Origin of the sequence: Roseivivax halodurans JCM 10272, assembly GCF_000521785.1 — a bacterium.
Lineage (GTDB): Bacteria > Pseudomonadota > Alphaproteobacteria > Rhodobacterales > Rhodobacteraceae > Roseivivax > Roseivivax halodurans.
In genome coordinates, this window is record NZ_JALZ01000001.1 from 394817 (window position 1) to 506576 (window position 111760).

The 111760-nt window shown below is 67.0% G+C and carries 106 protein-coding genes (1 of these 106 only partly in view); 60 read left to right on the plus strand and 46 right to left on the minus strand.

The window, feature by feature from the left end:
* The 5 genes from OCH239_RS01825 to coxB all read right to left on the minus strand — a co-directional run.
* On the minus strand, positions 1-266 hold the start of the coding sequence (locus OCH239_RS01825; protein ID WP_037257760.1) for a c-type cytochrome. It extends 832 nt beyond the left edge of the window; only the first 266 of its 1098 coding nucleotides appear in the window; its start codon is at positions 264-266; its stop codon lies off the left edge, out of view.
* Complete coding sequence (locus OCH239_RS01830) at positions 263-844, minus strand: cytochrome c oxidase assembly protein (protein ID WP_037257762.1); 582 nt, start codon at positions 842-844, stop codon at positions 263-265. The genes OCH239_RS01825 and OCH239_RS01830 overlap by 4 nt, the downstream gene beginning before the upstream one ends.
* The gene (locus OCH239_RS23450) at positions 841-1218 is read right to left on the minus strand and encodes a hypothetical protein (RefSeq protein ID WP_037257764.1); all 378 of its coding nucleotides are present in this window, start codon (positions 1216-1218) and stop codon (positions 841-843) included. The genes OCH239_RS01830 and OCH239_RS23450 overlap by 4 nt, the downstream gene beginning before the upstream one ends.
* Positions 1215-3722, minus strand: a complete 2508-nt coding sequence (gene ctaD / locus OCH239_RS01840) for a cytochrome c oxidase subunit I (RefSeq protein WP_051489180.1) — start codon at positions 3720-3722, stop codon at positions 1215-1217. Before ctaD ends, OCH239_RS23450 begins: the two co-directional genes overlap by 4 nt.
* Before the next feature lie 95 nt (positions 3723-3817).
* A complete protein-coding gene (gene coxB / locus OCH239_RS01845; protein WP_084782030.1) occupies positions 3818-4822 on the minus strand; it encodes a cytochrome c oxidase subunit II in 1005 nt (334 codons plus the stop codon).
* 389 nt (positions 4823-5211) lie between these two features.
* Here coxB and OCH239_RS01850 point away from each other — a divergent pair, with 389 nt between their 5' ends.
* The 12 genes from OCH239_RS01850 (at position 5212) to OCH239_RS01900 (ending at position 14827) form a co-directional block, all read left to right on the plus strand.
* Positions 5212-5964 (plus strand): SDR family NAD(P)-dependent oxidoreductase, encoded by a 753-nt coding sequence (locus OCH239_RS01850; RefSeq protein WP_037257765.1) that lies wholly within the window; start codon positions 5212-5214, stop codon positions 5962-5964.
* A gap of 144 nt (positions 5965-6108) precedes the next feature.
* A complete protein-coding gene (locus tag OCH239_RS01855) occupies positions 6109-6681 on the plus strand; it encodes a PDC sensor domain-containing protein (protein WP_037257766.1) in 573 nt (190 codons plus the stop codon).
* 38 nt (positions 6682-6719) lie between these two features.
* The gene (locus OCH239_RS21600; RefSeq protein WP_051489145.1) at positions 6720-9260 is read left to right on the plus strand and encodes a methyl-accepting chemotaxis protein; all 2541 of its coding nucleotides are present in this window, start codon (positions 6720-6722) and stop codon (positions 9258-9260) included.
* 68 nt (positions 9261-9328) lie between these two features.
* A complete protein-coding gene (locus OCH239_RS01865; protein WP_051489147.1) occupies positions 9329-9874 on the plus strand; it encodes a hypothetical protein in 546 nt (181 codons plus the stop codon).
* A 13-nt stretch (positions 9875-9887) separates the two neighbouring features.
* Positions 9888-10163: an STAS domain-containing protein gene (locus OCH239_RS01870; RefSeq protein WP_037257768.1), complete on the plus strand. Its 276-nt coding sequence runs from the start codon at positions 9888-9890 to the stop codon at positions 10161-10163.
* Positions 10160-10528: a response regulator gene (locus tag OCH239_RS01875; protein WP_037257771.1), complete on the plus strand. Its 369-nt coding sequence runs from the start codon at positions 10160-10162 to the stop codon at positions 10526-10528. The genes OCH239_RS01870 and OCH239_RS01875 overlap by 4 nt, the downstream gene beginning before the upstream one ends.
* Positions 10529-10535: 7 nt before the next feature.
* On the plus strand, positions 10536-12719 hold the full coding sequence (locus OCH239_RS01880; RefSeq protein ID WP_037257774.1) for a chemotaxis protein CheA: 2184 nt from the start codon (positions 10536-10538) through the stop codon (positions 12717-12719).
* 1 nt (position 12720) lies between these two features.
* Positions 12721-13014: a chemotaxis protein CheW gene (locus tag OCH239_RS23810; RefSeq protein WP_341871935.1), complete on the plus strand. Its 294-nt coding sequence runs from the start codon at positions 12721-12723 to the stop codon at positions 13012-13014.
* A complete protein-coding gene (locus tag OCH239_RS23815; RefSeq protein WP_341871936.1) occupies positions 13011-13190 on the plus strand; it encodes a chemotaxis protein CheW in 180 nt (59 codons plus the stop codon). The genes OCH239_RS23810 and OCH239_RS23815 overlap by 4 nt, the downstream gene beginning before the upstream one ends.
* Positions 13190-14083, plus strand: a complete 894-nt coding sequence (locus OCH239_RS01890) for a CheR family methyltransferase (RefSeq protein ID WP_051489148.1) — start codon at positions 13190-13192, stop codon at positions 14081-14083. Before OCH239_RS23815 ends, OCH239_RS01890 begins: the two co-directional genes overlap by 1 nt.
* Before the next feature lies 1 nt (position 14084).
* Entirely contained in the window at positions 14085-14471 is a 387-nt protein-coding gene (locus OCH239_RS01895; RefSeq protein ID WP_037257776.1) for a response regulator, read from the plus strand.
* Entirely contained in the window at positions 14468-14827 is a 360-nt protein-coding gene (locus OCH239_RS01900) for a hypothetical protein (protein WP_037257777.1), read from the plus strand. The genes OCH239_RS01895 and OCH239_RS01900 overlap by 4 nt, the downstream gene beginning before the upstream one ends.
* Before the next feature lie 173 nt (positions 14828-15000).
* Here OCH239_RS01900 and OCH239_RS01905 read toward each other — a convergent pair whose 3' ends face one another.
* On the minus strand, positions 15001-15627 hold the full coding sequence (locus OCH239_RS01905) for a nucleotidyltransferase family protein (protein ID WP_341871937.1): 627 nt from the start codon (positions 15625-15627) through the stop codon (positions 15001-15003).
* A gap of 216 nt (positions 15628-15843) precedes the next feature.
* On the opposite strand from OCH239_RS01905, the gene OCH239_RS01910 reads away from it, so the two are divergent.
* Positions 15844-16989 carry a histidine kinase dimerization/phosphoacceptor domain -containing protein gene (locus tag OCH239_RS01910; protein WP_051489152.1) on the plus strand — a complete coding sequence of 382 codons (1146 nt, stop codon included), beginning with the start codon at positions 15844-15846 and terminating at the stop codon, positions 16987-16989.
* On the opposite strand, the gene OCH239_RS01915 is transcribed toward OCH239_RS01910, so the two are convergent.
* Genes OCH239_RS01915 through OCH239_RS23260 form a run of 4 tightly spaced genes read right to left on the minus strand, consistent with a single transcriptional unit; the run spans position 16931 to position 20955 of the window.
* On the minus strand, positions 16931-18262 hold the full coding sequence (locus tag OCH239_RS01915) for an HlyC/CorC family transporter (protein WP_037257780.1): 1332 nt from the start codon (positions 18260-18262) through the stop codon (positions 16931-16933). The genes OCH239_RS01910 and OCH239_RS01915 overlap by 59 nt on opposite strands.
* Positions 18263-18320: 58 nt before the next feature.
* Positions 18321-19250: a site-specific tyrosine recombinase XerD gene (locus OCH239_RS01920; protein WP_037257788.1), complete on the minus strand. Its 930-nt coding sequence runs from the start codon at positions 19248-19250 to the stop codon at positions 18321-18323.
* Positions 19247-20797 (minus strand): hypothetical protein, encoded by a 1551-nt coding sequence (locus OCH239_RS01925; RefSeq protein ID WP_244430285.1) that lies wholly within the window; start codon positions 20795-20797, stop codon positions 19247-19249. Before OCH239_RS01925 ends, OCH239_RS01920 begins: the two co-directional genes overlap by 4 nt.
* Before the next feature lie 8 nt (positions 20798-20805).
* Positions 20806-20955 (minus strand): hypothetical protein, encoded by a 150-nt coding sequence (locus OCH239_RS23260; protein ID WP_169733007.1) that lies wholly within the window; start codon positions 20953-20955, stop codon positions 20806-20808.
* A gap of 101 nt (positions 20956-21056) precedes the next feature.
* On the opposite strand from OCH239_RS23260, the gene OCH239_RS01930 reads away from it, so the two are divergent.
* Positions 21057-21626, plus strand: coding sequence for a shikimate kinase (locus tag OCH239_RS01930; RefSeq protein ID WP_037257791.1), 570 nt, complete (start codon positions 21057-21059; stop codon positions 21624-21626).
* Positions 21623-22750: a 3-dehydroquinate synthase gene (aroB, locus tag OCH239_RS01935; RefSeq protein WP_037257794.1), complete on the plus strand. Its 1128-nt coding sequence runs from the start codon at positions 21623-21625 to the stop codon at positions 22748-22750. The genes OCH239_RS01930 and aroB overlap by 4 nt, the downstream gene beginning before the upstream one ends.
* On the opposite strand, the gene OCH239_RS01940 is transcribed toward aroB, so the two are convergent.
* Together OCH239_RS01940 and ssb are read right to left on the minus strand one after the other, a co-directional pair.
* The gene (locus OCH239_RS01940; RefSeq protein WP_037257798.1) at positions 22725-23792 is read right to left on the minus strand and encodes a site-2 protease family protein; all 1068 of its coding nucleotides are present in this window, start codon (positions 23790-23792) and stop codon (positions 22725-22727) included. The genes aroB and OCH239_RS01940 overlap by 26 nt on opposite strands.
* 89 nt (positions 23793-23881) lie before the next feature.
* Positions 23882-24409: a single-stranded DNA-binding protein gene (ssb, locus tag OCH239_RS01945; protein WP_037257801.1), complete on the minus strand. Its 528-nt coding sequence runs from the start codon at positions 24407-24409 to the stop codon at positions 23882-23884.
* 246 nt (positions 24410-24655) lie between these two features.
* Here ssb and OCH239_RS01950 point away from each other — a divergent pair, with 246 nt between their 5' ends.
* Positions 24656-25261 carry a lytic transglycosylase domain-containing protein gene (locus OCH239_RS01950; RefSeq protein ID WP_084782033.1) on the plus strand — a complete coding sequence of 202 codons (606 nt, stop codon included), beginning with the start codon at positions 24656-24658 and terminating at the stop codon, positions 25259-25261.
* Positions 25262-25268: 7 nt separating this feature from the next.
* On the opposite strand, the gene OCH239_RS01955 is transcribed toward OCH239_RS01950, so the two are convergent.
* The 3 genes from OCH239_RS01955 to miaA are packed head-to-tail and all read right to left on the minus strand — an operon-like array spanning position 25269 to position 28695.
* Positions 25269-26927 carry an ABC transporter substrate-binding protein gene (locus tag OCH239_RS01955; RefSeq protein ID WP_037257804.1) on the minus strand — a complete coding sequence of 553 codons (1659 nt, stop codon included), beginning with the start codon at positions 26925-26927 and terminating at the stop codon, positions 25269-25271.
* Positions 26924-27805: a helix-turn-helix domain-containing protein gene (locus OCH239_RS01960; RefSeq protein WP_051489155.1), complete on the minus strand. Its 882-nt coding sequence runs from the start codon at positions 27803-27805 to the stop codon at positions 26924-26926. The genes OCH239_RS01955 and OCH239_RS01960 overlap by 4 nt, the downstream gene beginning before the upstream one ends.
* A 2-nt stretch (positions 27806-27807) precedes the next feature.
* A complete protein-coding gene (miaA, locus tag OCH239_RS01965) occupies positions 27808-28695 on the minus strand; it encodes a tRNA (adenosine(37)-N6)-dimethylallyltransferase MiaA (protein WP_037257807.1) in 888 nt (295 codons plus the stop codon).
* Positions 28696-28984: 289 nt separating this feature from the next.
* On the opposite strand from miaA, the gene frr reads away from it, so the two are divergent.
* From frr to lpxB, 12 genes are all read left to right on the plus strand, one after another.
* Positions 28985-29545, plus strand: coding sequence for a ribosome recycling factor (gene frr / locus OCH239_RS01970; protein ID WP_037257810.1), 561 nt, complete (start codon positions 28985-28987; stop codon positions 29543-29545).
* Between the two features lie 36 nt (positions 29546-29581).
* Positions 29582-30307 carry a polyprenyl diphosphate synthase gene (gene uppS / locus OCH239_RS01975; protein ID WP_037257814.1) on the plus strand — a complete coding sequence of 242 codons (726 nt, stop codon included), beginning with the start codon at positions 29582-29584 and terminating at the stop codon, positions 30305-30307.
* The gene (locus tag OCH239_RS01980; RefSeq protein ID WP_037257817.1) at positions 30304-31104 is read left to right on the plus strand and encodes a phosphatidate cytidylyltransferase; all 801 of its coding nucleotides are present in this window, start codon (positions 30304-30306) and stop codon (positions 31102-31104) included. The genes uppS and OCH239_RS01980 overlap by 4 nt, the downstream gene beginning before the upstream one ends.
* The gene (gene dxr / locus OCH239_RS01985; protein ID WP_037257820.1) at positions 31104-32300 is read left to right on the plus strand and encodes a 1-deoxy-D-xylulose-5-phosphate reductoisomerase; all 1197 of its coding nucleotides are present in this window, start codon (positions 31104-31106) and stop codon (positions 32298-32300) included. The genes OCH239_RS01980 and dxr overlap by 1 nt, the downstream gene beginning before the upstream one ends.
* Positions 32288-33628, plus strand: coding sequence for an RIP metalloprotease RseP (rseP, locus tag OCH239_RS01990; RefSeq protein WP_037257823.1), 1341 nt, complete (start codon positions 32288-32290; stop codon positions 33626-33628). Before dxr ends, rseP begins: the two co-directional genes overlap by 13 nt.
* 93 nt (positions 33629-33721) lie before the next feature.
* Positions 33722-33847, plus strand: a complete 126-nt coding sequence (locus tag OCH239_RS23685; RefSeq protein WP_280110270.1) for a hypothetical protein — start codon at positions 33722-33724, stop codon at positions 33845-33847.
* A 126-nt stretch (positions 33848-33973) separates the two neighbouring features.
* A complete protein-coding gene (gene bamA, locus OCH239_RS01995) occupies positions 33974-36322 on the plus strand; it encodes an outer membrane protein assembly factor BamA (protein ID WP_084782036.1) in 2349 nt (782 codons plus the stop codon).
* Positions 36322-37005 (plus strand): OmpH/Skp family outer membrane protein, encoded by a 684-nt coding sequence (locus OCH239_RS02000; protein ID WP_084782039.1) that lies wholly within the window; start codon positions 36322-36324, stop codon positions 37003-37005. Before bamA ends, OCH239_RS02000 begins: the two co-directional genes overlap by 1 nt.
* A gap of 64 nt (positions 37006-37069) precedes the next feature.
* On the plus strand, positions 37070-37531 hold the full coding sequence (gene fabZ, locus OCH239_RS02005; protein WP_037257827.1) for a 3-hydroxyacyl-ACP dehydratase FabZ: 462 nt from the start codon (positions 37070-37072) through the stop codon (positions 37529-37531).
* Positions 37528-38319, plus strand: coding sequence for an acyl-ACP--UDP-N-acetylglucosamine O-acyltransferase (lpxA, locus tag OCH239_RS02010; RefSeq protein ID WP_211241952.1), 792 nt, complete (start codon positions 37528-37530; stop codon positions 38317-38319). The genes fabZ and lpxA overlap by 4 nt, the downstream gene beginning before the upstream one ends.
* 8 nt (positions 38320-38327) lie before the next feature.
* Positions 38328-39113 (plus strand): LpxI family protein, encoded by a 786-nt coding sequence (locus OCH239_RS02015; RefSeq protein WP_037257829.1) that lies wholly within the window; start codon positions 38328-38330, stop codon positions 39111-39113.
* Positions 39110-40276 carry a lipid-A-disaccharide synthase gene (gene lpxB, locus OCH239_RS02020; RefSeq protein ID WP_037257832.1) on the plus strand — a complete coding sequence of 389 codons (1167 nt, stop codon included), beginning with the start codon at positions 39110-39112 and terminating at the stop codon, positions 40274-40276. The genes OCH239_RS02015 and lpxB overlap by 4 nt, the downstream gene beginning before the upstream one ends.
* A gap of 55 nt (positions 40277-40331) precedes the next feature.
* Here lpxB and OCH239_RS02025 read toward each other — a convergent pair whose 3' ends face one another.
* On the minus strand, positions 40332-41015 hold the full coding sequence (locus OCH239_RS02025; protein WP_037257837.1) for an invasion associated locus B family protein: 684 nt from the start codon (positions 41013-41015) through the stop codon (positions 40332-40334).
* Between the two features lie 560 nt (positions 41016-41575).
* Between OCH239_RS02025 and OCH239_RS02030 the strand changes: the two genes are divergently transcribed.
* From OCH239_RS02030 to OCH239_RS02045, 4 genes are read left to right on the plus strand one after another with little or no spacing between them, the layout of a single operon-like run.
* Positions 41576-42190, plus strand: coding sequence for a VOC family protein (locus tag OCH239_RS02030; protein WP_037257840.1), 615 nt, complete (start codon positions 41576-41578; stop codon positions 42188-42190).
* Entirely contained in the window at positions 42187-42678 is a 492-nt protein-coding gene (locus tag OCH239_RS02035; RefSeq protein WP_037257842.1) for a GNAT family N-acetyltransferase, read from the plus strand. Before OCH239_RS02030 ends, OCH239_RS02035 begins: the two co-directional genes overlap by 4 nt.
* Positions 42679-42709: 31 nt before the next feature.
* The gene (locus tag OCH239_RS02040) at positions 42710-43393 is read left to right on the plus strand and encodes a molecular chaperone DjiA (protein ID WP_037257845.1); all 684 of its coding nucleotides are present in this window, start codon (positions 42710-42712) and stop codon (positions 43391-43393) included.
* Between the two features lie 38 nt (positions 43394-43431).
* Entirely contained in the window at positions 43432-43797 is a 366-nt protein-coding gene (locus OCH239_RS02045) for a hypothetical protein (protein ID WP_037258163.1), read from the plus strand.
* A gap of 15 nt (positions 43798-43812) precedes the next feature.
* Here the strand turns inward: OCH239_RS02045 and OCH239_RS02050 are convergent, their stop codons facing one another.
* The 4 genes from OCH239_RS02050 to OCH239_RS02065 form a co-directional block, all read right to left on the minus strand.
* Positions 43813-45348 carry a Ppx/GppA family phosphatase gene (locus OCH239_RS02050; protein ID WP_037257848.1) on the minus strand — a complete coding sequence of 512 codons (1536 nt, stop codon included), beginning with the start codon at positions 45346-45348 and terminating at the stop codon, positions 43813-43815.
* Between the two features lie 108 nt (positions 45349-45456).
* Positions 45457-47640, minus strand: a complete 2184-nt coding sequence (locus OCH239_RS02055; protein ID WP_037258166.1) for an RNA degradosome polyphosphate kinase — start codon at positions 47638-47640, stop codon at positions 45457-45459.
* A 68-nt stretch (positions 47641-47708) separates the two neighbouring features.
* Positions 47709-48416, minus strand: a complete 708-nt coding sequence (locus tag OCH239_RS02060) for a P-loop NTPase family protein (protein ID WP_244430286.1) — start codon at positions 48414-48416, stop codon at positions 47709-47711.
* Positions 48403-49479, minus strand: coding sequence for an AI-2E family transporter (locus OCH239_RS02065; protein WP_037257854.1), 1077 nt, complete (start codon positions 49477-49479; stop codon positions 48403-48405). Before OCH239_RS02065 ends, OCH239_RS02060 begins: the two co-directional genes overlap by 14 nt.
* Before the next feature lie 276 nt (positions 49480-49755).
* Between OCH239_RS02065 and proS the strand changes: the two genes are divergently transcribed.
* The gene (gene proS, locus OCH239_RS02070) at positions 49756-51099 is read left to right on the plus strand and encodes a proline--tRNA ligase (RefSeq protein ID WP_037257858.1); all 1344 of its coding nucleotides are present in this window, start codon (positions 49756-49758) and stop codon (positions 51097-51099) included.
* A gap of 77 nt (positions 51100-51176) precedes the next feature.
* On the opposite strand, the gene glmM is transcribed toward proS, so the two are convergent.
* From glmM to OCH239_RS02115, 9 genes are all read right to left on the minus strand, one after another.
* Positions 51177-52520: a phosphoglucosamine mutase gene (gene glmM, locus OCH239_RS02075; RefSeq protein WP_037257862.1), complete on the minus strand. Its 1344-nt coding sequence runs from the start codon at positions 52518-52520 to the stop codon at positions 51177-51179.
* Positions 52510-53529: a dihydropteroate synthase gene (gene folP / locus OCH239_RS02080; RefSeq protein ID WP_037257864.1), complete on the minus strand. Its 1020-nt coding sequence runs from the start codon at positions 53527-53529 to the stop codon at positions 52510-52512. The genes glmM and folP overlap by 11 nt, the downstream gene beginning before the upstream one ends.
* A 49-nt stretch (positions 53530-53578) precedes the next feature.
* A complete protein-coding gene (locus OCH239_RS02085) occupies positions 53579-54505 on the minus strand; it encodes a dihydroneopterin aldolase (RefSeq protein ID WP_037257867.1) in 927 nt (308 codons plus the stop codon).
* A 195-nt stretch (positions 54506-54700) separates the two neighbouring features.
* Positions 54701-55324: a cell wall hydrolase gene (locus OCH239_RS02090; RefSeq protein ID WP_037257870.1), complete on the minus strand. Its 624-nt coding sequence runs from the start codon at positions 55322-55324 to the stop codon at positions 54701-54703.
* Positions 55325-55492: 168 nt separating this feature from the next.
* Positions 55493-58063 (minus strand): putative PEP-binding protein, encoded by a 2571-nt coding sequence (locus OCH239_RS02095; RefSeq protein ID WP_037258169.1) that lies wholly within the window; start codon positions 58061-58063, stop codon positions 55493-55495.
* Positions 58064-58165: 102 nt separating this feature from the next.
* The gene (gene glyS, locus OCH239_RS02100) at positions 58166-60421 is read right to left on the minus strand and encodes a glycine--tRNA ligase subunit beta (RefSeq protein ID WP_425280275.1); all 2256 of its coding nucleotides are present in this window, start codon (positions 60419-60421) and stop codon (positions 58166-58168) included.
* Positions 60354-61217, minus strand: coding sequence for a DUF1206 domain-containing protein (locus OCH239_RS02105; protein WP_037257876.1), 864 nt, complete (start codon positions 61215-61217; stop codon positions 60354-60356). The genes glyS and OCH239_RS02105 overlap by 68 nt, the downstream gene beginning before the upstream one ends.
* Positions 61218-61291: 74 nt before the next feature.
* A complete protein-coding gene (locus OCH239_RS02110; protein ID WP_037257880.1) occupies positions 61292-61813 on the minus strand; it encodes a DUF6446 family protein in 522 nt (173 codons plus the stop codon).
* A gap of 39 nt (positions 61814-61852) precedes the next feature.
* Positions 61853-62779, minus strand: coding sequence for a glycine--tRNA ligase subunit alpha (locus OCH239_RS02115; protein ID WP_037257883.1), 927 nt, complete (start codon positions 62777-62779; stop codon positions 61853-61855).
* 168 nt (positions 62780-62947) lie between these two features.
* On the opposite strand from OCH239_RS02115, the gene OCH239_RS02120 reads away from it, so the two are divergent.
* Positions 62948-64693, plus strand: a complete 1746-nt coding sequence (locus OCH239_RS02120; RefSeq protein WP_037257886.1) for a trypsin-like peptidase domain-containing protein — start codon at positions 62948-62950, stop codon at positions 64691-64693.
* On the opposite strand, the gene OCH239_RS02125 is transcribed toward OCH239_RS02120, so the two are convergent.
* A complete protein-coding gene (locus tag OCH239_RS02125) occupies positions 64694-65572 on the minus strand; it encodes a DMT family transporter (RefSeq protein ID WP_037257889.1) in 879 nt (292 codons plus the stop codon).
* 341 nt (positions 65573-65913) lie between these two features.
* On the opposite strand from OCH239_RS02125, the gene OCH239_RS02130 reads away from it, so the two are divergent.
* Complete coding sequence (locus OCH239_RS02130) at positions 65914-66099, plus strand: hypothetical protein (RefSeq protein WP_037257892.1); 186 nt, start codon at positions 65914-65916, stop codon at positions 66097-66099.
* A gap of 151 nt (positions 66100-66250) precedes the next feature.
* On the opposite strand, the gene OCH239_RS02135 is transcribed toward OCH239_RS02130, so the two are convergent.
* Together OCH239_RS02135 and ilvC are read right to left on the minus strand one after the other, a co-directional pair.
* On the minus strand, positions 66251-67492 hold the full coding sequence (locus OCH239_RS02135; protein ID WP_037257895.1) for an OpgC family protein: 1242 nt from the start codon (positions 67490-67492) through the stop codon (positions 66251-66253).
* Positions 67493-67776: 284 nt separating this feature from the next.
* On the minus strand, positions 67777-68799 hold the full coding sequence (ilvC, locus tag OCH239_RS02140; protein WP_037257899.1) for a ketol-acid reductoisomerase: 1023 nt from the start codon (positions 68797-68799) through the stop codon (positions 67777-67779).
* Positions 68800-68934: 135 nt separating this feature from the next.
* On the opposite strand from ilvC, the gene OCH239_RS02145 reads away from it, so the two are divergent.
* The 7 genes from OCH239_RS02145 to OCH239_RS02175 all read left to right on the plus strand — a co-directional run bounded on the left by OCH239_RS02145 (position 68935) and on the right by OCH239_RS02175 (position 75786).
* Complete coding sequence (locus OCH239_RS02145; protein ID WP_037257902.1) at positions 68935-69390, plus strand: Lrp/AsnC family transcriptional regulator; 456 nt, start codon at positions 68935-68937, stop codon at positions 69388-69390.
* Positions 69387-69842, plus strand: coding sequence for an Lrp/AsnC family transcriptional regulator (locus OCH239_RS02150; protein WP_037257905.1), 456 nt, complete (start codon positions 69387-69389; stop codon positions 69840-69842). The genes OCH239_RS02145 and OCH239_RS02150 overlap by 4 nt, the downstream gene beginning before the upstream one ends.
* 76 nt (positions 69843-69918) lie before the next feature.
* Positions 69919-71046, plus strand: coding sequence for an aminotransferase class V-fold PLP-dependent enzyme (locus OCH239_RS02155; RefSeq protein ID WP_037257908.1), 1128 nt, complete (start codon positions 69919-69921; stop codon positions 71044-71046).
* Between the two features lie 249 nt (positions 71047-71295).
* Entirely contained in the window at positions 71296-71838 is a 543-nt protein-coding gene (locus OCH239_RS02160; protein WP_037257910.1) for an SRPBCC family protein, read from the plus strand.
* Between the two features lie 78 nt (positions 71839-71916).
* Positions 71917-72408: a (2Fe-2S)-binding protein gene (locus tag OCH239_RS02165; RefSeq protein ID WP_037257916.1), complete on the plus strand. Its 492-nt coding sequence runs from the start codon at positions 71917-71919 to the stop codon at positions 72406-72408.
* 116 nt (positions 72409-72524) lie between these two features.
* On the plus strand, positions 72525-74891 hold the full coding sequence (locus OCH239_RS02170; RefSeq protein ID WP_037257919.1) for a xanthine dehydrogenase family protein molybdopterin-binding subunit: 2367 nt from the start codon (positions 72525-72527) through the stop codon (positions 74889-74891).
* A 103-nt stretch (positions 74892-74994) separates the two neighbouring features.
* Complete coding sequence (locus tag OCH239_RS02175) at positions 74995-75786, plus strand: FAD binding domain-containing protein (protein WP_037257921.1); 792 nt, start codon at positions 74995-74997, stop codon at positions 75784-75786.
* Positions 75787-75790: 4 nt separating this feature from the next.
* Here OCH239_RS02175 and OCH239_RS02180 read toward each other — a convergent pair whose 3' ends face one another.
* Positions 75791-76327, minus strand: a complete 537-nt coding sequence (locus tag OCH239_RS02180) for an AAA family ATPase (protein WP_051489157.1) — start codon at positions 76325-76327, stop codon at positions 75791-75793.
* On the minus strand, positions 76327-77886 hold the full coding sequence (locus OCH239_RS02185) for a DUF2252 domain-containing protein (RefSeq protein WP_051489158.1): 1560 nt from the start codon (positions 77884-77886) through the stop codon (positions 76327-76329). The genes OCH239_RS02180 and OCH239_RS02185 overlap by 1 nt, the downstream gene beginning before the upstream one ends.
* A gap of 495 nt (positions 77887-78381) precedes the next feature.
* Between OCH239_RS02185 and OCH239_RS02190 the strand changes: the two genes are divergently transcribed.
* The 8 genes from OCH239_RS02190 to OCH239_RS02225 all read left to right on the plus strand — a co-directional run bounded on the left by OCH239_RS02190 (position 78382) and on the right by OCH239_RS02225 (position 86543).
* The gene (locus tag OCH239_RS02190) at positions 78382-79413 is read left to right on the plus strand and encodes a LacI family DNA-binding transcriptional regulator (protein ID WP_037257923.1); all 1032 of its coding nucleotides are present in this window, start codon (positions 78382-78384) and stop codon (positions 79411-79413) included.
* An 87-nt stretch (positions 79414-79500) separates the two neighbouring features.
* On the plus strand, positions 79501-80820 hold the full coding sequence (locus OCH239_RS02195; RefSeq protein WP_037257924.1) for an ABC transporter substrate-binding protein: 1320 nt from the start codon (positions 79501-79503) through the stop codon (positions 80818-80820).
* Between the two features lie 110 nt (positions 80821-80930).
* Positions 80931-81803 (plus strand): carbohydrate ABC transporter permease, encoded by an 873-nt coding sequence (locus tag OCH239_RS02200; RefSeq protein WP_037257926.1) that lies wholly within the window; start codon positions 80931-80933, stop codon positions 81801-81803.
* A gap of 16 nt (positions 81804-81819) precedes the next feature.
* The gene (locus OCH239_RS02205) at positions 81820-82650 is read left to right on the plus strand and encodes a carbohydrate ABC transporter permease (RefSeq protein ID WP_037257929.1); all 831 of its coding nucleotides are present in this window, start codon (positions 81820-81822) and stop codon (positions 82648-82650) included.
* 12 nt (positions 82651-82662) lie between these two features.
* Positions 82663-83664, plus strand: coding sequence for an ABC transporter ATP-binding protein (locus OCH239_RS02210; protein ID WP_037257931.1), 1002 nt, complete (start codon positions 82663-82665; stop codon positions 83662-83664).
* Entirely contained in the window at positions 83661-84434 is a 774-nt protein-coding gene (locus OCH239_RS02215) for an L-iditol 2-dehydrogenase (RefSeq protein WP_037257934.1), read from the plus strand. The genes OCH239_RS02210 and OCH239_RS02215 overlap by 4 nt, the downstream gene beginning before the upstream one ends.
* Positions 84422-85915, plus strand: a complete 1494-nt coding sequence (locus OCH239_RS02220; protein WP_037257937.1) for a mannitol dehydrogenase family protein — start codon at positions 84422-84424, stop codon at positions 85913-85915. Before OCH239_RS02215 ends, OCH239_RS02220 begins: the two co-directional genes overlap by 13 nt.
* A 139-nt stretch (positions 85916-86054) precedes the next feature.
* Positions 86055-86543, plus strand: a complete 489-nt coding sequence (locus OCH239_RS02225) for a cell wall hydrolase (protein WP_157577774.1) — start codon at positions 86055-86057, stop codon at positions 86541-86543.
* A gap of 130 nt (positions 86544-86673) precedes the next feature.
* Here the strand turns inward: OCH239_RS02225 and OCH239_RS02230 are convergent, their stop codons facing one another.
* The 4 genes from OCH239_RS02230 to bhcR form a co-directional block, all read right to left on the minus strand.
* Positions 86674-87360, minus strand: coding sequence for a D-lyxose/D-mannose family sugar isomerase (locus OCH239_RS02230; RefSeq protein WP_037258178.1), 687 nt, complete (start codon positions 87358-87360; stop codon positions 86674-86676).
* Positions 87361-87421: 61 nt separating this feature from the next.
* Positions 87422-88015 (minus strand): L,D-transpeptidase, encoded by a 594-nt coding sequence (locus OCH239_RS02235; protein ID WP_037257943.1) that lies wholly within the window; start codon positions 88013-88015, stop codon positions 87422-87424.
* A 178-nt stretch (positions 88016-88193) separates the two neighbouring features.
* A complete protein-coding gene (locus tag OCH239_RS02240; RefSeq protein ID WP_037257945.1) occupies positions 88194-88826 on the minus strand; it encodes a nucleoside/nucleotide kinase family protein in 633 nt (210 codons plus the stop codon).
* A 127-nt stretch (positions 88827-88953) separates the two neighbouring features.
* The gene (gene bhcR / locus OCH239_RS02245) at positions 88954-89766 is read right to left on the minus strand and encodes an HTH-type transcriptional regulator BhcR (protein ID WP_037257948.1); all 813 of its coding nucleotides are present in this window, start codon (positions 89764-89766) and stop codon (positions 88954-88956) included.
* Positions 89767-89958: 192 nt separating this feature from the next.
* Between bhcR and bhcA the strand changes: the two genes are divergently transcribed.
* The 8 genes from bhcA (at position 89959) to OCH239_RS02285 (ending at position 98286) form a co-directional block, all read left to right on the plus strand.
* Positions 89959-91146 carry an L-aspartate--glyoxylate aminotransferase BhcA gene (gene bhcA, locus OCH239_RS02250; protein ID WP_037257951.1) on the plus strand — a complete coding sequence of 396 codons (1188 nt, stop codon included), beginning with the start codon at positions 89959-89961 and terminating at the stop codon, positions 91144-91146.
* Positions 91143-92120, plus strand: coding sequence for a beta-hydroxyaspartate dehydratase BhcB (gene bhcB, locus OCH239_RS02255; protein ID WP_037257953.1), 978 nt, complete (start codon positions 91143-91145; stop codon positions 92118-92120). Before bhcA ends, bhcB begins: the two co-directional genes overlap by 4 nt.
* A 3-nt stretch (positions 92121-92123) precedes the next feature.
* Positions 92124-93284: a 3-hydroxy-D-aspartate aldolase BhcC gene (gene bhcC / locus OCH239_RS02260; protein WP_037257956.1), complete on the plus strand. Its 1161-nt coding sequence runs from the start codon at positions 92124-92126 to the stop codon at positions 93282-93284.
* Positions 93285-93288: 4 nt separating this feature from the next.
* Positions 93289-94254: an iminosuccinate reductase BhcD gene (bhcD, locus tag OCH239_RS02265; protein ID WP_037257959.1), complete on the plus strand. Its 966-nt coding sequence runs from the start codon at positions 93289-93291 to the stop codon at positions 94252-94254.
* Between the two features lie 22 nt (positions 94255-94276).
* The gene (locus OCH239_RS02270) at positions 94277-95131 is read left to right on the plus strand and encodes a universal stress protein (RefSeq protein WP_037257962.1); all 855 of its coding nucleotides are present in this window, start codon (positions 94277-94279) and stop codon (positions 95129-95131) included.
* Between the two features lie 121 nt (positions 95132-95252).
* The gene (locus OCH239_RS02275) at positions 95253-96224 is read left to right on the plus strand and encodes a Bug family tripartite tricarboxylate transporter substrate binding protein (RefSeq protein ID WP_037257965.1); all 972 of its coding nucleotides are present in this window, start codon (positions 95253-95255) and stop codon (positions 96222-96224) included.
* A 19-nt stretch (positions 96225-96243) separates the two neighbouring features.
* Positions 96244-96747, plus strand: a complete 504-nt coding sequence (locus OCH239_RS02280; protein WP_037257967.1) for a tripartite tricarboxylate transporter TctB family protein — start codon at positions 96244-96246, stop codon at positions 96745-96747.
* Between the two features lie 21 nt (positions 96748-96768).
* Entirely contained in the window at positions 96769-98286 is a 1518-nt protein-coding gene (locus OCH239_RS02285; RefSeq protein ID WP_037257969.1) for a tripartite tricarboxylate transporter permease, read from the plus strand.
* A gap of 4 nt (positions 98287-98290) precedes the next feature.
* Here OCH239_RS02285 and OCH239_RS02290 read toward each other — a convergent pair whose 3' ends face one another.
* Positions 98291-99268, minus strand: coding sequence for a 2-dehydropantoate 2-reductase (locus OCH239_RS02290; protein WP_037257971.1), 978 nt, complete (start codon positions 99266-99268; stop codon positions 98291-98293).
* A gap of 23 nt (positions 99269-99291) precedes the next feature.
* Positions 99292-100815 carry an acyl--CoA ligase gene (locus OCH239_RS02295; RefSeq protein WP_037257973.1) on the minus strand — a complete coding sequence of 508 codons (1524 nt, stop codon included), beginning with the start codon at positions 100813-100815 and terminating at the stop codon, positions 99292-99294.
* A 318-nt stretch (positions 100816-101133) separates the two neighbouring features.
* Between OCH239_RS02295 and uvrA the strand changes: the two genes are divergently transcribed.
* Positions 101134-103998, plus strand: coding sequence for an excinuclease ABC subunit UvrA (uvrA, locus tag OCH239_RS02300; RefSeq protein WP_037257976.1), 2865 nt, complete (start codon positions 101134-101136; stop codon positions 103996-103998).
* A gap of 178 nt (positions 103999-104176) precedes the next feature.
* Complete coding sequence (locus OCH239_RS02305; protein WP_037257980.1) at positions 104177-105046, plus strand: LacI family DNA-binding transcriptional regulator; 870 nt, start codon at positions 104177-104179, stop codon at positions 105044-105046.
* Here the strand turns inward: OCH239_RS02305 and OCH239_RS02310 are convergent.
* From OCH239_RS02310 to OCH239_RS02335, 6 genes are all read right to left on the minus strand, one after another.
* Positions 105003-106415: a 3'-5' exonuclease gene (locus tag OCH239_RS02310; RefSeq protein ID WP_037257983.1), complete on the minus strand. Its 1413-nt coding sequence runs from the start codon at positions 106413-106415 to the stop codon at positions 105003-105005. The two genes, OCH239_RS02305 and OCH239_RS02310, sit on opposite strands and share 44 nt — an antisense overlap.
* Complete coding sequence (locus OCH239_RS02315) at positions 106415-106918, minus strand: hypothetical protein (RefSeq protein ID WP_037257987.1); 504 nt, start codon at positions 106916-106918, stop codon at positions 106415-106417. Before OCH239_RS02315 ends, OCH239_RS02310 begins: the two co-directional genes overlap by 1 nt.
* Before the next feature lie 19 nt (positions 106919-106937).
* Positions 106938-108761: a DUF294 nucleotidyltransferase-like domain-containing protein gene (locus OCH239_RS02320; protein WP_037257990.1), complete on the minus strand. Its 1824-nt coding sequence runs from the start codon at positions 108759-108761 to the stop codon at positions 106938-106940.
* Between the two features lie 99 nt (positions 108762-108860).
* Positions 108861-110645: a sodium:solute symporter family protein gene (locus tag OCH239_RS02325; protein WP_037257992.1), complete on the minus strand. Its 1785-nt coding sequence runs from the start codon at positions 110643-110645 to the stop codon at positions 108861-108863.
* A 4-nt stretch (positions 110646-110649) separates the two neighbouring features.
* Positions 110650-110949, minus strand: coding sequence for a DUF4212 domain-containing protein (locus OCH239_RS02330; RefSeq protein ID WP_084782045.1), 300 nt, complete (start codon positions 110947-110949; stop codon positions 110650-110652).
* Between the two features lie 98 nt (positions 110950-111047).
* The gene (locus tag OCH239_RS02335) at positions 111048-111731 is read right to left on the minus strand and encodes an adenylate kinase (protein WP_037257995.1); all 684 of its coding nucleotides are present in this window, start codon (positions 111729-111731) and stop codon (positions 111048-111050) included.
* Between the last annotated feature and the right edge of the window lie 29 nt (positions 111732-111760).

Here is a 111760-nt window from a genome sequence, read left to right on the forward strand (position 1 = left end):
GCCGCCTCGAAATGCCGCGCGCCGAGCGCCGCCATCTCGGGCGTCAGCTCCGGCACCTCGCTCTTGGGCGGGGCCTGGCGCTCGACCGATTGGCGGAACGTCGTGTGCAGCGCCCAGCTCACGCCCGGCAGATGCCCGGACCGCGCCGACACGTTGTAGAGGCCGAAGCCCACGACGGAAGCACCGACGACGGCGCCCGCCACGGCAAGCGTGCCCAGCGTCCAGGCGATGGTTTCGGGGTCGAGGTCGGGGCGGCGAAGTTTCATGCCGTGCTCCGTTCAGGGTCGGGGCCGAGCGCGCGCGCGGTCAGCCAGAGCCCGCCGAGCAGGTAGATCGGCGTGCCTATGGCGAGCATCAGCATGCCGCCGGTCTGTTGCGGTCCGAGCCCGCCGCAGAGCGCGCAGGTCTCGAGATAGAGCGGCGAGGGCGCCAGCGTCAGCAGCGCCCCGAGCAGCGTCATGTGCATCGAGGTGAGCAGCAAGCTGCCGGCCCCGGCGAGCGGCTGGTCGGTGTTGAGCGCGCCCGCCCAGACGAGCAGTCCCGCGCCGAAGAAGCTCGCCTGCTCGACGATCTTCCACGGTCCCCCGAGGCAGCCGAGCCCGTGCAGCTGCGGCAGATGCCAGCCCCAGACCACGACGAATTCGATCACCGCTCCCGCCATCACCGGTGGCGCCCAGCGCGCGCGACCGTTCAGCGCCAGCACCATGAGCGGCGCCGCGATGGCGACGAGCACCATGTGCTGCACCATGTGCTTCGGGAAGAAGCCGAACCAGCCCTGCCATGGCAGCAGATACGCGGCCATGATCGACACGAGCGCCGCGCCGAGGAAGACGGGGCGCATCATACGCAGCTCCCGACGAAGGCGGCGGGCAAGGCGACGTAGATGACGCCGATCACAGACACCACGCACAGCAGGAACCCGGCATGGCCGATGAATTCCCGCCGGTCCTCGACGGTCAGGCCGTCGTGCTCGTAATCCCAGTCGTCGGTGTAATCCCATTGCCGCCAGGACAGCCAAGCGGTGATGCCGATCAGCACGAGCGCGCCGAGCGTGACGCCGAGGATGCCGAGCCGAAGCGGCCCGGCCTCGTCGCCGAGCTTCTCGCAATAGATCGCCGTCATCGCGTAGACGGTGCAGAAATGCAGCGCCCAGAGCGTCGGCCCGGTGATCAGGAACCACAGGCTCTGGTGGCGGTCGAGGATCTTGGGCCAGCTCATGACAGCACCCTCGGGAGCCAGCCGATCACCGCCGCGGCGATGATCGCGGACCCGCCGTGGAAGTGCCAGTAGAGCGTCGTGTTCCAGAGATCCGCGTCATAGCGCGAGGTGAGCTTGCCGAAGAACGTTCCGGCGAGGCAGTAGAGCTGCATGATCACGCCGCAGGCGGTGTGCGCGCAGGTCCAGACCGCAAGACCCCACATGATCGCCGGATAGGCATGCGATGTCGGATCCATTCCCATGAGTGAGAAGCACATCGCGCCGCCGCCCGCGGCCGCGAGCAGCGGCGCCGCGATGAGCAGGCCCTGCGCGAGGCGCTGCATGCCGCCCCGGTTCACGCCCCGCGCCGCGCGCGTCGCCGCCCAGGAGAGCGCGTAGAGGATCGCTGCGCCCGAGATCCAGACCGCGTCCGCGTGAAGGGCGCCCGCAGGCGGGAAGTCCGGCGAGGCCGTCCAGTAGTAGAACACCCCGAAGATGAGCGAGGTGAACGCGGTCGCGTCCCCGAGCATGGTGATGAACACCGCCCACCAGCCCGGCGCCTTCGGGCCCGAGACGTAGAGCGGCAGCCTGAGCCCGAGGCTCACGTCCTGCGACGGGCGGACCGGCACCTGCGCCGTCGCGGTCCAGAGCCAGTAGAGCACGCAGACCACCGCGAAGGCGGCCGAGATCGCCGCCGGCACGTACCAGCTGAAGGTCGGGAAGATGAACGCGCCGCCGGTGAAGATCGCCGCCCAGATCGTGCACCATGCAGGACCCGTCACCCGAGTGACGTGCTGCGGACGCGCATCCACCGCCGAGGTGATGATGGTCTCGCGGTAGCCCTCCTGGCTGTCGGGCAGGTAGTAGCGCCCCGCGTCGATCCGCTCGAGCAGCTTCGGCTGGTCCCAGAGCGGGTAGCGGCTGGTGACGAACGGCACCGAGCGCACGCCCCAGTTCTCGTCGTTCGGGTCGTCCGCCCATTCGAGGGTTCCGGCCTTCCACGGATTGCGCGGCGCGCGCGGCTGGTGCTTCTTCGAGCGCAGCAGATCGTAGGCGAAGACCAGAACGCCCGCCGCAGTGATGAACGCGCCGACGGTCGAGATCATGTTCGCCATGTCCCAGCCGATCCCCTCGGGATAGGTGTAGACCCGCCGCGGCATGCCCGCGAGGCCGGTCCAGTGCATCGGCAGGAAGCAGATGTTGAAACCGGTGAAGCTCAGCCAGAACGACCACTTGCCGAGCCGCTCGGACATCATCTTCTTGGTGAAGAACGGATAGTAGTAGTAGATCCCGCCCACGATCGGGAAGATCATGCCGCCGAAGAGCGTGTAGTGCAGGTGCGCCACGATGAAGTAGGTGTCGTGCACCTGCCAGTCGAAGGGCGCGAGCGCGATCATCACGCCGGTGAGCCCGCCCGCGGTGAACACCGCCATGGCGCCGGCGATCCAGAGCATCGGCAGGATCATCTTGACCCGGCCCACCATCAGCGTCGCGACGAAGGCGAAGAGCTGCACCCCCGTCGGGATCACCACCGCCTCGGACGCCGCCGAGAAGAAGCCGAGCGAGAGCGACGGCAATCCGGTGGTGAACATGTGGTGGACCCAGAGCCCGAAGCTCAGGAAGCCGACGCCGACCGCCGACAGGACGATCCAGTTGTAGCCGACGATGGGTCGCTGCGCCGCCGTCGGGATGATCATCGCGGCAAGCGCGATCGAGGGCAGGAAGACGATGTAGACCTCCGGGTGGCCGAAGATCCAGAAGAGGTGCTGCCACAGCAGAGGATCGCCGCCCCGCTCGGGGTCGAAGAACGGCCAGTCGAAGCTGCGCTGCATCTCGAAGAGGAAGTCGCCCGCGATGAGCGGCGGGAAGGCGAAGAGGATCATCACGCCGACGACGAGCACGTACCACGCGTAGAGCGGCATCAGGTTGATGCGCATCCCCGGCGGGCGGCACTTGATGACGCCGACGATGAGCTCCACCGCCGCCGCGATCGAGGCGACCTCGATGAAGGAAAGGCCCAGCAGCCAGATGTCCGGCCCGATGCTCTCGTCGATCGTCGAGAGCGGCGGATACATGAACCAGCCGCCCTCGGGCGCGACCCCGAAGAGGACCGAGGACAGAACGAAGATTCCGCCTATCAGGAAGCACCAGTAGCCGAAGGCCGACAGGCGCGGGAACGGCATGTCGCGCGCCCGCAGGATCTCAGGCAGAAGCAGGATCGACAGCGCCTCGAACATCGGCACGGCGAAGAGGAACATCATCGCCGAGCCGTGCATCGTGAAGAACTGGTTGAAGGTGCTGGCGTCGAGGAAGTCGTTCTCGGGCACCGAGAGCTGCACCCGCATCAAGAGCGCCAGAACCCCGGCGCAGAGCATGAAGACGAACGCCGTCATGCAGTACCACTTGCCGACGAACTCGTTGTTGACCGCCGAGATGATGCGCCAGCCCGCGGGCGCGGCCCAGGCCTTGCGGAGCCGCTGCTCCTGCGCCTTCGACACCTCGGGATCGACCGGCTCGTTCAGCATGTCTTCCGTCGGCGGGTAGATCCCGTAGGGCCCGTGCTCGCCTTCGACCGTGACGAAGGTCTCGTCCTCGATCCGTCCCGGTTGCCAGGTGGTGCTCAAATCAGGCCCTCCAGATAGGCGGCGAGATCGCTCAGATCGTCGTCCGAGAGATGGTCGTAGGCGGGCATTTCCGCGCCGGGCTTCACCGCCTTGGCGTCTCGCACCCAGCGGATCAGCGACGGCTCATCGAGGGGCAGGGTGCCCGCCGCGAGCGAGGTCCGCGAGCCGAGATGCGTGAGGTCCGGCCCGACCTTGCCGGTCGCCGCCGTACCCCGCACCTGATGACAGGCGCCGCAACCCTCGGCGAAGAACACCTCGCGCCCGCGGGTCGCCGCCTCGCCTTCAGGGGCCACCGCATCCGTGGCCGCGTTCTCGAGCCAGGCGTCGTATTCCTCCTGCGGCAGGACCACGGTGTTGAACGCCATCCAGGCGTGGCTGTCGCCGCAGAATTCGGTGCATTGCCCGCGATAGGTGCCGGGCTCGAGGGGCTCGAGGCTCATCCGCGTCTCGCGCCCGGGGAACATGTCGGTCTTGCCGCCGAGCGCGGGCACCCAGAAGGAATGGATCACCTTGTCGGCGGTCAGCGCGATCTCGGACCGCGAGCCTGCGGGCAGCACGATCTCGTTGGCGCTCACGATCGGCGCGTCCGCGCCCTCGGGCCAGTACTCGACCCGCCACCACCATTGCTCTCCGGTCACCTTGAGCCGGGTTCCGGTGCCCTCCGCGCGCATGTCCGGCATCGCCGCGAGGGCGTAGGAGAGAAGGCAGGCGATCACGACCGTCGGGAAGACGATGCCGCCGCCGATGATCAGCGCCTCGGCCTTCTTCGGCGACATCTGCCGCACGTTGATCCGGGTCACGTAGACCATGAGCCCGTTCATGAAGATCCAGAGCACCACGGCTCCGGCGAGCATGATCCAGAAGAGGTTGGCGAGAAACCCGGCATCGGTGCCTGCGGGGGCGAGGACGTGCTGGACGCCGGAACATCCGGGCAGGGTGGCGAGGGCAAGAGCGCACAAGGCCTGCCGCAGCCTCGGCCGCACGATGCGGTCGTCTGACATGTCGTGTCGCGTTGTCCCGTCCCCCGGATCAGCGGTGCCTTGTTGGGCCTTCGTCGCGGCCGGACCGCGCATCGCCTTCGATCCAATGAAGGTCCACCAGCGCAAGGTTCCCTTCAATGTCGAATTCTTGTGCGATCGTTACTTGAAACGGGATAGCGCCGCGACGGCGGAATTCAACTGCCCGGAGTCCGGTCACCAGGATCCTGGCCCGTCCGACCTCCTTTTCCCCGCGGCCGGAGCGATCCCGGTCGCACGGTACGGAACCACGACATCTCCCGCGCACCGAAGTCCTGCGGCTTCGGGCGGAACGCCTGTCGCTCCGGTGTCTCTGCCCCTAATCTCTGCCCCGTGGTGTCCTGCAGGCACCCAAGGTTCAAAGGAGACGACAGATGACCGACCGGAAGCTTGCCCTCGTGACCGGGGCCGCGCAGGGCATCGGGCTCGCCTGCGCCAGGGCGCTCGCCGCCGATGGCGCGCAGGTGATCCTCGCCGACATCAAGGGAGAGGCCGTCCGCGAGGCCGCCGCGTCGATCGGGCAGGGCGCCGTCGCCTGCGAGGCCGATATGGGCGATCCGGACCAGATCGCGCAGCTCTTCGACAGGATCGCGCGCGATCACGGACCGCTCTCGATCCTCGTGAACAACGCCGGGATCGCGAAACCCGCCGATTTCCTCGAGATGAGCCTCGAGGAGTGGCGGAGGGTGATCGACGTGAACCTGACCGGCACCTTCCTCGCGACCCAGGCTGCCGCGCGGATGATGTCCGAGGCCGGCATCCCCGGCGCCATCGTCAACATGTCGTCGATCAACGCGCAGGTGGCCATCCCGGCGATCGCCTCCTATTGCGCCTCGAAGGGCGGCGTCGCGCAGCTCACCAAGGCTGCCGCGCTTGCGCTCGCCGAGCACGGCATCCGCGTCAACGCCGTCGGCCCCGGCTCCATCGATACCGAGATGATGGCCGGCGTGAACGCCAATCCCGAGGCGATGCAGCGGGTGCTCTCCCGCACGCCGCTGAAGCGGGTCGGCACCGCCGAGGAAGTCGCGAACATCGTGGTCTTCCTCGCCTCCGACAAGGCCAGCTACGTCACCGGCGAGACGATCTATGTCGATGGCGGACGGCTCGGGCTCAATTACACCTGCTGACCCCGAGCGGAGCCGGGCGCCGCGTTAGCGCGAATTTTATCCTCCTGAGGACCGGCAGGCGGCGCGGCTTTACCGCGTCTTAAGGCGGGTCGGGGAATGTGCCCCTGTCCGGCGTGCCGCCGGCCCCTTGCAGGAGGCTTCCCCATGTTCCGCAATTCCCTGTTCGGCGCGGCGCTCGCCACGCTCTCGCTTGCAGTCCCGTGCGTCGCGGCCGAAGGCGACACCGACATGGCCGAATTCGTCCGCGCCAAGGCCGCGGAATGGATGGCCAACCCGGTGATCGCCGCCGCCGTCGCCGACAGCAACACGGCCCATTCAGGGCTGTCCCCGGCCGACATCGAGGCGCTCGACCAGACCTGGAGGTCCGAGATCGGGCAGGCCTCGACGCCCACCATCTCAGGCGTCATCAATTCCTCGGCGTCGAAGGCGCTGGTCGAAGCCGTCGCGGCGTCGAACGGCCGCATCGTCGAGATCATCATGATGGACAACACCGGCCTCAACGCCGCCGCCTCCGGCATCACCTCCGATTTCTGGCAGGGCGACGAAGAGAAATACACCGCGACCTACGCCGCCGGTCCGGGATCGGTCCACAAGAGCGAGATCGAGTTCGACGAATCCGCCCAGGCCTACCTCGTCCAGGTCTCGGTCCCGCTGGCCGACGCCTCCGGAAACCTCGTGGGCGCCGTCACCGTGGGCCTCGACATCGACGCCTTCTGATCCGTCCGTCCGCGCCTCTCGCCATCTGGAATCCGCTCATGTCCCGACCGCTCTCGTCGTTCTCTTTCCGTTCAGTCTTCGTCAAGAGCGCCGTGCTCTGCGTGGTCGCCTGTCTCGTGGTCTCGGTCGCGCTGTCGGTGGTCTATTCCCGCGGCATCCTCCAGACCGCGTCCACGACGCTGGAACACGAAGCCCGCACCATCACCGATCTCATGGGGGATACGATGACCCCTGCGGTGCGCTTCCGGGACGAGGCCAAGGTCTCGGGGACGCTTGCGGAGTTCCTGAAGCTGAGCGAGGGCCTAGCCGCCGGCGGACTCGCGCTCGGCGCGGACGGCATCGAAATCGGGTCTGCCTCGACCGGCGCGGGGCTTGCCCCCGACCTTCTGGGTCTCGCGCGGGAGGCCCTCAAGACGGGCGAACGGCAGGTCTCGGCGGACGGGCTGCGCGTCGCCGTTCCCCTGCGCATCGAGGCGGGCACGGCTCCCGTCGGGGTCTTTGCCACCCAGTGGACGACGGAAGAAGCCTCCGCCGCCACATCTAAGCTCCTGCGCTACGCGGCCCTCGTCACGGCAATTCTCATCCTCGTCATCGTGGCGGCCACGACGTTCCTCTACAACCGGATGATCGTCGGGCCGATCCATACGGCCAAGCGGGCGATCGAGGGGCTCAAACAGCACGATTACACCAGCGAGATCCCTCTGACCGGCCGCGGCGACGAACTCGGCGCAATCGCGCGGGCCCTCGACGGTCTGCGCGCCGATCTGGCGAGCGGCGAGGCCGCGCAGCGCAGTGCCGCGTTCCAGAGCGTCGCCTTCCGCAACTGCTCCGCCGCGCTGATGCTCGTCGATCCCGACTTCACCATCCGCGAGGTGAACGAGCCGCTCAAGGCGCTCTTCCGCAAGGCGCAGGACTCCCTGCGCCAGGAGGGCCGCGCGAATGTCGACCCCGAGAACATGGTGGGCACGTCGATCGACGCCTACCATCCGAAATCCTCGCCGATCCGCACCCGGCTCCAGTCGATGGGCAAGGATCCGGTCGAAACCCACATCCGGCTCGGTATCGCCACCGTCGATCTCCGGATCGACCACGCCCGGGACGCGGCCGGCAACACCATCGGCTACGTGCTCGAATGGCGCGACGTGTCGGACATCTGGTTCAAGAACGCGATGGTCGACGCGATCGATGCCTCGCAACTGCTCTGCCAGTTCACCGTCGAGGGCCGCGTCCGGCGCGCCAACGAACGGTTCTGCAGCGCGATGAAATGCTCCGAGGACGCGCTGGTCGGCCGGGATCTGAGGGACATGGCCCATATCTCCGGCAAGCAGGGCGCGGGACTTTCCGACGCCATCGCCAAGGTGCGCGCCGGCACGCCCTTCTACGGGGAGTTCACCTTCCCCCTCCCGGGCGGCGGAACGGCGATCGTCGACGGCAGCCTGACCTGCGTGCTCGACCGCGACGGCCAGCCCAACCGGCTAGTCCTCCTCGGCAAGGACGTCACCCGCACGCATCTCGACCTCGAGGCGGCGCGCAAGCGCGAGGAGGCGGATAAGAGCGAACGCGAGAAGGTCGTCGATGCGCTTCGCGTCGGCCTCCGCCAGCTCAGCGCGGGCGACCTGACGAGCCGCATCGACAGCGGTTTCGCCCCGGATTTCGAGGATCTGCGTCTCGATTTCAACGGCACCGTCGAGAACCTCGAGCGCGCCATGACCGAGATCCTCGACAGTGCCGCGAACATCCGCAACGAGACCGGCGACATCAGCACGACGGCGGACGCCCTCTCGCGCCGCACCGAGAGCACCGCCGCGACGCTCGAGCAGACCGCGGCCGCCCTCGATATGCTGACGACCTCGGTGCGCAATACCGCCGAAGGGGCGACCCAGGCCGACAAGGCCGTCGGCGCGGCCCGCGTCAATGCCGAGGAAAGCAGCGGCGTCGTCCTCGAGACAGTCGCGGCCATGGACCAGATCGCCGCCTCGTCCGAAGAGATCACCTCGATCATCAAGGTCATCGACGACATCGCCTTCCAGACCAACCTGCTCGCGCTCAACGCGGGCGTCGAAGCCGCCCGTGCCGGAGAGGCGGGACGCGGCTTCGCCGTCGTCGCCTCCGAGGTGCGCGCGCTGGCGCAACGCTCCTCGGATGCCGCGCGCGAGATCAAGGAGCTGATCGCGGAAAGCGGCGGGCAGGTCCAGAAGGGCGTCGATCTCGTCGGACGCACAGGCAAGGCGCTGCAGGCCATCGCCAATTCCGTGACCGAGATCGCGGGCCTCGTCTCGGACATCGCCGGCTCTGCCCAGCAGCAATCGATGAGCCTCGGAGAGATCAACTCCTCGGTGACCCAGCTCGATCAGACGACGCAGCAGGTGGCCGCGCGGCTCGAAGAGACGACGGCCGCCAGCGAGGCGCTGCGCAATGACGCCGTGTCGCTCGTCGATACGCTCGCGCGCTTCAAGATGCGCCAGTCCGGCCACCAGATCGACGCGGCGCCGGCGAAGGCGCCCGCTGCCCAGGCTCCCCGGCGGGCGGTTACGGCGGCGTCCGCTCCGCAGCCGGTCGAGAAATGGGCCGATTTTTGAGATGCCCGCGCATGGCGCACCTCTCGCTTCCCGGCCGACCCTCGTCGGCCCTCAAACGGACACCTGAGATGACCGATCTTACCGCAAGCACGGCGGACCCGAGCCTGGTCAACCGCCTGGTGGTCCAGGGACAATACGAGGCGACCGGAAATCCTTCCGTGGTGCTGTCGACCCTTCTTGGATCCTGCGTCGCCACCTGCATCAGCGATCCTCTGGCGGGAGTGGGCGGCATGAACCACTTCCTTCTCGCCGGCGGGGACGGGAGCGGGACCGACAACGAGCGGTATGGCTCCTACGCGATGGAAGTGCTCATCAACGCGCTCCTCAAGCTCGGCGCCCGGAAGTCGCGCCTGCAGGCGAAGCTCTTCGGCGGAGCGACCATGGCGGGACGCATGGGCCGGATCGGCGAGGCGAATTGCCGCTTCGCGACCGCCTATCTCGAGACCGAGAAGATCCCGCTGGTCGCGAGCAGCCTCGGCGGCCAGAGGGCGCGCCGGGTGCGGTACGTGCCGGTCACCGGTCAGGCGCAGCTGCTCTTTGTCGCCGATACCTTCCCCACGATCTCGCCTGCCGACCGCGGAGCCTCCGCGCAAGGCGAGGTGGACCTGTTCTAGGAGCAGCCCCCGGATGTCCACGACACTTTCACTGCCCGAAAAGCTCGACACCCGCGCCGCCGAGGACCTGGCTGCGATGCTGGGCGCACAGGAGCCGGGGGACCTGCGCCTCGACGGAACGTCAGTGGCGCGGCTCGGCGCCCTCTGCCGCCAGATCCTCTGGGCCCTCCAGGCGGACCGTGTCGCCCAGGGCTCCAGCGTGACGATCGCCGCGTCCGAGGCGATGGCGGAGGATCTTCGCCTGCTCGGCCTCGCCGGCGATCTGGTTTCCGAAGGGGATGACACATGAGTCTCAAGATCCTGGCCATTGACGACTCCCGAACCATACGGGAGATGCTGCGGATGTGCCTCGCGCGCGCCGGTTTCGACGTGCACACCGCCGAGGACGGCATCGCCGGGCTCGACTGTCTGCCCGAGGTGGAGCCCGACGTGGTGATCACCGACATCAACATGCCGCGGCTCGACGGGTTCGGCGTGATCTCGGCGATCCGGGCCGATGCCGAGCGCACCGCCCTGCCGATCCTCGTGCTGACGACCGAGAGCGCGCAGGACCTCAAGCAGCGGGCGCGCGAGAGCGGCGCCACCGGCTGGATCGTGAAACCCTTCGACGACGTGAAGCTCATCGCAGCCATACGCCGCATCGCCGCAACGTGAGACGCCCATGTCCTCTCTCGACGACATAAAGCAGATGTTCTTCCTCGAATGCGACGAGCTTCTCGAGGCCCTGAACGACGGTCTGGCGGATATCGAGGCGGCGCTTCCGGCCGGCGAGCTCGATCCCGAGGTCATCAACGCGGTGTTCCGGACCGTGCACTCGATCAAGGGCGGGGCTGCGTCCTTCGGTCTCGACGCGATCGTCCGGTTCTCTCACTCCTTCGAGACCGTGCTCGACCTCATGCGGTCGAACAAGCTTCTTCCCGACGCCGAGAACGTGCGGGTGCTGCACCGCTGTGCCGATCACCTCGCCGATCTCGTCGCCGCGGGGAGGGCGGACGCACCGACCGATCCTTCGGCCTCCGAGGCGCTGGTGCGCAGGCTCGACGCGATGACGCCCGGCAGCGCGGCGAAGGCGCCTGAGCCTGTCGCGGTACCTCAGGCGCCCGTGGAGGATGAACCCGCCGACGGCGAGGTCCCGCTGACATTCGCCCCGCTCGCCATTCCGCTCGCGTTCGACATCGCCGACGCGGCGCCCGGGCCGGGCATCTTCCGGATCGATGTCGCCCCGAGCGCCGAGCTCTTCGCCACCGGGAACGACCCCGTGCATCTCTTCCGGGAACTGGCCGGTCTCGGAGATCTGACCGTCACGGCGATCACCGACGAGGTTCCGACCCTCGCCGAGCTCGATCCGCTCATGCCGTATCTGCGCTGGCAACTCCAGCTCGAGACAGTATCCCCCGAGGCCGACATCCGCGAGGTCTTCGACTTCGTCGAGATGCTGGCCGAGGTCAGGATCACGCGCATCGATGCCGGCGGAGAGAGCGCCGCCGACGAGGACGCGCCGCAGATCCCGGCCGGGAGCCGTCCCGACGCCCGGGAGGAGGAGGCTTCGGCGGAGGGCGCCGAGACCTTCGGGGTTGCAGGGGCGGGCGATGGCGCGGGCGCTGCGCAGGGACGTTCCGGCCAGGCCAAGTCTGCCAAGAGCACCGTCCGGGTCGACCTCGACCTCGTCGATTCGCTGATCAACATCGTCGGCGAGCTCGTCATCAACCAGTCGTTCCTGACCCAGAGCTTCATCGAGGCCAATGTCGCGAACCGCGCCGACATCGGTTCCTCGCTCGACGAGTACAAGGGGCTCGCCCTGCAGATCCAGGAGAGCGTGATGTCGCTGCGCGCCCAGTCGGTCAAGCAGCTGTTCCAGCGCATGGCGCGTATCGTGCGGGAGACGTCGGAGGTCGCGGGCAAGCAGGTGGTGTTCGAGACCGAGGGCGAGGACACCGAGATCGACAAGACCGTCATCGAGCGTCTGATCGAGCCGCTGACCCATATCCTGCGGAACGCGATCGACCACGGGCTCGAGCCGACCGCGAAGCGGCGCGAGACCGGCAAGCCGGAGGCCGGCACGGTGCGGCTCTCGGCGTTCCATCGGTCCGGCCGCGTCCTGATCGAGGTTTCGGACAATGGCGGCGGGATCGACCGTGCGCGCGTCTTCGAGATCGCCGTAAAGAAGGGGCTCGTCTCGCCCGACGCGCAGATGAGCGACGCGGAGACGGATCGTCTGATCTTCCTGCCCGGGTTCTCGACCAAGGAGGCGGTCACGGATCTGTCGGGCCGCGGCGTCGGCATGGACGTCGTGCGGAGCGCCATCCAGAAGCTCGGCGGGAGGGTCGCGATCCAATCGGTGCCGGGCAAGGGCACGCGCTTCTCGATCTCGCTGCCGCTGACGCTGGCGGTGCTCGACGGCATGGTCGTCGACGTGGCGGGCCAGACGATGGTCGTCCCGATCACCGCTGTCGTCGAGACGATCCGCCCCGATCCCTCGGCGTTGCACTGGATCGGAGCGAGCGCCCACGTGATCAAGGTCCGCGACGCCCTGGTGCCGCTTGTCGATCTCGGCCTCGCCTTCGGATATCGCACCGAGCCGACCGAGGCGAACGAGCTCGTCCTCCTTCTCATCGAGACCGAGCAGGGCGACCGCTGGGCGCTCGCCGTCGATCGGATCATCGACCAGCGCCAGGTCGTCATCAAGAGTCTCGAACGCAATTACGGCCACGTCGAAGGCGTGGCGGCCGCAACGATCCTCGGCGACGGCAAGATCGCCCTGATCATCGACCCCGAGGAGATCGCGTGCATGGCCGAGCGCGAGCAGACCCCCCCGGCGCCCATGCTGGCAGCGATTGGAGAATAGGATGTCGACGACCGACGAGACGACCGGCAGAAGCGCCCGCGAACTGGTGTCCTTCGCGATCGGGGATCAGGATTTCTGCATGGACATCATGCTTGTCCGGGAAATCCGCGGCTGGACGAACGTGACCATGCTGCCGCACGCGCCTTCGTTCATCCTGGGTGTCATCAACCTGCGCGGGGCGGTGGTGCCGATCGTCGATCTGGCGTCACGGCTCGGGCTCACGCCGCTCGAGCCGACCCAGCGCCACGTCATCATCATCGCGTGCTCGGAGAGCAGACCGTCGGATTCCTCGTGAGCGCGGTGTCGGACATCCTCGGCGTCTCGCCGAGCGAGATCCAGGCGCCGCCGAAGGTGGGTGACGATGCCACCCAGGGCTTCATCGAAGGCGTGATCGCCAGCGACGATCGCATGCTGCGCATCCTCAACATCGCCGCCGTCCTCCCCCGCATCCAACTGCCCGAGGACGCCTGATGACCGAGATGTCGGGGGCGACGCGGATGAAGTCGGCGGAGACGGAGTTCACGGATGCGGATTTCCGCTCCATCGCCGGCATGCTGCACGAGCATTCCGGGATCAGCCTCGGGGAGGAGAACCGGCCGCTGGTCTTCTCGCGTCAGAGCAAGCACCTCCGGCGCCTCGGCCTTTCGCGCTTCGGCGATTACATCGCGCTGGTGCGGCGTGCGGACCAGGCCGAAGAGCGCTACCGGATGATCACGTCGCTGACGACGCATACGACGCGGTTCTTCCGGGAGGGGCAGCATTTCGAGTATCTCGCGACCGAACTGATGCCGCGGCTCGGAGAGGCGGCGCGCCGGGGAAAGCGCCTGCGGTTCTGGTCGGCGGGATGTTCCACCGGCGAAGAGGCCTACTCGATCGCCGCGACCGTGCTGCAGGCACTGCCCGACGCAGGACGCTGCGACGTGCGCGTGCTCGCGACGGACATTAGCAGAGAGGTCCTGACGGTGGCCGAGGGCGGGCGGTACCGCAATGCCGGGCTCTCGGGCATTCCCGAGCACATCGCGCCGATCTTGCTCGAGCCCGATCCCGATGCCGACTACGTGCGAATTGCCAAGCCGGTGCGGGACCTCGTGACGTTCCGCTACCTCAATTTCGTCGAGCCGTGGCCGCTGAGCGGACCCTTCGATGCGATCTTCTGCCGCAACGTGGCGATCTACATGGCCGAGGACATGCAGGCGCGCGTCTGGGCGGGGCTGGAATCCGTGCTTGGCCCCGAAGGCGTGCTCTTCATCGGCCATTCCGAGCGTCTCGGGCCCGAATTCCGCGACCGGCTGGAACTTTGCGACAAGACGACCTTTCGACGCGTCGGATCGGCGCGCGCCTCCTCAGACTGCAGGACAGATTGACATGTCACTCAAGGATTCGCTTTCGGTCATGGTGGTCGACGACATGAGCACCTCGCGCAGCCTCATCCTGATGGCGCTCGAACAGATCGGCATCCAGCACATCGACTTCACCAAGGACGGCCAGTCCGCGCTGCAGAAGATCGCGGCCAAGCCCGTGCACCTGGTCATCTCGGACTACAACATGCCGGGGCTGAACGGCCTGCAACTGCTCGAGGCGTTGCGCCGCAACAAGTCCACGAGCCGCATCGGCTTCATCCTCGTCAGCGGCAAGCTCGACAAGGAGATCCTGACCACGGGACAGAAGCTCGGCCTCAACAACTTCATCACCAAGCCCTTCGACGTGCCGCAGATGAAGACCTGCCTGCAATCGGTGGTGGGGCCGCTTTGAGCCGCAGCGAGACCCGGGTCCCGCTCGACCTGCTGTTTCGCCGTCTCGCCGGCGAGATGCGCCAGCTCGAGCAGGACGGGCTGAAGCTCGAGGGATGGATCAGCGGTGCGCTGCAGGAACGGAACGAGGCGATGCCGCCGGTCTCGGCCGCGCTTCAGAACCTCGATCGGCTCTTGCAGACGCTCGGCGAGCTCGGCCTGCTCTTCGAGGGGCTTGCCGTTGAAATCCGGGAAGCCCCCGTGCTCGATCTCGAAAACGCCATCGGCCAGGTCCGGCTGCGGGACCTGACGATCGCGCTGGTCGGCGGCTCCAGCGTCGAGGGCGCGGCAGCAAGCGGCGAGGTCGATTTCTTCTGAGCGTGCGATGACGGCCGCATCGGCGCCGGAACGGTCCAGCAGAGCGCGGCAGAGACGGGACCGGAGGGCGCCGGGCGGTCCTCCGCAATGCGGACGGCGTCCTTCGGCAACGCGGCGCGTATGGTGAGCGGTGCCCGGTGGCGCGCATGAGGCGGACGCATTCCGCCGGGCGCTCAGGACCCGCCACCCTCGCGGCCTTCGCGCCACGACGCCCAGGCCTCTGGAGTGTCGAGATCGGTGAGGGCGGCGCGGCCGGGCAGGGCGACGCCAACGACGCACGGGGCCGAGGCCAGAACCTCGCGGGCGCCCCTGTCCCCCTCAATCGCGCGCAAGGCGGCAAAATCGCGGCGGGGGAAGAGGACAGGATGACCCGGCGCTCCGCCCGCATCCGTTCCCCGGATCACGCAAGGCTCCGCAGGATCGAAGGCGCCGCACAGGGTCTCGAATTCGCGCCTGCCGAGCTCGGGCATGTCACCCGGCACGATCATCACCGCCACCGCGTCTTCGGGTAAGGCGCCGATGCCCGCCCGGATCGAGGCCGCCATGCCCTCGCCGGCATCCGCAACGGCAACGCGCGTGACCGAGAGCCCCTCGAGCGCCGCCACGCGGGCACCCGCGCCGGCCGGCAGGGTCACCACGACATCGCGGCACGCGGCGAGGGCCTCCTCCGCTTGACGGCGCAGCAGCGGAACCCCGCCGACCTCCATCAGCAGCTTGTCCGCTCCCCGCATGCGTTTTCCGAAGCCCGCGGCGAGAATAAGTATTGAAATCCGCGCCACGCGCGCTTGTTTGCCCATCATCCCCTCATGAGCGACACGTCGCCTCCGATCCGCGGAGGACCCTGCCGAAACCGACTTGATTGGCCAACGATATTGACATGAGGGCCTTTTTCCTGAGAACCCCTGTCCTTGACATGTTATCATCACCCCTGGCGTCGCAGTTACGTGCTCCGACCGCCGGGCGAGCCGACTCCCGAGACACTCCGACACACTGACCGACCCACGACCGGAACATCCATGCGCGCAGCGACCCCAGACAACCAGGCCGAGCGTCTCGAGGAACTCGAGAGCTACGGCATCCTCGACACCGGAGCCGAGGACAGCTTCGACGAGGTCACCGCGCTCGTGAAGCACATCTGCGACGTGCCCGTGGCCCTGATCTCGCTCGTGGATGCGGACCGTCAATGGTTCAAGTCCCGGGCCGGCTTCGAGCCGGTGCAGACCTCGATCGACATGGCGATCTGCGCGCATACGATCCTCCAGGAGGACGTGCTCGAGATCCGCGACACCCAAGAAGACGCGCGCACCCGCGACAACCCGCTCTGCACCGAAGGGGAGACGCCGATCCGGTTCTACGCCGGCGCCCCGCTGATCTCGCGGTCGGGATACGCGCTGGGCTCGCTCTGCGTCATCGACACCCAGCCGCGCGAGCTCAACGAGGTCCAGCGCGAGGCGCTGACGACCATGGCGCGGCAGGTGATGCGGCAGCTCGACCTGCGCCGGGCGCTGCGCAACGAGGCGATCCTGCGCGACGAGATCGACCACCGGGTCAAGAACTCGCTGCAGACCGTGGCGTCTTTCATCCGGCTCTACACCGCGCGCGCCAAGCAGGACGAGACCCGCGATGCGCTGCAGGCGATCTCGCGGCGGGTCAACGCCATCGCCCAGCTTCACACCGAGCTCTACCAGACCTCGGAGTTCGACATGATCCGGCTCGACACGTATCTCACCCGGGTCTGCGAGCTGATGCGTGGCTCGATCGGACGCAATGTCCGCATCCGCACCAACTTCGCGCCGGTGCGCGTCGACAGCCGCAAGGCCGCGACGCTCGCCATGATCGCGAGCGAGTTCGCCGCCAATTCGAGCAAGCACGCCTTCCCGGACGGCCGCAAGGGCACGGTCACGATCTCGCTCCAGAAGGATGCGGAGGATGCGATCCACCTCGTCTGCGAGGACGACGGCATCGGCGACCAGGCCGAGACGCTGCGCAGCGAGGGAAGCGAGATGTCCTCGATCGGCATGCGCCTGATGGAGAGCGCCGCCGAGCAGATCGGCGGCCAGCTCGAACTCGGAGCCGGCCCGGACGGCTACCGCCTCAGCCTCGTCACGACTCCGGGGAGCGCTGAAGCGGGGCCTCGAGAGGTCTTATTTTCAGCCGAGTGAGGCGGTTGTTGTCGCGGCCGACGACCTCGAACCGGAAGCCGTGGAAGCTGAAGGCCTGTCCCACCGTGGGAATCATCTGCGCCTCGTGGATCACGAGCCCCGCCACCGTGTTCGCCTCGTCGTCCGGCAATTGGTAGTCGGTCGCGCGGTTGAAGTCGCGGATCGTCATCTGCCCGTCGATCCAGTAATGCCCGTCCTCGGCGACGCTGATCGTGTGATCGGCATCGGGGTCGAACTCGTCGGTGATCTCGCCCACGATTTCCTCGAGGATGTCCTCGAGCGTGATCAGCCCCTGCAGCGCCCCGTATTCGTCGACCACCAGCGCGAAATGGGTGCGCCGCCGCAGGAATTGCCGCATCTGGTCGTCGAGCGAGGTGGTGTCCGGCACGAAATAGGGCGGCATCGCGATATCCGCGATCTTGAAGCTCTTGAGCGCCTCGAGGCTGCTCTCGGCGCCCTCCATCAGCTTGTACATCGCCCGCAACAGGTCCTTGGCGTGCACGAGCCCCACGATGTTCTCGGGATCGTCCTTGTAGACCGGCAGCCGCGTGTGGCTGCTCTGGAGGCATTGCTGCAGGATCTCGGAAGGCTCGGCGTCGGCGTTGATCATCTCGATGCCCGAGCGGTGGAGCATGACCTCCTCGACGGTCCGCTCGCCGAGATCGAGCGCGCCGAGGATGCGGTCGCGGTCCTCCTTCTCGACCACGCCCTCGGAATGGCCGAGATTGAGCGCGCCCGCGATCTCCTCGCGCACCGCGAGGATCTGGCTGTCGGGATCGGTTTCGACCCCGAAGAGCCGCAGCACCAGGCGGACGAATGCCCGGACCGCGCCGACGACCGGCGCGAAGACGAGGATCACGACCTGGATCACCGGCGCGACCCGCGTCGCCGCGCTCTCGGGATTGGTGATCGCGTAGGTCTTGGGCAGCACCTCGGAGAAGACCAGAACCAGCAGCGTCATGATCAGCGTCGCGATCGCCACACCCGACTCGCCGAAGAGCCGGGTGAAGAGCGCGGTCGCGAGCGACGTGGCAAGGATGTTGACGAGGTTGTTGCCGAGCAGGACTGACCCGATCAGGCTTTCGTTGTCCTCGGTGATCTTGAGCGCCCGTTCGGCACCCTTCGATCCCTTGTCGGTGGCGGCGCGCAGCTTGCCGCGGGAGGCGGCGGTCAGGGCCGTCTCGGATCCCGAGAAGAAGCCCGACAGCACGAGGAGGGCGATGATGGCGAGCGACGTGATCCAGAAGGCTGCGTCGAGGGCTGCGGCGTCCATATAATCCTTGGGGGGTGTTGTTGCGGTTAGCTGGTTATGTGCTGAGGCGCGCGCGCGTTCAAGTGTCCCGCGCGAGCGGATGGTGATCGAGCACCAGCTCGCGCAGGCGCGCCTCGATCACATGTGTGTAGATCTCGGTCGTGCCGACATCCGCATGCCCGAGGAAGGTCTGGATCGCGCGCAGGTCGGCCCCGTTCTCGAGAAGGTGCGTCGCGAAGGCGTGGCGCAGCGTGTGCGGCGTCACCTTGGCGGGCGAGACGCCGGCATTGACCGCCACGTCTTTCAGCAGCGCGTAGAAGCCGTGCCGGGTGAGGTGCCCGGTCTTGCCACGCGAGGCGAAGAGATGCGGGGAGGCGGGCCGGCCGTCGGCCTTCGCCTCGGCCTCCTGTCGCTCGCGATGGGCGAGCCACGTCGCCAGCGCCTCGCGGGCGGGCGGGCTCAGCGGCACCATGCGCTCCTTGCCGCCCTTGCCCCGGATCAGCAGCATTCGCGGATCGCCCCGCGCCGCCGAGAGCGGCAGGGTCACGAGCTCCGACACCCGCATTCCCGTCGCGTAGAGCACATGCATGAGGCAGCCGTTGCGCAGCCGGTCCGCCTCGGTCCGCCCGGTCGCCTCGGCCGCCGCGATCAGCCGGTCCACCTCCTCGAGGCTCAGCGTCTTCGGCAGCCGCCGGTCGCGCCCCGGTCCCGAGATCTGGATCGCCGGATTGTCCCCGCGGAACCCTTCCTCGAAGGCGAAGCGGTAGATCTGCTTGATGGCCGACAGCCGCCGCGCCCGCGTCGACTTGGCGAAGCCCTGCGCGTCGCAATGGACGAGATAATCCTCCACGTCGGCGCGCTCCGCCCCGGCGAGGCTCCGGCCCCGTCCCGAGAGCCAGCCGGAGAAATCCCGCAGGTCCCGTCCATAGGCGAGGAGCGTGTTCGTCGCCGATCCGCGCTCCGCGACCTGCGCCTCGAGAAAGGCCGAGATCCAGCGCGCGTCGCTCACCGGAGCGGCTCCTCGGTCAGGATCGCGAGCTGCAGCGCCGCGCGCCGCGCCGTATCCTCGAGGCCGAGCGCCCGGAACGTCGCCAGCGCATCGGTCAGATCGCCCGCGTTGCCCGCCGCGCCCGACCCGAAGAGGGTCATCGCCCGCAGGATCGCCTCGCCGAGCCGGCCCGAGCGCGCCATCTCCGCCAGATCGTCGGGCGGCGCGGCGTTCTCCGCGAAGGCCTGCGCGATGGGTTGGGCATGCGGCACGCTCGGCGTGGCCTGCGGAGCCTCGCCCCGCGCGATGGCCGACAGAAAGCCGAGAACGCCGCCCTCGGCCTCGATCTCGCGCGCCGCATCCTCGTAGCCGTCCGACAGGAGCGCCGCCTCGGCCGCGATCCGACCGGCACGGCCCTCGAGGTCCAGCTCGGCGAGCTCCTGGCCGAAGAGCCGCGCGAAGGGCACCGCAAGATCGTTCGACAGCATCAGCGGCCAGACAGCGCGCAACGTCTCCTCGATCTCAGCGGTCTCTCCGGCGGCGAGCGCGGCCTCGAAATCCTGCAGCGCCGCGACCCGGTCCCAGACCCCGCCCGACGCGGCGGGCTCCTGCTCGGTGTAGATGCCGAGGAACCGGTTCTCGGACACCGCGCCCGCCCGGACCAGCCGCTCCACCGCCTCGATCTGCGCCTTCCATCCGAAATCGCCCGACAGGTGCGACGTGGCATAGGCGCGGGGCAGGGCGGTCGTCGGCAGCGGCTCTCCGACCGCCGAATAGAGCACGAATTGCAGCGGTGTCGGCGAGAGCGGCGGCGGCAGCGACGGCAACTCCTCGGCGGCCTCGGGCGAAAGGAACCGCTCCAGCAGATCCGCATCGCGCCCCGTCAGATCGCCGAGCGCGCGCCCCGTCTCGAAGGCCAGCGCCGCCCGCGGCCAGTCGCCGTTCCGTGCGGCACAAAAGACACGCGGCGCGACTTTTTCGGTCAGTCTCGGGTTCTCGTCCAGCGCCTTGCAGGGGTCGTCCGCCCGCCCCGTCAGCAGCGCGACGTCGAACCACGTCTCGAAAAGCGGCCGTTCGGCCGGGCCCGCGCGGTCGAGCAGCGCCGACGCCGCATCCAGCGCGCCGACCTCCACGAGCCGCCGCACCCGCGTCGCCAGAAAGTCGCGGCTGCCCTCCGGCGGATCCGCCTCGGCCAGCATCAACGTGTTGAGAAGCGCGGACAGCGCCGGCACCGCCGGGTCCACCTCCGCGATCAGCCGCGTCAGCCGCTCGGGATCCGACCGCGACCAGAGCGAGCGCGGCAGCCCCGTCATCGACATCGGCAGGAGCCCCGCCGCTGCAGGCTCGGTCTCTCCGATCGGCCCCTCGGCGACGGTCGGAGCGCGCGCATCGATCGCCACGGGCGGCTCTTCGCGAGGGGGCAGGATCGCCCGCGAGCCGGTCGCGGGAGGCGCGATCGCCGGGGCCGCGCCCTCGCGCCCGAGCCAGTCGATCGCCGACAGCGGCTCCTGCGCCAGAAGCGGAGAGGCCGCGACCGTCATCGCGATCAGAAAGGGGGCGCCGATCATGCCAGGACTCAGTCGACCTCGAGATCCACCGGTTCGCGCACCTCGGTCTGCGGCGGCGTGAAGTCGGCGCCGAAGAAAGGTCCCACATAAGCGTAGACGACCAGCAGCACCACACACAGCGCCAGCAGATATAACAGCCATTTCAGGATAATTCCCATGCTCTTGCCCGTCCCTCGCCTCGGCATTTTTTTGCACTTATAACTGGCATTCCGGGCGAGTTCACGTCATTCAGCCGGGAAATTCGAAATTTGGGCACGTGATGGCCGAGAGAGTGGCAATTCCCGATCTGCGGCTGAAAAAGCCGGTGGTCATGGTCGGAATGATGGGCGCAGGCAAGACCGCGGTGGGCCGCGCGGTTGCGGGCCATCTCCACGTGCCGTTCCTCGATTCGGACCACGAGATCGAGACTGCCGCGAACATGACCATCGCCGAGATCTTCGCCCGCGACGGCGAGCCCTTCTTCCGCGTCAAGGAGGCGCAGGTGATCGCCCGGCTGCTCGCCGGCCCGCCGATGGTGCTCTCGACCGGCGGCGGCGCCTTTATGCAGGAGGACAACCGCGCGCTCGTCGCGCGGCTCGGCGTCTCGGTCTGGCTCAAGGCCGATCTCGACACGCTCTGGGCCCGGGTGAAGCAGAAGGCGACGCGGCCGCTTCTCAGGACGGCCGATCCCTACGGCACGCTCGCGGGCCTCGTCGAGGCGCGCGATCCGACCTACGCGCTCGCCGACGTCACCGTGCGCAGCGAGACCGGCTTCTCGATCGACCAGACCGCCCGCCGCGTGATCGACGCGCTGAAAGCCCGCCCCGACGTGCTGGAGACCCCCGAATGACGACCCAAACCGTGCATGTCGCCCTCGGGAGCCGCGCCTACGACGTCCGAATCGGGCCGGGTCTCATCCCGCGGGCCGGCGCCGAGATCGCGGACCTTCTCGCGCGCCCCCGCGTCGCCATCGTGACCGACGAGAACGTCGCCGCCGCGCATCTCGGCGCGCTTCAGGCCGGCCTCGACGCCGAAGGGATCGCGCACGAGGCGCTGATCCTGCCGCCGGGCGAGGGCACCAAGAGCTGGACGCAGCTCGAGGCGTGCGTGGGCTGGCTTCTCGACCGGCGGATCGAGCGCCGCGACGTCGTGATCGCCCTCGGCGGCGGCGTCATCGGCGACCTCGTCGGCTTCGCCGCCGCGATCCTGCGCCGCGGCGTGCGCTTCGTGCAGGTGCCGACCTCGCTCCTCGCGCAGGTCGACAGCTCCGTCGGCGGCAAGACCGGCATCAACACCGCCCACGGCAAGAACCTCGTCGGCGCCTTCCACCAGCCCGCCCGGGTCCTCGCCGACACCGCCGCGCTCGACACGCTCACGCCCCGCGACTTCCGCGCCGGCTATGGCGAGGTGATGAAATACGGCCTCCTCGGCGACGCGGACTTCTTCGGCTGGCTCGAGGAGAACGGCCCGCGCCTTGCCGCCGGAGACGCCGCCGCCCGCGCCCGCGCCGTCCGCCGCTCGGTCGAGATGAAGGCCGAGATCGTCGTGCGCGACGAGACCGAGCAGGGCGACCGCGCGCTCCTCAATCTCGGCCACACCTTCTGCCACGCGCTCGAGGCGGCGACCGGCTACTCGGACCGGCTCCTTCACGGCGAAGGCGTCGGCATCGGCTGCGCGCTTGCCATCGCGCTCTCGGCCCGGCTCGGCCTCTGCCCGCAGGAGGATCCGAGCCGCGTCGCCGCGCACCTCTCCGCCATGGGCATGAAGGCGCGCCTGTCGGACATCCCGGGCGATCTGCCGGACGCGGACGCGCTGCTGTCCCTCATGGCGCAGGACAAGAAGATGATGGACGGCAGGCTGCACTTCATCCTCGCCCGCGGCATCGGCGATGCGTTCGTTACCTCCGACGTGCCCCCGGACGCCGTGCGGGCGCTCCTCGTCGAGGCGCTCAGCGACCGCGCCGCAGCATCATGAGCTCGCCCACGTTCTCGCGCGTGATGTAGCCGAGGACGCGCCCCGCGCCGTCCGTCACCGCGACCGCCGGTCTGCTGCCGAGTGCGTCGAGGATCGAGGGCAGGGGCGCCGCGAGCGCGACGCTCGGGATGTCGCGCCGCATGATCTCGCCCACGGGCCGCGTCCGCTCGCCCTCGGCCATCGCCCGGAAGAGCGCATCGCGCGTGAGGAACCCCGCCAGCGTTCCGTCCGGCGCGAGCACCGGGAACTCGTGCTGCGTCGTGCGGATCAGCGCCTGTCCGGCGGTCGCGAGCGTGTCCTCGGGCGCGAGCCGCTCGAACTCGGTGATCATCGCGTCCCGCGCCGACAGCCCCTCGGCGACCGAGCGCTGCGAGACCTCGGAATTCTCCGCGCTCGCCGCGAGGAAGACGAAGGTCGCGACGAGCACGAGCAGGATGTTGCCGCTGAAGAGCCCGAGGAACCCGAGGCCGAAGGCGATGACCTGGCCGACGAGCGCCGCCCGCTTGGTCGCCTTCACCCGCCCCATGAAGAGCGCGAGCCCCGCCCGCAGCACCCGCCCGCCGTCCATCGGGAAGGCCGGGATCAGGTTGAAGACCACGAGCCAGATGTTCACCGCGGCGAGCCGTCCGGCAAAGCCCGCGGCGGTGCCGTCGACCGCCGTCAGTGCCGCCATGTCGAGCCGCGCGCCGAAGAGGATCAGGAGCCCCGCGATCACCACGTTCACCGCCGGGCCCGCGAGCGCGACCTTGATCTCCTGCCACGGCTTCTCGGGCATCCGCTCGAGCCGCGCGAGGCCGCCGATCGGCAGCAGCGTGATGTCGGGAGTGCGGATGCCGTAGCGCCGCGCCGTCAGCGCGTGGCCGAACTCGTGCGCCACGACGCAGGCAAAGAGCGCGAGGATGAAGGCCGTGTTGAGTAGCGCCGCCTCGGGGCCCGCGCTGACCCAGGCGCTCGCCGCGATCCACGCGAGCAGCAGGAAGAAGGTGGCGTGGACGCGCAGCTCGGATCCGAGCAGGCGACCGATGGGAAAGGACCAGGACATGGCGCAACCGGAGATGAGGGACGTCTCTCATCCACATAAGGCTGCAACCCCGCCCCGGGGAGGGGCGGGGTGTCGCGCCGGGCCGTGCCTCAGAACGGGATCTCGTCGTCGATGTCGCGCGACGGCGCCCGCGAGGGCCCCGATCCGCCGCCGCCGTAATCGCGGTCGCCGCCGCCGCCGTAGCCGCCGCCATTGCCACCCTCGTAATCGTCCGGGTAGCCGCCGCCACCGCCGCCGCCGAAGTTGCCGCCGCCCGAGGGGCCGTCACGGCCGTCGAGCATGGTCAGCTCCGAGCGGTAGGGGCGCAGCACGACCTCGGTCGAATAGCGGTCCTGGCCGTTCTGGTCCTGCCACTTGCGGGTCTCGAGCTGGCCCTCGATATAGACCTTCGAGCCCTTCTTGAGATATTGCTCGGCGACCCGCGCGAGCGGCTCCGAGAAGATCGCGACCGAGTGCCACTCGGTCTTCTCCCGGCGCTCGCCGGTATTGCGGTCCTTCCAGGATTCCGAGGTCGCGATCCGCAGGTTGCAGACCTTGCCGCCGTTCTGGAACGTGCGCGTCTCGGGGTCCCGCCCGAGATTGCCGATGAGAATGACCTTGTTCACCGATCCGGCCATGTGACCTCTCTTCCTGTCGTACCTGTTCGCCGCGCCGATTCCCGAAGGCCGCGGCATCGTTCCGTCGCTTCTACACTTTCACCCCGGCCTCCGGAACAGGTGACCGACCCGACTTGCCGCCGCGCAACTTGGGCACGAACCCATTACTAAAGCCCTGAACCGCGAAAATCGTGATCGACACGGGGGCTGGGCGGAGCGCCGTCCCTCGTCTAAAGTGCCCAAAAAATCGACCGACAGCGAGGGACCATGACCAGATCGATGCGCCTCATCTGCGCGGTGGCGGGATTATGCACGCTGCTGCCGCTGACCGCCTATGCCGAAGTGCTCTCCTCGTCGGGGCGGGCGCGGCTCTTCTCCTCCCAGACCCGGGTCCTCGACAGCCGCGCGGCCCAGCAATACAACAATTCGGTCCGGCTCCAGCCGCCGCGGGTCGAGACGCCCACGAAATGGGGCGACGCCGGCACCGCCCCGGCCTATGCGGGCCGCTACAAGGGCGAGCTTCTGCCCGTCGCCCGTCAGGCCGCGCGCCGGCACGGCATCCCCGAGGATCTCTTCCTGCGCCTCGTGCAGCAGGAATCGGGCTGGAACCCGCGGGCGCGCTCGCACAAGGGCGCCCTCGGCCTCGCGCAGCTCATGCCCGCCACCGCCCGCGCGCTCCGCGTCGATCCGCACGATCCCGCGCAGAATCTCGAGGGCGGCGCGCGCTACCTCAAGGCGCAATATGTCGAGTTCCAGTCCTGGCGTCTCGCCCTCGCGGCCTACAACGCCGGCCCGGGCGCGGTGCAGAAATACGGCGGCGTGCCGCCCTATGCAGAGACCATGAACTACGTAAAGGTGATCTGGGGCCAGTGAGGTCCCGTCACTCCGCGAGCCCCAGCGCGTAGAGGTGGATCGCAAAGCTCGGATGCATCTCCGCGCCGACCACCTCGGGGCGGTAGTGCCGCACCAGCGACCGCCAGTAGGGCTGCACGATCACCGCATCCTCGCGCAGCATCGTCTCGAGCTCCACCATGACCGCGACGCGCTCTTCGGCATCCGCGATGGTCAGCGCCCGGTCGAGCGCCGCGTCGAAATCGGGATTGGCATAGCCCGTCTCGTTCCAGACCGCGCCCGAGCGATAGGCGAGCGCCATGATCTGCACCCCGAGCGGCCGGTGGTACCATTCCGTGATCGAGAGCGGAAAGCTCTTCCATTCCGACCAGAAACGCGAGCCGGGCAGGGCGGTATGCGTCGCCCTGATCCCCGCATCGAGCAGCAGCGCCTCGATCGCCGCGCCGGTGCGGCGCGTCACACCGTCGTCCAGCGTGATGATCTCGTGCTCGAAATCCTGCAGACCTGCCTTGATCAGCGTCGCGCGGGCCTGCACGGGATCGAAATCCGACGGGCCGATATCGGCATAATCGGGCTGGATCGGCGCGACGTGGTGGTTTGCCGCCACCTCGCCGAAACCGTCATAGCCGAGCTCGAGGCACACCGCGTTGTCGACGGCGAGTGCCAGCGCGGCCCGAACGTCGCGATCGGCATAGGGCGTCCTGCCGTTCACTTCGGCCGTCTGGTTGCCGCGCAGCACCACCGTCGCCGCGGTCGTGACTTCCGAATGCGTCCAGCCGAGCGCCTCGGCCTCCTCGATGAACCGCCCCACGTTCTCGTAGAGCATGTCGATGCGGTCGTCCTCGATCGCCCGGACCCAGGTGGCGGGATCGGTCCCGAGATCGACGAACTCGATCCGGTCGAGCGTCGCGGGCCCCCATCCGGGCAGATCCTCGCCCCACCAGACGTGCCCCTCGGCGCGCACCAGCACCGCCGCCTCGCCGGGCGTCAGGCTCTCGGGCACATAGGGACCGGTGCCCTTGGGCGCCTCCAGCATGGTCTCCGGGTCGAACTCCGCCGGCACCACCGCCGCCGGGTAGTCGGCGAGCGAGACCATCAGCGTCGCGTCGGGCCGGCGCAGCCTCAGCCGCACGGCCCCCTCCTCGATGGTCACCGCATCCTCGGCGAGCCGGTTGGTCTCGGGATCCTTCAGCGACGACAGGCTTGCCGCCATCACGTTGCCCTCGACGCTGCCGTCGCACCAGTAATCGAACATCCGCGCGACGTCCTCCGCTCCGAAGGCCGTCCCGTCGTTCCACGTCACCCCCTCGCGCGGCACGAGGACATACTCGCTCGCATCCTCGTTGACCTGCCAGTCCGAGAGCAGCATGCCCCGCAGCGTGCCGTCCGCCTGGTATTCGACGAGATACTCGAGCCAGCCGCGCGCGACATTGGCGATCTCCGGCCAGTCGAAGGTGCGCGGATCCTTGAGCGGACGCACGTCCTGCTGGATGCGCAGCGTGCCGCCGGACCGGCGGGCAGAGGTCTCCTGCGCGGCCGCCGGCAGAAAGCCGGCCGCATAGGCCGCCGAGACCGACACGCCAAGCGCCGTCGCCCGCGTCAGGAACTCGCGGCGCGACAGCTCTCCGGCGCGGACCTCGCGGGCCAGACCGGGCAGGGCGGGGTGCACGCGGCCGCGCGGCCTCACGCGCGGCGGCCCGCGACGGCCGAGGTCTGAGGCGCGCGCCCCGTCGCGCGGGCCCGCAGCGCCGAGGGCGCGGCCCCGGTATGAGCCTCGATGAAGCGCGAGAAATAGGCCGCGCTGTTGAAGCCGAGCGCCTCCGCGACCTCGCCGATGGGCGGTTCGGGATCGGTCAGCCGCGAGCGCGCCTCGTGGATCACCCGGTCCATCAGCATCTCAGAGGCCGTCAATCCGCAGGCGGCCTTGGCGGTGCGCGTCAGATGCGTCGGCGTGACGTCGAGCATCTGCGCGTAATCGGCAAGCATGAGGTTCGACCGGAAATGTTCGACCAGGAGCCTCGAATACCGCCGCACCAGCCTCTCGGCCTCGGTCTCGCGCGGGGCATCGACGATCCCGTCGGTCTTCTGCCGCTCGAGCCAGACCGCGACCAGCGTCAGATGCGCCGCGAGCGCGTCCTGCACGAAGGCCCGCCCGCCGCGGATCTCGCGCTGCATCGCCTCGATCTCGGCGGTGAGCTCGGCCTGCGCCATCGCGTCCCGCGGCCGCAGGTGCAGCGGCTCGGAGGGCAGCCGGTCCGTCAGCCCCTTCGGCGCCTGGATCACCTGCGCGAAGCCCTGCGAGCCGAGCTCGACCGACATCAGCGTGCCTGCCGGGAGGAACACCGCGTTGTTGGTCCCGAGGCCGCGCCGCACCCCGTTGATGACGATCCGCCCCTGACCGCGCGTCACCCAGAGCAGCAGATCGTCGTTGCGGTCGTGCAGCCGCTCCATGCGCCACGGCTCGCCGCCGGTGACCTGCACGAACGGCTGGCACCGAATCGAGCGCGCGTCGGGGACGGCCTCGTGGATTCGCGAGGGTGTCTTCAGAAAGGCTGGTCCGGTCATGATCAGGCGGCCTCCTCGGCCGGGCTGAGGGTGTGCCATTGGCGCATTCTGGAGCGGAACCAGGTGCGCTGACGTTTCGCGAATTGACGCGTTAGCGTTACCGCGCGCGAGGCGGCGGCGTCGAGGGGCATTTCTCCCCTCACGTGTGCGACGAGTTCCGAGGCCCCGATCGCCTTGGCCGAGGGCAGCGTCTCGGAGAATCCCGCCGCATTGGCGCGGGCCTCGTCGAGCGCGCCCTCCGCGAGCATGGCCGCGAAGCGCCGCTCGATCCGCCCGTCGAGCCAGTCCTTCGGCGCGTCGATGACGAAGGCCTGCGCATCCGCCAGCGGCAGCCGGGGCGGCGGCGTTGCGTCCTGCCACGACGCAAGACCCCGCCCGGTCATGTGCTGCACCTCCCAGGCGCGCTGCACGCGCATCGGGTTGAGCGGATCGATCCGCGCCCGCGTCTGCCCGTCGAGCTCCGCGAGCATCGCCTCGCGTTCTCCGGCGGCGATCCGCGCGTCTGCCTCCGCGCGGGTTGCGGGATCCGTCTCGGGGATCTCCGCAAGCCCCTCGGTCAGCGCGCTGAAATAGAGGCCCGTACCGCCGACGATGATCGGCCGCTCGGACCCTGCGAGGATCGGCTCCAGATCGCGCAGCCAGCGTCCGACCGAATAGGGCGTGTCGCCCGGGACATGGCCGTAAAGCGCATGGGGCGCGCGCGCTTCCTCGGCCACCGAGGGCCGCGCGGTCAGTACCCGCCAGTCGCTGAAGACCTGGATCGCGTCCGCATTGACCACGACCCCGCCCTGCGCCTCGGCGATCCGCAGCGCGAGCCCGGACTTGCCGCTGGCCGTCGGGCCGGCGATCAGCACCGGCAGATCGGGCGCAATCGTGTCGAGGTCGAGCATCGGGCTCCTTTGCGCGCGGGCAGGTCGGTCCGCTGTTCTGCAGTCTTCGGCCGAGCATCCGAACCCCGCCGCAACCCGGCATTGTCCCCGCACGGTTTTTCATACATCAGTGGGGGGAATCTAGACTGCCGCCGGGCGGTGGTGCAACACGGGGTCTCCCGTATGCGCCGCGTGTCGCCGATGCTCCGCTTCGGTTGCCCGTTCCGGGGGCACCCTATACAATCCCGGCCGCCCCGCGATATGGTCCCCGCGACAAGGGCGCGGCCCGGCAAAGGACGACAGAGACAAGATGGCAGACGACTTCGAACTCGACACCGACGACCTCGAGCGCCGCATGGAAGGCGCCATGAGCAACCTGCGGACGGAGTTCGCGTCGCTCCGCACGGGCCGGGCGTCCTCCTCGATGCTCGAGCCGGTGCAGGTCGAGGCCTACGGACAGATGACCCCGATCAACCAGGTCGGCACGGTGAACGTGCCCGAGCCGCGGATGGTCACGATCAACGTCTGGGACAAGAGCCTCGTCAACAAGGTCGAGAAGGCGATCCGCGACAGCGGCCTCGGGATCAACCCGCAGATGAACGGCACGATCATCATGCTGCCGATCCCTGAGCTCAACGAGGAGCGCCGCCGCGAGCTCGGCAAGGTCGCCGGCCAATACGCCGAAGGCGCCCGCGTGGCGATCCGCAATGTCCGCCAGGACGGCATGCAGACGCTGAAGCGGAACAAGGACAACATGTCGGAAGACGACCAGAAGTTCTGGGAGAACGAGGTCCAGACCTTGACCGACACGTATATCTCGAAGGTCGACAAGGCGCTCGAGACCAAGCAAGAAGAGATCATGCAGGTCTGAACCTGTCGCCCGGCTCGGGCGCGAAGGAGGCACTCTATGGCCAAACCGATCGGCGAGTGCGGCGGCCCGCGCCACGTGGCGATCATCATGGACGGCAACGGTCGCTGGGCGCAGGGCCGCGGCCGTCCGCGTCTCTTCGGTCACCAGGCCGGCGCGCGCCGCGTGCGCGAGATCGTCGAGGCGTGTCCCGATGCGGGCGTGAAATACCTCACGATCTTCGCCTTCTCGACCGAGAACTGGAAACGCACCCAGTCCGAGGTCGCCGGCCTGATGAGCCTCTTCCGCCGCTACATCACCAAGGAGGCGCGCAGCCTGCGGGCCGAGAACGTGCGCGTGCGCTTCATCGGCGACCGCCACAAGCTCGACGACAAACTGCGTCTGCTGATGGACGAGCTCGAGAAGATGACCGCGCATTGTACCGGCGTGAACCTCACCATCGCGCTCAATTACGGCGGCCGCGACGAGGTCGCCCGCGCCACCAAGCGCCTGGCCGAAGATGTCGCCGCCGGCCGTCTCGAACCCGCCGATATCGGCGAGGAGACGCTCCCGCGCTATCTCGACACCTGCCTGCTTCCCGATCCCGACCTCGTGATCCGCACCAGCGGCGAGGCGCGGATCTCGAACTTCCTGCTCTGGCAGTCGGCCTATGCCGAATACGAATTCGTCGACACGCTCTGGCCCGATTTCTGCGCCGAGGAATTCGCGCAGCTGACGGCCGGTTTCGGGGGCCGCGAACGGCGGTTCGGCGCCGTCCCGGCATGAGCATCAAGTCGAAGTGGGACGATCTGGGCGAACGCTTCCTCTCCGCGGCGCTCATGGTGGGGATCGGCATCGCCGGCGTATGGGCCGGCGGCATCGTCTTCCATGCCCTCGTGGCGCTGATCTGCGGCGTCATGGTCTGGGAACTGGTGTCGATGCTCGACGCCAAGCGCGACCGCTCGCCTTACGTGCTCGGCCTCACCGCCGGCATCGCCATGCTCATCGCCTCCGAGGTGCCGCCGGCCTTCGCGCTTCCGCTCGTCGTCGCGCCCTCCATGCTCGGCCTCGGCCAGATGGAGCGGGGCGGCGTGACCTACGCAAGCTTCGCGGTGCTCATCCTGCTCGCCGGGTTCGGCCTCATCGTGCTGCGCGACCGCTACGGCATCGAATGGCTGATCTGGGTGATCCTCGTCGTCGTAACCACTGATATCGCTGGATATTTCTGCGGACGCATCATCGGCGGAAAACTCCTCTGGCCCCGCGTCAGTCCCAAGAAGACTTGGGCCGGCGCGGTCGGAGGCTGGGTGGCCGCGCTTCTGGTCGGGGCCTGCTTCATGGCCTTCACCCGCGCCGACGCCGCCATCCTCGGCCTGTCGCTCTCGGCCTCGATGGCGAGCCAGATCGGCGACATCGCCGAAAGCGCCATCAAGCGCCGGGCAGGGGTCAAGGACAGCTCGACCCTGATCCCCGGCCATGGCGGCCTCTTCGACCGGTTCGACGGCATGCTCGGCGCCTCGGTCTTCGTGCTCATCGCCGGCCAGCTCGTCGGCTTCCCGCCGGGCATCCCGGGGGTCTTCTAGTGTCCGCGACGCGGCGCGTATCCATCTTCGGCGCAACGGGATCGATCGGGCAGAACACCATCGACCTGATCCGCCGCGACCCGCACGCCTACGAGGTCGTCGCGCTGACCGGCGGGCGCAATGTCGGCCGTCTCGCCGCCGACGCGGCCGAACTCGGCGCCGAAATCGCCGTCACCTGCCACGACGAGGAACTGCCCGCCCTCCGCGCCGCGCTCGCCGGAAGCGGCGTCGAGGCCGCCTCGGGCGACGCCGCGATGATCGAGGCCGCCTCCCGCCCCGCCGACTGGGTCATGTCCGCCATCGTCGGCGCCGCGGGGCTCGCGCCGGGGCTGAAAGCGCTCGAGACCGGCGCGACGCTCGCGCTCGCCAACAAGGAAAGCATGGTCTGCGCCGGCCCGCTGATGCTCGCGGCGGCCAAGCGGCACGGCGGCACCATCCTGCCCGTCGACAGCGAGCATTCCGCCGTCTTCCAGGCGCTCCTCGGCGAGGACATCTCGGCCGTCGAGCGGGTCATCATCACCGCCTCGGGCGGCGCCTTCCGCGACTGGCCGCTCGAGAAGCTGGCCACCGCGACTCCCGAAGAGGCCGCCACCCATCCCAACTGGGACATGGGCCAGCGCATCACCATCGACAGCGCGTCGATGTTCAACAAGGCGCTGGAGCTCATTGAAACGAAAGAGTTCTTCAGGATCGCGCCGGACCGGATCGAGACCGTCGTTCATCCCGAGAGCCTGATTCACGCCCTCGTCGGCTTCACCGACGGCGCGCTCATGGCCCATGTGGGCCCGCCCGACATGCGCCATGCCATCGGCTTCGCGCTGCACCACCCGCACCGCAAGCCGCTGCCCGTGCAGCGCCTCGACCTCGCCGCCATCGGCCAGCTGACCTTCCGGCCCGCGGACGAGACCCGCTGGCCCGCCCTGCGCCTCGCCCGCGAGGTCATGGTAGCGGGCGGGCTTTCGGGCGCCATCTTCAATGCCGCAAAGGAGCGCGCGCTCGACGCCTTCATCGCGCGCCGGATCGGCTTCCTGCAGATGACCGATGTGGTGGCCGAGACGCTCGACAGGCTGTCGGCCGAAGTGGGACTTAATGACGCCGTGATCGACCTTGATACGGTCATGCAAGCAGACCATCTCGCACGGAAAGCTGCGGACGAGATCATAGGACATCAGGGAGCGGATCTTTGGACATCGTGACGTGGCTGCCGCAGTTCGGCGGATTCCTCTGGACGCTTCTGGCCTTCGTCGTCGCGCTCTCGATCATCGTCGCGATCCATGAATACGGTCATTACATCGTCGGCCGCTGGTCCGGCATCCACGCCGAGGTCTTCAGCCTCGGCTTCGGACCCGTCCTGCTGAAGCGCACCGACAGGCGGGGCACGCAATGGCAATTCGCGCTCTTCCCCCTCGGCGGCTACGTCAAATTCAAGGGCGACGCGAATCCCTCGGGCGGCGCCGACGAGGACGCCCTGCGCGGCCTCTCGGCCGACGAGCGGCGCAGCACCATGACCGGCGCGCCCCTCTGGGCCCGCGCCGCCACCGTCGCCGCCGGACCGCTCTTCAACTTCGCGCTCTCGATCATCGTCTTCACCGGCATCTTCATGCTGCGCGGCACCACCGCCGAACCGCTCGCCGTCGGCGATCTCTACGAGCTGCCGATGACGCAGGAGCTGCGCATCGGCGACGAGCTCGTCGCCATCGAGGGCGAGGATGTGCCGCCCTTCGAGAGCGGCCGCTTCGGCGAATTTCTCGACGCGCTCCCGGTCGAGGAGACGCTCGACTATACCGTGCGGAGGAACGGCTCCGAAGAAATCGTGCAGGGACCCTACGTGCAGCTTCCGCTCGCCACCGAGGTCCTTCCGCTCTCCGCGGCGTCCGATGCCGGGCTCGAAAGTGGCGACGTCATCCAGGCGGTGAACGGGCAGGGGATCGTCGCCTTCGACGAGCTGCGCGAGATCGTCGAAAGCTCCGAGGGCGCGCCGCTCGACCTGACCGTCTGGCGCGAGGGCGAGACGCTCGACCTCACGCTCGAGCCGCGCCGCGTGGACGAGCCGCAGCCCGGCGGCTCCTTCCGCACCGTCTACCGCATCGGCGTCGCGGGCGGCATGTTCTTCCAGCCCGCCACCGTCACCCCGGGCCCGTTCGAGGCCTTCGGCGCCGGCGTCGCGCAGACCGGAGAGATCATGCGCGGCTCGATCTCGGGCCTCTGGCACATGATCACCGGCGCCATCTCCACCTGCAACCTCTCGGGCCCCATCGGCATCGCCGAGACGAGCGGCGCGATGGCGAGCCAGGGCACGCAGAGCTTCATCTGGTTCATCGCCGTCCTCTCGACCGCGGTCGGCCTTCTGAACCTCTTCCCGGTTCCGGTCCTCGACGGCGGCCACCTCGTTTTCTACGCCTACGAGGCGGTCTCGGGCCGCCCGCCCTCCGACAAGGCGCTGCGGGTCCTGATGTCGCTCGGCCTGACGCTGGTTCTCGGCCTCATGGTCTTCGCGCTCACCAACGACATCTTCTGCCCCTGACGGCGCCACGAAAGCGCCGCCCCACCGTCCGGTTTCGGCCGCCTTCGCGGAGCAATCTTCCGCGTGGATGCGGGGCCGGACACGGGGACAGACATGCAGGTGATCTTGGGGGGATATCGCGGATTGCGCGCGATCTGCCGCCTCGGCATCGACGGAATGCTGACGGTGGCCGTCATCGCCGGGGCCCTCGCGATCGGCGCCACGATCCTCGCCGGCTGAGCGCCGATCCGGGCGCCTCTGTGCGGCCCGGGAAACACGTCTGAAAACCCTGTCTTTTGGTGTTTTGACAAGGTCCGGAAGTCCCGATACTGAACTCAATTGAGGGATATCGACGGGACAGGCGGCATGATCGAGAACAATAACGCTCGCCGCACGGGCAACAGGCTCGCGCATCTGAAACTGGCTTCCGGCGCGGCGGCGCTGGCGCTCGCGCTCTCGGCGGTTCCGGTCTCGCTGCCGAGCCCCGCCTTCGCGCAGAGCTACACCTTCACCGACGTCGCGATCGAGGGCAACCGCCGGGTCGAACCCGGCACGATCCTCAGCTACGCCGGGATCGCGCGCGGCCAGACGGTGAACGCGGCCGAGCTCAACGAAGCCTACCAGCGCATCCAGGGCTCGGGCCTCTTCGAGGAGGTCGAGATCGTCCCGCAGGGCGGCACGCTGCTCATCCGCGTGGTCGAATTCCCGACGGTCAACCAGATCTCCATCGAGGGCAACCGCGCCATCGACGACGACGCGCTCCTGCCGCAGGTCCAGACCCAGTCCCGCCGGGTCTATTCCCCGAGCCAGGCCGAGGCCGACGCCGACGCCATCGCCGACGCTTATGTCCAGCAGGGCCGGGTCGCCGCCCGCGTCCAGCCGCGGGTCATCCGCCGCTCCGACAACCGCGTCGACCTCGTCTTCGAGGTCTTCGAGGGCGGCGTCGCCGAGGTCGAGCGCATCGGCTTCGCCGGCAACAGCCAGTATTCCGACCGGCGCCTGCGCCGGGCGATCCAGACCAAGCAGGCCGGCTTCCTGCGCGCGATCATCGCGTCCGACACGTTCATCGAGGAACGCATCAACTTCGACCGCCAGGCGCTGAGCGACTTCTACGCCTCGCGCGGCTACGTCGATTTCCGCGTCACGGGCGTCAACGCCGAGCTCAGCGAGGAGCGCGACGCCTATTTCCTCACCTTCAACGTCGAGGAAGGCCAGCAATTCCGCTTCGGCGGCGTCTCGGTCTCCTCGGACCTGCCCGAGGTCAACGCGCCGCTCTTCCGCGAGGCGGTCCGCGTGCGCCCCGGCACCGTCTACTCGCCGAGCCTCGTCGAACGCGACGTCGCCCGGCTCGAACGCCTCGCCATCCGCGAGGGGCTCGACTTCATTCGGGTCGAGCCGCGCATCACCCGCAACGACCGCGACCTCAGCCTCAACGTCAATTACGTGCTGACCCGCGGCGAGCGCATCTTCGTCGAGCGCATCGACATCGAGGGCAACACCACCACGCTCGACCGCGTGGTGCGCCGCCAGTTCGACACCGTCGAGGGCGATCCGTTCAACCCGCGCGAGATCCGCGAGACCGCCGAGCGCATCCGCGCCCTCGGCTTCTTCCGCAATGCCGAGGTCAATGCCCGCGAGGGCTCGAGCCCGCAGGAGGTGATCGTCGACGTCGATGTCGAGGAGCAGCCCACCGGCTCGATCAGCTTCGGCGGCTCCTACTCGACGTCGAGCGGCTTCGGCATTCAGGTCGGTTTCTCCGAGCGCAACTTCCTCGGCCGCGGCCAGCAGCTCGCCTTCCAGGTCTCCACCGGCGTCTCCAACCAGCGCTACTCGTTCAACTTCACCGAACCGGCGCTCCTTGGCCGCGATCTCGCCTTCGGGCTCGATCTCAGCTACGCCGAGACCAACCGCGACAATTCCGAGTACAACACCGCGATCGGCACCTTCTCGCCCTCGCTGACCTTCCCGATCGCCGAGAACGCCGACCTGCAGGTCCGCTACACCGCGCGCTACAACGACCTCTCGATCCCCGACGAGAGCGAGGTCGGCCAGATCGTCCGCTCCGAGGCGGCGCGCGGCGAACAGGTGGAAAGCTCCGTCGGCTACACGCTCAGCTACGACACCCGCCGCACCGGGCTCGACCCGACCGCGGGCGTGCTGCTCGAGTTCAGCCAGGATTTCGGCGGCCTCGGGGGCGACCAGCAATTCATCAAGACCGCGGCCCGCGCCTCCGCGCAGCGCCTCGTCTACAACGAGGAAGTCACGCTCCGCGCCACCGTCGAGGCGGGCGCGCTCAACTACCAGGGCGACGGCAGCCGCGTGACCGACCGCTACTTCCTCGGCACCAGCCGCATGCGCGGCTTCGAGCCGGGCGGCATCGGCCCGCGCGAATTCGACGATGGCGGCGACATCGATGACGCGCTCGGCGGCAACTACTTCGCCGTGGCGCGTTTCGAGGCCGAGTTCCCGCTCGGCCTGCCCGAGGAATACGGCATCTCCGGCGGCGTCTTCTACGACGTCGGCAACCTCTGGGGCCTCGACGAGACCAACGACAACGTTCTCTACGAGGACGGCGCGCTGCGTCAGGTCGTCGGCGTCTCGCTCTTCTGGACGACGCCCCTCGGCCCGCTGCGCTTCAACTTCTCCGAGGCCCTCCAGAAGGAGAGCGAGGACAAGGCTCAGAACTTCGAGTTCACCATCTCGACCGACTTCTGATGATCCGCGCCCGGCACCTCCTCGCGCCGGTCCTCTGTCTCGCGGCCGGCCTCGCGCCGGCCCAGCAGCAGGGGCCGACGCGCGGGGCCATGCCTCCGCTCACCGGCGGCGAGCCCGTGGGCCGGGCCGTGCCCGGCGCCATCCTCACCGTCGAGATCGAGCGCCTGCTTCAGGAAAGCGCCTATGGTCAGCGCGTCCTTCTCGAAATCGAGAAGGAGGGCCGCGCCATCGCCGCCGAGAGCGAGCGCATCGCCGAGGAGCTCCGCCGCGAGGAGGAGGAGCTGACCGAGCGGCGCGACGGGATGGAGCCCGAAGCCTTCCGCGAGGCCGCCGACGCCTTCAACGCCAAGGTCCAGGAGCTGCGCGCCCGGCAGGACCAGAAGGCGCAGGAATTCGGCTTGCGCACCGAACAGGCGCGGCGCCAGATCATCGCCGCCGCGCGTCCGATCCTGCAGTCGATCATGGAAGACGCGGGCGGCGCGGTGCTGGTCGAGCGCCGCCAGACCCTGCTCAGCGCGGATGGCGCCGACATCACCGACGCCGCCATCGCCGAGCTCGATGCCGAGATCGGGGACGGCAGCGACCTCACCCTTCCGGACCCGGGCCCCGCGGACGAGGACGCCATGCCCTCCGCAGAGGACCCGGGCGTCCCGATCCTGCCGCAGAGCCCCGGCACCGAGTAGCGCGCTTGTTCACGGCGCCCGGCATTGCTAGGGCTTTGGCGGAATTCATCCCGAAGGACCGCCCATGACCGATACGCTAGCCAGTGCCGACATCCAGCTCATCCAGCGGATCCTTCCGCATCGCTACCCGTTCCTGCTCGTGGACCGGGTCGAGGAGATCGACGGCACGGCACGCGCGGTCGGCATCAAGAACGTCACCATGAACGAGCCGCACTTCCAGGGACACTTCCCGGGCCTGCCGATCATGCCCGGCGTCACCATCGTCGAGGCAATGGCCCAGACCTCCGCCGTGATGGTCGGCGTGACCATGGAGCTCGCCGACAAGGGGGTGCTCATCTACTTCATGGGCATCGACAACTGCAAGTTCCGCCGCAAGGTCGTCCCCGGCGACCAGCTGCGCATGACGCTCGAGACCGTCCGCGGCAAGCCCGGCGGCAAGGTCTGGAAATTCTCGGGCCGCGCCGAGGTGGACGGAGAGATGGCCTGCGAGGCGGAATTCACCGCCATGATGGATCTCAAGGCGTGAGCACCGCTCCAGTCATCCACCCAAGCGCGGTGGTCGAGGACGGCGCCGTGATCGGCCCCGGCTGCGAGATCGGCCCGTTCTGCCATATCGGCCCGCAGGTGCGCCTCGGCGAGGGCTGCATTCTGAAAAGCCACGTCGTCGTCACCGGCGACACCGAGATCGGCGAGGGGACGATGATCTTCTCCTTCGCCGTCATCGGCGAGGTGCCGCAGGACCTCAAGTTCCGCGGCGAGAAGACCCGCCTCGTGATCGGCAAGCGCAACCGCATCCGCGAGCACGTGACGATGAATTGCGGCACCGAGGGTGGCGGCGGCCTCACCTCGGTCGGCGACGACGGGCTCTTCATGGCAGGCTGTCACGTCGCGCACGACGTGCGCATCGGCAACCACGTCATTCTCGTCAACAACTCCGCCGTCGCCGGCCATTGCGTGCTCGAGGACGAGGTGATCGTCGGCGGCCTCTCGGGCGTGCACCAATGGGTGCGGATCGGCCGCGGCGCGATCATCGGCGCGGTCACCATGGTCACCAACGACGTCATCCCCTTCGGCCTCGTGCAGGCCCCCCGCGGCAAGCTCGACGGGCTCAACCTCGTCGGCCTCAAGCGCCGCGGCGTCTCCCGCGCCGACATCACCGCGCTCCGCGCCGCGTTCCAGATGCTCGCGCAGGGCGAGGGCGCCTTCGCCGACCGCGCCCGCCGCCTCGGCGACGAGACCCAGAGCGATTACGTCCGCGAGATCGTGGCCTTCGTTCTCGCCGGCAGCGACCGCCATTTCCTGACCCCGGGCTGAGGCGGGCCATGCTCGCGCTCATCGCCGGACGGGGCCGCCTGCCGCGCGCGGTGGCCGAGGCCCAGCCCGAGCCGCCGCTCGTCTGCGCCCTCGACGGCCACCGGCCCGAGGGCCTGACCCCGGACCTGACCTTCCGGATCGAGCGCCTCGGCGGGCTCATGGAGACGCTTCGGCGCCGCGGCATCAGCCGGATCTGCCTTTGCGGCGGCGTCGACCGCCCGACGATCCGCCCCTCCGCCTTCGATTGGCGCACGCTTCTCCTCGTGCCGCGCATCCGCCGCGCGCTGACCCGTGGCGACGACGGCGCCCTGCGCAGCATCATCGCGCTCTTCGAGGAGCGCGGCTTCACCGTGATCGCCGCCCACGAGGCCGCACCGGACCTCCTTCCGCCCGCAGGCGCGCCCACCACGGTACAACCCGACGCCCGGGCCGAGGCACGCCTCGGCGACGGCGTGATCGCCGAGATGGGCCGCGCCGATCTCGGCCAGGCCTGCGTTATCCTCGGCGGCGGCGTCATCGCCCGCGAGGACGACAGCGGCACCGACGCCATGCTGCGAGGCCTCGGGCCGGACGCACGCGGCGGCGTGCTCTACAAGGCCCCCAAACCCGATCAGGACCGGCGCGCCGACCTGCCCACCATCGGCCCCGAGACGGCGTCCGGCGCGATCCGCGCCGGCCTCCGCGGCATCGTGATCGAGGCGGGCGGCGTCATCGTGCTCGACCGCGCCGAGGTCATCCGGCGCCTCGACCAGGCAGGCCTCTGGCTCTGGGTGCGCAAAAGGACATCGGAATGAAGGTCTTCATCACCGCGGGCGAGCCCTCCGGCGACCGCCTCGGCGCCGCGCTCATGGCCGGCCTCAAGGCGCAGGCCGGCGAGGAGATCACCTTCACCGGCATCGGCGGCCCGCTGATGGAGGCGGAGGGCCTCAACTCGATCTTCCCCATGGACGAGATCTCGATCATGGGCATCGGCGAGATCCTCTCGCAATATCGCTCGCTCAAGCGCCGTATCCGCCAGACCTCCGAGGCCGCCATCGCGGACGCCCCCGACGTCGTGATCACCGTCGACCTGCCGGAATTCTCGCTCCGCGTCGCCGCGCAGATCAAGGAGAAGGCGCCGCAGCTGCGCATCGTGCATTACGTCGCGCCCACCGTCTGGGCCTGGCGCCCCGGCCGCGCCGCCAAGATGGCGCCGCATATCGACCAGGTGCTCGCGCTCCTGCCGTTCGAGCCGCCCTACATGGAAGCCGCCGGCATGCGCTGCGACTTCGTCGGTCATCCCGTCGTCAGCGAGCCGGTCGCAGGCCCCGAGGCGATCCGCGCCTTCCGCGAGAGCCACGGCATTGGCGACGCGCCCCTCGCGCTGATCCTGCCGGGGTCGCGCCGCGGCGAGGTCGCCCGCCTCGGCCCGGTCTTCGGCGAGGTCGCCCGCCGCGTCCACGCCGCCCGTCCCGAGATCCGCTTCGTCATCCCCGCCGCGCCCGCTGTGGCTCAAACCGTGGCGGATCTCGCCGCAGGCTGGCCCGGCGATCCGGTCGTCCTCGACCCGCGCGCGCTCGGCGATGCGGCGCTCGACACCAAGCGCGCCGCCTTCGGCGCCGCCGACGTCGCGCTCGCCGCCTCGGGCACCGTCTCGCTCGAACTCGCCGCCGCCGCGACGCCGATGGTCATCGCCTACGACATGAGTTGGCTCTCGCGCCAGATCATCGGCCGGCTCCTGCGCACCGACACCGTCACGCTCGTGAACCTCGTCGCCGAAAGCCGCACGATCCCGGAATTCATCGGCAAGTCCTGCCGCCCCGATCGCATCGCGCCCGCGCTCCTGTCGGTGCTGGGCGCGCCCGAACGTCAGGCGCAGGCGATGGAGCTCACCATGCAGCGTCTCGGCCGCGACGGCCCGGCGCAGGGCGACCGCGCCGCCGCCGCCGTGCTCGACGGCCTCAAGACCCGCCCATAGAAAAGGCCCCCGCGGATCGCCGCGGAGGCCCTTTCGGCATACCGGAGAAGACCGCTTACTGCTGCGGCTGCTGCGCGGGCAGGGGCGTCGCCTCGAGGCTGTCGAAGCCCGCCGTGAAGCCCGACAGCGACATCTCCGCGCTCACCTGCTGATCCGGCGCGCGCACCGGCACGATCGAGATCCGCGCCGCGACACCGGCCTTCAGCTGGTTCAGCTCCGCATTCGTCAGGCCGAACCGCGCAACGCAGCCGTCCTGACGGCAGGTGGTGAACTCGTAGCGCTTCGCCTGGCCGCCATCGACCGCAAGCGTCAGGCGCTCGGTCAGCAGCGTCTCGAGCGGCACCACCACGTTCATGCCGGCGGCAAAGTTCATGCCGTCGGGAAGCTTGAACACCAGAGCCTCGGCCAGCGGCTGTCCGTCGCCCGCCTCGAGCAGCTGGTAGAGGCGGCAATCGCCTTCCTCGCCGTCCGGGAAGCGCACGCACTGGACCTGCCAGGCGCCCTCTTCGGACTTCACGAAGGCTTCGGGTCCCACCGGCTCTCCGCCCGACAGCCCCATCGGGTTGCCGTCCTGGCCGGTATCGGCGGTCTCTCCACCGCTCTCGGCCGCGGGCGCCTCGGTTTCCGGCGCCTCCGTGGTCGTCTCGCCTTCGGTCGCCTCGCCCTGGTCGTCCTGGGCAAACGCGGGCGCTGCAGCCAGCGCGGCGATGAGCGAAAGGTGGGTCAGTCTGATCGTCATGAGCTCCTCCGAGCGGTCTCGTCACATACGTCTCGGCCGCGCATATCACGGGGGGCAGGGGCTGTCAGGGGGTGGTTTCACCTGCCGCCCGGGCAGGTCCGCCGAGGGCCCGCAAGTTGCCGCGGCGCATTAAAAAAGGAGCCTCGTCGAGGCTCCTTTCCATCGTACGGCCCGTGTTGCGGTGCCGCTATCTCCCTGCCGGACCGGCCGGCTTCATCATTGCACGCGACGCTACGATGCGCTTTTCCTTCGGTCAACAGGCAATATTCCGCCGTCCGCCCGGACGCGCAAAAAAAAGACCGCGCCCGTGGACGCGGCCAGTCTGACAGGGAGGAAGTCTGCCCGGACCCCGGAGAGGACATGGGGACCGGACGGGGACATCCATGACATCGACCCGTTAACAATTCCTTCTCGCACCGGTTGTAAGCGGCGCGCGCGCTCCATCACAGGCGGCAAGAGCGTAAAAATATGCCGCGCGCCCGTCGCCTTTCTGCGCGCAAGCCTATCTGAGTGCAGTCAGGCTATCGCGAGATTGTGAAGGTGACATGGCTGCGGACCGAATGCTGACACTCGATCATCTGGCCGTCGCGGCCGAGTCCCTCGAAGAGGCGACCGCTCACGCGGAGGCCGCGCTCGGCCAGCCGATGGAGCCTGGCGGCAAGCACGCCAGATATGCAACGCACAACCGCGTGGTCGGGCTCGACGGCAGCCTCTATCTCGAGGCCATCGCCGCCGATCCCGGCGCACCGCCGCCCGCCGCCCCGCGCTGGTTCGGGCTCGACACCTTCGCCGGGCCGGCGCGGCTCGACAAATGGATCTGCCGGGTGCCCGATATCGCCGCCGCCCGCGCCGCGCTGCCGATGGCGGGCGAACCGGTGGAGCTGTCGCGCGGCGCGCTGCGCTGGACGATGCTCGTGCCCGAAGACGGCCGGCTGCCCTTCGACGGGCTCTTCCCGGCCCTCATCGAATGGCAGAGCCCGGTTCCCCCCGGCAACGCGCTCGCGCCGACGGGCTGGGCGCTGGACGAGCTCACGGTGGCCCATCCGCAAGCCGCCGAGCTGGCGGAGCTCCTTGGCCCGCACCTTGCCGACCCGCGGATTGCCTTCCTGACCGAGCCCGTCCCGGCCCTGCGCGCGCGCCTCTCGAATGGCGGGCGGGAGCGTATCCTGCAGTGATCATCCGTCCCGCCGAACAGAGCGACGCCGACGCGCTCGTCGCCATCGCCAACCCGATCATCGCCGAGACGACGATCACGTTCTCCAGCACGCTGCGGACGCGGCGGTCCATGCGCGCCTACATCGCCGCGCGGCGCGAGACGTTCTTCGTGGCCGAGACCGGCGGCGAGGTGACCGGTTATGCCACCTGCGCGCCGTTCCGGTCGGGCAGCGGCTACGTCCGGACCTTCGAACACACGATCCTCCTCGCGCCCGGAGCGCGCGGCCAGGGGCAGGGGCGCGCGCTGATGGAGGCGCTGACGCAATGCCTCGTTCCGCAAGGGGCCGGCTCGCTCGTCGGAGCGATCAGCGCCGAGAACGCGCAGGGCATCGATTTCCACGCCGCGCTCGGCTTCACGCAGGTCGGCCGCATCCCCAGCGCGGGCTGGAAGTTCGACCGATGGATCGATCTTGTGCTGATGCAGAAAATGCTGACCGCTTCGGCCTGACACCGGGCGGTGGTTGCCCTACACTCCCCCCATGTCGATCTGGACCAGAATATCCGAGGCGCTCGCGGCGCTTGCGGGCGGAGAAGGCCTCGGGGCCGTTTTCGATCGCCTGCGCACGCCGCCCGAACGCTCCGTCGCGTTCGCCATCGCCGTCATCGCGCTCTCGGCCAAGATGGCCAAGGCCGACGGGCTCGTGACCCGCGCCGAGGTGACCGCCTTCCGCGAGGTCTTTCACATCGCGCCCGAGGACGAGGCGGGCGCCGCCCGCGTCTTCAACCTCGCCCGGCAGGACGTCGCGGGCTACGAGGAATATGCCCGCCGGATCAAGCGCATGTTCGGCGACCAGACCGACGTGCTCTGCGATCTCATGGAGGGGCTCTTCCACATCGCTCTGGCGGATGGCGGCTTCCATCCGGCCGAGGACGAGTTCCTCGAGACGGTGGCACGCATCTTTGATCTGGACGAGACCCGCTTCCGCGCCATCCGCTCGCGCTACGTGCCGGGCGCCGTGCCCGATCCCTACGCCGTGCTCGGCGTCGATCCGGACATGCCGCTGACCGAGATCCGGCGGGTCTGGCGCGGGCTCGTGCGCGACAGCCATCCCGACCGGATGATCGCCCGCGGCCTGCCCGAGGAAGCGGTCAAGATGTCCGAGAAGCGCCTCGTCGCGATCAACGAGGCGTGGGAGGACATCTCGGCCCGTCACGCCGCCTGAGCCTTTGCGCGGGGCCGATCGTCACCTATCTTCGGGCCATGACACGCACGTTCCTCGCCGCCGCCTGCGCCCTCTCGCTCGCCGCCGCGCCGCTCCCGGCGCAGGAGGCCGAGGACGAGCGCGGCTTCGGTCTCATGGAACGCGGGGCGGAGCTCTTCTTCCGCGGCATCCTCGAGGAGATGGGCCCGGCCATGCGCGATTTCCGCAACTTCGCCGAGGGCGTCGAACCGGCAATGCGGGATTTTCTCGCCGAGATGGGCCCGGCGCTCAAGGGCATCCTCGAGGAGGTCGAGGACTGGTCCGTCTATCACCCGCCCGAGATGCTGCCGAACGGCGACATCATCATGCGCCGTAAGGAAAAGCTCGATCCCGAAGAGGCGCCGGAGGGCGAGGTCGACATCTGACCTCCCGCCCGCGCCTCAGATCCGGCGCACCTCGCTTCTGGCATCGAGGGAGCTTGCCAGCGAGTTGAACCGCGCCTCGGCCACCTCGCCGAACAGAGCCTCCGCATCCGAGGTCAGGTCGAGCCGCAGCGTCTTCTCCAGCGGATCCCAGTCGAGGCTCGCGCCGGCCTGGCTGTGTTCCGACATCCACAGCATCGCTCCGAAGCGCATCGCCTTGCCCAGGATCTCGGCCTCCCGCGTCTCCTCCGGCCCGATGAGCGCATGCAGGTTCTCGAACCGCGAACCCTCGCGCTTGTTGCGGTAGCGGTGCAGCAGAGCGAGCCCGAGAAAGATCCGCTCGGCATGCTTGAGCCCGCCGAGATTGGCGCGGGTCGCGTTGTCGAAACAGGTCTCGGCACGGTAATCGGGATGCGCCCGCCAGCTGACGTCGTGCAGCAGGCACGCCGCCTTCACGAGCCGCATCCGCGCCGGCCCCGCCTCGGGAAAGAGCGGGCGCACGAACTTGAAGAGCCGCTTGCCGAAACCTGGCAGCCGCGCGTCCTTCGCCTCGGCGAAGCGGCACGATTCGATCAGCGGATCTCGGTCGCGCAGATCCTGCGGCATCTGCTCGTAGAGCAGGCCCTCGCGGATCCCGTAGCTCGAGATCGCGATATCGGCGGGCTTGAACTGCTGCACCAGCCGCTTCAGCACCTCGACCGCGTAGGGCACGAGCGCCATGCGCGACGAGGAGAGGGAGCATTGCTTCCGCAGCGCCTCGAGATCCGCCTCCTCGATGAACTTTGCGGTCTCCATCACCGCGTCGGCATCCATCCGGTATTCGTGCAGGACATGCAGCGGATAGTTCTGCCGTTCCATGTCGATCCGCGCGATGGCACGCCACGAGCCGCCCACGAGAAACAGCCGGTCTCTCTGCGTGCCGAGCTTTTCGGCGAGGCCCTCGACCACGTCCTTGATGTGCTTCTCGCGCGCCTTCTTGGACTCCATGTCCCTCAGCTTGAGCGGACCGAGCGGCGACGACACCCGCCGTCCGACCTCGCCCCTCGAGATCGCGGCCAGCTCCATCGACGAGCCGCCGATGTCGCAGACGAGCCCGTAGCTGCCCGGCCAGCCGAGCAGAACGCCCTGCGCCGAGAGCCGCGCCTCTTCCTCACCGTCGATGACGTGGATCTGAAGCCCGGCCTCGCGAAGGACCTCCGCGCGGAACTCCGGCCCGTCCTCGGCGTCGCGCACCGCCGCCGTCGCGACCGCGGTCAGCGGGGCGATGCCCATGCCCTTCGCGAGCAGGGCGAAGCGCTTCAGGGCCGACAGGGCCCGCCTGCGCCCCTCGGGATCGAGCCGGCCGGTCTCGGACATGCCGCTGCCGAGCCCGCACATGATCTTCTCGTTGTAGAAATAGGCGGGCGAGCGCGCCGCCCCGTCGAACACCACCAGCCGGACCGAGTTCGACCCGATATCGACCACGCCGACGCGCGCCAGAGCGCGGGCCTTGGGATCGTGAAACAGCGGTTTCTCGAACGGAGCCCACTCGGCGTGATCCGCGTCCCCGTCCATGTCGTCCTACCCCGTATCCCAGGTCCTTGCCCGCGATGTCTCGCAAGACCGCGCGAGGGGGTCAAGCGCGCAGGACGGTCGGCGCCGATCCGACGTCAGGGCATCCCCTCACTCGTCGGCGCCGTGAGTCAGCGTCGGCACGTCCGCCGCGCCGGCCGATCCGCGCCCCGAGAGCGACGGGTTTTCCATGAAGAACCGGTGGCAGTTGAAGGCAAACTCGCCCTCCGGCACCGGCTTGCGCACGAAATGCCCGTCGGGCTGCATGACCCAGCTCTGCGCCACGTCGGCCAGGTTCGCCGCCATGATCTGGCTGACGATCTGCGCCTTCACCGTGTCGTTCTTGATCTCGACCAGATGCTCGACCCGCCGGTTGAGGTTCCGCCCCATCCAGTCCGCCGACGAGATGAAGACCCGCGCCTTCCGGTGCGGCAGCCCGTGCCCGTCGCCGAAGCAGACGATGCGCGAATGTTCGAGGAACCGCCCCACGATGGACTTCACCCGGATGTTCTCCGACAGCCCCTTCACCCCAGGCCGCAGCCCGCAGATGCCGCGCACAACGAGCTCGATTTTCACGCCCGCCTGGCTCGCCTTGTAGAGCGCGTCGATGATCCCGGGCTCGATCAGCGAGTTCATCTTGGCCCAGACATGCGCCGGACGGCCCTTCGCGGCATGCCCGGCCTCGCGCTCGAGCATCTCGATCAGCTTCGGCTTCAGCGAATGCGGCGAGATGGAAATGTTCTCGAGCCCCTCGGGATGGGCATAGCCCGACAGGTAGTTGAAGACCTTCGCCGCATCGCGCCCAAGCTGCGCATCGCAGGTGAAGAAGGACAGGTCGGTGTAGAACCGCGCGGTGATCGGGTGGTAGTTGCCGGTGCCCCAATGGGTGTAGGTCACCAGCTTGTCGCCCTCGCGGCGCACCACCGTGGCGATCTTGGCGTGGGTCTTCCACTCGAGGAATCCGTAGACAACGTGGGCGCCCGCGCGCTCCAGCCGCCGAGACTGGCGGATGTTGGCGGCCTCGTCGAACCGCGCTTTCAGCTCCACGAGCGCGGTGACCGACTTGCCGTCCTCCGCTGCCTCGCAGAGCGCATCGACGATCGGAGAGTTCTTCGAGGTCCGGTAGAGCGTGTTCTTGATCGCCAGCACGTCGGGATCCTGCGCCGCCTGGGTCAGGAAGCGGATCACCATGTCGAAGGTCTCGTAGGGGTGGTGCAGCAGCATGTCCTTCTGGCGGATCGCCGCGAACATGTCGCCGTCGTGATCCTGCACCCGTTCCGGCACCCGCGGCGTGTAATTCGGCCAGAGCAAATCGGGCCGCGCGTCGAGCACCAGCTCCTTGGTGTCGACGACGCCCACCATCCCGTCGAGCTCGACGATCTCGTCGTCGCGCACATGCAGCTCGCGCATGACGATCTGCTTGAGCCCCTCGGGCGCGCCCGCCGAAATGGTCGTCCGCACAACCTCACCGCGGCGGCGGCGCTTCAGCGCCACCTCGAATTCGCGCACGAGATCCTCGGCCTCTTCCTCGAGTTCGAGATCGCTGTCGCGCAGAACCCGGAAGCCGAAATGGTCCTTGACCCGGTAGCCCGGAAAGAGCGCGGCGATATGCAGAAGCAGCACGTCCTCGAGGAAGATGAAGCGGTGCTGGCCGTCCTCCGCGGGCAGCGCCACGAAGCGGTCGATCTGCTGCGGGATCGGCAGCAGCGCTTGCAGCGCCTTGCCGCCCGACGCCTTCTGCTCGAGCTGCAGCGCGAGGCAGTAGCCGAGATTGGCGATGAACGGGAAGGGATGCGCGGGATCGATCGCAAGCGGCGACAGGACCGGAAAGATCTGCTCGATGAAGGTCTCGCGCAGGTGATCGCGGTCGGCCTCGGTGAGCTTGTCCCGCTCGCAGATATGGATGCCCTCGGCCTCCATCAGCTCGCGCAATTCGCCCAGAACCCGCTGCTGCGAATGCATGAGCTCCCGCGCGCGGGCATCGATCTCGCGCAGCTGCTGCGCCGGCGTCAGCCCGTCCGCGGCCGGCGTCGTGTTGCCCGCCTGCGTAAGCTCCCGCAGGCCCGCGACGCGCACGTTGTAGAACTCGTCGAGATTGCTGGCCGAGATCGACAGGAACCGCACCCGTTCGAGCAGCGGAACCCGCGGGTTCTCCGCCTCCTCGAGGACGCGCCAGTTGAAGCCGAGCCAGCTCAGTTCGCGATTGAAGAAGCGTCCGGGGCCGTTCGGGTCGAGGTCGGGCATCTCGACAGGCGCGGCAAAGGGAGCCTGCAGGAAGTTTGCGTCATGCGTCATGCCCGCCTTATTGCGGCCGCCCGTGACAGTTTCGTGACCCTTCGCACGGCCCTTCGCGTCACCTAGCGTCATGTCTCGCCCTCCGGGGTCATTCGGTCGAGACAGTCGCGGGCGATGGCGAGCGTGATCGGCCGCCGCCGGGCCAGCGCCGCGCCGTCGATCGCCGCGACCAGCCGCTGCGCGGTGTCGAAGCTGCGCCGCATCCGCGGAACGAGATAGTTGATGACCCGCGCATCCGGCGTCAGCTGCCGGTCGTCGAAGAGCTTGGCCAGCACCGCCGACAGCAGCACGTCGTCCGGCAGTTCGAGCTGCGCGAATTGCGTGCCCATAAGCCGGCTGCGCAGATCGGGCAGGGCGAGCCCGAGACGCGCCGGCGGCACCTGCGCCGTCATGAGCAGCGCATGACCTTCCGAGAGCGCGAGGTTGTGCAGGTGAAAGAGCGCATCCTCCCCGGCGCCATCCCCCGCGATCCTGTCGACGTTCTCGACGCAGACCGGGCGCGCGGCGAGCGCCGGGATGTCCGCGTGCGCCAATGTCTCCGCGCCGACGACGTCGCCCTCGCTCTCGCGCTGCCAGACATGGGCGAGATGCGTCTTGCCCGAGCCCTTGGGGCCGACGAGCATGAACTTGTTCCCGCTCCAGTGCCGCCACGCGTCGATCTGCGCGACCGCCATGGCGTTGGCCTCGGTCACGAAGAAATCCCCGCGCCCGAGCGCGGGTCGGACCGGCAGGTCGAGGATGAGCTGCTCCGCGGCCCGCATCCTATGCTGTCCCATCGCCGCCTCCGCCCGAACTGCCGGTGTAGAGGCGGGAGGATTTGTATTGCGCGACGAGGAAGCGCATCACGACGCCGAGCGCCGCCGCGACCGGCACCGCCACCAGGAGCCCGACAAAGCCGAAGAGCGTGCCGAAGACCGACATGGCGAGCAGCAGCCACACCGGGTGCAGACCGACCGAATCGCCCACGAGCTTCGGCGTCAGCACGTTGCCCTCGATCACCTGTCCGATCTGGAAGATCACCGCGACCGCGATGATCCAGATCCAGTCGCCCCAGAACTGGAAGAGCGCGAGCCCGATCGCCAGCGCACCGCCCACGATCGCTCCGACGTAAGGGATGAAGGTCAGCAGGCCGGCGATCACGCCCACGACAAGGCCGAACTGCAGCCCCACCACCATGAGCGCCACCGCGTAATAGGTGCCGAGGATCACGCAGACCGTGCCCATACCGCGGATGAAGCCCGCGAGCGTGTGGTCGATGTCGCGCGCGAGCTGCCGGATCGTCGGCGCGTGCTGGCGCGGCAGCAACTCGTCGATGCGGGCAACCATCCGGTCCCAGTCCATCAGCAGGTAGACGGCGACGACCGGCACGATGACGAAGAGCAGCAGGATCGACACGAAGGACGCCGCACTCGTCAGCGCCGTCTGGATCAGCTCGCCGGCACGGCTCCGCAGCGCCTCGCCGAGATTGGTCATCGCCTCGCGGAAGGCCTCGTCGTCGAACTGCACCTGCGGGAATTGTTGCGAGAGCCAGCCCTGCACGTTCTGGAAAAGCTCCGGCGCCACCTGGATGAGCTGGGTCGTCTGCCGGAAGAGGGTCGGGATCACGAGCACGGCGATCAGGATGAAGAGCAGCACCGCCCCGATCGTGATGATCGCCGTGGCCAGCCCGCGCGACGCGCCAGCCCTCTCCAGCCGGTCCGCCACCGGATCGAGCAGGTAGGCGATCGCCGCCCCGAGCACGAAGGGCAGGAGCACGTTACCGAGGAACCACAGCAACACGATCAGCACCAGCGCGCCGATGCCCCAATATTTCAGCTGTTCGCGGACGGGCAACTTCATGTGTCCTTCCCTTGGGCTCCTCCTGCTCTTCTGCGGAAGGACGCAGCGCCTTGCAAGCGCTTCGGGCGCAATTGCGTCACTCGGCCCGCACGCACCGGCGACCGAGCGCCGCGAGTTCTGGCCGACATCGCCGAGACGACGCAAATTCGGTACGTTTTGGCGCCGGATTCTTACGTTTCGTACGAAAGTCCGCCCCCGCCGATCGGATCGCGGCGCATTGCATGTGGCCGCGCGTTTCGCCTACATCGGCCCCAACACACCAGTCGAGGGACCTTCATGCGCCTCAGCCGCTACTTCCTGCCCGTCCTCAAGGAAACGCCGTCCGAGGCCCAGATCGCCTCGCACCGGCTGATGCTGCGCGCCGGCATGATCAAGCAGGCCTCCGCAGGCATCTATTCCTGGCTGCCGCTCGGCTACCGCGTGCTGCGCCGGATCGAGCAGATCGTGCACGAGGAGCAGCAGAAGGCCGGCCATATCCCGATGCTGATGCCGACCCTGCAATCGGCGGATCTCTGGCGGGAATCAGGGCGTTACGACGCTTACGGCCCCGAGATGCTGCGTGTGCGCGACCGCCAGGACCGCGACCTTCTCTACGGTCCCACCAACGAGGAGATGATCACCGACATCTTTCGCAGCCACGTCTCAAGCTACCGCGAACTGCCGATGACGCTCTACCACATCCAGTGGAAGTTCCGCGACGAGGTGCGCCCCCGCTTCGGCGTCATGCGCGGCCGCGAGTTCCTGATGAAGGACGGCTACAACTTTGATTTGACGTACGAAGACGCGATGCACGCCTACAACCGGCATCTCGTCTCTTACCTGCGCACCTACGAGCGCATGGGCCTTCAGGCGATCCCGATGCGCGCCGAGAGCGGCCCCATCGGCGGCGACGACACCCACGAATTCCTGGTGCTGGCCGAGACCGGCGAGTCCGAAGTCTTCTACGATTCCGAGATCACCGAGCTGACCTTTGGCGAGCGCAAGATCGACTACGAGAGCCGTGAAGAATGCCAGGCCGTGCTCGAGGAATTCACCTCGCGCTACGCCCGCACCGACGACACCCATGTCGATACCGAGTTCGAAGAGCAGGTCCCGGAAGAGCGCCGCCGCCGTGCCCGCGGCATCGAGGTCGGCCAGATTTTCTATTTCGGAACAAAGTATTCCGAGCCAATGGGCGCCACGGTCGTCGACGACCAGGGCAACCACGTCCCGGTCCACATGGGCTCTCACGGGATCGGTGTCTCGCGTCTTCTGGGCGCCATCATCGAGGCCAACCACGACGACAACGGCATCATCTGGCCCGAGGGCGTGACGCCCTTCCACGTCGGCATCGTGAACCTCAAACAGGGTGACGAGGCCGCGGACCTCGCCTGCGAGCAGCTCTACAACGCCGTCGTCGAGGCCGGTCTCGAGCCGCTCTACGACGACCGCTCCGAGCGGGCAGGGGCCAAGTTCGCCACAATGGACCTCATCGGTCTGCCCTGGCGCATCACCGTCGGCCCCCGCGGCCTCAAGAACGGCGTCGTCGAGCTGACCTCGCGCCGCACCGGCGAGAGCGAGGAGCTGACCCCAGATCAGGCCGTCACGAAGGTCGCGCAGATCTACGCCGGCAAGCTCTGATCGTCTGCTCTTGCGGCGGGACCCCACGCCCCGCCGCAATACTGATTTCCTATCTTTCGTAGACGATTAGGCGCTGCTCAAGCAGCGGATTCCACCTCGGCGACGATGCCGTTGACGACTTCGCTCAGCAGCCGTTCATCCTCGCATTCCGCCATCACCCGGATCAGCGGCTCGGTGCCCGACTTGCGGATGAGGACGCGCCCCTTCGAACCCATCTGCGCTTCTGCGGCCCGGATCGTCTCCTGCACGTTCGCGGCTTCGAGCGGCGCGCGCCCGGGGGCATAACGCACGTTCTTCAGCAGCTGCGGCACCGGCTCGAAGACATGCGTGAGGCGGCTCGCAGGCTCGCCCGTGCGCACCATCTCCGCAAGGAACTGAAGGCCCGCCATCAGCCCGTCGCCCGTCGTCGCGAAATCGGTCATCACGATGTGGCCCGATTGCTCGCCCCCGAGATTCCAGCCGCCCCGGCGCATGGCCTCCACCACATAGCGGTCGCCCACCCCGGTCCGCTCGAGCGTCAGGCCGGCGCCCGCAAGGTGCTTCTCGAGCCCGAGGTTGGACATCACCGTCGCCACCAGGGTGCCGCCGTTAAGTCGCTCCTCTGCTGCCCAGCGGGTCGCCATCAGCGCCATCAGCTGGTCGCCGTCCGCGACCTCGCCGCGCTCGTCGATCAGGATCACCCGGTCCGCGTCCCCGTCGAGGCAGATGCCGAGATCCGCGCAATGCGCGACCACCGTCTCGGCCGCGACGCGCGGCTTGGTCGATCCGCATTCCTCGTTGATGTTGAAGCCGTTGGGCTGCACACCGACCGGGATGACCTCGGCGCCGAGTTCCCACAGAACCTCCGGCGCCGCCTTGTAGGCCGCGCCGTTGGCGCAATCGACGACCACCTTCACCCCGTCGAGCCGGATGCCCGGGGGCAGGGTGGACTTCACCCGCTCCTGGTATCGGAAGCGCCCGTCATCGATCCGCCGGGCGCGGCCGATCCGGTCCGCATGGGCCGGCTCGACGCCGGAAGCGACCAGCGCCTCGATCTCCGCCTCCGCCTCGTCCGAGAGCTTGTAGCCGTCGGGCCCGAAGAACTTGATGCCGTTGTCGCGGGCGGGGTTGTGCGAGGCCGAGATCATGATGCCGAGATCGGCGCGCATCGAGGGCGTCAGAAGACCCACCGCCGGCGTCGGCACGGGGCCGAGCAGGAGCACGTTCATGCCCGTCGAGGTGAGGCCCGCCGTGAGGGCGTTCTCGAACATGTAACCCGAGCGCCGCGTGTCCTTGCCGATTACCACGCGGTGCACGCCGCCATGCTCGCGGCGGAAGTAGCGTCCCGCGGCGGCGCCGATGGCAAGCGCCACCTCGGCCGTCATCGGGTACGTGTTCGCCGTGCCGCGCACGCCATCGGTTCCGAAGAGCTCACGTGCCATCGTAATTTCCCCTGCTCACTGCCTGCCATAGGTCGAGTGCGGCCCTTGTTTCGGCCACGTCATGAATGCGGAGAATCTGCACCCCCTGCGCGGCCGCGGCAAGCGCTACGGCCAAAGAGCCCGGCATCCGCGCGGCGGGATCCCGCATGCCCGAGATCACGCCAATGAAACCTTTGCGCGATGCACCGAGAAGGACAGGGCACCCGATCCCGTGAAAGAGCGAAATTCCTTTCAATAGCGAGAGGTTGTGGCCAATCGTCTTGCCGAAGCCGATGCCGGGATCGATCACGATGCGGGCGCGCGGAATGCCCTGCGCCTCCAGGGCCTCGACGCGCTCCGCCAGCCAATCGTAGACGTCGAGCAACACATTCTCGTAGCGGGGCTCATCCTGCATCGTCTTGGGATCGCCCTGGGCATGCATCACGCAGACTGGCAGTCTAGCCTCGGCGCAATAGGCGGGGAGCGTCTCATCGAAGGTCAGCCCCGACACGTCGTTGACAAGCGCGGCGCCAGCCTCGACCGCGGCCTCGGCGACCGGACGTTTCCGCGTGTCGATGGAGACCGGCGGCATGTCCGGGCCGGTGATCGCGGCGATGACCGGAGCCACCCGCTCCAGTTCCTCGTCCGCAGGAACGGTATCGGAGCCGGGCCGCGTGGATTCGCCCCCGACATCGATGAGGTCAGCCCCGGCCTCTCTCATCGCAAAGGCATGCGCCACGGCGGCATCGCGCCCGTCATGCTTGCCGCCATCCGAAAAGCTGTCCGGCGTGACGTTCAGGATCCCCATGAGCCGACTTCGATCCATCTCGAGCCCCGCGACGGGATCTCTCGGTACGGTCAATGCGCCCCGCCACGACGCCGGTACTTCGGTTGCCCGCACGACGACCGGCTCCGCGTCTCGCGAAAGACGTTCGGCGTGGGTGAACCACAACGCTCCCCCGGCAAGCGGCAGGGCGTCGTCGGGGCGGGCAAGACCATGCTGGACCAGCGGTCGGAAGTAGACATTCATGCCGCGCGGGATGTCCGAGCGGCGCCCCGAAGGCAACCGGCAAGTGCTGTCAGTCGAGCCTGTCGCCGATGTCGAGACGCCGGACGGGAATGTCGCAGCCGGCCGGAGCGCCGGCTCCGACAACAATGAGCTCCCGCGCGGAAAGTTGTTCGGCAAACCATGCCGCAAGTCCGGCGGCATCGCGCGCCGGGCCCTTTGGCCCCTGAGTGGCGTCGAGCACGATTTTCGACGGCGCCCAGATGCAGACCTGTCCGTTCTTCATCGCCCAGTCGAGCTCCGTGCGGGTGGCCACCACCTTGGCGCGGTGATCGCGGGCGGCCAGCCTCCAGCCGTTCTGCTCGATCGCGAGGAGGTCGATACGGCGCTGAACGAGCGCGTGTCCGGCCTGCGGCACGGGCAGATCGTGCGCGCCGACGCAGAAGATGAGCGGCGCACCCGAGGCCTCGAGAAGATCGGTCCAGCCCGGAAGACCCGGCGCATCGAGCGCCTCGTTCGCAAGGTAGACGACGCGGGGATGCGGTCGCTCCTCCGCGCGGGCGGCGTGTTGTGCACCCAGATCCCCGCGGGCGCGGACGATCTCGACCCCGAGCGCTCCCGGTCCGCGATCGAGCTTCTCGATCCGCACGAAGGCCCGCAGCGCCTGCGGCTCGACCAGAATGCGCTCCGCGATGCGTTCGGCAAGCGTTTCGAGGAGGTTGACCCGCTCCGCGGCAAGCTCCGAAGCGATGGCCTCGGTCACCCGGTCGTACGAGAGGATACGGTCGACATCGTCGTCGAGCGGTCCGGTGAACGGCAGGACCTCCACCACGACGTTGAAGTTGATGCGCTGGGTTGTGCCGCGTTCCGCCTGGAAGGCACCGATCTCGACTTCGCGGATATGATCGCGCAGCGAGATGCGGTCACGCGGTTCGTCCCCTGCGGTCGCAACGCTGCGCTCGGAAGGATGGGAAAAGGCTAGTCGGATCTCAGAGGCCATGGCGCAGCTCCTGACGGGGCGATTTGCGCGACGTTAACCACGGTCCAGGGCCAAGGGCCATCCGATAGCGGCGGGCCGGGGCGGAATGGCGACACCCTGCGCACTCAAGCCGAAAACGACGTCGCCCGGAATTCCGACGAAATTCCGGGCGACGGGCCTCTAAATTCGATGAGCCCGAGGGTGAGACCCTGCGTCTCAGTTCATCGAGATTTGCAGCGGCTGACGATAGAACCGGTGCACGCCGATCTGGGTCGTCATCGGAAACTCGCTTGCCCAGCGGGGATTGACCGCGACCGTGTGATAATGCGTTGCACCCTCGGTCAGCTCACGCGGCGCTCCTTCGAGCATCAGGGCGGCCACCTTGCCGACCTGCGCGCGCGCTGCCGTCTCGGACATCGATTCCGGATGGCCATCGCAGGTGTAGGAGAACTGGCAGCTCTGGTTGACGACCCCGCAGACGGTGCCCGGGTAGCGCGGGCTGTCCACACGGTTGAGGATGACCTCGGCGACCGCGAACTGGCCACGGAGCGTCTCCCCGCGGGCCTCGAAATACAGGGCCTCCGTCAGGCATTGCCACGCGTCACCGGTCGCCTCGATCGACTGATTTGCCAGCCATGCGGTGTCGTAGCGCATGGCCTTCACACTGCTGCCGTTGGCGCTCGCCGGCGTCACCAAGCGTTGCAGATGTGCCGCGCTCGCCGCATTGAGCGCGCGGGCTTCTTGGTTGAACAGAGCGGACATGTTCGAGTCATCGGTATCCGCCAGGAGCGGGGTGGCCACGACTAGGGCAGCAAGTGCCTTGGACAGCACACGGAACATTCGCACACCTCGTTTTGTTGTGAGTTTCGGAGCGGCGCATCCCCAAACCGCTCTGCGTTCGCGAGGGGGTAAAAAATTTGTCCCCGTGTGTCCACAAAGTGCATTCCGTTTAGGCAACCTATTGCCGAGCGGATTCCTGCCGTGCGCATATGTTGTGAGGTATTACGGTCAGCCCGCCTCGATCTTGTCCCGGATGGCGAATTGTGCGGCGGCGAGCCGCGCCACCGGCACGCGGAACGGAGAACAGCTGACATAGTCGAATCCCGCATCGCGGCATATCCCGAGGGACTCCGGGTTGCCTCCGTGCTCGCCGCAGATCGACATAGTGATTCCCTTTCGGCCCCGACGACCACGTGCGACGCCGATGCGCAACAACTCGCCGACCCCCTCGCGGTCGAGGAGGTGGAAGGGATCCTCTTCGAACACGCCCATCCCAACATAATCGGACATGAAACGGCCGGCATCGTCGCGCGATAGACCATAAGTCATCTGCGTCAGGTCGTTCGTGCCGAAGCTGAGAAAATGCGCGTGCGCCGCGATCTGGTCGGCCAGCAGACAGGCGCGGGGCGTTTCGACCATGACACCCAGTCGATAGGTGAAGTCACGACCACGCTCTGTCTTCACCGCCGCCGCCACGGCGTCGATGCGGGTCTTCACGATCTCGACCTCGCGCGGCGTCGAGACGAGCGGGATCATGACTTCGGGCACCACCGGGTCATCCTCGCGCGAGGCCTCGAGCGTCGCCTCGAAGATCGCGCGGGCCTGCATGTCGTAGATCTCCGGTACGGTCAGGCCGAGCCTTACGCCCCGCATGCCCAGCATCGGGTTGTATTCCCCCATTTGTTCCACCCTGCGGGTGACGTCGGACACCGCCATCCCGAGCGCTTCGGCAAGCTCGCGCAGACCTGCGCGGTCGGTCGGAAGAAACTCGTGGAGGGGCGGATCGAACAGGCGAATGCAGACGGGCAGGCCGGTCATAATCCGGAAAAGCTCCGTGAAGTCCGCCCGTTGCATCGGCAGAAGCTGGTCGAGCGCGGCGCGACGGTCTTCGGGGCCGTCCGCAAAGATCATCTCTCGCATGACCGTCAGGCGGCCCGGCTCAAAGAACATGTGTTCGGTGCGGCAGAGCCCGATTCCCCCGGCGGCGAAGTTCCGGGCGGTTTGCGCGTCCGCCGGCGTATCCGCGTTGGCGCGTACCCCGATGTCGCGCTCCGCATCGGCCCAGGCCAGAAGGGTCTGGAACGAATCGTCGAGCAGCGCTTCCACCATGGCCGGAGCCCCGGAGAGAATGGTCCCGTTGGTCCCGTCGACGGTGATGATGTCACCCTCGCGGAAGAGACGGCCGTCCTCCGCGAGGAGCTCGCGCCGGCGCAGGTGAAACCGCATCCGGTTCGCGCCGACGACGCAAGGAAGCCCGAGGCCCCGTCCAATCACCGCCGCGTGGCTCGTCATGCCGCCGCGTTCGGTCAGGACCGCCGAGGCGGCATGCATTCCGCGCACGTCCTCGGGCGAGGTCTCGCGGCGGACCAGAATGCAGGGCTCGTTGCGGGCGGCCGAGGCCTGGGCTTCGGCGGAAGAGAACACGATCCGCCCCGAAGCGGCGCCGGGCGATGCGGCGATCCCGCGACCGATCGGATCGCGCGCGGCCTCGGGGTCGACCTGACGGTGCAGAAGCTCGGACAGCGCCCGCGGCTCGACGCGCATGAGCGCTTCCTGGCGGGTGATGATGCCGTCTTCCGCCAGCCGAACCGCCATGCGCACGGCGGCTCGCGACGTTCCCGTCACCACGACGCCGTCGAGGATGAAGAGCCGTCCGTTCTCTATGGTGAATTCCATCTGCATCTCGGCGCGCAGGCGCTTTCGGGCGAGCGCGGCATGCGAGAGAAGCTCGGAGAACGCTTCGGGCGCCAGGTCTTCGAGCGAGGGGCCCCGCGGATCGCGCTCGAGATAGAGCGAGGCTGCACCCTTGGCGAGGGCTTCGCGTCCCTGGCTCTGGCTGAGGTAGCGGCCGGTGATCTGGGGCAGGCCGGTGCTTTGGTTCACCAGCTGCAGAACGCCGGAGCCGCATTCGCCGTGGCCGAGCCCGAGCGCCATTTCCTGAACGACGAGGCCGAGACCCGCATCGGCAGGCGCTCCCTTTGCCTGTCGGAGGATACGGGCGGTCGTGCCTTCCCAGGCCCGGGCCATGGAGCGCAGAACCTGCGAAAGCTGAACCGCGCGGTCCTGCGGAAACGGCTCTTCCGCTTCTTCCTCGTAGGCGGCGAGGGCGGCGGCGAGCCCTTCCTCCCCCTCGGCCTCGATACCGGCGAAGGCGTCGGCATCGAGCCGGGCGACATCGACCGCATAGGCGTGAACGAAGCGGGTGTAGAGGGCTGTCGCAGCCGCGCGGCCTATCTGCTCGGCGAGAGACGCGTGGGTGTCGTCGGTAATGCCGATATTGAGCACCGCTCCGGGGCCGCCCCAATCGGGATCCTCGGAGGAGGGCCGGACGCAGAGCACGGCGTCGGGCGCGAATTCCCCCAGAAGGGCCTCCACGTCCGGCATCCGCTCCGCCGCTATTCCCTTCACCGCGCCGAATGACAGGGCCACGGTGCGTGGAACCGGCAGATCGAGACGCACGAGTCTCTGCAGGCACTTCGCCCGTCCGCCGTGGGTCGGCGACTGCACGGGGGCTGTCGGCGTTATCAGTGTCACGTCCCGGCTGGTCTCGCCGGGTTGCTGCGGTGCGGCATCTTCCATCTCGCGCGCAGGATACGCCTCAGCGGCCTGCATACAAGGGCAAGCTCTCGTGCCGGACGGCGAGCGGCAATTGCACTCCAAGCTGGAGCGCGATCGTCCGGCCTAGCCTTCGAGCCGCGTGAGGTCGGCCACCTGACCGCAGACCTGCCGGATGCGGCTGATGAGGTTGAGCCGGTTGCGCCGCACGATCTGGTTGTCGGAGTTCACCTGGACCGCGTCGAAGAAGGCATCGACCGGCCCGCGCAGACGCGCCATTGCCGCCATGGCCGCGGCGAAATCCTCGTTCTCCATCGCAGGAGTGATCTCGGTCTCGGCCGCGTCGAGGGCTGCGAAGAGCGTCTTCTCCTCCTCGGTCTCGGCAAATTTCGGATCCGCGCCAAAGCTGTACTCGACGCCATCCTTTTCCTCGGCCTGGCTGAGGATGTTGTTGGCCCGTTTGAATCCCTGGATGAGGTTCTCACCGTCCTCCGTGGCCCGGATGGCCTGAAGCGCCCGGGCCCGCTTCATGAGCAGGGTAAGATCGTCCGAGCCGGGCATGGCGAGGCACGCGTCGATCACGTCGTGGCGGATACCCTCGTCGCGCAGATGCACCTTCAGGCGGTCGTGGAAGAAGGCGAGAAGATCCGTGATCGCCTCGTCCTTTTCCGGCCCGCCGGGCCAGGAATGCACCTTCGCTGAAGCTTTCATTGCTGATTCAAGCGGCAGTCGGAGCTGGTTCGACAGCACCAGCCGGATCACCCCGAGTGCCGCGCGGCGGAGCGCGAAGGGGTCTTTCGAGCCAGTGGGTTTCTCGTCGATGGCCCAGAAGCCGGTCAGTGTGTCGAGCTTGTCAGCGAGCGAGACGGCGACCGATACCGGAGCGGTGGGCACCGCGTCTGCTGGTCCGAGGGGCGAGTAATGCTCCTGGCAGGCCTGCGCGACTTCCGCCGGGAAGCCAGCGGCTTCGCTGTAATAGCGGCCCATAAGCCCCTGCAGCTCCGGGAATTCTCCGACCATCTCTGAGGAGAGGTCGGCTTTGGCGACATGTGCGGCCTGCTCGGCGAGGTCCGCGTCGGCGCCCATCTGCGGAGCGAGCTCGCGCGCGAGGGCGGCTATGCGGTCCACCCGAGCCGCCTGGCTCCCGAGCTTGTTGTGAAAGGTGACCGAGGCGAGCTGGTCGATCCACGGCTGCATTTTGGCATTAACGGCGACCCGCAAGTCATTGTCCCAGAAGAACTTCGCATCCGAGAGGCGCGCGGCGAGAACCTTGCGGTTGCCGGCGAGGATTGTCGCGCCGCCATCGTCCGTCTCGCGGTTGGCAACGGTCACGAAGCGCTCAATGCGGCCGGTGCCCGGGTTGCGCACCGAGAAGAACTTCTGGTGCTCCTTCATTGAGGTCATCAGCACTTCGGGCGGCAGACCAAGGAACTCGTCCTCGATTTCGCCCATCAGCACGACGGGACACTCGACGAGCCCGGCGACCTCGGCAAGCAGGACCTTGTCCCCGACCATCTCCATGCCAGAGGCAAAGGCGCGCTGTTCGGCATCGTGGCGGATGATTTCGGCGCGCTCGGCGGGGTCGAGCACGACATGCGCCTGCTTCAGCTTTGCCGCGTAATCCTCGAATCCGGTGACCTTGATCTCGCCCGGCGCCATGAACCGGTGGCCTTCGGTCACGTCGCCTGCCTTGATACCATCCACGTCGAGCGGCACAACGCGATGCTCCGCCTCGTCCGAGATCACGCAGAGGATCCGGTGCAAGGGCCGCACCCAGCGCAGGCTGCCCGTGCCCCAGCGCATCGATTTCGGCCAGGGGAAATTGCGGATGGTCGCCTCCAAAACCTCCGCCACGATCTCGTCCGCGGGGCGGCCGGGGGTCGTCACCGTAGCGAAGTAGAAGCTGCCCTTCTTTTCCTCGCGCTCGACCAGATCCTCGCGCGCTACCCCTGCGCCGCGAAGGAAGCCTTCGATGGCCTTCTCCGGCGCGCCGACTTTCGGCCCGCGACGCTCTTCCTTCAGGGTGGGCGACTGCGCGAGCATGCCCTCGACGGCGAGCGTCAGCCGGCGCGGTGTCGTGAAGGCGGCGGCGTGGGCGTAGGTGAGGCCCGCGTCGACCAGGCCGTCGGTCATCCGCGCCTTGAGATCCTCGGCCGCGCGGGTCTGCATCCGGGCGGGAATTTCCTCGGAGAAAAGTTCGATCAGGAGATCGGGCATCGGGCTATCCACAAACAGGCGAAAGGTCAGTCGCGGCGGTGGATACCGGGCCGGGGAGGCGCCGTCCAGCAGGTCGCGGGACGGCGCTTTTCCGTCATCAGCTTGTGGCGGCGCGGGCCTTGCTCTCGGCCTTCGCCTTGGCGCGCATCGCCAGCGTCTCGACATCGCTGCCCGCGCGGGCAGGGACGATCCGGTAGATCGCCTCAACGAGGTTCTCGAGCGCGAACCCCAAGACGCCAAGCGCGATCACACCGAGCAGCAGGCGGCCATGCGGCGCGGACTGGATCTCGCCGAGCGCCTTGCCGATGCCGCCGGCCTGGCTCGGATCCGACGTCAGCGCGGCGTAGCCGATCAGCGCACCGATGATGGCAATCAGCGTTCCTTGGGCGATGAAGCCTGCCTGAAGGGCCGGATCGAGCTTTCGCGTGGTCGGCGTGACCCGCAGGTTCTCTTTGTATTTCTGCTGGATGCCCTTGTAGATGTAATAGATGCCCGCGCCGATGGTGCCGAGCGCGATGGCTGCAACGATCCATTTGCCGTAGGGCAACTGCATCAGCTTCGCTGTCCAGTTCTGCGTGCCGTTCCCGCCGCCCGAGGAGCTTCCCATGGCGAGGGTCGCGACCGACACCCCGAGGGCCGCGTGGATCGCGCCGGTCACGATGAGACCGCCCCGAGCGAAGAGACCCGAGCCGTCGTCGCCGCGCCGCTCGAGGTCATAGGCCGCTGCGATGAAACGCCAGACCGCATAGCAGACGAGACCGATCGCGATCACCCAAAGCAATACGGTGCCGAAGGGCGCCGATTTGAGGTTCGAGAGCGCGTCGGTGGTTCCTTCGGTGCCGCCGCCTCCCTTGATCGCGGCGGTCAGGGCGAGGCCGCCGACAACCGTATAGACGAGGGCGCGCGCGGAATATCCCGCGCGCATTACTGGAACCACCCATGCAGGTGCGGTCTTGGCCATGGCGCTCTCCTTTGCGTTACCGGCAAAGCGCGTGGGGCTGCTGGGAAGTTCCTGTATTTCTGCGTTGCTGGCGTTCAGCCCGCCGGTTGTGCGGGGCAATCCTCCCCGAGGGGCGTTCCGTCATAGGATTTGTCGCCGCACTCGTTGATCTCGTGCCAGACATAGCCGAACCCATCCTCGGTGATCGCGACGACCCGATCGATGCCGAACTCGATGTTACGCTCCGAGAGGAAGACGTCTGCGCGGCCGTCCTCGATCATCTGGCCGATCTCCTCCGCGTCGAAGCACGAGAACCAGCCCGGGGCGACCCGCGGCACGGCGTCCGGATAGAGCTTGTAACTCTGTGCCGCCTCTTCGAGCGTGAGGTCGGTGCGGAAACAGGCGCGGTACCGGATGGGCGAGGAGCCGGCGTCGATCCCCTCGAAGCCCTCGAACGGGAGCGGCTCGGGGGCATCCGACCCCATTGGCGTGAGCGATATCTGCGCCTCGTCTTCGGGCACTTCGTCGTAGAAGGCGTAGACCTGAAGGTAATACATCGCTCCGCCGGCGACGATCGCGACGACGAGGATCAGGGCGGCAAGTATCTTTCCGGTCACGGTGTCCTCATCGATTCATCTCGATCGCGGGATTCTCCATCAGGCCGCCGCTCCGGCGGCGTCGGTCGTCACGAACGCATCCGCGCAGGCCTTTGCCAGGGCCCGGACGCGGCCGATATAGGCCTGCCGCTCGGTCACGGATATGACCCCGCGTGCGTCGAGCAGGTTGAAGAGGTGAGAGGCCTTGATGCACTGGTCGTAAGCGGGGTGGGCCATCACGATCCGTTGACCGGATTTGGGGTCGATCTCATCGGCGTCGAGGATCCGGCGGCACTCGGCCTCGGCGTCCTCGAAATGCCGGAGCAGCACCTCGGTATCGGCGATGTCGAAGTTCCAGCGGGAATATTCCTGTTCGGTCTGGCGGAACACGTCGCCGTAGAGAAGGGGCTGCGGCGAATCCGGAGAGTTGAACGGCATCTCCATCACATGGTCGATGCCGAGCACATACATCGCCAGCCGCTCGAGACCATAGGTCAGCTCGCCCGAAACCGGGTGGCAGTCATGACCGCCGACCTGCTGGAAATAGGTGAACTGCGACACTTCCATGCCGTCGCACCAGACCTCCCAGCCGAGGCCCCATGCCCCGAGCGTAGGGCTTTCCCAATCGTCCTCGACGAAGCGGACGTCGTGATGGGCCATGTCGATGCCGATGGCTTCGAGACTGCCGAGATAGAGCTTCTGCAGGTCCGGCGGCGACGGTTTCACGAGGACCTGGAACTGGTAGTAATGCTGAAGACGGTTGGGGTTCTCGCCGTAGCGGCCGTCCGTGGGCCGGCGCGAGGGCTGAACATAGGCCGCCGCCCAAGGCTTGCTCCCGAGCGCGCGCAGCGTCGTCGCCGGATGGAACGTGCCGGCGCCGACCTCCATGTCGTAGGGCTGGAGGATCGCGCATCCCTTGGCAGCCCAGTAGGTCTGCAGGCGCACGATGATCTCCTGAAAGCTGGTCGGTTTGTCGCTCGCGCCCATCTCGCATCCCCTTTGTCCGGTCGCCGCGTTGATTATGGGGCCACAGGGCCCGGGTCAATTGCGCGGCTCGCCACAAATTGACGTGCGCGCAATTCGCGCTCTGATAGTCGTGCTGGAAAAGGGCAGAGACCCGCTCAAAACAAATCATTCGAGGGACGACAGCAGCGCATGGCAACCAAGCTCTGGACACTCGGCGCCGCACTGGTGCTTTCGACAGGAATGGCGACGGCACAGCAGCAGCCCGCTTTCATCCAGATCGAGGCGCAGCCCTCCCTCTCGCGAGCGGAGGACAGGGTCCGAGATTACGCAAGTTATCTCTCAAACGTAAACGGCTTCGCACTCGGAAGCGGATGGTACGGAATAGCGCTAGGACCGTTCTCCCCTGAGGAGGCGGCAGCGCGGCTGAGCCAGCTTCGCGCAAACGGACAGATCCCGCGCGATTCCTACGTCGAGGAGCCAGATCGTTATCGCAGCCGGTTCTATCCGGTCGGGGCGGGCGCGATCATTTCGCCCGAACCCTCTGTGGAGCCGAGCGAGCAGCAGGACGAGGCCGAGACCCCGCCGCAAGACGACCAGAATGCCGAGCCGAGCCGCGAGACCGTGCGCGAGGCGCGCGCCAACGAGCGGGACCTGTCGCGCGCAGACCGGGAGCAGATCCAGGTGGCGCTGAAATGGGCGGGTTTCTACGACGGTCCGATCGACGCCGCCTTCGGCCAGGGGACGCGTCGCTCCATGGCCGGATGGCAGGGCGAGAACGGCTTCGAGACGACCGGCGTGCTGACCACTCGCCAGCGGCAGGAGCTTCTCGGCCAATACAACGCCGTGCTCGACGGAATGGGCCTCGAGACCATTACAGACAACCGCGCAGGCATCACGATCGCCATGCCGCTCGGGGTCGTGGAGCCCGGCGAGGCCGCGAGCCCTTTCGTGCGCTACGAGCCGACGGGTGACCTCGACGCCCGCGTATTGCTGATCTCCGAGCCGGGCGACCGGGCCACGCTGAACGGCCTCTACGAGATCATGCAGACGCTCGAGATCGTTCCCCCCGAGGGCGAGCGCTCGCGCAACGAAAACAGTTTCACGCTGACGGGGGCAAACGACCGCATCGTCAGCCACACCGAGGCGCGGCTCGTGGACGGCGCGGTGAAGGGTTTCACCCTGATCTGGCCTGCGGGCGACGAGGAACGGCGCACACGTGTCCTGAGCCAGATGCAGGCCAGTTTCGACCCGGTGCCGGGGGTGGTTCTCGACCCGGCCACGCTCGAAGCCGAGGAACAGGCCGTGGACCTCGTCTCCGGGCTGCAGATCCGGCGGCCGAGGGTCTCCGCATCCGGCTTTTACATCGACGGCTCCGGCACGGTGCTGACCGCGCTAGATGCAGTCGAGGGCTGCGGCAACATCACGCTCGATAGCGCACATGAGGCGGAGATCGTGGCCCGGGACACCGGGATCGGCGCGGCCATCTTGAAGCCCGAGGCTCGGCTCGCGCCCCGCGAGGTTGCCGCATTTCGGACCGATCCGCCACGGCTTCAATCCGAGGTCGCGGTTTCGGGCTATTCCTTCGGCGGCGTGCTTCCCGCCCCGACGATGACATGGGGCAAGCTCGAGGACGTGCGCGGGCTTAGCGGCGAGGAAAACCTCAAGCGTCTCGCCCTCTCTGCCGAGCCGGGGGATGTGGGTGGACCGATCCTCGACTCGCAAGGCGCGGTTCTCGGTATGCTGCTGCCGCGCGAGACCGGCGGGCGGCAATTGCCCGAAAGCGTGAGCTTCGCCGCCAAGGCCGAAGCGCTGGAAAGCCTGATCACCGAAGCGGGTCTGCGCGCCAAAACGACCCGCGGCTCAGCCGAGATGCGCCCGGAAGATCTGACCTCGATGGCAACCGCGATGACGGTGCTCGTCAGCTGCTGGGAATGATCACCGCCGCATGATGGTCCGCCGCAGGGCGGGCCATTGACTGATCCCGATTCCCGAGAGGATCAGCGCGAGGGCGAGGAAGAGCTTGGCTTCGACCGGCTCGTCCAGGATCACGATGCCGAAGATCACCGACCAGCAGGGCACCTGGTAGTTGGTGAGGCTCATGAATACCGGACCCGCGCGACGGATCACCAGCACCCGAAGGAGATTCGCGCCCGCCGTGGGTACAAATCCGAGGAGGGCGATCCAGCCGAGCGTCTCGGGGGCTGGCAGGGGCGGCGGTCCTTCGAGGAGAAGCGCTAGGGGCACGATCATGCAAGAGCCGATCAACAGCGGCACGGCCGCGAGACCCAACGGATCGGCGGGTGGCAGACGACGCATCGTGACCGAACTCACTGAATAGGAAAGCGCGGCACCGAGGCAGGCGAGCCGGCCCAGTGGCTCGAGCGGATCGCCGGTGGACCGGAAGGCGCCGCCACCGATCAGAATCATGACGCCGACGAAACCGATGCAGAGACCTGCGCTGCTGCGCCACGTCATCTTCGCGTCGGGCAGGGCGAAATGACTCAAGGGCAGAACGATGAGCGCGATGGCGGCCATCGATACGCCGGCGAGGCCCGAACTCACATGCGTCTGGGCCCAGGCTAGGCAAAGATAGGGCACGGCAGTCGAGAGCGCGCCGATGAGGCAGAGCCCGGGCCAGTTCCGGTCCCGACCGCTCCAGAGCCGCCCGCCCGTTAATGCGATCCAGATGACCAGCGTGAGTGTCGCTGCGAGCGTGACACGTCCCGCGGCGAGCCATGCCGGGCTGATGCCGGCGAGCGCAAGCTCGATCACGAGGAAGGTCGCGCCCCAGACGATCCCGAGCGTCCCGACCATGGCCCAGTCCCGAGCGGCGGGCGTCGCAGGACCTCTGGTCCGGTCCGCCGGTGCAAACGTGGCATGCTGCATATCGGGAGGGCCTTTCGGGCAGAGTTACGCGCGCCATACCGCAATCGCGCGCACGGGACTTGCGGGATAAGGCAACTTGGATAGGGTGAATAGGCGTGACGTATCGGAGGACGCCATGGACGCCTTTTTCATTCTGCCCGTTTTCATCCTTCTCGTTCTGCTCGGCTGGTGCATCTATCAGCTCAAAAACGACATGTGATGGCCGCACGCGGAACGTGTTCCACCCAAGTGGTGTTCAGCCTCATTCGCATCCAGAAGAGGAAGACACCATGGAAGCAGGATTCATCGTTCCCGTTCTTGCACTGATCACTTTGCTGGCAGGGATCGTCTACGCGATCTGGTCGAAACGGGAGACCGAGCGGCAGCTGCGGGATCCCAACGATCCGAAAAGTTCGCTCGCAGTGGACGGACCAAGCCATCAGAACAAGGACGAGCGCAAAGAAACCGCAAGCTGATCGCCGCGATGACGGTGACTAATTGCGGACAAACATCGTAAACCCGCCGCGTTTCGCGCGGCGGGTTTTTCGTTTTAAAGGTTCCAGATGTCGTCAGGCGGCAGACGATCGGCGTGCGGAACAACGGCCCGCCGTCCGCATCGCCAGTAGATCAGCGTCCTGCGGTCGCCGGTTCCACCGTCGGAGAGATCTTGAGATCGGGTGCTCCGCGGGTGGCGGACACGTCGCGCTTGGCCTTCTTCGCGGCGACGCTCCGGGCATGGATCCATGCCACCGCGTAGAGCGGCAAGATCGACGCGAGTACTGCGATGTTCGAGACGAGCGGCCCGGCCCGGTGTCCCTCCATCAGCCACATGATGAGATAGACGACGACCACGTGAGCGGTGAAGACCTGCAGCGAATGCTGCCCCAGAAAGACCAGCGGCTTGCGTGAGAACACCCAGGCGATCGCGTTCCCAACGGCCTCGAGCGCGCGGTTGCCGCTTTCGCGTCCGACCATCAGCAGCCAGGACACCACGTAGAGGTCGAGCGCGAAGTTCGTGAGGTAGACAGCATCCATGTTCCCGCGGTCAAGCGCGTCCCACACCATCGGGCGGATATTCTCCGGCAGCCAGCCGAGGTGGATCGACCGGTCGAAGAGCGCGAAGGCCACCATGCCGCCGAGAGCGGCCCAGAAGGCGTGACGCGCGAGACGCGTCTTCATCCACGCCGGATCGAAACGGTCCGTCGCGAAGACGAAGCCGAGGTAGAGCGCGCCGAAATAGATCACCTGCCAGGCGAAAACGTTGAAGTAGATGCCGATGTTGATGCCGTGGCCCGTACTGCGCAGGGCTCCCTCGATCGGACCCTGCGCCGCGTCCGGCATCCCGGTCTGTGCAAAGATCCATGACGCGGCGCTGAGGGCGAAGACCCACTTTGCATGACCCTCGCGGAACGCCCAGAGCACGAAGGGCGTCAGCAGCATCATCCAGATGTAGAGCGCGAGGATGCCGAGATGCATGGAGCCCGTGACGAGCCCGAGCGAGGCGAGGGTGAAGACGACCGGTTCCTCGACATATTGGCGAAGGACGTTCGGATACATTCCCCATTGTGCCAGCAGCAACGCGGCAGCGGCAAAACCGACGATCATGCCTGCCTGATAGGTATAGATCGTCTTGATCCGCTTCAGCACGCCGCTGCGCATGCCCTGCATGCCCTTCTTCATCAGCAGCTTGGTGTAGACGAGGCCGACGACGAAGCCCGAGATGAAAACGAACCCCTGCGCGTCTTCGACGAAGCCGAGCGCGTGATGGTTGTACTGACCCGGAATCGATCTGAATTGTCCGGTCGTATGGGCAATCATCATGAACAGAAGAAAGTATCCTCTGAACCCGTCCAGCAATGTCAGGCGCATCTTATGGTCTCCGTCGGGCCCCGCACATGCTCGCGATTCGGGGCAAGTCCTTAAGACAATGCGCAAGAGCGGAAAAAGTGCCGGAGGGGGAGAGCAATTCTAGCGTCAGCCCGCGAAATCGTCTGTCGCCGCCGATGAAGACGGGCAGGTCCGGCGGAATCATGCCAGCCGGCAGAAGCCGCGCGGTCCGCGGTCTCTTCCGGACGCTGGTCTGATGCGGCGTGAGGAAGAGGTGTGCCGCACCCCTCCGTAAAGGGGTGCGGCCATGGCTGGCTGAAACGAGCTCAGTTCTTCGACTTGTCGACCATCTTGCCGGCGGAGATCCACGGCATCATGCCGCGAAGCTTCTCGCCGACTTCCTCGATCTGGTGCGCGTCGTTGCGGCGGCGCGTGGCCTTGAAGGAGGGCTGGCCGACGGCGCATTCCTGCATCCAGTCGCGCACGAAGCGGCCCTGCTGGATGTCCTCGAGAACGGCCTTCATCCGAGCCTTGGTCTCGTCGTAGGGCAGGATGCGCGGGCCGGACACGTACTCGCCGTATTCGGCGGTGTTCGAGATCGAGTAGTTCATGTTCGCGATGCCGCCCTCGTAGATCAGGTCGACGATCAACTTCACCTCGTGCAGGCACTCGAAATAGGCCATCTCGGGCTCGTAGCCGGCCTCGACCAGTGTCTCGAAGCCCATGCGGATGAGCTCGACAAGGCCGCCGCACAGCACTGCCTGCTCACCGAAGAGGTCGGTCTCGCACTCTTCCTGGAAGTCGGTCTCGATGATGCCCGAGCGGCCGCCGCCGATCGCGGCGCAGTAGCTCAGCGCGGTCTCGAGCGCGCGGCCGGTCGCGTCGGTGTCAACGGCCACGAGGCAGGGCACGCCGCCACCCTTCTGGTACTCGCCGCGGACGGTGTGGCCGGGGCCCTTCGGTGCCATCATGATCACGTCGACGCCGGCCTTGGGCTCGATCAGGCCGAAATGCACGTTGAGCCCGTGGGCGAAGGCGATCGCCGCGCCCTCGCGGATGTTGTCGTGCACGTACTTCTTGTAAGTTTCAGCCTGGAGTTCGTCGGGCATGGTGAACATGATGAGATCGCACCACGCGGCGGCCTCTGCGATGCCCATGACCTGGAGGCCCTCGCTTTCGGCCTTCTTGGCCGACGACGATCCCTCGCGGAGCGCCACGACCACGTTCTTGGCGCCCGAGTCGCGCAGGTTCAGCGCATGGGCGTGGCCCTGGCTGCCGTAGCCGAGGATCGCGACCTTCTTGTCCTTGATGAGGTTAATGTCGCAGTCGCGGTCATAATAAACGCGCATGTGTCCGGTCCTTCCCGTTTCTTCTGTTGATGAAGGCAGGATAGGGATCTCTGCGCAAAACGGGTGGCAAAGTTCCTTCGCTTTGGTTCGTTCACGACCTTTCCATTCGTAGATAGCGCGATTACTGCAGGGTTCATGCTCGACGATACCGACCGCCGCATCCTGCGCCAGTATCAGGCGACACCCGAGGCTCCCTTCGCGGAGTTGGCGGAGCGCTGCGGCGTGACCGCGACGACGCTGGCGCGGCGGATCGAACGCATGCGCGAGGCGGGCATCGTCCGTGGCGTGCGCGGCGTGATCGACTGGTCGGCTCTGGGATACAGCGTCGAGGTCTCGCTTCGGGTCACGCTCGACAAGAGTGCGCCGCGCTCCTTCGAGGAATTCCTGGAGGCGGCGCGAGAGGTGCCGGAAGTGCTCGAGATCCAGACCTTTCTCGGCCAGGTCGACGTGCGCATGTCGATTATCGCGCGCGATCTGGCGCATTACCAGTCGCTCTACCGCGAGAAACTGCTCGCGTTGCCGCACATGACCGACCTCGAGGCGCTGATGCATGTCGCCCGGCTCAAGAGCGACGAGACCCTGCCGCTGTGATCGACCTCGACGCCACCGACCGCGCCATGCTCCGCGCGCTCTCCAAAGACGCCACGCTCTCGGCCGGTGCGCTCGGGCGTAGGCTCGGCCTTTCGCAGCCTGCCGCATGGCGCCGCATCAGGCGTATGCGGGATGCGGGCGTCTTCCGCGGCCATCGGCTCGACCTCGACGAGGGCGCGCTCGGCTTCGGCGTCACCGTGTTTCTCGGGGTGAAACTCGCCGCCAAGGGGCGTGCGAGCCTCGTCGATTTCGAGCGGGCGGTGCAGGCGATCCCCGAGGTCCAGACCGTCGAACATATCCTTGGCATGTACGATTACCGCCTGCGCGTCGTCGCCCGCGACATTTCGGACTTCGAGCGCGTCCTGCGCCGCCGTATCATGGCGCTGCCCGGCGTCGGCAGCGTCGATGCCAACGTGCTCCTGTCCGAGGAGCGGCGCCCGGGGCCGCTTTGATACGCGGACGGACCGCCGACTTGGAGCGGCCCGGCTTTGGGGCTAGGGTCCGCGCGATCCAAGCAGGAGAAACCTCATGGCACCGCTGCATCCCGACATCGACCCTGGCGGCCTCGACGAATTCTCGGTCGTCTTCACCGACCGTTCTCTCAACCACATGTCCGCAAACTTCCAGCAGGTGATGCGCGACATCTCCTCCTCGCTTCGAGAGGTCTACGGCGCCGACGCGGTCGCGGTCGTGCCCGGCGGCGGAACCTTCGCGATGGAGGCGGTCGCGCGCCAGTTCGGTCAGGGCGCCGACATGCTGATCGTGCGCAACGGCTGGTTCTCCTACCGCTGGACGCAGATCTTCGAGGCTGGCGGCTTCGGCGGAGAGACAACCGTCTGCACCGCCCGGCAGCAAGGCAACACGCCCGACGCACCCTTCGCGCCCCCGCCCATCGAGGAGGTGGAGGCCCGCATCGCCGAGGTCCGGCCGTCCGTGGTCTTCGCGCCGCACGTGGAAACTTCGGCGGGGATCATCCTGCCCGACGATTACATCACGCGCCTCGCCGCGGCCGCGCACGAGGTGGGCGGGCTGATGGTGCTCGACTGCATCGCGTCTGGCTGCGCCTGGGTCGACATGACGAAGACCGGGGTCGACGTCCTGATCTCGGCGCCTCAGAAGGGCTGGTCCTCGACGCCCTCGGCGGGGCTCGTGATGCTCTCGAACCGTGCGGTAGAGCGCATGGGCGAGACCGCGTCGAACTCCTTCGCGGCCGACCTCAAGAAGTGGCGCGCGATCATGGCCGCCTACGAGGACGGCGGGCATGCCTATCACGCCACGATGCCCACCGACGGGCTGCGCGCGTTTCGCGACGCGATGAACGAGACGCGAGAGTTCGGCCTTGCCGCGGCACGCAACGCGCAGTTCGACCTTGGAGCACGGGTCCGCGCGATGCTGAGCGACCGCGGTGTAAACTCGGTCGCTGCCGACGGCTACGGCGCGCCCGGCGTGGTGGTCGGCTACACGTTCGATCCCGAAGTGAAATCGGGCAAGGCCTTCGCCAAGGCCGGAACCCAGATCGCTGCCGGCGTGCCGCTGCAGGTCGGCGAGCCCGAGGGATTCTCGACCTTCCGGCTGGGCCTTTTCGGCCTCGACAAGCTCAAGGATGTCGACGGCACGGTGTCGCGCCTTGAGCGCGCACTCGACGCCGCACTCTGATGGCATCCGAGAATGTGGGGGCTTTCTGCCCCCACGCCCCCGAGGATATTTCCGTCAAGAAGAAGGCGAGGCCAGCGTTCGCCCCTCTCGGTGGATGAACTCCCACACCGATAAGACACTCAGCGTACGGATCGACGATGCCGTGATTGCGCCCTCTGGCCAGAGGGGCGCCGGTCTAGGAGTATGGTCTAATATCGCGCCCGGGTCCGGGTGCCTAACGTCGTTGCGACACGAGGAGGACACGACCCCATGCAGATGAGCGATTCCCGCGAGATCCAGGCGGACCGCGAAACGGTCTGGGCCGCAATTCTCACCCCCGAGGTGCTCAAGACCTGCGTTCCGGGCTGTCAGGAGCTGACCGGCACACCCGAAGAGGGCTTCGAGGCGACGGTCGTGCAGAAGGTCGGGCCGGTGAAGGCGACGTTCAAGGGACAGGTCAACGTCTCGGACATGGACAAGCCCGAAACGCTGAAGCTTTCGGGCGAGGGCAAGGGCGGGGCCGCCGGATTCGCCAAGGGCGCGGCGGTCGTCAGGCTCGAAGAAGCTGGCGAGGGAGTCACGCGGCTTCATTACGATGTCGAGGCGAATGTCGGCGGCAAGCTCGCACAGCTCGGCTCGCGGGTGATCGACGGCTTCGCCAAGAAGATGGCGGATCAGTTCTTCACACGCCTTCAGGAAGCCATCGAGGGCCCGGCGAACGAAGCGGACGCCCCCGAGGCCGAGGCGACGCCGGGCGAGGCCAAGAAGGGCTGGTTCCGCCGCATGGTCGGCGCCGGTGGTGGAGCCGCTTGACAGGGGCGGGGTCCGCCGGGTCAGGTTTGACGCGGCGGAGAGACAGACAGCACAAGAGCTATCCAAGGGGAGGATGTCATGAGTGACGTGACGATGACGGTGAACGGCAAGACCGTGAGCCGTGCGGTTCGGGGCAACGAATTGTTGGTTGAGTTCCTGCGCGAGCAGCTGCGTCTCACCGGCACCCATGTGGGCTGCGACACCAGCCAGTGCGGCGCGTGCTGCGTCCATGTGAACGGTGAGCTTGTGAAGGCCTGCACGATCTTCGCGGCAGAGGCCGACGGCGCCGAGGTCTCGACGATCGAGGGACAGGCCAATCCGGACGGCTCGCTGAACGTGATCCAGCAGGCGTTCCAGGATCACCACGGGCTTCAGTGCGGTTTCTGCACGCCGGGCATGGTCATGGCGGCGGCATCGCTCCTTAAGGAAAACCCGAAGCCCTCCGAACAGGAGATCCGGCATTACCTGCAGGGCAACATTTGCCGCTGCACCGGGTACCACAACATCGTCAGGGCGATCATGGCCGCATCGGGCCAGGAGGTCGAGGGCGGCGCGATCGCGGCCGAGTAGGCCGGCCTTCGGTTGCGGGAGGTGACGACGTGAGGCTCGGGTGAGGCCCGCGGTCCACGAAGGATGCAGACGGATCCGGCGGGCAGGAGCCCGCCACCCCAGGGAGGATTAGGCACATGCCGAAGGATCATGGCATCGGAGCCAGCTCGAAGCGCCGCGAGGACGTGCGCTTCCTGACCGGCACCGGCAATTATACGGACGACATCAACGTCTACGGGCAGGCCTACGTCGCCTTCGTCCGCTCTGACGTGGCGCATGGGCGCATTACCGGGATCGACACCGCGGCGGCCGAGGCCATGCCCGGTGTTTTGAAGATCTTCACCGGCAGCGACTTCGAGGGCGTCGGCGGTCTTCCCTGCGGCTGGCAGGTGACCGACCGCTTCGGCGAGGTGATGAAGGAGCCGCCGCATCCGGTGCTCGCGCAGGGCAAGGTGCGCCACGTTGGCGAGATGGTGGCAGCGGTCGTCGCCGAGAGCCTCCAGGAGGCCCGCGACGCCGCCGATGCCGTCATGCTCGACATCGAGGAACTGCCCGCAATCGTCGACATGAAGAAGGCGGTCGCATCGTCGGAGACGCTTGTGCACGACGAGATCGGCACGAACCTCTGCTACGACTGGGGTTTCGTCGAAGACAACCGAGACGCGGTCAATCAGGCGATCAAGGGCGCGGCACATGTCACGACGCTGGAGCTCGTGAACAACCGCCTCGTCGCAAACCCGATGGAGCCGCGGGTCGCCGTGGGCGACTACAACCGGGCGGGCGACATGTCGACGCTCTACACGACCTCGCAGAACCCTCACGTGATCCGTCTTCTGATGGGCGCCTTCGTGCTCGGCATTCCCGAGCACAAGTTGCGCGTGGTGGCTCCGGACGTGGGCGGCGGCTTTGGCACCAAGATCTTCCACTACGCCGAGGAGGCCTTCTGCACCTTCGCGGCACGGGCGCTGAAACGCCCGGTCAAATGGACCTCGACCCGCTCCGAGGCCTTCATGTCCGACGCGCATGGGCGTGACCACGTCACCAAGATCGAGCTGGCGCTCGACGAAGCCAACAATTTCGTCGCGGTTCGGACCGAGACCTACGCCAACATGGGGGCGTATCTCTCGACCTTCGCGCCGTCCGTGCCGACTTGGCTGCACGGCACGCTGATGGCCGGCAATTACAAGACGCCGAACATCTACGTGAACGTGAAGGCGGTCTTCACCAACACCGTTCCGGTGGACGCCTATCGCGGCGCGGGGCGGCCAGAGGCAACGTTCCAGCTCGAGCGCGTGATCGACAAGGCAGCGCGGGAGCTTGGCGTCGATCCGATGGCGCTGCGGCGGCAGAACTTTATCACCGAGTTCCCCTATGCGACGCCGGTCGCGGTCGAATACGACACCGGTGACTACCACGCCACCGCCGACAAGATCGCCGAGATCGCTGATTTCGCCGGCTTCGAGACGCGGCGCAAGGAGAGCGAGGCCAAGGGAAAACTGCGCGGGCTCGGTATCAACTGCTACATCGAGGCCTGCGGCATCGCACCCTCGAACCTCGTCGGTCAGCTCGGTGCGCGCGCGGGTCTCTACGAAAGCGCGACGGTTCGGGTGAACGCGACCGGATCGCTCAGCGTGATGACCGGGAGCCACAGCCACGGGCAGGGGCACGAGACGTCCTTCCCGCAGGTCGTGTCCGAGATGATCGGCATTCCCGAGGATCAGATCGAGATCGTTCACGGCGACACCGCCAATACGCCGATGGGCATGGGCACCTACGGGTCCCGCTCGCTCGCGGTCGGCGGGTCGGCCATCGTGCGCGCCACCGAGAAGATCATCCGGAAGGCCACGAAGATCGCGGCGCATCTGCTCGAGGCGTCCGAGGCGGATATCGAGCTCAAGAACGGGGCGTTCTCGGTCGCGGGCACGGACAAGTCGGTGGCCTGGGGGGACGTCACGCTTGCCGCCTACGTGCCGCACAACTACCCGCTCGAGGATATCGAGCCGGGGCTCGAGGAGACGGCGTTCTACGATCCGTCGAACTTCACCTATCCTTCGGGCGCCTATGCCTGCGAGGTGGAGGTGGACCCAGAGACCGGTCAGGTCACCGTCGAGCGGTTCTCGGCCGCGGACGATTTCGGCAACGTGATCAACCCGATGATCGTCGAGGGGCAGGTGCATGGCGGGGTCGCTCAGGGCATCGGGCAGGCGCTGCTCGAGAACTGCGTCTACGACGAGACCGGGCAGCTGCTGTCGGCCTCCTACATGGACTACGCCATGCCGCGGGCCGACAACGTGCCGATGGTTACGGTGGACCATTCCTGCCAGACGCCGTGCACGCACAACCCGCTCGGGGTGAAGGGCTGTGGCGAGGCGGGGGCCATCGGCTCACCGCCGGCGGTCATCAACGCGGTGATCGACGCGCTGCATTCGGGCGGCTTTACCCACGTCACCCATATCGACATGCCTGCGACGCCGAACCGCGTCTGGGCCGCGATGCAGGGCTGAGGTCGGAGAGGATGGGACCGGGGGCCAGCCCCCGGACCCCCGGAGTATTTTCGCCAAGAAGAAGCAACGGCTTCGGCTTGGCCGGTTCGAGGAGACCGACACGATGTATGCATTCGAGATCGAGCGCCCGAAGAGCGTCGACGAAGCCTTGGCAGCGCTGGGAGCCGAGGAGGCGCAACCCATCTCGGGCGGACAGACCCTGATCCCGACACTGAAGCAGCGGCTCGCCATGCCGTCGAAGCTGGTGTCGCTGTCCGGGATCGACGAATTGCGCTACCTGCGGCGCGAGGGCGATGCGCTGATGATCGGCGGCGGGGCGACCCACGGGATGGTGGCGCGCGAGGCGGCGACGGACTTTCCCGGGCTCGCCAAGCTCGCCGGCAAGATCGGCGATCCGGCGGTGCGCAATCGCGGCACGATCGGCGGATCGATCGCAAACAACGACCCCTCGGCATGCTATCCGTCCGCGGCGATGGCCTGCGGAGCGACGATCGTGACCAACAGCCGTGAGATCGCCGCCGACGAGTATTTCCAGGGCATGTTCATGACCGCTCTGGAGGAGGGCGAGATCGTCACAGGCGTGCGCTTCCCGATTCCGCAAGCCTCCGCCTACATGAAGTTCGAGCAGATCGCCTCCCGCTTCCCCCTCGTCGGCGTGTTCGTCGCGCGCTTCGCCGATCGTGTCGGCGTCGGCGTGACCGGGGCCTCGAACAACGGGGTGCTCCGCTGGAGGGAGGCGGAAGAGGCGCTTGCCGCCAACTTCTCGCCTGATGCGCTGGCCGATGTGACGGCTCCGAGGGCCTCGGATATGATCGCGGATCTCCACGGGACGGCCGAATATCGCGCGCATCTCATTCCGGTGATGACGAAGCGCGCCGTCGCTGCCGCGGAGTGACGGCTTAGGCGGCGAGGCGGGCGAGCAGCCAGTCGGCGCGCTCGGCCGCTTCGGCATCCGGCATCTCGAGCACCCGGTAGCCGAAGCGCCGGTGGGTCGCGGCAAGGCGGTCCGCCGCCTGAGCGGAATCTGTGCGGCGAGCCAACTCATCGTCATCTCCGGTCACGGGCCTAGGCGGCAGCGCAAAGATCACGGGATTGGCGTAGGGATGCTGGTCGACAAGCATGTCGAGGAAGGGCCCGCCAGCCGCGTCCTGCCGCGCCACCAGCGCATCGATCAGTCCGCGGTCGAAGAAGACCGGACCCTGGAACGTTCGGGCGCGGGCATGGTCTTCGACAGCCATACGCACCGCCGCTTCTGCCGCCCTGACAGGATCGGTGGCCGGCGATCGCACGCGGTCCCCGGCGTCGATGCGCGCGGGATCGCGGATCGTCGCAAAGCCACGTGCGGCCAGTTCCTCAATGAGTGCCGAGGCACCTCCACCGGGTGCACCGGTGATCAGGAAAAAACGGCGATGCGGAGCTCGATCGCGCACGGACATCAGCGATACCTCTTCAGCGTCATGTCGAACGCGCCGAGCTTCCAGTCCTGAACGAAGAAGGCGTGGTCCCGGGCCAAGCGTTCCACCGCTTCCTCGGCGAAGGACAGGACATCGTCGATGAAGAGTTCGATAGGCTCCATCGCCTCGTCGATGCGCGGCTCGATCCGGTAGTCGAGCTGGCCGGCATCGTCTGAGCGTGCATGTGCTTGGGCGAGCGCGATGCCGCAGGAATGGGCGTATTCCTTCCAGCTCTTCTTCGACAGGTCGTCGAGATCGATGTCGTTCCTGAACGGGGCACGTTCGCGGGACATGAAGCTTTTCCCGTCGATGTCGACATTGCCGTAGAACACGTCACCGGCGGCGAGGTGCACCGACTGGCCATGCGCGATACGGTCACCCTTGTCTCCGGCGTCAAAATCGTTCGCCGGCACCAAGCCCTCGAGCGCAGATCGGCGAGCGCGCTTGAACTCGATGATGAGATCGTCGGTCGCATCCTCTCCGGGGCCCTCGAGGAGGCAATAGTAGCGCCCGAGACCCAGCGACGCCGTGCCTTGTCCGTGCCGCATCGCGACGTCCTTGACGCGCAATGTCCCGGCGCGGCCTCCTTCCTTTATACCGTTCGTCTTTGCGAGATCGTCGATCAGCTTCTGGAATTCGTCGAGTCGGCTCGAGACCGGGGTCAGTTCCTCGTTGGCGCGGAAGCCGCGCCCGGTCTCATCCAGATAGCGGTCTCGCAGCCAGCTTTCGCGCGACTTTTCGGATTTCTCGAACAGACGCCTGATTACCTTTGGCGCGTTGTCCGCCCGCATCTGCTCGGTGGATTCGGTCTGGTGCCGGGCATAGTATTCTATGCCCTCGTGGTAGCCCTCGATGAACTTCCGCGCGATCTTGAGCTGGTGCTTGCGCCCCATGCCGCCTTCCTCGGCGACGGCCAGAAGGAACCCTGTCGCACCGCGCTTGAGGTCCCAGGTGAAGGGCCCGTAGATGACGTCGTCAAAGTCGTTTACGCCGAAGATGGGCACGTTATCTGCGTTCGGCATGACCCCGAAATTCTCGGGATGAACATCCCCGAGCACCAGCACCGTCGGCATGCGCGCATCGTCGCCCGCTATGTCGCGGTGGAACAGGAGCGATGAGCCCCGGAAGAACGAGAAGAGCGAGCCCGCAAGCTTGTCGAACTTCTCGTCGGCTCCCTGCGCCTGATGATCGATCCGCACGGCGTGGTCTTCGATGATCGTCTCGCGGACGTGCAGTCTGCGTTCGTGGCCGGTGTACTTGTCCGGTCGCATGACGCAGGCGTTCGTGGCATACATCTGTGCCAGTTTCCGGAACTCCTCGACCCGGCTTTGCAGGGTCTCGACCGGGGCGTCGCCGGTGCGATCGGCCTCGGGCCCGTTCGGCGTTGTGGATTTCGCGCTCTTTGACGAATTGGCGCCGCCCCGGTTCTTCGCAGATCCATCGCTCTTGCCGTTCGCGCCGGACTTGGTCGACGCACCGCCATTCCCCGGCGTCTTGCGCGTTTGACTGCTCTTGCTGGTTTCGCTCTTCGTCCGGGCCACGTTGCGTCTCCCTGTCATGACATTCAGGGAACAGAACCCATCCGCCACGCGGCGCGTTCCACCTTGCGGCCTTTCCATCGGTTCGGGGGGGGCGGGCAGGGTGAACGCCACCTCCAAGCAACGGCCGGCCAATGGACATGCTCTTTGCCCCGCGTCCCTAGCCGGCCTTCACCACCTCAGTAGAGACCACCACCTCAGTAGAGACAGCGCGCTATCTGGTGGCCCGGGTCTTCTGCATCGGACGCTGCCACACACGAGGCAGAGAAAGGCGGCGCGATCGATCGGGAGCGACCATTCAGCTTAAGCAAATCCTGACACCACCTTGCGCAGACCGGTTCAACGCTCGCCTATCCTTCCGATACCAAGGTTTGTCACCGCGATGTCGAGCTGACAGTCTCCGAGACTCGCTTGACAGCGGGCACGCCACCGTCAACGATAATTTTCGCGCGTAAAACAGAAGGCGTTGCCGTGGTCGAAGCAGGAACAGGGAAGGCGATGCGCCAGGATCGTGTGAGGACGATGGAGGAATTCGCCTCGCTCAGCGGCATCTCGCGTCCGACCCTGTCTAAATACTTCAACGATCCGGGTTCGGTCCGGGCTTCGACCCGCGCGCGGATCGAAGCCGCGCTCGAGAGATACGACTACACGCCGAATGTCTACGCGATCAATCAGAACCGAGCGCTCACCAGGAACATCGGCATCATCGTTCCCTATCTGGCCGACCCGTTCTTCGCCGAGGTGGCGCGCAATCTCGAGCCGCTCTGTGCGCAGGCGGGGTACAACCCGATCCTGCTCAGCTCCCACGGCGATCGCGATCGCGAGATCCAGAATCTCGAGGGCCTGCGGGCCATCCGTCCCGCGGGAGTGCTGCTCGCGCCGCTCGGGCGCCGCTCTCGCCGGGACGATGTCGCCGCGTTCTGCGAGGAGGTGCCGACCGTGCTCTTCGATTGCGACATCGAAGGCGTGGGCGATGCGTATTACGGAAACGATAATGGCAAAAGCATCGCTCTGATGGTGGATTATCTCTGCCGGACGGGTGAGCCGCCCGCGTTCTTCGAGATGCGTGACGCGCCCAACCCAAATGCCAACAAGCGCCGGACGGCTTACGACGAGGCCATGCGCAGCCATGGGCACGAGCCGATGATCGTCTCGGTCGAGGGTACGGGATGGGCATTCGAAGAAATTGCCTGCAGGGCCGCTGCGCCGATGATGTGCAAGGGCCAGCTGCCGTCGAACACGGTGCTCTGTAGCAACGACCGCCTCGCCATCGGCTTTCTCGCCGCGGCATACGAAAACGGCCTTCGCGTTGGCATCGGGCACGGCCACGCGCTGCGCGTCGCGGGGCATGACGACCACCCTTATGCCCGCTTCACTTGTCCCTCCCTGACGACAGTGGCGCAGAGCTACGATGCGATCGCGGGTCAGAGCATCGATTGCCTCCTGTCGATCATCGATACGGGCGAGCGCCCCGAGGAAAAGCGCGCCATCCATTTCGAGGGTGGGCTGGTCATGCGCAAATCGGCCTAAAACATTACGCGCGTAAAATATCCATTGACCGAGCGTCATGACGCGCCTAATCATGCGACAATAACATCCAAGCCAGGGAGGATACGGATGTCACTCAAGCGCGTACTCGGCGCCACCACGGCGCTTACGCTCTGCTCTGCCGCGGCCTTCGCGCAGGACACCACCATCACAATCGCCACCGTAAACAACGGCGACATGATCCGCATGCAGGGTTATACGGATCAGTTCACCGAGGAGACAGGCATCGGCGTCGAGTGGGTCACGCTCGAGGAGAACGTGCTGCGTCAGCGCGTCACGCAGGACATCGCGACCGGCGGCGGACAGTTCGACGTGATGACCATCGGCACCTACGAGGTTCCGATCTGGGCGAACCAGGAGTGGCTGGCGCCGCTCGACGACCTGCCCGAAGATTACAACGTCGACGACCTTCTGCCGGCGGTGCGCGAAGCGCTCTCGGTCGACGGCACGCTCTATGCCGCGCCGTTCTATGGCGAGTCGGCGATGATCATGTACCGGACCGATCTGGCCGAAGAGGCCGGGATCGACATGCCGGACAGCCCGACCTGGTCCGAGGTCATGAGCGCCGCCGAGGCGATGACGGACAAGGAAAACGACATCTACGGCATCTGCTTGCGCGGCAAGCCAGGCTGGGGCGAAAACATGGCCTTCCTCACGGCCATGGCGAATTCCTACGGCGCACGCTGGTTCGACATGGACTGGAAGGCCCAGTTCGACAGCGAGGACTGGACTGCCACCCTCAACGACTATCTCACGATGATGAACGAGTACGGCCCTCCGGGCGCGTCTTCGAACGGCTTCAACGAGAACCTGTCGCTGTTCCAGCAGGGCCGCTGCGGCATGTGGATCGACGCGACCGTCGCGGCGGGCTTCGTGACCGACCCCGACGAGTCGACCGTGGCCGACAGCGTCGGCTTCGCGCAGTTCCCGAACAAGGAAGGCGTGGACAACCACGGCAACTGGCTTTGGGCGTGGTCGCTCGCAGTCCCGGCGTCGTCGGATGACACCGATGCGGCCAAGCAGTTCGTCGCTTGGGCCACGAGCCAGGAATACACGCAGCTCGTCGCCGAGGACGAGGGCTGGCGCGCGGCACCTCCGGGCACCCGCACCTCGCTCTACGAGAACGAGGAGTACCAGGAAGCGGCACCCTTCGCAGAGATGACGCTGGAATCGATGAACGCCGTCGATACGCAGGCGCCGTCCGTGCAGGAGATCCCCTACACCGGAGCCCAGTTCGTCGCGATCCCCGAGTTCCAGGGCATCGGTACGGCGGTCGGTCAGCAGTTCTCGGCCGCGCTCGCGGGCCAGGTCGACGCCGAGACCGCACTGTCGAACGCGCAGACATCGACCCAGCGCGAGATCGACCGCGCCGGCTACGGCGAGAACTGAGCCAAGCGCAAAGTTGCGGGCCGCCCACGGGCGGCTCCGCTCCGCGTCACCAGCAATAAGACCGAATGACCGATCCGGGGCGCAACCCCGGTGCCGACTTGGGGGGAGACATGGCGACCCAGCATTCCCGATCCGCGGCCCGCGTGATGATCGCACCGTCGGTGATCCTGCTTCTTCTGTGGATGCTCGTGCCGCTCGGCATGACGATCTACTTCTCGCTTCTCCGCTACAACCTGCTGATGCCGGGGGCGAACCCGTTCATCGGCTTCGAGAATTACGCCTACTTCCTGACCGACCCGGCCTTCCAGGCAGCGATCTGGAACACGCTGATCCTCGTTGCGGGTGTCCTGTTCATCACGGTGGTCGGCGGCATCCTGATCGCGCTTCTGCTCGACCAGCCGATGTGGGGGCAGGGGCTCGTCCGAATCCTCGTGATCTCACCTTTCTTCGTGATGCCCACCGTCTCGGCGCTGGTCTGGAAGAACATGTTCATGAACCCCGTGAACGGGCTCTTCGCGCATCTCTTCGAATTCATCGGATTGCAACCATTCGACTTTCTCAGTCAGGCGCCGCTCGCCTCGATCATCGGGATCGTCTCGTGGCAGTGGCTGCCCTTCGCGACGCTGATCCTCCTGACGGCGATGCAGTCGCTCGACAGCGAGCAGATCGAGGCGGCCGAGATGGACGGGGCGTCGCCCTTCAGCCGCTTCTGGTACATCGTCCTGCCGCATCTTTCGCGCGCGATCACCGTCGTGATCCTGATCCAGACGATCTTCCTTCTGTCGATCTTTGCCGAGATCTTCGTGACGACCGCGGGCGGCCCGGGCACGGCATCGACCAACCTCACGTTCCTGATCTACCTCGAATCCCTGCAAAGGTTCGACGTGGGCACGGCTTCGGCAGGCGGCGTCGTCGCGATCATCCTCGCCAACATCGTCGCGATCTTCCTGATGCGGATGATCGGCAAGAACCTGGACGCCTGAGGGAGACACCCGGCACATGGCACGCGCAGTCTCGAACCAGCGCAAGGCGATCAACACGGCGGTGGCCTGGATCATCGCCCTGTTGATCTTCTTCCCGATCCTCTGGACCATCCTCACCTCGTTCAAGACCGAGGCCGAGGCGATCGCCGATCCACCGAGCTTCCTGTTCTTCAACTGGACGCTCGACAACTACACCACGGTGCAGGCGCGGTCGGACTACTTCGGCCACTTCTGGAACTCGGTGGTGATCTCGGTGGGCTCGACCATCCTCGGCCTGATCATCGCGATCCCGTCGGCTTGGGCGATGGCCTTCGTGCCGGGCAAGCAGACGAAGAACGTCTTGATGTGGATGCTCTCGACCAAGATGCTGCCGCCGGTGGGCGTGCTAGTGCCGATCTACCTGATCTTCCGCGACGTCGGGCTTCTCGATACGCGGTTCGGCCTGGTGATCGTCCTGATGCTAATCAACCTGCCGATCATCATCTGGATGCTCTACTCCTACTTCCGCGAGATCCCGGGCGAAATCCTGGAAGCGGCGCGGATGGACGGGGCGGGGCTTCGCTCCGAGATCCTCTACGTGCTGACGCCGATGGCGGTGCCGGGTATCGCTTCGACGTTGCTGCTCAACATCATCCTCGCGTGGAACGAGGCGTTCTGGACGCTGACCCTCACCGCCGCCAACTCGGCGCCGCTGACGGCGTTCATCGCCAGCTACTCGAGCCCCGAGGGCCTCTTCTACGCCAAGCTCTCCGCCGCATCGACCATGGCGATCGCGCCGATCCTCATCATGGGCTGGTTCAGCCAGAAGCAACTCGTGCGCGGCCTCACCTTCGGCGCGGTCAAGTAAGGGAAAGAACACATGGGACAGATCACGCTCGAGAAGGTGACCAAGAGCTTCGGCGACGTCGAAGTCATCCCCCCTCTGGACCTGACCATCGAGGACGGCGAGTTCTGCGTCTTCGTGGGCCCCTCCGGATGCGGCAAGTCCACGCTGCTGCGGCTCATCGCGGGGCTCGAGGACATCAGTTCGGGGGCCATCAAGATCGACGGCAGCGATGCCTCGGACGTGCCGCCGGCAAAGCGCGGCCTCGCGATGGTGTTCCAGTCCTACGCGCTCTATCCGCACATGAGCGTGCGCAAGAACATCGCGTTCCCGATGAAGATGGCCGGTGTCTCGCAGGACGAGCAGAACCGCCGGATCGAGAGCGCTGCGAAAGCGCTGAACCTGACCGACTACCTTGAGCGCCGGCCCGGCCAGCTTTCCGGTGGCCAGCGACAGCGCGTCGCGATCGGCCGCGCCATCGTGCGCGAGCCCGCCGCCTTCCTCTTCGACGAGCCGCTCTCGAACCTCGACGCAGCCCTGCGCGTCGGCATGCGGCTCGAGATCTCAGAACTGCACGAGCGGTTGAAGACCACGATGATCTACGTGACCCACGACCAGGTCGAGGCGATGACCATGGCCGACAAAATCGTCGTTCTCCGCGCCGGCAATATCGAGCAGGTCGGCTCTCCGCTCGATCTCTACAAGCACCCGCGCAACCTCTTCGTGGCGGGCTTCATTGGCTCGCCCAAGATGAACCTGATCGAGGGCGAGGCCGCCGCGCGTCACGACGCAAAGACCATCGGGATCCGGCCGGAGCATATCGAGGTGACGGAGGCCGGTGAGTGGCAGGGCCGTGTGGGTGTCGCAGAGCATCTGGGGTCCGACACCTTCCTGCACGTGCACGATACGGGCCTCACCGACATCCTGACGGTTCGCTCGACAGGAGAGATGGGGCTGCGGCATGGCGACTGCGTGAGCCTCAGCCCGCGCCACGATCAGATCCACCGCTTCGACGCGTCCGGCCTGAGGATGGCGTGATGCGCCTCGACGGAAAGACGGCCCTGATCACCGGCGCGGCGCGGGGGATCGGCCTCGCCTTCGCCAGGGCCTATGTCGCCGAGGGTGCGCGCGTCGCCATTGCCGACATCGATATCGGCAGGGCACGGGGAGCGGCGGACGAGATCGGCGAAGGCGCGATCGCGGTCGAGATGGACGTAACCAGTCAGTCCTCGATCGACACGGGGGTCGAAGCCGCCGTCGAAGGCCTCGGCCGGATCGACATCCTGATCAACAACGCGGCGATCTTCACCGCGGCGCCGATCACCGAGATCACCCGCGAAGATTATGACCGGGCTTTCAGCGTCAACGTCTCCGGCACGCTCTTCACACTTCAAGCCGTCGCCCGCCACATGATCGACCGTGGCATCAAGGGCCGGATCATCAACATGGCGAGCCAGGCCGGCCGCAGGGGCGAGCCGCTCGTCGCGGTCTATTGTTCCACCAAGGCGGCGGTGATCAGCCTGACCCAATCAGCGGGTCTCAACCTCATTTCTCACGGCATCAACGTGAACGCGATCTCGCCGGGCGTGGTCGACGGAGAACACTGGGACGGTGTTGACGCCTTCTTTGCCAAGTACGAAGGCAAGGCACCGGGGCAGAAGAAGGCCGAGGTCGGCGTCGCCGTGCCCTTCGGCCGGATGGGCACGGCCGATGACCTGACCGGCATGGCCGTGTTCCTCGCGAGCGACGAGGCCCGCTACATCGTCGCGCAAACCTACAATGTGGATGGCGGCCAATGGATGAGCTGAAGAACACCCCCGTGCCCCTGCGCCGCGACCGCCTGTCCGAAGTGCCGGCCGAGATCGGGACTCCGGACTATTCCGCCTCTGAGCTGACGCCGGGCATCGTCCATATCGGCACCGGCAACTTCCATCGGGCCCACCAGGCCTGGTACCTCCACCGCCTGATGCAGGACGGACAGGCCCGCGATTGGGCCATCGTCGGCGCGGGCGTCCGTCCGGGCGATGCGGCCATGCGCGAGAAGCTCCTCGCGCAGGAATGCGTCACGACCCTCATAGAACTGAGCCCGGAAGGCACCTCGGCCGAGATCACCGGCTCCATGATCGATTTTGTTCCGGTCGACGAGGACAACGCCTCGCTGGTCGCGTGCATGGCCGATCCGGCCATTCGCATCGTGTCGCTGACCGTGACCGAAGGCGGGTATTACGTGGACCCGTCGACCGGCAAGTTCGACCCGGATCACCCCGACATCCTCCACGATGCGGCGCATCCGAGCGAGCCTCGAACCGCCTTCGGCGCCATCATCGAGGCGCTCCGTCAGCGGCGAGATGCAGGGCAGGGCCCGTTCACCGTCCAGAGCTGCGACAACCTCCGCGGCAACGGCGACATCACCCGGGACACCGTTCTGTCGCTCGCGCGGCTCATCGACAAGGATCTCGCGGACTGGATCGAGGCGCACTGCACCTTCCCGAACTCTATGGTCGATTGCATCGTGCCCGCGACCGGACCGGACGAGATCGCAGCGGCCCGCGCGCTCGGCGTCGATGACGCCGCGCCAGTAACCCACGAGAACTTCCGTCAGTGGGTGATCGAGGATTCCTTCTGCGCCGGCCGGCCGGACTGGGACCGTGTCGGCGCGACCTTCACCGACCGCGTCCACGATTACGAGACGATGAAGATCCGCATTCTCAACGCCGGTCACCAGGTTCTCGCGAATGCGGGCGAAGTGCTGTCGGTGCCGACGATTGCGGATTGCATGGCCCATCCCGATATCTCCGCCTTCTGGCGCAAGGTCGAGCGGGACGAGATCGTGCCGCATGTGGACCCCGTTCCGGGCATGACCCCCGAGGATTACGTCACCCTCATCGAGGAACGGTTTGCCAATCCTGCGATTCGCGATACCACGCGCCGCGTTGCGTTCGACGGCTCGTCCCGGCATTCCGGCTTCGTGCTGCCCATCCTGCGGGACGCGCTCGCGTCCGGCGCGCCGGTGGAGGGCTTGATCCTGGTAGAGGCGCTCTGGGCCCGGATGTGTCATGGGACGCGCGAGGACGGCAGCGAGATTGCGCCCAACGATCCCAACTGGCCCGCTTTGATGGCCGCGTCTGCGGCTGCGAGGGAGGACCCGCAGGCCTGGCTCGAGCAGCGCGGGATCTATGGCGATCTCGCCGAGGACAGGCGCGTGTCCGAACCCTTCGCACGCTGGCTCGAAACGATCTGGCAGCAGGGGACAGAGGCGGCGCTCCGGGCATATGTGAACGCTCGATAGGCGGAGAACCCTAGGACGGACGTTGGGAACGTTGTTGCCGTTGCGTGAACCGGCTCGACGCGATTACTCTGCGCCTCGCAGGCACACAAAAGAAACGGTCGAGGCAATGGGACAGAAACGGGTACTGAGAGCGACTCTCATGTCGCTTACGCTGGCGGCGCTTGCGGCATGCGGCGGCGGACGCAGCGACGAGGGAATGCGGTTCAGAGGCAACGATGTCGACTGCCTCGCACGCGCGATGTATTTCGAATCCATCCGCTCTAGCCGCGACGGCATGATCGCGGTCGGCAGTGTCGTGATGAATCGCGTTGAGTCGGGAGATTTCCCGGACACCGTTTGCGGAGTCGTGGGCCAACGCGGTCAGTTCGCGCCGGGCGTGCTGTCGCGCTCGATGTCGAGCCGAGCGGCGCCCCTGGCGCGGGACAGCGCCACCGCGGTCCTGCGAGGCGAGCGCCATCCTCTGGTCGGCAACTCGCGGTTCTTCCACGCTGCGACCTACCACGCGGGCTACAACAACATGCACTATACGGTGACCGCGGGGGGCAACGCATTCTACGAAAAGCGCGATCCGGCCCGGGTGACACGCCCGAACCCGATGCCCCCGATCGAGGGTCTTACGGGGCGTTGACCGCAACTCGCCAGGACCCGCCCCTTGCGCGTAGCTGCAACCGGGGCCTTCCGCGCGACAGCCGCGAAACAGGAGCCACGGATCGGCGCTTCGACGAAGTCGCCGTCCGGGCCGTCCTTCGGTTGCGGGACTAGGTCAGCCAGGCTTCATAATCGCTGACCAAGAGGTGGAGCGGGTCTGTATCTTCCTCGATCGTCGCGAAACGGCCGATCTTTTCGCGGAAGATATTGTCTGTCTCGTCGTCGTTGACCGTCGAAACCTCCCCGATGAGCACGTCGCCCCCCTCGCCCCAGAAGGCGTGCCAGTCGCCCGGCATGAGCGTGATGCTTTCGCCCGGGGCGAATCTCAACTTTTCACCCGGCTCAAAGGATCGCACCACGCCGTCGCACATCACGGTGCCGCCACGGTCTTCGGCGAACGCGCCGTCGACGTCAGAGCCGTAGAGTTCGACCACCATCGTCGCTCCGCCGCGATTGATGATGTCCTCGGCCTTGATGGCATGGGTGTGCAGCGGCGACAGCTGATCCTGTCGCGAGATCAGCAGTTTCTCGGCATAACACATGCCGCGGCCCGCAGTCAGATCGTCGAGCCGGCCGTTCCGGAGCGTGAAGAGGAAGAGACCCATCTCGTCGAAGCGGCCTTCGCCGTAATCGGTGATGTCCCAGCCGCAGCGGCTGTCGACGACGTGACGCGCTTCGCCGGCGCGGGCGCGGAACGCTTCGGGGCTCCAATAGGCGAAGGGGGGGAGGGAACAGCCGTGGCGGCGGATCATCTCGTCCGCCGCCGCCAGGATGTCGTTGATCTCGGATCGTTTCATGTCGCCCTCCCGCAGCATCCGGATCCCTCGATAGCGGGCGCCGGGGCGGGAGGGAAGTGGTTCAGGACGCGGCGCTCGTCGGGCGTTTCGGATAAAGGACCACGAGCGAGTTCATCGGCACCTTGTCGTAGAGATGCGTCATGTGCTCGTTGACGAGACCGGCGCAGCCGTTCGAGACCGCCCGTCCGATGGTCGCCGGATCGTTCGTGCCGTGAATGCGGAGGAACGTGTCCCCCCGCTCCTCGGTGAAGAGATAGAGCGCCCGTGCCCCAAGCGGATTGTCGGGCCCGCCGGGCATGCCGTCCTCGTATTGCTTGTACTTCTCGGGCTCGCGCTCGATCATGCCGGGGGTCGGTGTCCAGGAGGGCCATTCCTTCTTTGCACCGACATAGAAGGTGCCCGTCTCGTAGAGATTGTCGCGGCCGACGCGGATGGGATAGACCCACGCGAAGCCGTCCGGGAGTGTCCAGTAGAGCCGGAAGGCATCGGGAAAGACATGGACCTGGTAAGGCGGCAGAGGCTGGGCGAGCTCGACGATGTGGGGCGCCATCAGTCCGGGAACTTCGGCCTCGGTTTGGACCTGGTTCTGTGCCCGCACCAGCGCGGGCGTGCCCGCCAACGCCAGGCCTCCGGCGATCATCTCTCTTCGATTCATGTCCTGCCTCAAATCACGGGTACTGAAGATGTAATTGTGGGAACTGCCCCAGAGTTCCGGCGCAACCCTATCACAGAAACGGTGACGTCGCGGTCTCTTTCGAGCGAGCAGCCGATCCGGCGGGACTGACATGCACCTGCGCGGTGGCATGTGACACGCCCGCAAGCAGCTCCCATCATCAATCCTGGCGCAGCCGGATATCGGGTTTTCGGCTCCGTGTGGCGACGAGACGACCGTTGGGCAGGTCGTTATCCTCCAGCTTTGAGTGGATCTCGGGTTCGGCCAGACCGTGGCCGGTCCAGCGTTCCACGAGGCGCGCGCGCAAAATGTCTTCTGGCACGTCGATCAGCACGGTCAGATCGAAGAGGGGGGCGAGCCGGTCCCATGGCCTCTCGTCCAGCAGGAGGTAGTTTCCTTCCACCAGGACGATTTCGACGGTTTTTGGGATCGTCCGGGCCCCCGCGCGCGCGATCTCGATCTTTCGATCGAAGACCGGGACGGCGATCTCGTCATCGGCATTCTCGCGCAGCCGGCCGATCATGTGCGCAAGTCCTCCGACGTCGAATGTGTGTGGTGCGCCCTTGCGCGCGCGCCATCCGCGATCCTCGAGCAGCAGGTCATCGTAATGGTACCCGTCCATCGCCAGGATGGAGGCCCGACCGGGTCTGTCACTGTTGATCGTAGCGGCCAACCTCTCGGCGGTTGTGGACTTGCCCGACCCCGGCGCTCCGACGATGGCCACCAGCTGGCGGCGCGGCGGCAGGTCGGAAAGGCGGGCGGCGAGATCGTCTTGCGAGAGTGTTTCTGTCATCGGATCGGCCGGTACTGACTCGCATTTGACGTGAGGGGCTTCGAAAGATCTCGGATAGCTTGCGGCAGATCGCAAGTCCCTGGATCAGTCTCGGGCGCGGATTTCTCCAAGGGACCGAGCACGGCGGCTATGCGCGGTAGCTCGAGGGAGCGCCGATCGCGGCGCTCAGCGATTGCGCCGCGCCCACCACATGAACGGCAATGTTCGCGATCCGGTCCCGGCCGAAACGTGCGACCGGACCCGAAACCGAGATCCCCGCCGCGGCATCGCCCGAGGCGTCGAAGACCGGGGCGGCGACGCAAAACATGCCTTCGGTCTTTTCCTCCTCGTCCACCGCGTAGCCGCGTTCGCGGGTGAGGTCGCAATCCGTCAGAAGCGCGGCGCGCGTGGTCAGGGTGGAGGCGGTGAAGCCGGGCAGCGGCACGGAGAGAAACGCGTCGAACCGCTCCTGCGGCATGTGGGCGAGAAGGGCCTTTCCGATGCCGGAGGCGTGGAGCGGCGAGAGTGTGCCGGGAGGAAAGAAGGCACGGATCGGCGCGTGCGTCTCGGCCTGGCTGACGAAGAGAACCGAGCGTTCCCGAACCATCCCGAGATTTGCGGTCTCGCCGGTGGCTTCCATCAGGCGGCGCAGGATCGGCTTCGCCCGTTCCACGATGGAGGTGCGACGCAGGAACTGCGCCCCGATCACGAAGGCCTGCGCACCCATCGACCAGGTCTGAAGATCGCGGTCGAACTCGACGAGCCCGCGCCCTTCGAGAGTGACGAGGGTCCGGTAGACGGTCGCCGGGGCCTGCCCGAGCCCAGCGGCAAGATCCGAGAGCGTCAGACCCTGATGCGCGCTCACATATTGCAGCACCTCCATGGCCCGGTCGAGCGACTTGATCATGTACTCGCCGCGGTTGTCGCGCCAGCCGCGCGGACGCCCTCTAGTCCGACGCATCCGAGGTGTCGCTTCCTCGCCCAATGTCGTTATCTCCGCCGCATGAATTCGAGTTTCACATTGTGAAAAATATAAGGCGTTGACAGGACAGGAGCAATTGCAAATATGTCCGTGATGGTGATTGCTGCGAAATAATTGTGCGCACTCGTTGCCGTTCGTATGGTCGAACTCCGTCCCGTGCGAGGTGCCAGAATGCATTTTCAGAATCCGGTCTTCATCCCCGGCCCGACGAACATCCCGGAAAGGTTGCGCCGCGCCTGCGACTTGCCGACCATCGACCACCGCTCGCCGCGCTTCGGCGACATCCTGCATCCCGCCCGCGAGGGCGTGCGTCGGGTAATGAAGTCCGAGACAGCCGAGATCTTCCTCTTTCCGGCGTCCGGAACAGGCGGCTGGGAGGCGGCGATCACCAACACTCTGTCTGCCGGCGATCGCGTCCTCGTCTCGCGCTACGGGATGTTCAGCCATCGCTGGATCGATCTCTGCCAACGTCACGGGCTCGACGTCACGATCATCGATGCCCCCTGGGGAGACGCGCTTCCCGTGGAGCGCTGCGCCGAGGTTCTGGCTGCGGATAAGTCGCACGAATACAAGGCCGTTCTCGCCACCCACAACGAGACGGCGACGGGCGTGAGGTCGGATATCGCGGGCCTCAGGCGCGCGATGGACGGGGCAGGGCATCCGGCGCTGCTCATGGTCGACGGCGTGAGCTCCATCGCCTCCATGGACTTCCGGTTCGACGAGTGGCGGGTCGACGTGGCGGTCACGGGCTCGCAGAAGGGCTTTATGCTGCCTCCGGGTCTCGCGATCCTCGGCTTCAGCCAGAAGGCGATGGCCGCATCGAAAGAGGCGCGTCTGTCGCGGACCTATTTCGACGTCCACGACATGGCCAAGGGATACGCCCAGAACGCCTATCCCTACACGCCGACGCCGGGTCTTCTGAACGGGCTGGCGATGGCCTGCGACATGCTTCTAGACGAGGGACTCGAGAACGTCTTCGCCCGGCACCACCTTATTGCCGAGGGCGTGCGCGCGGCGGTGCGGGCCTGGGGTCTCGAGCTCTGTGCCACCGCCCCCGAGATCTCGTCCGACACGGTCAGCGCCATCCGCACGCCCGAGGGGTTCGACGCGTCCCGGATCGTCGCACATGCGGCGCAGACTTACGACGTCGCCTTCGGCGCCGGTCTCGGGGAAGTTGCCGGAAAGGTGTTCCGCATCGGACATCTGGGCAGCCTGACCGACGTCATGGCTCTGGCTGGCCTCGCGACCGCCGAGATGTGCATGGTGGATCTCGGCCTCGACATCCGGCTGGGGTCCGGAGTCGCTGCGGCACAGGAATTTTACCGGACCGAGCAGGGCCTTCGCGCGGTGGCGGCATGAGCGAAGCGGTCATCGACCTTGTCGTCCCGACCTATGACGACATGCTTGCAGCGCGCGACCGGATTTCTCCGCATGTCACGCGCACCCCCGTTTTGCGATCTGACTATCTCGATGAGCTGTCGGGCGCCGAGCTCTTCTTCAAGTGCGAGAATTTCCAGGAGGCCGGCGCATTCAAGGTACGGGGGGCGACCAACGCGGTCTTCGGCCTGCCGGACCGGCAGATGGCCAAGGGCGTCGCGACACATTCCTCGGGCAACCATGCCTTGTCGCTGAGTTGGGCCGCGGGGCGTCGCGGAATTCCATGCAACGTGGTGATGCCGAGAACGGCACCGCAGGCCAAGAAGGACGCGGTGCGCCGCTACGGCGGGACGATCACCGAGTGCGAGCCGTCGACCTCGTCGAGAGAAGAGGTCTTTGCCAAGGTGCAGGCTCGCACCGGGGCCGAGTTCGTCCATCCCTACAACGACTCGCGCGTGATCGCGGGGCAGGGCACATGCTCGGCCGAGCTCATGGAGCAGACCGACGGGCTCGATATCGTCACCGCGCCCATCGGCGGCGGCGGCATGATCTCGGGCACCTGCCTCACGCTCTCGAGGCTCGCGCCGGAGGTGCAGATCATCGCCGCCGAGCCGGAGCAGGCGGATGATGCCTGCCGCAGCTTCAAGGCCGGGCGCATCATTGCCGACGATGCGCCCGAGACCATCGCGGACGGTCTGAAGGTGCCGCTCAAGGAGCTGACCTGGCATTTCGTCTCGCGCCACGTGACCGACATCCTGACCGCGTCCGAGGACGAGATCGTCGAGGCGATGAAGATCACGTGGAAGCACCTGCGGATCGTGATGGAGCCCTCCTGTGCGGTACCGCTCGCGATCATTCTCAAGAACAGGGACCGGTTCGCGGGCAAGCGGGTCGGCGTGATTGTCACCGGTGGCAACGTCGATCTCGACCGCCTGCCGTGGATGAAGGGAATCTGACCCATGAAGGATCTCAACTTCGACGAGCTGGAGGTGGGTTTTGATGTTCCCGCTGTGCCCGGCATGGCCGAGGCCGACATCCAGACCCCCTGCCTTGTCCTCGATCTCGACGCGCTCGAGCGCAACATCAGGAAGATGGGAGATTATGCCCGTGCGCACGGGATGCGCCACCGGGTTCACGGCAAGATGCACAAGTCGGTGGACGTCGCGAAACTGCAGATGGAGCTCGGCGGTGCGGTCGGCGTCTGCTGCCAGAAGGTCAGCGAGGCCGAGGTCTTCGCCCGCGGCGGGATCCGCGACGTGCTCGTGTCGAACCAGGTGCGGGATCCGCAGAAAATCGACCGGCTCGCGCGGATGCCGAAGCTCGGCGCGCGGACGATCTGCTGCGTCGACGACTTTGCCAACGTGGCCGAACTCTCGGCGGCAGCTCAGAAACACGGCACCCAGATCGAATGCCTCGTCGAGATCGATTGCGGCGCGGGGCGCTGCGGCGTGACGACGACCCCCGCAGTGGTCGAGATCGCCAAGGCGATCGATGCCGCGCCGGGGCTGAAGTTTGCCGGTCTCCAAGCCTATCAGGGCGCGATGCAGCATCTCGACAGCTACGAGGACCGCAAGGCCAAGATCGACATCGCGGTCGAGATGGTGCGGTCCGCCATGGAGGGGCTGAAGGACGAGGGATTGACCTGCGACATCGTAGGCGGCGGCGGCACGGGCTCGTATTATTTCGAGAGCGCGTCCGGCGTCTACAACGAGCTGCAATGCGGCTCCTATGCCTTCATGGACGCCGATTACGGGCGCATCCTCGACCAGGACGGCAAGCGCATCGACCAGGGCGAATGGGAGAACGCGATGTTCCTCCTCACCCAGGTGATGAGCCACGCCAAGGCCGAAAAGGCGATTTGCGACGCGGGCCTCAAGGCGCAATCGGTCGACAGCGGCCTGCCGGTTGTCTTCGGGCGCACGGATGTCGAATACGTCAAATGCTCCGACGAACACGGCGTCATTTCCGACCCGGGCAGCGCGCTGAAGGTGGGGGACAAGCTGCGGCTCGTGCCCGGGCACTGCGACCCGACCGCCAATGTGCACGACTGGTATGTGGGCGTGAGGAACGGAAGCGTCGAAACGCTCTGGCCCGTCAGCGCGCGCGGGAAGGCCTACTGACCGAATGATCATCGTTCCGGAGAAAGACATCGCGGACCTTATGACGCGCGAGGCCGCCTTCGCGGCAGTGGAACAGGTCTTTGCCGCCATGGCGTCGGGGGATGCCTACAATTTCCCCGTGGTGCGCGAGGCGATAGGCCATGCCGACGCGCTTTACGGGTTCAAGGGTGGGTTCGACAGGTTGGGTGGCGTTCTCGGCCTGAAGGCGGGCGGCTACTGGCCGCACAACCTCGAGACGCACGGGATCATCAACCACCAGTCGACCGTGTTTCTCTTCGATCCGGACACGGGGCGCGTCGCTGCAATGGTCGGCGGCAATCTCCTGACTGCGCTGCGTACCGCCGCGGCCTCCTCCGTGTCCATCCGCCATCTGGCCCGGGAGGACGCCGAGGTGCTTGGCATGATCGGCGCCGGCCATCAGGCGGCATTCCAGCTGCGCGCGGCGCTCGAGCACCGCAGCTTCGGGAAGGTCGTCGGCTGGAACTACCACCCCGAGATGCTGCCGAACCTCGAGAAGGTCGCAGCAGAGGCAGGCGTGGCCTTCGAGGCGGTCGATCTGCCGGGGATGAGAGAGGCCGACGTGATCGTCACCATCACCTCGTCTTTCGACGCGACGCTCATGGCGGAACACGTTGCCCCCGGCACACATGTCGCCTGCATGGGGACCGACACGAAGGGCAAGCAGGAAGTCGATCCGGCCTTGCTCGCCGCCGCGACGGTCTTCGCCGACGAGATCGCCCAATCGGTCAGCATAGGCGAGGCGCAGCATGCGGTAAGCGCCGGACTGATTTCGGAGAGTGACATCGCCGAACTCGGCGCGGTCATCAACGGCAGCCATCCGGGTCGCCGCTCGGACGAGGAGATCACGCTCTTCGACGGGACCGGCGTCGGGCTGCAGGACCTTGCCGTCGCGGCGGCGGTGGTGGCGCTCGCCAGGGCCAACGACACTGCGATCGAGGTGGAGGTCTGATGCCAAGGCGGGGAGAGAAATCATGTTGACCAACATCCTCGTCCCGGTGCGCGGCGACGGCATGGTCGGGACGGTCCTCGGACACGCGGCCGCGCTCGCGCGGCACCACAAGGCGCATGTGATGGTTGTGCATTGCCGTCCGCCGCCACGCGACCTCATCCCGCATACCACGATGCTTCCGGGCTTCGCGCGGCAGACCTTCCTCAGCCAGGCTGAGGAATTGGCCGACCGTCAGGAGGATCACCTTCGCCGCAGCCTGCATGTTCTCGCGGCCGAATACGGTCTCGAAGAGGGAGATCCCCGGCCGGGTCAGGCAGCGACCTGCGAATTCATCGAAGAGCCCGGCAAGATGGCGGACGTCGTGAAGCACAACGGGCGCCTTGCCGACCTCATCGTTGTGGCCAAGCCGCAGCGGGAGCGGAATCTCGGGGAGACGACGCTGAAATCGGCCATCTTCGGTTCGGGTCGTCCGGTGATGGTCTGCCCGGGACAGGTGCAGCCCGACGCCGGCTTCGGCCGGCACGTGGCGATCGGCTGGAATGGCTCGCTGCCGGCCTCGCGAGCCGTCGCGATGACCCTTGATCTCGTGTCGGCCGCCGAGACCGTCACGATCCTGACGGGCAACAAGGGTCAGCCGCACGGCGCCTCCACCGAAGAGCTGGTCAAATACTACGCCCTTCGCGGCGTGGAGGCAGCGATCGTCCCCTTCGAGTCGCGGTCGCCGGCCAAGGCGCTGCTGCGGCTGGCGAAGGAATGCGGGGCCAGCCTGCTGATCACCGGGGCCTACAGCCACAGCCAGGGCTCGGACATGCTCTTCGGAGGCAACACCCAGGTGCTCGTGGACGAGCTGACGCAGCCGGTTGTCATGGCGCATTGAGCGCCGCATCGGCGGTTTCGGAACGGGGCGGCGGGGAGGCCGCGACCCGACAGGATCTCCGCCCGGAAGCGGGCGGTACGACGGAGGCCCGCGAAGGCGGGGACAAAAAGGGAGGAAAGACATGATCATCACCAAGCGCACCTTCATCGGCGCTGCCGCAGCCGCCATGCTTGCGGCCCTGCCGATCTCGGCCTCGGCGCAGGGCTGGGAGCCGAGACGGCCCATCGACTTCGTCATCATGGCCGGTCCCGGAGGTGGCGCCGACCAGATCGCCCGCTTCATCCAGTCGGTGGCCGAGAAGAACGACATGACCAGCCGTCCGCTAGTTCCGAACAACAAGGGCGGCGGCTCTGGCGCCGAGGCTCTGCTCGCGCTCAAGGATGCGCGCGACAAGGATCATACGTTGCTGGTGACGCTGAACTCGTTCTTCACGACGCCTCTCAGGCAGGAAGGGCTCGGCGTCGATGTGCAGGAGTTCACTCCGATCGCGATGATGGGCGTCGATCCGTTCGTGCTTTGGGTCCATGCGGATTCCGGCATCACGACGTTCGAGCAGTTCGTCGAGGAGGCGAAGGCGATGGACGGCGAGTTCGTCATGGGTGGCACCGGAAAGGGACAGGAGGATTCCATCGTCATCGCGTACCTCGCGGGGGCCTACGGGCTCACTCTCAAGTACATTCCCTATGACGGGGGCGGTGCGGTCGCCAAGGATCTGGCCGGCAAGCAGATCATGGCGACGGTGAACAACCCGGCAGAAGCCAAGGGCTTCTACGAGTCGGGCGACTTCGTGCCGCTTCTCGCGTTCTCGGACGAGCGCATGGAGTCCTTTCCGGACGTGCCGACCTTGAAGGAGAAGGGACACGACTTCTCCTATTACAACCAACGGGCCATCGTCGGCGCCCCGGGCATGTCGGAGGAAGCGGCCGAGTATTACCGGACCCTCTTTGCGCAGGTCTACGATAGCCCGGAATGGCAGGGCTACCTCGAGTCCGAGAGCCTCTCGCCGATGCCGATGAATGCGGAGGAGACGCGCGCCTATTGGGACACGCAGCTCCAGAACCATCGCGATCTGCTCCAGCAGGTCGACGGCTGAGCCGGGCGAGGGGGGCGGAATGCGCAAGGGTGAAATCTCTCTGGCGGGTCTTCTGACCCTCCTTTCCCTCTATCTGATGTGGAAGAGCACGGAATTGCCGGTCGGCTACATCCGGGGCGAGGGGCCGGGCGGCGGAGCCTGGCCGTTCTGGCTGTCGGTGATCATGCTCCTGTCCTGCATCGCTATCGCCGTGAACTGGTGGCGGGGGACAAGCCCGCCATCACGCTCCGAGGAGGCGATGCTCGACAGCTACGGTTGGCGCACGCTTCTGCTGGTGGGGGGCGGGGTCGCGGTCTTCGTGGCGCTCATCAACATCGTGTCCATGTACGGCGCGATCGCGATCTTTCTCTTCTATTACATGCGCCTGCTCGGTCGGCATTCGCTGCTTCTGACATCGACGATCGCACTGGTCACGCCTGTCGCCATGTTCTTCTTCTTCGAAGGCGCGATGCAGATCCCGATGCCGCAGGGCATGGCGTTCACGCAGCCGGTCTTCGACGTGCTCTACGACATTCTCTACTGACGAAGGTTCCGAAGGGTCGCGATGGAAATCCTATCACTGCTTGCCGGCGGCGTGCTCACGGCGCTCGAGCCTCTCAACCTGATGCTGATCATCGCCGGGGTGTCCGTCGGGCTCTTCATCGGCGCGATGCCGGGGCTCGGATCGGTCAACGGCGTCGCGATCCTCTTGCCGATCACCTTCCTGGTGCCGCCGGGCTCCGCGATCATCTTCCTCGCGGCGATCTATTACGGGGCGATGTATGGCGGCGCGATCTCGTCGGTGACGCTCGGCATTCCGGGAGCCTCGACCGCGGTCGCAACGACCTTCGACGGCAGGCCCCTTGCGCTGCAGGGGCGCGCAAGCCTGGCGCTGGTCACCGCCGCGCTGGCGTCCTTCGTCGGCGGATCTGTGGCCAATATCCTGTTCACGCTCTTCGCACCGGTCCTCGCCACGCTTGCGCTGTCCTTCGGTCCGCCCGAGATCTTCGCGCTGATGCTTCTCGCCTTCGCGACCTTCGTCGGCCTCGGCGGCGACGACATCCCGAAGACGGTGTTCTCGATCTGCCTCGGCCTCGTTCTCGCCTCCGTCGGATTCGACACGATCTCGGGCGAGCCGCGGCTGGTGCTCTTCGACATCCCCGGCTTCCTGCGCGGCATTGGCTTCATCGTGCTGGCCATCGGCGTCTATGGAATCGGAGAGATGCTCTGGACCATCGAGCAGACCCGCGGAGAGGTCACGACCACGAATCCACGCATGACCGCGCGCGGCATGATGAACGACACCCGCGAGGCAGTGCAGCGCGGCTGGAAGGGCACGACGATTGGCTCGTTCCTCGGCTTCTTCGTCGGGATACTGCCGGCGGCCGGTGCTACGCCCGGATCGCTCATGTCCTACGGCGTCGCCAAGATGGTCTCGCGGCGCCCCGAGCTCTTCGGCCGTGGCAACCCCGACGGCGTGGCCGCGCCCGAGGCCGCGAACAACTCCGCCTCGACGGGCGCCATGCTCCCGATGCTGACGCTTGGCATTCCGGGCTCTCCGACGACGGCGATCCTGCTAGGGGGAATGGTGATCTGGGGTCTCGTGCCTGGCCCGCGGCTCTTCGTCGATCAGCCGGACTTCGTTTGGGGGCTCATCGGGTCGTTCTACATTTCGAACTTCGCCGCGGTGCTGATCAACCTCGCCTTCATCCCGCTCTTCGTCTGGATGCTGAGGATGCCGTTCACGATCCTCGCGCCGATGATCTTCGTCCTCTCGATCGTCGGCGGATACGCGGCCTCGCGGAGCATACACGACCTCTGGCTCATCGTGATCTTCGGGATCAGCGCGTTCTTCCTGCGCAAGTTCGACTACCCGCTGGCTCCCGCGGTGCTGGCCATCGTGCTCGGCCCGATCGCCGAGCCGACACTGCGGCAATCGCTTCTCCTCTCTTCGGGAGATCCCTCGATCTTCTTCACGCGGCCGATTTCGGCACCGATCATGGTGTTTGCGATCGTTCTCATCCTGCTGCCGGCGGTGAAGCTGTTCCGGAGGCGCAAGACCGAAACCGCGGCCGCGGAATAGGAGATCAGGCGTAGAGGCCGGCCACCCTCGCGCGTAGCTGGACGAGCGCCAGCACCGTGTCGATGGTCGATGTCGGCGTGTCGGTGACACGGCCGAGCTCCTGCACGGATCCGACGAGCGCGTCGATTTCCATGGGCCGCCCCTGATCGAGATCCTGGAGCATCGAGGTCCGGTGCACGCCCACGTCGGCGCCGCCCTGGATGCGGCGGTCGACATCTATGGGGAACTTGACGCCGAGCTTCTCTGCGATCTCCTGCGCCTCGAGCATCATGCTGCGCGCCACCTCCCGCGTGCCGGGATCGGTGCAGAGCACGTCGAGCGTCGCATGAGTCAGGGCCGAGATCGGGTTGAACGAGAGGTTCCCCCAGAGCTTCACCCAGATCTCGTCGCGCAGCTTAGGGCGGACCGGCGCCTTCAGACCGGCGGCACCCAGGGCCTTGGACAGCGCCGTCGCGCGATCCGATTTCGAGCCGTCCGGCTCACCGAGGGAAAAGCGGTTACCCTCGATATGTTTGACGACCCCGGGCTCGATTACCTCGGCGGCGGGATATACCACGCAGCCGAGCACCCGGTCGGGGCCGAAGCCGTCCCACTGGGCATTGCCGGGATCGACGCTTTCGAGCCGCGTGCCTTCGAGATCGCCACCGATCTTGTGGAAATACCACCATGGCACGCCGTTCACGCCCGAAACGATGGTGGTGTGTTCGCCGATCAGGGGCTGCATCTTCGGTACGACCGGCGGCACCGAATGGGCCTTGAGCGTCACGATCACGTAATCCTGCGGGCCGAGCTCCGCAGGATCCTCCGAGGCGGTGACGTCGACGACCGTCTCCTCGCCCTCCTCAATGAGCTTCAGGCCGTTTTCACGCATGGCCTTCAGATGCGGGCCACGGGCGACGAGACTGACATCCGCGCCCGCCTGCGCCAGCTTGGCTCCCATATAGCCGCCGATGGCGCCGGCTCCGAACACACAGATCTTCATATCGGTTTCCTTTCCGGGGTGTCTCAGGCCGTGAGCCCAAGCTTTTCGGCGAGGCCGATACGCTGCAGCTTGCCCGTCGCCCCCTTGGGAATCTCGTCGAGGATGAGCACCTTGCGCGGCACCTTGAACGCCGCGAGCCGCTCCGCCGCGAAGTCGCGGATCTCGCGCTCGGTCGCCTCGGCGCCGTCGGCAAGGACCACGGCAGCGGCAACTTCCTCGCCCAGCTTGTCGTGGGGCAGGGCGAAGGTCACGCATTGCGCGATCGCGGGGTGGTCGGACAACACGCCGTCGACTTCGAGCGGGCTGATCTTCTCGCCGCCGCGATTGATGATCTCCTTCAGCCGGCCGGTCAGCGTCAGGTAGCCCTCGTCGTCGAAGGCGCCCTGATCGCCGGTGCGGAACCAGCGCTTGCCGTCGGCCTCGAAGAAGTTCTTGGCGTTGGCGTCGGGATTGCCCTCGTAGCCGGGCGTGACGTTCGGCCCCGAGATGACGACTTCGCCAACGCCCTCGATGAGGTGGTTCTCGGTTTCGTGGGCGATGCGGACCTCGGGACCCGCGGCCAGCCCCACCGCGCCGGGCTTCTGCTTGCCGGGAGCGATCGGGTTGCAGCACATCTGGTGCGCCGCTTCGGTCATGCCGTAGGCCTCGACCACGGGCGCGCCGAAAGTCTCGGAGAGCTTGGTCATCACCGGGCCGGGCAACGACGACGACGACGAGCGCAGCAGCCGCAGCCGCGCTTTCTCGATGGTCTCCTTGTTCCGCGCCGCGCGGGCGAGGATGGCCTGGTGCATGGTCGGCACCGCCGTGTACCAGGTCGGATCGGTCTCCTCGATCCAGCCGAAGAACTTCAGCGCGTCGAAGCCGGGCGCGCAGGAGATCGAGGCCCCCGACGCGAGGGACGCGCTCACTGCCGCGATCAGGCCGTGGATGTGAAAGAGGGGCATCACGTTGAGGCAGCGATCCTCGGACGTCAGGTCCAGCGACGCCTCGACGTTCTTGGCCGACGCCGCCACGTTCGATTGCAGGAGCGGCACGATCTTGGGCCGCGACGTGGTACCCGAGGTGTGCAGGATGAGGGCGACGTCACCGGGGCCCGGCATCGTCTCGGAGCTTGTCGGGCTGGGATCGCCGACGGGCGAGAGCGTGAATGCGCCAGCCGGTTCGTCGGCTATCAGTTCCAGCACCGCGAGGCCGAACCGATCCGCGGCGGCACGAGCGGGCCCGTCATATCTGGCTTCGACGACGATCGCCTTCGCCTTGAGGTCTTCGAGGTAGAACGCGAACTCGTCCTCGCGGTAGGCAGGATTGAGCGGCGCGGTCGTGGCGCATTGCGCAATGGTGACGAACGCCGTCGCCATCTCGGGTCCGTTCGGCAGGACGATGGCCACACGGTCGGACGACGCGATGCCGGCGGCCCGCAGCGCCGTACGCACGCTGTCGGTCAGGCGCCTCAGCCCGTCGTAATCCATCCAGTCGCGCCCCGGTGCGCCGATGGCCGGTGCCGAGCCGGGATGCGCAAAGATGAGATCCGAAATCGTATCCGCCATGACAATCCTCCCTCGTAGATCTTGGCCGCCACGGAACGCGCGGGACGGCACTGCATCATTGCGGCCCGGCTCAGTCTCCGCAACGCTTAAGAGCGGGACGCGTCCTGTGTCGGGCTATGGACCGCGATGAAAGCCAAGCGTGACGGCCGCGAACAAGAGCGACCTTCGGCGAACCGACGACAGATGCAGGGTTCCGCGGGAGATACTAGAGATGAACCGAAAATTCGTGGCAAATGTTCTCGTAAGGTTCTAATCTGCGATTGGCATCCGGAGAACCCGCGACTAAGTAGCGGCATTGGCGCAGGAACGAGAGCAGACATGCCGGAACTGAAGCACATCGAGGTACGCGGCGCGCGCGAGCACAACCTCAAGGGCATCGACGTCGACATCCCCCGCGACCAGCTCGTGGTCATCACGGGGCTGTCCGGGTCGGGCAAGTCGAGCCTCGCCTTCGACACGATCTACGCCGAGGGGCAGCGGCGATACGTGGAATCGCTTTCCGCCTACGCTCGCCAGTTCCTCGACATGATGGAGAAGCCGGACGTCGATCACATCTCGGGTCTCTCGCCCGCGATCTCCATCGAGCAGAAGACCACGTCGAAGAACCCGCGCTCGACCGTCGGCACGGTGACTGAAATCTATGATTACCTGCGTCTGCTCTTCGCCCGCGTCGGCACGCCCTATTCACCCGCGACCGGCCTGCCGATCGAGGCGCAGCAGGTGCAGGACATGGTCGATGCGGTGATGAAGATGGAGGAGGGCACCCGCGGCTACCTCCTCGCGCCCATCGTGCGGGACCGGAAGGGCGAGTACCGCAAGGAATTCCTCGAGCTGCGCAAGCAGGGCTTCCAGCGTGTGAAGGTCGACGGGCAGTTCCACGAGCTCGACGATCCGCCGACGCTCGACAAGAAGTACCGCCACGACATCGACGTCGTGGTCGACCGCATCGTCGTGCGCGAGGGCATGGAGACGCGGCTCGCCGACAGCTTCCGCACCGCGCTCGACCTCGCCGACGGGATCGCGGTGCTCGAGACCGCTCCGCGCGAGGGTGAAGGAGAGTCCGAGCGGATCACCTTCTCGGAAAACTTCGCGTGTCCGGTCAGCGGCTTCACCATCCCCGAGATTGAACCGAGGCTCTTTTCGTTCAACGCGCCCTTCGGCGCGTGCCCCGATTGCGACGGCCTCGGGGTGGAGCTCTTCTTCGACGATCGGCTCGTTGTCCCGGACGCGAACCTCACGATCAAGAACGGCGCCATCGCGCCATGGCGCAAGGGCAAGTCACCGTATTTCACCCAGACGATCCAGGCGATCGCCAAGCATTACGAGTTCGACGCCAATACCAAGTGGGTCGATCTCCCGGAGCACGTCAAACAGGTGTTCCTCTTCGGTTCGGGCGAGGAGGAGATTCCCTTCCGCTACGACGAGGGCGGGCGCGTCTACAATGTCACCCGCGTCTTCGAAGGCGTGATTCCGAACATGGAACGGCGCTACCGGGAGACGGATTCGAGCTGGGTGCGCGAGGAATTCGAGCGCTACCAGAACAACAAGCCCTGCTCGTCCTGCGGCGGCTACCGCCTGCGCGAAGAGGCGCTCGCGGTGAAGATCGGCAAGCTGCATATCGGCGAAGTGGTCGAGATGTCGATCAAGGGCGCCTACGACTGGGCCGGCGGCGTGCCCGAGAACCTCACCCAACAGAAGAACGAGATCGCCAAGGCGATCCTCAAGGAGATCCGAGAGCGGCTCGGCTTTCTCAACAATGTCGGGCTCGAATACCTGACGCTGTCGCGAGCCGCCGGGACGCTTTCTGGCGGGGAAAGCCAAAGGATCCGGCTCGCCAGCCAGATCGGTTCGGGCCTCACCGGCGTTCTCTACGTGCTCGACGAGCCCTCGATCGGTCTCCACCAGCGCGACAACGACCGCCTCCTCGGAACGCTCAAGAACCTGCGCGACCAGGGCAACACGGTCATCGTGGTTGAGCACGACGAAGAGGCCATCCGCGAAGCCGATTACGTCTTCGACATAGGCCCAGGCGCGGGTGTGCATGGCGGGCAGGTGATCGCCCACGGCACGCCGCAGGAGGTCGCGGCGACCGAAGGCAGCATCACAGGCGAGTACCTCTCGGGCGTGCGCGAGATCGCGGTGCCCAGCGTGCGCCGCAAGGGTAACAAGAAGAAGCTGCGGATCGAGAAGGCGTCGGGCAACAACCTGCGCGACGTCTCGGTCGACTTCCCGCTCGGCAAGTTCGTCTGCGTCACCGGCGTGTCGGGTGGCGGCAAGTCGACGCTTACCATCGAGACGCTCTACAAGACGGCCGCGACGCGCCTCAACGGTGCGCGCGAGACGCCGGCGCCCTGCCAGACGATCAAGGGCTTCGAGCATCTCGACAAGGTCATCGACATCGACCAGCGCCCCATCGGGCGTACGCCCCGCTCGAACCCCGCGACTTACACGGGCGCCTTCACCCCGATCCGCGACTGGTTCGCGGGGCTGCCCGAGGCCAAGGCCCGTGGCTACAAGCCGGGTCGGTTCTCTTTCAACGTCAAGGGCGGGCGCTGCGAAGCATGCCAGGGCGACGGGGTGATCAAGATCGAGATGCACTTCCTGCCGGACGTCTACGTGACCTGCGAGACCTGCAACGGCGCGCGCTACAACCGCGAGACGCTCGAGATCAAGTTCAAGGGCCAGTCCATTGCCGATGTGCTCGAAATGACGGTCGAGGATGCGCAGCGCTTCTTCCAGGCGGTCCCGTCGATCCGAGAGAAGATGGATGCGTTGATGCAGGTCGGCCTCGGCTACATCAAGGTCGGGCAACAGGCGACGACGCTGTCGGGCGGCGAGGCTCAGCGGGTGAAGCTCTCCAAGGAACTGGCCAAGCGCTCAACGGGAAGGACGCTTTACATCCTCGACGAGCCCACCACCGGCCTGCATTTTGAAGACGTGAAGAAGCTGCTCGAAGTCCTTCATTCTCTTGTCGAATCTGGCAACACCGTTGTGGTGATCGAGCACAATCTCGATGTCATCAAGACCGCCGACTGGATCATCGACATCGGTCCCGAAGGTGGCAACGGTGGTGGCGAGATCGTGGCTGAGGGCACGCCGGAAGCCGTCGCCGAGGTGGAGCGCTCGCATACGGGCCGCTATCTCAAGCCGATGCTGGGCGCACGGAAGGTCGCGGCGGAGTAGACCTTCGCCCGCCGCCGACCTCTGCTCAGCGACACGCGTACTAGCGAAGGGCGCGGGTGGCACACGCGGCCAGAGCTTCAGGTTGCGCGCTGTGCTCTGACGACGATTGATCTTGATTTACCGATAGTCAGGATTTTTCACGCTATGACCCCCGCGGGGATCATGCGGGCACGGGGCCATGGAAATTGAGAACCGGGTGACGATCCGGGACGTCGCCCGGCTCGCGGGGGTGTCGAAAACCACGGTATCGGCCGTCCTCAACGGTGGCGCGGGTGTGGCCACGAAGACCGCCGAGCGCGTCCGTACGATGCTCGTCCGGACCGGATACAGGCGCGATGCGCGAGCGCTGCATTTTCGAAACAAGCGATCGGGTCCGGTCGGTATAGTCCTGACGGCACCTCCCGATGCGCCGACGGCTGCGCTGCTGGCAGGATTGTCGGGCCGCCTGCGGGAGGATCGGCTCGAGTTGCTTCTTTCGGTCGAGGCGGATCCGGCTCTGACGGCGTCGCGGCTCTGCGGCGAAGGGGTCTCGGCACTCGTCATAGATGGCACGGCTGCGAGCTACGTGCCCCCCGATTGTCCGGCCTTGTTTCTCCATTCCGGTCCGGACGGCGCGATGCGGGCGGGCATCGACGCGGCAAAGGCGCTGCGGCTTGCGGTGCGTGCTGCCGAAACCGCCGGAGCCGGCCGGCTGATCGTCGCCGGGCCTGCACCGGAGCTCGGGGAGACGAAGATCCCAGGTTTGCCCATCCAATCGAAGCCTTGGCATGCGCTGGATCTCAAGGTGGACGATTTCATTCTATGTACTCCTCAGATCGCCCGCTTGATGCCCGCACGGATCGCGGATCGACGTGTCATCACCCTGGGCGGGACCGAGGCGCCGGGACATGTCCCGCAAATCTGCTGGGACGGATATGCGCTCGGCCGCGCCGTCGGCGACGCTATCCTCGCTCGGCTCGACGGAATGGCCGTTGCTCGGGACGACATCGTGGCGCCCGTCTGGCTCAGCTACCCCGCGACCTCGAGCTCTCGTTCAGATCCTCGATGAGGCGCCCGTGCCGACGCGTTTCGTCGATCAGGGCGCCGAACGTCCGCAGTCCGCGTGCCTCCAGCATGGGCAGGAGGCGGAGCAGGACCTCGGCCGTGACTTCCGCGTCGCCCATCGCGGTATGCCGGCGCTGCTCCGGGACGGGCACCCCGAGCCTCGCCGCCAGCGAGTCGAGCGTGTGCTGTTCGGTTGTTCCGAAGAGCACCGCCGACAGGAGGACGGTGTCGAGGATCGGATGGTCCCAGGTCACGCCAGCCGAAGCCGCGTGGCGGCGGAGAAATGCCATGTCGAACGGCGCGTTATGTGCCACGATGACAGCGCCGCTCGCGAAGCGGTGGAAGTCGCGGGACGCAGCATGGATGCCGGGTGCGCCGTCGACCATGCGATCACTGATCCCGTGGACCCTCGTGGCGCCCTCGGGGATCGGCCGGCCCGGATCGACGAGCGTCTCGAACCTCTCTCCCGGGACGAGACGGCCGTTCAGAACCCGCACCGCGCCGATCTGGACGACCTCGTCCCGATGCGGCAGAAGACCCGTCGTCTCCGTGTCGAAGACGCAATAGGCAAGGGACGAGAGCGGGCGATCGGAGATGGTCTGTCCGGCATTCACCGCAGTCAGGTCGAAATCGTAGACGATGGGACGGGCCGCATTGGGCGACAGACGCGTTTCGGCGTCGTCGATCACCAGAAGGTACCCGCCACCCTCCATCGGTTTGGCCTGCGCGGCAAAATCCTGTGCCCCGCCGCGCGCTCGTAGCCGGACCTCCGCCGGCTGTCCGGTCTTGGCGACTTTCCCACGCATGGCCTCGAGCTCGGTGGGCTCGAAGTAATCGGTCATCGCGGAACCGAGCCGGGGCGGGGCGACCTGCGCGAGGATCTCCGCCGCCTGACCGTCGTAGAGAACGATACGGTCGTCGGCGCTGACGAGGAGCGTCGCCACGGGGATTTCCGTAAGCAGCGCCGTAAGGCGTGCGCGCTCGGCCTCGAGGCGTCTGGTTTCGGCGGCGACGGCTTCCGCGGTCGAGAGCGCGGTGGCGCCGAGAGCCTTGGACACCGCATCCGCGGCCGGAGCGAGGTCACCGAGATAGCGCGCGACGGTCGGGTCGATGGCATGCTGGGCACCGGTATGCGCGCGGATCCGGAGCTCGGTCGCCAGCTTCTCCACCGGTTTTGCGACGTTGAGATCAAAGAGCCACCAGACCAGCGTGCACAGGCCCACGAGACCGAAGGCTGCCACGACGAAAGCGAAGAGCAGCGGCCCGTTCTGCCGCGCCGCGAGCATCAGTGCCGCGCCGACGATCCCGACCGACCCTGCGGCAAGGCCTGCGAAGATCAGCAGGACCCGCAGCCGGACCGACAGCGACAGCATCAGACCGCCCCGCAGACCGTCGAGACGATGGGATCGGAAGCGCCCACATCGCGCCAGACCGGCTCGCCTCCGTCTCCGCGAAAGGGGTCGGCCCGTCTGCCATCTTCGCAATCGACCATCACCTGAACCGACTGAACAGGGCGCCATCGCCCGAAGAAGTAGAGGTCCGCCAGGTAGAGCCCGGCCTCGTCCTCGTTCCGGCGCAAGTTGCCGGTATCGAGCGCGACGAAGCGTTCGACCATCGGCACGGCAAAGGTCCAGGGGCGCCACCAAGCCGAACCTCTCACGACGTCCGCCACCATCATGTCCTCGGGCATGGCGCTGCGCGTCCTGTCGTACCAGCTGTATTCGCTACTGATCGTCGCGATGAGCATGGCCAATCCTGCGCCGACGGGGGTCAGCCAGCGCGGCAGCCGCCCGCGCCCGACAACGGCGCTCACGGCCAGAACCACGCCCGCGCCGGCAAAGCCGGCGACGACCACGGCGACGAGTTCAAAGAACATGACCCCTCCCTTCGGTCTTCTAGCTCAGCATCCCGCGACCGTGACCGATCGCCGACTGCATGCCTTTCACCACCACGAACGCATCCCGCAGATGGGCGCGATCAAAGTCCGACAGCGTTGCGGGCGCAAGGAAATTGTCCGGTTTCTCGCCGCGCCGGACCTGACGCGCCTGATGCTCGAGGCGGGTCTCGGCGATATGGTCGTAGGCGTCGAGCAGATCCTGCCCGCCGCGCGACGAGATGAGCCCCGCCGCTTTCGCGGCCTCCAGCCGCGCGCGGGTATTGACCGGCTGGAGCCGGCCCTGCAGCGCGTAGACGCGGGCGAGGTCGATGATCGGCACGGTCCCGGAATGCTTGAGATCGATCGTGTTCTTGCGCTCCCCCGAGCGGATGAGGGCAAGCCCGCGCATGAGCCCGAGCGGCGGCGTGTGCTTGAGCGAATTGGCGATCATGTGGCTGACGAAGATCGAGTTGCCCTGGGCGGTGCCGAGTGTCTCTTCCCGGAGGGTCTCGAAGAGGGTGCGGTCGCCGCCGATGGCGCGCAGGTCGAACATGACGGAGGCGAGCATCTGCGCTTCGGGAACGGGTTTCGCGATCCAGCTGGTGAAATACTGCCGCCATGTCCGGAGCGGCTGCCGCCAGCGCGGGTTCGTCGCCATCATGTCCCCGGGGCAGTAGACATAGCCGCAGGCATCGAGCCCGTCGCAGACGAACGTGGCGAGCTCCTCGAAATAGCGCATGTTGCCGGGTTCCACGTCGTCGGAGAGGATCAGGCAATTGTCCTGGTCCGAGACGCCGGTCTGTTCCTGCCGCCCCTGACTGCCGCAGGCGAGCCACAGATAAGGCACGGGCGGCGGCCCGAGTGTTTCCTCCGCGAGCGCGAGGAGCCGGCGGGTCGCGGCATCGGCGATGTCGGTGATGAGTCGGGTCGTCACCTCGTGCCGGTGACCGGCAGCGACGAGCTGGGCGAGGAGCTGCGGGATACGCCGCGTGACGCTCGCCATCTCGCGCGCCTCGCCGGCGGCGGCGATCTCGCCGACGATGTCGGCCGAAGTCACCGCCTGGTGGCGGGTGAGGTCGGTCTGCGTGACCATGCCCACAAGCCGACCGGCCTCGCAGATCGGCAGATGGCCGATCCTGTGTTCCATCATCGCGTGCAGCACGTCCGAGCCGAGCGCGGACGGCTCGAGCGTGATCGGATCGGGCGTCATGATCTGCGTCACCGGCGTGTCGGCGGGCAGGGCACCCGCGACGATCTTGCCCGACACGTCGCGGATCGTGAGGATGCCGACGAGCCGGTCGCCATCAGTCACACCAATCGATGAGACATGGGCGTCGCGCATTCTCTCCGCCGCCTCCCGTGCGGTCGCGTCCGGTCGGCAGGTAAGCGGCTGCCGCGCCATGAGGGTCTCGACGCGGGCGGTCGCGAGATCGTCCACCCGCGGCCGCTCGCGGCGCGTACGATCGAAGAAGCGGCGGACATGGTCGTGATCGCGGGTGAGGGCGTGGTAATCGGCTGCAGGCAGAACGAGCAGGGTGGTCGGCTCCTGCGCGACCGCCGTGGTCGCTGCGACGCCGTCGCGACCGAGACCGCGCTCTCCGAACGAGTTGCGGGGCCCGAGGAGCGACACCTGACTGCCATGTTCATCGGTGACGGAGATGGCTCCGGTCACAACGATATAGAGCCCGTCGAGCCGTTCGCCGAAAGTGTAGACGGTCCCGCCCGGAGCGGCGTCCGCTTGGTGGAAACGGGTCACGAGATCCGCGCGCACCTCCGGCGGAAGTGCGGCATAGGGATCGAGGGTGGAAAGGAAGTCGCGCAGCGCGTCATTCGTGAGTGCCATCGCGAAGCCTGTCGTGCCGGGAAGGAAACAGTCCCGCCCGCTCGGGGCGGACGGGACCCAGGGACGTGCCGGCCGGGGCGGACCCGGCCGGACGCAAGCTCAGTGGGACTGCGCCGTTCCCGCGCCGCGCGGCACGCGAACGCTTTCGACCAGCTCCCGGATGTCCTGCGGAACGGGACCGGTGCTCTTCGACACGAAGTAGGCCACCGCGAAGTTGATCACCGCGCCCACCGCGCCGAACGACGTCGACTTGATGGTGTAGAGCAGGGGATCCGCATCGGTGAAGCTGTTCGTGTCCGGGATGAAGAACCAGCCCTTGTGCAGGAAGATGTAGACGAGCGTCACGATCAGGCCCGAGAGCATGCCCGCGACCGCGCCCCGGTTGTTGATGGTGGTCGAGAAGATGCCCATCATCAGCACGGGGAAGATCGACGCCGCCGCCAGGCCGAAGGCCAGCGCCACCGTCTGGGCCGCGAAGCCCGGCGGGTTGAGGCCGAGATACGTGGCCACGGCGATCGCCACCGCCATCGCGATCCGGGCGGACAGAAGCTCGCCTTTCTCGGAGATGTTCGGTGCGAAGCGTCCCTTGATCAGGTCGTGGGACACCGCCGAGGAGATCGCGAGCAGAAGGCCCGCGGCCGTCGACAGGGCCGCCGCGATGCCGCCTGCGGCGACGAGGCCGATCACCCAGCCGGGCAGGTTGGCGATCTCGGGGTTGGCGAGAACGAGGATGTCGTTGTTGAAGTTGGTCAGCTCGTTGCCGGACCAGCCCGCTTCCGCAGCCCGTGCCTGCATCCCTTCGGAGGCATCGTTGTAGTACTGGATGCGGCCGTCGCCGTTCTTGTCCTCCCAGCCGAGAAGGCCGGTCTGCTGCCACGTCGGCATCCAGTCATAGGCGGGGTCGTTCTCGATCGTCTCGATCGCCACCGCTTCGCCATCCGTGCCGTTCGGCCAGAAGAGCTCGGTGATGTTCAGGCGCGCCATGGCCCCGACCGCGGGTGCGGTGAGGTAGAGCAGCGCGATGAACACGAGCGCCCAGCCGGCCGACCAGCGGGCGTCGGCGACGCGCGGGACGGTGAAGAAGCGCATGATCACGTGCGGCAGACCCGCGGTGCCGATCATCAGCGACAGCGTGAAGAGCAGCATGTTGAAGGTGTCGCCGTTGTGCGCGGTGTACTCGTTGAAGCCGAGATCCGTCACGATCTGGTCAAGACGCTGCAAGAGCGGCTCTCCCGACGCCTGATGCTCGCCGAAGAGACCGAGACCCGGGATCGGGTTGCCGGTCAGCTGGAGCGAAATGAAGACGGCGGGGATCGTGTAGGCGAAGATCAGCACGACGTACTGCGCCACCTGGGTGTAGGTCACGCCCTTCATGCCGCCGAACACCGCGTAGGCGAAGACGATCACCGCGCCGAGCAGCAGACCCGTGGTGCTGTCCACCTCGAGGAAGCGACCGAAGGCGACGCCGACGCCGGTCATCTGTCCGATCACGTAGGTGAGCGAGGCGATGATGAGGCAGATCACCGCCACGAGACGCGCGGTCGGCGAATAGAAACGGTCACCGATGAACTCGGACACCGTGTATTTGCCAAACTTCCGCAGGTAGGGCGCAAGCAGAAGCGCGAGCAGCACGTAGCCGCCGGTCCAGCCCATCAGGTAGGTCGAGTTGTCGTAGCCGGTGAAGGCGATGAGGCCCGCCATCGAGATGAACGAGGCCGCCGACATCCAGTCGGCCGCTGTCGCCATGCCGTTGGTGATCGGGTGAACGCCGCGTCCGGCGGCGTAGAAATCCGACGTCGAGCCGGCCCGGGCCCATATCGCGATACCGATATAGAGCGCGAAGGAGCCGCCGACGAAGATGATGTTTATGACCGTCTGATCCATGATCTCACTCCTCGTCCACGCCGAATTTCCGGTCGAGACTGTTCATCCGCCAGGCGTAGAAGAAGATCAGCACCAGGAAGACCAGGATCGACCCCTGCTGGGCGAACCAGAAGCCCAGATCGCTTCCGCCGACGCCGATGCCCGAAACGAGCGGGCGCAGCAGGATGCCGAAACCGAACGATACGATCGCCCATATGATGAGCGAAATGATGATGAGACGGACATTGGCCTTCCAATAGGCCTTGCCGTCGGTCGTCACGCGCGTCGATCCGCGCGCCGACGAGTGCTGGGTGTGATCCACCATGGATCTCTCCTCCTCCTTGTGTTGCAGCCGGACCTTATGGCCGGGCCTTCCTCCTCGTTGCGCCCGGCGGACGGCCCGCCGCTGCGCGGTTTTCCGGTTCAGACCCGCGCAGCGCGGATGACCGCGCCCAGCCGGTCCGAAATGTCGTCGATCCGTCCCATCGCGCCCACGCGGACGAGCGCACCGGTGGCCGCGTAATGGGCGATGAGGGGCGCGGTCTGCGCGTGGTAAGCTGCAAGCCGGGCCGAAACGGTCTCGGCCTTGTCGTCCGCGCGTCTGGTCATCTCGGTCCCGCCGCACTTGTCGCAGGTCTCGGGCTCCGCGGTCGGCTTGAACCGGTCGTGATAGCCCTCGCCGCATGCGGCGCAGGTGAACCGGCCCGAAATCCGTTCCACCATTTCGGCGTCGTCGACATCGAGACTGATGGCGGCGTCAATCCTCTGGCCGCGCTCGTCAAGCAACTCGTCGAGCGCTTCGGCCTGCGCCGCAGTGCGCGGGAAGCCGTCGAGAATGACACCGTTTGCGGTATCGTCCTGCCGGAGCCTGTCGCGGAGGATGGCGACGACGATCTCGTCGGAGACGAGTCCGCCTGCATCCATGACCTCCTTGGCCTGGCGGCCGGCCTCGGTGCCCGCTTTCACCGCAGACCTCAAGAGATCGCCGGTCGAGAGCTGTACGAGGCCGAAGCGCTCCTGCAGAATGCGCGCCTGGGTTCCCTTGCCGGCACCCGGGGGTCCGAGAAGGATGAAGACCGGCGCGGTGTCGATCTGGCTTCCGTCCATGACCTCACCCCCTGTTTTCGCGGTGTTCG

What these genes read in the sequence shown, in the direction of transcription:
- OCH239_RS01890 (WP_051489148.1), top strand. Translation starts at nt 13,190, where the DNA reads ATGACCGAGATGTCGGGGGCGACGCGGATGAAGTCGGCGGAGACGGAG.
- OCH239_RS02165 (WP_037257916.1), top strand. Translation starts at nt 71,917, where the DNA reads ATGAGTGACGTGACGATGACGGTGAACGGCAAGACCGTGAGCCGTGCG.
- OCH239_RS02220 (WP_037257937.1), top strand. Translation starts at nt 84,422, where the DNA reads ATGGATGAGCTGAAGAACACCCCCGTGCCCCTGCGCCGCGACCGCCTG.
- bhcC (WP_037257956.1), top strand. Translation starts at nt 92,124, where the DNA reads ATGAAGGATCTCAACTTCGACGAGCTGGAGGTGGGTTTTGATGTTCCC.
- OCH239_RS01950 (WP_084782033.1), top strand. Translation starts at nt 24,656, where the DNA reads ATGACCAGATCGATGCGCCTCATCTGCGCGGTGGCGGGATTATGCACG.
- OCH239_RS02120 (WP_037257886.1), top strand. Translation starts at nt 62,948, where the DNA reads ATGGCAACCAAGCTCTGGACACTCGGCGCCGCACTGGTGCTTTCGACA.
- OCH239_RS02205 (WP_037257929.1), top strand. Translation starts at nt 81,820, where the DNA reads ATGGCACGCGCAGTCTCGAACCAGCGCAAGGCGATCAACACGGCGGTG.
- OCH239_RS01915 (WP_037257780.1), bottom strand. Translation starts at nt 18,262, where the DNA reads ATGGACGCCGCAGCCCTCGACGCAGCCTTCTGGATCACGTCGCTCGCC.
- OCH239_RS02145 (WP_037257902.1), top strand. Translation starts at nt 68,935, where the DNA reads ATGCTCGACGATACCGACCGCCGCATCCTGCGCCAGTATCAGGCGACA.
- OCH239_RS23260 (WP_169733007.1), bottom strand. Translation starts at nt 20,955, where the DNA reads ATGGGAATTATCCTGAAATGGCTGTTATATCTGCTGGCGCTGTGTGTG.
- OCH239_RS02155 (WP_037257908.1), top strand. Translation starts at nt 69,919, where the DNA reads ATGGCACCGCTGCATCCCGACATCGACCCTGGCGGCCTCGACGAATTC.
- OCH239_RS02050 (WP_037257848.1), bottom strand. Translation starts at nt 45,348, where the DNA reads ATGGACGGGGACGCGGATCACGCCGAGTGGGCTCCGTTCGAGAAACCG.
- OCH239_RS01980 (WP_037257817.1), top strand. Translation starts at nt 30,304, where the DNA reads ATGAGCATCAAGTCGAAGTGGGACGATCTGGGCGAACGCTTCCTCTCC.
- OCH239_RS21600 (WP_051489145.1), top strand. Translation starts at nt 6,720, where the DNA reads ATGTCCCGACCGCTCTCGTCGTTCTCTTTCCGTTCAGTCTTCGTCAAG.
- OCH239_RS02115 (WP_037257883.1), bottom strand. Translation starts at nt 62,779, where the DNA reads ATGGGCGCGAGCGACAAACCGACCAGCTTTCAGGAGATCATCGTGCGC.
- OCH239_RS01880 (WP_037257774.1), top strand. Translation starts at nt 10,536, where the DNA reads ATGTCCTCTCTCGACGACATAAAGCAGATGTTCTTCCTCGAATGCGAC.
- proS (WP_037257858.1), top strand. Translation starts at nt 49,756, where the DNA reads ATGCGCCTCAGCCGCTACTTCCTGCCCGTCCTCAAGGAAACGCCGTCC.
- OCH239_RS02330 (WP_084782045.1), bottom strand. Translation starts at nt 110,949, where the DNA reads ATGGTGGATCACACCCAGCACTCGTCGGCGCGCGGATCGACGCGCGTG.
- OCH239_RS23810 (WP_341871935.1), top strand. Translation starts at nt 12,721, where the DNA reads ATGTCGACGACCGACGAGACGACCGGCAGAAGCGCCCGCGAACTGGTG.
- OCH239_RS02195 (WP_037257924.1), top strand. Translation starts at nt 79,501, where the DNA reads ATGTCACTCAAGCGCGTACTCGGCGCCACCACGGCGCTTACGCTCTGC.
- glyS (WP_425280275.1), bottom strand. Translation starts at nt 60,421, where the DNA reads ATGTCGAGACGCTGGCGATGCGCGCCAAGGCGAAGGCCGAGAGCAAGG.
- uvrA (WP_037257976.1), top strand. Translation starts at nt 101,134, where the DNA reads ATGCCGGAACTGAAGCACATCGAGGTACGCGGCGCGCGCGAGCACAAC.
- OCH239_RS02015 (WP_037257829.1), top strand. Translation starts at nt 38,328, where the DNA reads ATGCTCGCGCTCATCGCCGGACGGGGCCGCCTGCCGCGCGCGGTGGCC.
- OCH239_RS01895 (WP_037257776.1), top strand. Translation starts at nt 14,085, where the DNA reads ATGTCACTCAAGGATTCGCTTTCGGTCATGGTGGTCGACGACATGAGC.
- OCH239_RS02275 (WP_037257965.1), top strand. Translation starts at nt 95,253, where the DNA reads ATGATCATCACCAAGCGCACCTTCATCGGCGCTGCCGCAGCCGCCATG.
- OCH239_RS02295 (WP_037257973.1), bottom strand. Translation starts at nt 100,815, where the DNA reads ATGGCGGATACGATTTCGGATCTCATCTTTGCGCATCCCGGCTCGGCA.
- OCH239_RS02040 (WP_037257845.1), top strand. Translation starts at nt 42,710, where the DNA reads ATGTCGATCTGGACCAGAATATCCGAGGCGCTCGCGGCGCTTGCGGGC.
- OCH239_RS01905 (WP_341871937.1), bottom strand. Translation starts at nt 15,627, where the DNA reads ATGATGGGCAAACAAGCGCGCGTGGCGCGGATTTCAATACTTATTCTC.
- bhcD (WP_037257959.1), top strand. Translation starts at nt 93,289, where the DNA reads ATGATCATCGTTCCGGAGAAAGACATCGCGGACCTTATGACGCGCGAG.
- lpxB (WP_037257832.1), top strand. Translation starts at nt 39,110, where the DNA reads ATGAAGGTCTTCATCACCGCGGGCGAGCCCTCCGGCGACCGCCTCGGC.
- OCH239_RS02125 (WP_037257889.1), bottom strand. Translation starts at nt 65,572, where the DNA reads ATGGTCGGGACGCTCGGGATCGTCTGGGGCGCGACCTTCCTCGTGATC.
- OCH239_RS02135 (WP_037257895.1), bottom strand. Translation starts at nt 67,492, where the DNA reads ATGCGCCTGACATTGCTGGACGGGTTCAGAGGATACTTTCTTCTGTTC.
- OCH239_RS02095 (WP_037258169.1), bottom strand. Translation starts at nt 58,063, where the DNA reads ATGGAAGATGCCGCACCGCAGCAACCCGGCGAGACCAGCCGGGACGTG.
- bhcA (WP_037257951.1), top strand. Translation starts at nt 89,959, where the DNA reads ATGCATTTTCAGAATCCGGTCTTCATCCCCGGCCCGACGAACATCCCG.
- OCH239_RS01855 (WP_037257766.1), top strand. Translation starts at nt 6,109, where the DNA reads ATGTTCCGCAATTCCCTGTTCGGCGCGGCGCTCGCCACGCTCTCGCTT.
- OCH239_RS02060 (WP_244430286.1), bottom strand. Translation starts at nt 48,416, where the DNA reads ATGGGACAGCATAGGATGCGGGCCGCGGAGCAGCTCATCCTCGACCTG.
- OCH239_RS02290 (WP_037257971.1), bottom strand. Translation starts at nt 99,268, where the DNA reads ATGAAGATCTGTGTGTTCGGAGCCGGCGCCATCGGCGGCTATATGGGA.
- OCH239_RS23450 (WP_037257764.1), bottom strand. Translation starts at nt 1,218, where the DNA reads ATGAGCTGGCCCAAGATCCTCGACCGCCACCAGAGCCTGTGGTTCCTG.
- OCH239_RS02090 (WP_037257870.1), bottom strand. Translation starts at nt 55,324, where the DNA reads ATGTTCCGTGTGCTGTCCAAGGCACTTGCTGCCCTAGTCGTGGCCACC.
- OCH239_RS02315 (WP_037257987.1), bottom strand. Translation starts at nt 106,918, where the DNA reads ATGTTCTTTGAACTCGTCGCCGTGGTCGTCGCCGGCTTTGCCGGCGCG.
- ilvC (WP_037257899.1), bottom strand. Translation starts at nt 68,799, where the DNA reads ATGCGCGTTTATTATGACCGCGACTGCGACATTAACCTCATCAAGGAC.
- OCH239_RS02190 (WP_037257923.1), top strand. Translation starts at nt 78,382, where the DNA reads ATGCGCCAGGATCGTGTGAGGACGATGGAGGAATTCGCCTCGCTCAGC.
- OCH239_RS02225 (WP_157577774.1), top strand. Translation starts at nt 86,055, where the DNA reads ATGTCGCTTACGCTGGCGGCGCTTGCGGCATGCGGCGGCGGACGCAGC.
- OCH239_RS02085 (WP_037257867.1), bottom strand. Translation starts at nt 54,505, where the DNA reads ATGGCCTCTGAGATCCGACTAGCCTTTTCCCATCCTTCCGAGCGCAGC.
- OCH239_RS02285 (WP_037257969.1), top strand. Translation starts at nt 96,769, where the DNA reads ATGGAAATCCTATCACTGCTTGCCGGCGGCGTGCTCACGGCGCTCGAG.
- OCH239_RS23685 (WP_280110270.1), top strand. Translation starts at nt 33,722, where the DNA reads ATGCAGGTGATCTTGGGGGGATATCGCGGATTGCGCGCGATCTGCCGC.
- OCH239_RS02230 (WP_037258178.1), bottom strand. Translation starts at nt 87,360, where the DNA reads ATGAAACGATCCGAGATCAACGACATCCTGGCGGCGGCGGACGAGATG.
- OCH239_RS02210 (WP_037257931.1), top strand. Translation starts at nt 82,663, where the DNA reads ATGGGACAGATCACGCTCGAGAAGGTGACCAAGAGCTTCGGCGACGTC.
- OCH239_RS02335 (WP_037257995.1), bottom strand. Translation starts at nt 111,731, where the DNA reads ATGGACGGAAGCCAGATCGACACCGCGCCGGTCTTCATCCTTCTCGGA.
- OCH239_RS02030 (WP_037257840.1), top strand. Translation starts at nt 41,576, where the DNA reads ATGCTGACACTCGATCATCTGGCCGTCGCGGCCGAGTCCCTCGAAGAG.
- folP (WP_037257864.1), bottom strand. Translation starts at nt 53,529, where the DNA reads ATGAATGTCTACTTCCGACCGCTGGTCCAGCATGGTCTTGCCCGCCCC.
- OCH239_RS02160 (WP_037257910.1), top strand. Translation starts at nt 71,296, where the DNA reads ATGCAGATGAGCGATTCCCGCGAGATCCAGGCGGACCGCGAAACGGTC.
- OCH239_RS02235 (WP_037257943.1), bottom strand. Translation starts at nt 88,015, where the DNA reads ATGAATCGAAGAGAGATGATCGCCGGAGGCCTGGCGTTGGCGGGCACG.
- OCH239_RS01865 (WP_051489147.1), top strand. Translation starts at nt 9,329, where the DNA reads ATGACCGATCTTACCGCAAGCACGGCGGACCCGAGCCTGGTCAACCGC.
- fabZ (WP_037257827.1), top strand. Translation starts at nt 37,070, where the DNA reads ATGACCGATACGCTAGCCAGTGCCGACATCCAGCTCATCCAGCGGATC.
- OCH239_RS02200 (WP_037257926.1), top strand. Translation starts at nt 80,931, where the DNA reads ATGGCGACCCAGCATTCCCGATCCGCGGCCCGCGTGATGATCGCACCG.
- OCH239_RS02270 (WP_037257962.1), top strand. Translation starts at nt 94,277, where the DNA reads ATGTTGACCAACATCCTCGTCCCGGTGCGCGGCGACGGCATGGTCGGG.
- OCH239_RS02105 (WP_037257876.1), bottom strand. Translation starts at nt 61,217, where the DNA reads ATGGCCAAGACCGCACCTGCATGGGTGGTTCCAGTAATGCGCGCGGGA.
- frr (WP_037257810.1), top strand. Translation starts at nt 28,985, where the DNA reads ATGGCAGACGACTTCGAACTCGACACCGACGACCTCGAGCGCCGCATG.
- OCH239_RS02065 (WP_037257854.1), bottom strand. Translation starts at nt 49,479, where the DNA reads ATGAAGTTGCCCGTCCGCGAACAGCTGAAATATTGGGGCATCGGCGCG.
- OCH239_RS01940 (WP_037257798.1), bottom strand. Translation starts at nt 23,792, where the DNA reads ATGTCCTGGTCCTTTCCCATCGGTCGCCTGCTCGGATCCGAGCTGCGC.
- ssb (WP_037257801.1), bottom strand. Translation starts at nt 24,409, where the DNA reads ATGGCCGGATCGGTGAACAAGGTCATTCTCATCGGCAATCTCGGGCGG.
- OCH239_RS02175 (WP_037257921.1), top strand. Translation starts at nt 74,995, where the DNA reads ATGTATGCATTCGAGATCGAGCGCCCGAAGAGCGTCGACGAAGCCTTG.
- bhcB (WP_037257953.1), top strand. Translation starts at nt 91,143, where the DNA reads ATGAGCGAAGCGGTCATCGACCTTGTCGTCCCGACCTATGACGACATG.
- OCH239_RS02280 (WP_037257967.1), top strand. Translation starts at nt 96,244, where the DNA reads ATGCGCAAGGGTGAAATCTCTCTGGCGGGTCTTCTGACCCTCCTTTCC.
- coxB (WP_084782030.1), bottom strand. Translation starts at nt 4,822, where the DNA reads ATGTCAGACGACCGCATCGTGCGGCCGAGGCTGCGGCAGGCCTTGTGC.
- OCH239_RS02045 (WP_037258163.1), top strand. Translation starts at nt 43,432, where the DNA reads ATGACACGCACGTTCCTCGCCGCCGCCTGCGCCCTCTCGCTCGCCGCC.
- OCH239_RS02325 (WP_037257992.1), bottom strand. Translation starts at nt 110,645, where the DNA reads ATGGATCAGACGGTCATAAACATCATCTTCGTCGGCGGCTCCTTCGCG.
- miaA (WP_037257807.1), bottom strand. Translation starts at nt 28,695, where the DNA reads ATGCTCGACCTCGACACGATTGCGCCCGATCTGCCGGTGCTGATCGCC.
- OCH239_RS01875 (WP_037257771.1), top strand. Translation starts at nt 10,160, where the DNA reads ATGAGTCTCAAGATCCTGGCCATTGACGACTCCCGAACCATACGGGAG.
- OCH239_RS01850 (WP_037257765.1), top strand. Translation starts at nt 5,212, where the DNA reads ATGACCGACCGGAAGCTTGCCCTCGTGACCGGGGCCGCGCAGGGCATC.
- OCH239_RS02130 (WP_037257892.1), top strand. Translation starts at nt 65,914, where the DNA reads ATGGAAGCAGGATTCATCGTTCCCGTTCTTGCACTGATCACTTTGCTG.
- OCH239_RS02170 (WP_037257919.1), top strand. Translation starts at nt 72,525, where the DNA reads ATGCCGAAGGATCATGGCATCGGAGCCAGCTCGAAGCGCCGCGAGGAC.
- OCH239_RS01830 (WP_037257762.1), bottom strand. Translation starts at nt 844, where the DNA reads ATGATGCGCCCCGTCTTCCTCGGCGCGGCGCTCGTGTCGATCATGGCC.
- OCH239_RS01930 (WP_037257791.1), top strand. Translation starts at nt 21,057, where the DNA reads ATGGCCGAGAGAGTGGCAATTCCCGATCTGCGGCTGAAAAAGCCGGTG.
- uppS (WP_037257814.1), top strand. Translation starts at nt 29,582, where the DNA reads ATGGCCAAACCGATCGGCGAGTGCGGCGGCCCGCGCCACGTGGCGATC.
- OCH239_RS02305 (WP_037257980.1), top strand. Translation starts at nt 104,177, where the DNA reads ATGGAAATTGAGAACCGGGTGACGATCCGGGACGTCGCCCGGCTCGCG.
- OCH239_RS02025 (WP_037257837.1), bottom strand. Translation starts at nt 41,015, where the DNA reads ATGACGATCAGACTGACCCACCTTTCGCTCATCGCCGCGCTGGCTGCA.
- OCH239_RS02320 (WP_037257990.1), bottom strand. Translation starts at nt 108,761, where the DNA reads ATGGCACTCACGAATGACGCGCTGCGCGACTTCCTTTCCACCCTCGAT.
- glmM (WP_037257862.1), bottom strand. Translation starts at nt 52,520, where the DNA reads ATGGCACGTGAGCTCTTCGGAACCGATGGCGTGCGCGGCACGGCGAAC.
- OCH239_RS02240 (WP_037257945.1), bottom strand. Translation starts at nt 88,826, where the DNA reads ATGACAGAAACACTCTCGCAAGACGATCTCGCCGCCCGCCTTTCCGAC.
- OCH239_RS02000 (WP_084782039.1), top strand. Translation starts at nt 36,322, where the DNA reads ATGATCCGCGCCCGGCACCTCCTCGCGCCGGTCCTCTGTCTCGCGGCC.
- bamA (WP_084782036.1), top strand. Translation starts at nt 33,974, where the DNA reads ATGATCGAGAACAATAACGCTCGCCGCACGGGCAACAGGCTCGCGCAT.
- OCH239_RS01870 (WP_037257768.1), top strand. Translation starts at nt 9,888, where the DNA reads ATGTCCACGACACTTTCACTGCCCGAAAAGCTCGACACCCGCGCCGCC.
- OCH239_RS02180 (WP_051489157.1), bottom strand. Translation starts at nt 76,327, where the DNA reads ATGTCCGTGCGCGATCGAGCTCCGCATCGCCGTTTTTTCCTGATCACC.
- OCH239_RS01925 (WP_244430285.1), bottom strand. Translation starts at nt 20,797, where the DNA reads ATGATCGGCGCCCCCTTTCTGATCGCGATGACGGTCGCGGCCTCTCCG.
- aroB (WP_037257794.1), top strand. Translation starts at nt 21,623, where the DNA reads ATGACGACCCAAACCGTGCATGTCGCCCTCGGGAGCCGCGCCTACGAC.
- bhcR (WP_037257948.1), bottom strand. Translation starts at nt 89,766, where the DNA reads ATGCGTCGGACTAGAGGGCGTCCGCGCGGCTGGCGCGACAACCGCGGC.
- OCH239_RS01960 (WP_051489155.1), bottom strand. Translation starts at nt 27,805, where the DNA reads ATGACCGGACCAGCCTTTCTGAAGACACCCTCGCGAATCCACGAGGCC.
- OCH239_RS02055 (WP_037258166.1), bottom strand. Translation starts at nt 47,640, where the DNA reads ATGACGCATGACGCAAACTTCCTGCAGGCTCCCTTTGCCGCGCCTGTC.
- ctaD (WP_051489180.1), bottom strand. Translation starts at nt 3,722, where the DNA reads ATGCTGAACGAGCCGGTCGATCCCGAGGTGTCGAAGGCGCAGGAGCAG.
- OCH239_RS01910 (WP_051489152.1), top strand. Translation starts at nt 15,844, where the DNA reads ATGCGCGCAGCGACCCCAGACAACCAGGCCGAGCGTCTCGAGGAACTC.
- OCH239_RS02310 (WP_037257983.1), bottom strand. Translation starts at nt 106,415, where the DNA reads ATGCTGTCGCTGTCGGTCCGGCTGCGGGTCCTGCTGATCTTCGCAGGC.